Here is an 84,593-nt window from a genome sequence, read left to right as displayed (position 1 = left end):
ACTGCAACCGGGAGGTTGTGGGAGAGTAAGTCACCGCCGACACCAAACAACAAACACAACAAAATACAACAAAGAAGCCGTAAACACACAACACAGTGATGTTTACGGCTTTTTTGCGTTTTCCACATACTTTACAGCCGCCTTCGGTCCGGAAGATCAGCCGTCTTGACTGCCCGTACTTGACTTCCCGTAGGGGTTATGTGAAGAAGCGGCCATTAATCCGCCTAAAGACACCAGCGATGCCAACCCTCAACCTTTCCTTTTACCCCCGTTGCCTATTAAGGGTCGACTCTGGGGATCCCTGCGGGTTTAGGTAATCCTATTCGAACACAAACACCCCCACCAAGGTCATATGTCCGGTACTTGGGATAGTATTTGAGTACTCGTTAGAAAACAGATACGAATCTGTCTCTTCTCGTTGGAGTGCCCCGCTGTGACTGCCACATTATCCCCACCCGAACCTGATGTTGCCCTCGACTACCCCGACACCCTACTCATTGACGACCCAACCTCCACCGGCCCCAACATCGAGCCGGAAGTCCCCGAAGCGTTCTATACCACCAACGCACCCGGCAACCACATCGGCCAAGCCGGCACCTACACGCGTAAAACTTCCTGGTTCCTCTACCGCGCAATCCTGCCCCAACTAGACGACGACGTCGACTTAACCCTCACCAGCCTGGCCAAAGACCTCGGCATCTGCTATTCCAAACTTCTCGGGTATATCCGCGCCCACTACCGCATGCGCCAACTACCCCTCGTCACCGAAGTGCAAGGCCAGCACTGGATACTCGATCTGACCAAACTGCGCATCATCGACCGCGAACTCAACAGACTTGAAGACAACCCTGACCACCTCGAAGCTATCGACGCAGCACTCGCAGACTTCCTCACACCCACCACACCGAACGAAACAGTACCCGCCGACGCCGACCTACGCCGGTTTATCCGCACCTTCATCGACACCCATCTGCGCCCAGAAGATAAAGAACAAAAACCCGAACCACGGCTGCGCATCAACTACAACCCGGACAACACCACCACACTCACCCTCACCTGCGATACTGCTACCGCCACCGTTATCGCCCACCACATCGACGCCTACACCAATAAAGCCAAAACCACCGCAGCACAAGGCCTTATCGACCTCATCTTGGAAGACACCCAAACTAGCGTCGCGATCAACACCTTTACCACCAACGAAGACACCAACAGCGTCTACATCCCAGGCGCCGGATGGATAAACATCAACCAAGCACCCATAGACCACGCTTTCGTGCGCTGCCTAGTCGCCGATGACGTTGATGGTTACACCCCAAATGTTGACATCCGCGCCTACACCCAAGGCAGAGACGCCACCTGCCGCTGGCTCGGCTGCACCATCCCCGCCACACGATGCCAACTAGACCACCGCATTGAATACCACCAAGGCGGACCGACCAGCCCAGACAACCTAGTAAACCTCTGCCAACACCACCACAACATCAAAACCGACCGCCGCGTCCACTACATCCTCGACCACATCACCGGCACCATCGCCTGGCTCCACCGAGACGGCACCTACCAACTAGACCACCCCACCGGGCCCCTAGCCACACACCAAACACACTGGAACCACACCTGGGCACAATACCTCGCACTACAACAACAAAGAACAAAAAGAGGAACGGCAACAGATTAGGTTGATGGCAACCGGAGTACGGCTCCATGATTGATCTCGCCATGCCTTAGTGTGCCGTTTTCCTCCTCTGGGATGATGCTGGCCGTCGTTCATGGTAGCTAAACTATAAGAGGTAATTTCCCATTTACAAGGAGAATTTGTTTCATGACTGATGCTGCGGCTCGCGCCGTTGACTTGTTCAAGCAATACGGAAGCGATGACACAGCCGTTGTGGCCCTGGATCATGTTTCCATTGAGTTCGGCAAGAGCGAATTCACTGCGATCATGGGCCCATCGGGCTCCGGTAAGTCGACGCTAATGCACACTATGGCTGGTTTGGATTCCGCGACTTCCGGTTCGGCGTTTATCGGCGATACCGATATGTCGGCGCTCAACGACAAGGACATTACGGCGCTGCGCCGTGATCGGCTGGGCTTTATTTTCCAGTCCTTTAACCTTGTTCCTACGCTGACTGCCGCGGAAAACATCACGTTGCCGACCGACATTGCGGGTAAGGACGTCGATAAGCAGTGGTTCGAAGAGGTAACTCGCCGTCTAGGCTTGGCAGAGCGCTTGGAGCACCGACCGGCTGAGCTATCAGGCGGTCAGCAGCAGCGCGTGGCCTGTGCCCGCGCGCTGGTTTCCCGTCCGGAAATTATCTTCGGCGATGAGCCAACCGGCAACCTGGACTCCAATTCTTCGGCCGAGGTGCTCGATATTTTGCGCACGGCAGTGGACAAGGATGACCAAACCGTGGTCATCGTGACGCACGATGCGAAGGCAGCGTCGTACGCGGACCGAGTGGTTTTCCTTGCTGACGGCAAGCTTGTCAACGAGTTGCACAATCCGACGATGGAGGCCATTCACCAGGTAATGGCGGAGATTGAGGGCTAAATGGCACGCGGAAATGCAATGCGCAGGGTGTCCCTGCGCAATATCGTGGCGCATAAGTTGCGCCTTGGGCTGACAATTCTCGCGGTGGTCTTGGGCACAGCGTTTATTGCCGGCTCGTTTATGTTCACCAATTCGCTGAAGTCTACTTTTGACTCCGCCGTGGATAATGAATTTCGTGGCGTGGATGCGGTGGTGAGCCAGAAGGACGACAATGGCGCGAAGCTGGATGAAAAGCTTCGCCAGAAGTTGGCCGATGATGAAGATGTCAAGAACATCAATATTGCGGATTCGGAGACTGTCGTCGCAGCCAATGAGAACTCGGAGGCCTATCAGACTCAGGGCGGTACGGCCAGCGTTGTCCCGTTTTATCCAGAGGATAAGGTCGTTGGTGGTGCCGATAAGCTGAAGGAGGGCGAGGAGCCGAGCGGTAAGGACGAAGTCCTTGTCAATTCCTCCGCGGCGGATAAATACGGAATCTCCGTGGGACAAAAGCTCATTGTGGTTCACCCCGATGAGCAGGATACGGTTACCGTTTCTGGTATCTCGGAGCCCGCCGTCGACCAGGGCGATAGCATCGTGCTGAGCATGGCCGAGAAGGACTACCTGGAGCGCTACGGCGATCCGAGCCAGCTCAAGGTTTCTGCGGCCGAAGGCGTGGATGCGAACGCCTTGGTGGATCACCTAAATGACAAATATGACGTCAAGGCGGAGTCGGGCGAGCGCCTGGCGGAGGAAACCTCTGAGATGATGTCCTCCGCCTTGAAGTTCATTAACTACTTCCTCATTGCGTTCGGCCTGATTGCACTGCTGGTGGGCACGTTTATCATCGCTAATACCTTCTCCATGATTGTCGCGCAGCGCACCAAGGAATTCGCTCTCCTGCGTGCGCTGGGTGCTTCCCGCCGCCAGATTACGAACTCGGTGGTGGTGGAATCTGCCATCGTGGGACTTCTGGGTTCCATTGTCGGCGTTGTTGCCGGCATGGGCTTGGTGGCCATCATCAAGGCAGTAATGAGCGCGAAAGGAATGCCGTTCGACGGTGGCTTGGGCCTGAGCGTTTCGGCCATCGTGGTCCCGATTATTTTGGGCACCATCGTGACGGTCGTATCCGCGTGGGCCCCGGCACGGCGCGCAGGTCGCGTGCAGCCGGTTGAAGCGATGCGCACCACCGAGTCTGCTTCCGCAACGTCCCTGAAGGTCCGCACGATTTTCGGTGCCATTATTTTGCTGGTTGGCATTGTTGCGGCGTTGGCAGGCGTGCTTTCCGACGGCGAGACGAACGTCCGCGCCGTCCTCGTCGGTGTGGGCGCGTTCGGGATCATTGTCGGATTCTTCTTGGCTGGCCCAGCCCTGTCGCTCCCTTTGGTGCCGACGGTAGGCAAGGTAATCGGTGCGCCTTTCGGTGCTATCGGTTCTTTGGCGGCGACGAACTCGCGTCGCAATCCACGCCGCACGGCTGCTACTGCATTTGCCCTGACCCTAGGCGTGGCCTTGGTGACGGCTATTGGCATGCTTGGCGCGACGATGAAGTCCTCCGTGGCCGATACCGTGGAGCAGAACATCACCTCCGATTACCTCCTTTCTGGCCCTAGCTCCGGTGAATTCCCAACACCGAAGGACACTGGTAAGCGTGCGGCTGAGGCTGAGGGCGTAGATAAGGCCATCACCATCGGTATGGCTCCGGTGACCGTTGATGGTCAGGCATCGATGGATTATGGTCCGCAATTCCAGCAGACCACGACTGCGGATGGAGATCCGTCGTCGATGATTGCGCTCGACATGGTCGAGGGCGATGCCAACTTGGATAAGGGATTCATTGCTACCGAAGACTTTGCCAAGGAACACGGCTGGAAGGTAGGAGAGACCTATAAGGTAGCTTCTGCGGAAAAGGACAAGAAGGCCGAGGCCAAATTGGTCGGCATCTTTAAGCCCACCGATGTGGTGCAGAATATGGTGCTCTCACAGGAGGTAGCTGAAAAGGTTGCACCGGAGAAGTCCTTTACCGTCCAGATGGTGGGCGTCTTGGGTCAAGAAGGCTATGACAAGGAAGAACTGCGCCATAACCTGGAGGATGCGGTCAAGGATCTGGTTGTGGTTCAGGTCAATTCCGGTGAGGAGTATGCGGGCCAAGCTGCAGGCTTTATTGACCAGATGCTCTCCATCCTTTATGGTCTGCTCGCCCTTGCCGTCATTATTGCGGTGTTGGGCATTGTCAATACCTTGACCTTGGGTGTAATCGAGCGCCGCCAGGAGATCGGTATGTTGCGGGCTGTGGGCACACAACGCCGCCAGATCCGCACGATGATTACCCTGGAGTCGGTGCAGATCGCGCTCTTTGGCGCGGTGATGGGCATCCTCATTGGGCTCGGCTTGGGCTGGTCCTTCATCAAGATCCTCGGTGATGAGGGACTAGACTCTGCGCAGATTCCGTGGGCAATGGTGCTCATTATGCTTGTGGGCTCGGCCCTCGTCGGCATTATCGCGGCAGTATGGCCGTCGCACCGCGCGGCGAAGACACCGCCATTGGAAGCAATCGCCGACTAGCTCCCTAGTCTAAGGCCTCCCCTCATCACACGTTGAGGGGAGGCCTTAATGCTTTTACGCGGCCATCCATGCCTTGACTGCCGATACCGCATCCTTGGTCTTCATATCGGGCAGGTAGGCGTGCATGGTGGCCAGCGCGATGGAAGGAAGCTTCAATTCATCGTGATAGCACAGGTACCACGGGTGCTCCTCGGGCTGGAATTTGCGCTTGCTGGCCGCGAGGGTGCGGAAGCCATAGAGAGGTTCTACTTCCTCCCCAATGCGATTGAGGGCGACGTCGAGCCAGTTAGGCTCGTCAGGCTGTCCAGCCAATGGCGCACCGGACAAGGAGATCCAGGCAAGGCCTTCGGACTGGGCAATGAGCATAGCCTCTGAGATGAGGAGCTCAATTACTCCCTTAAAGCCGTGCTCGTTGCGGCGCATGACGTCGAGAACGTAACCGGCAATAGCACCATTTTCGTATACCGGCATCCAACTGGTCACACCATGCAAAGTGCCGTCGGCGGACTCAGCAAGCAAAAGCCGGGTGCCGGTCACCGTCATTTCTTCTAAGCCGCCGAGGGTAAAGCCCATCTCGGGTAGGGCCTTGTCGGAAACCCAGTCCTCGCTGAGTGCGCTAATGCGGGCGATAGAAGCAATATCTAGCTCCTCCCACGTGGTCCACCGAGTACTAACTCCTTCCTTCTCGGCTTTGTTTCGGGCCGTGCGCACATTTTGGAATTTCTTTCCTTTGAATTCCACGGATTCGCAGTTGAGGACTGCTTCTTCTGCAACTTGAAGGCGCTTGAGCTGCGGGTGAGCATCCGCGAACTGCGCATTGACGGAATACCACGCCACGGCCCAGCCTTGCTCGGAGGCAAAGCGCTCGAATTCGGCGCTGATATCGCGGCCGACGGGGGCGCCCAGCGTGAGCGCAATGCCATTGGAGACACGGTAGGCCACATAGGAATCACCGTGGAAGAAGTACCGGTTGGATTTCCACAGCGTCATAAAGGAAAGATGATCGCCGGTGCCGGATTCGAGCAGGTGGCGGGCCGCGTCGCGGTCGGATTCTTGCGCAGGGTCAACGGGCCGAGAAAAGCCAAGGTAGAGCCGGACTGCCAGCAGGATCCAGAAGGCGTTTCCAACCCATAGGTAGATGAACCAGGAAAACATCGTTGCCGGCGCGACGTGGTGGGGAAGGATAAGCGCAACAACGGCCGGAACGAAGCGCAAGGGAGTCTCTGCGAGGATGTCGGCAAGATTTGCTGGGGGAACGGTGTTGTGCAACGAGGCCGTAAGGATCCACAAGCCCGCGCCGAGGGAAGAGGCAAGGATGGCGAAGACAATAGTGCGGGTGAAAAATGCGCGGTTTTCGCGGATCCGGAAGAGCGAATAATTGATAAGCAGCATGAATAGCGCCAAGAGCCAGGGCAGGATGACGAGCACGAGGTTGGACAGGAGGTAGCTCAGGCGGGAATCATCCCAAAGCTGGTAGGTCAGCAACGCGATGGCCAGTACTTGGGTGATAACCGCCATCCACCAAGCGAGCACGCGGCCCCGCATGAGACCAAAGCACACCACCAGCTGGATGATGAATGGCATGATATTGGCTACCAAGGCGCCGATGCCTTGGGCACGGGCGAGATCGACTGCGGCAGTGCAACTGGTAGAAGTTAGCGAATCTGCGCAGACTTGAGTGGCCTCCAGAGCCGAAAGGTGTGGTGCCCACAGGAGCTGTGTGATTTGGGAGAACGGACCTTCGGCCATGGGGTCGAGTGCCACGAAGGCAGGGCCAATGGCTACGCAGGCGATACCGACGGCGAGGAGCACGCGACGCTCCCTGATGGAAGGCGGCGCGGATTCGGGCTTAAAGAGCAATTGGCCAGCCGTAATGGAAAGCATGGCGGCGACGATGCCGAGAACATCTGACATGGTGCCGGAGTAGAGCACAAAAGTGGCGGTAAGCACGATAAGCGAAACGCGCAGTCGGCGGCGCCATAGGCGGGGGAGTAAAGCCGAAGCAAAACCAGCGGCACCGGCGATAAAGCCGATAGGGGTGAGGAAGGTATCGCTCAATAAGTCATTGCCCCATCGATTTAGGCCTACGGTCTCAATGCCGCGGGCGAGCACGATGGACAGCGGGACGCTGATGAGCTGGGAGACAACTCCTACCGCCAATGTGCGCAAGGAACCTAAGCGCCATTCAGCGGGAACGAGCCAGAGCACGATGAGCACGGACAAAATAATGGCGCCACCGGGGTGCGCGGTAGTCAGCGCCAGCCAGTGGGAGGTGGGGAAATCCACTAGGTGAAGTGCCCACATAATGACTAAGACGGCTAGGGAAACGGGAAACCTGGTCAGGATGGTTTTAAGAACGGACATCGTGGGCTCCAATTCCATCGAAGGGATCCTTGATAGCGGTCATTCCACCGCGGCTAGCGGCCCAAGCGAAGGATTCGCGCAGGGCTGGGCGCCACACCTGGAAGGAGTGGCCGCCGGGCCGGGTGCCAAAGTAGGTTTTCATGCCGGCGGCGCGGGCGGCATCGGAAAGCGAGCGCAAAGCATTGACCGAAGCAGTGTCCTTATCGCCAGCGATGAAGATGGCTTGGGTAGAGAAGTGCTTGTGGGCGAGCAGGTGGGCGGGGTCTTGGTCATTGAAGGCGGAGTCGTCCCCGGCGAAGAATTTCTTCACCGTCGCCGCGTGGTTGCCAATGGTGGGCTCAGCCTCGCCGGAAATGTCGATGATGGAACCATAGGCTTCGGGGCGGTTGGTGGCGATCTGTAGGGAGCAGGTGCCGCCGTAGCTTAATCCGCCCACCGTCCAGGTGCGCTGATCCGGGTTGACTTTGAATTTTTGTTTAATGGCCTGTGGTACGTCCTGGCTGAGGTAGGTCATTACCTTAGCCTGGGAGCTATCGGCGCAAATGGGGTTGGCGGTTTCAGAGCCGGTGGCGTCCACGGCTATGACGATGGGGCTGCGGCCCCCGTTAGCCGCCTGGAATTGGTCTGCAGTTTCGGCCGCCTCGCCCGAACCAAACCACTGATCTGGGCCGCCCGGGTTGCCGTGCAGGAGCACGATGACAGGCAAGGTGTGGTCCGTCCAGTATGCCGGCGGAATATACGCCGTGGCTTGCCGAGCGGCGAAATGGGAGGTGGTGCCGGGAAGATCCACATGGACGATGGCTGCACCAGACTTGGTGTGGGAAAACTCTTCGTAGCTCATTTCCTTTGCCACAGGGCGCGGGTCAAGGGACGCAATATCTGGATAGGTTTGATATTCCATGTTGACGATGCCGACCGTGGCCAAAAGGGAAAAGATTCCGGCGGTGACCGTGACAATCTTGGGCTTGCGTATCAGCGCCGCCACGGGGACGAAGGCGGCGAGGAAGATGTACCACGGTACTTGCCAGTGACGGAGTAGGAACCAAGCAATAATGCACAGCAGGGCGGCGATGACCAGTGGCCACACCTTGCGTTGGAGGAAAATGATGATGGCCGCAATCGCGAGGATGGCGTAAAAGATCACGCCATTGATGGGATCCGCCAAAGGCAGATTCAAAAGGAAACTCACGCGAAAAATATTAGGCCTGAGCGGGCCAAAAGTAACTGCTAGATAGCTGGGAGTTTACCCCTTAAATCCCGTGATAAATGCGGGCCGTCCAGATGGTGCCGCGCCAGGCCAAAACGATGCCCAGTCCGATGGTCCAGAAGAGGTATTTGCTAAGCCGCCACCACTGCCTGCGTTTGATCATTTCTCCTAGTTCCTTGGCCAGCGTGGACCAGGTGGACAGGCCACCTGCAAGGCCGAGGGCGAGGAAGGGGTGGATGAGGGGGACGTCGGCAAGCTGGGCGAAACCATAAGCCAGGCCGAGGGCGAGGGAACCCAAAATATTCGCCACGAAGGTGCAATAGGGGGCAGGTAAAAGCCGGGTAAAACCATAGCGGAGGCTGCCGCCTATGAGGCCGCCGAGAAGGACGCAAAGAAGATTCATCGCAGCTTGTCACCCGCCAGGTAGCCGCCCACGCAGCCAACGATGGTGGCTAGAACATAAGCCAGAGCGATGGTCCAGTGCGCCTCGGAGGTCAGGAAAGCGAAGGTAGCGAAGCTAGTGAAACCGCCCAGCACGCCCGTGCCCCAGAATGGGCTGGGGCGGAAATAACCCATGAGCGCGCTGCCAAGGATATTGATGATGAGCAGCGGGAACATGCCGCCGCCGAGTGCTACGGAAAGCAAGTATCTGGCAGCCGCACCGAGCGCGGCGCCAGCACCCACGACGAGGAATTGAGGCATGCGGCCTATGTTACTTCCAGTCCATTCCCTGGGACTCTACGAACGCGCGGACCTCATCTACCGGTTTAGTGAGTTTGGGATCAAAGGCTAGGTACGCCTTAGTCTCGCGGGCTACTAGGCCGGAAAGGAGGAGTAGCCCAATGAGGTTCGGGATGGCGATGAGACCATTGGCCAGATCGGAGAAGGTCCAGGCAAGCTCGAGCTCCGAGACGGAACCGACAAAAAGCAGGCAGGCAAAGAACATGCGGTAGGGGATGGAAGCTTTGCGGCCGCACAGGGATTCCAAAGAACGCTCGCCATAATAAGCCCAGGCCATGATGGTGGAAAAGGCGAAGAAAATAATGGAGAGCGAAACGATGGTGCCGCCCCAGTCGCCAGGCAAGACACGGGAGAAGGCCTCGGCCGTCATGATTCCGGCTTCGTCGCGGCCCATGTCCCAGGTGCCGCCCACCACAATGACCAAGCCGGTAATGGTGACCACAATGATGGTGTCAATGAAGGTTTGCGTCATGGAGACTAGCCCCTGGCGCGCCGGGTGCGGGGTTTTGGCGGCCGCCGCGGCGATGGCGGCGGAGCCCATGCCGGACTCATTGGAGAAGATGCCGCGGGCGACGCCGTATTGAATAGCCATCATGAAGGTAGAACCCACGAAGCCGCCGCCGGCGGCCGTGCCGGTGAAAGCACCGCTGAAAATCATGGCGAAGGCGGCGGGGATCTCGCTAGCGTGCGAGAAGATCACAAACAGTCCACCAAGAACATAAACGATGATCATTAAAGGCACGAAGGCCGCGGTGATGCGGCCGATGGCCTGGATTCCCCCGAGGAGTACGGAGCCTACCAAGACGAACAGGATTGCACCGGTGGCCGCTGGGGCGATGCCGAAAGTGGATTCCATATTGGTGGCCACGGCATTGGCTTGGGCGAGGTTGCCGATGCCAAAGGAGGCGCAGATTGCGAAGATGGCAAAGAAGACAGCTAGCACGGAGCCGAGCGGTCCGGGGATACCGCGCTTGAGATATTGTTGCGGGCCGCCGGACATCTCGCCATTGGAGTCGGTGGTGCGAAAGCGCACACCGAGGTACGCCTCGGTGTATTTAGAGGCCATGCCCACTAGGCCCGTAATCCAGATCCATACCAGCGCGCCGGGGCCACCAATAGACAGCGCGGTGGCCACGCCCACGATATTTCCCACGCCTACGGTGGCGGCAAGGGCGGTGGTCAGCGCCTGATAATTGGAAATATCTCCTTCGGTGGACTCATCATCAGAGTCTGTGGCAAAGACGTGGCGCGTCGCACGCCCTAGCGTCCGGAACTGGAGGCCACCCAAACGGATTGTCAGCCACAGGCCCGTGCCCAACAGGAGTGGAATGAGGATGAATGGTCCCCAGACCACGGTGCTGATGGCGGAGAGAATGGAATTAAGCGAGTCCATTCTGCAAATCTAGCGAACTATAGAAATGGAGTAAATTTGGCCATACCCCCAGCCGGGGGATCATCCGTCCTGCGCAATCACTGGGGAGAAGGCAAGCTATAGCTATACGGACCCCAACCCCAAGGAGTACGACATGGCCCACGAGCGCGCCGGCACGCTTGCACAACCATCGGACCTCATTGACATCGCAGAATTGGTCACCGCCTACTACACCCGCACCCCGGATGCGGAGAACCCAGACCAGCAGGTCTCCTTTGGCACCTCTGGGCATCGCGGTTCCGCACTCGACTGCGCTTTCAATGAGGCGCATATCCTGGCGATCACCCAAGCCATTGTGGACTATCGCGCAGAGCAAGGCGTTACCGGGGCAATTTTTATCGGCCGCGATACCCATGCGCTATCCGAGCCCGCCATGGTCTCCGCCCTCGAGGTGCTGCTGGCCAATGAGCTGGAGGTTCGCGTCGACGATCGCGGCCGCTATACCCCGACTCCGGCGGTATCCCACGCGATTTTGACCCACCCCGGTACCGACGGCATTGTGATTACTCCTTCGCATAACCCTCCGCGCGATGGTGGTTTCAAGTACAACCCGCCAACCGGCGGCCCGGCCGATGCGCAGGCAACCGATTGGATTGCAGGGCGCGCCAACGACTACTTGCGCGCCGGGCTGGAGGGCGTGAAGCGGACGTCTGTCGCGGGCGTGCTGGACGAGCGCTGCATCAAGCATGACTACGTACACAACTACGTGGCTGACCTTAAGAATGTGGTGGATATGCAGGCTATTAAAGATTCCGGCCTGCGCATCGGCGCTGATCCCATGGGTGGTGCCTCGGTGGACTATTGGCAGGCCATTGCGGATTACTACGGGCTGAATATGACCGTGGTCAACCCTGAGGTGGACTCCACGTTCCGCTTTATGACCTTGGATACAGACGGCAAGATCCGCATGGATTGTTCCTCGCCGGCTGCCATGGCCTCGCTTATCGACGCCCGCTCAAGCTTCGACCTTGCCACCGGCAACGACGCCGATGCGGATCGCCATGGCATTGTCACTCCCGATGCTGGCCTGATGAACCCCAATCATTACCTCGCCGTGGCCATCGAGTACCTCTTTAGTCACCGTCCGCAGTGGGGGAATGCCGGTGTGGGAAAGACTTTGGTGTCCTCCTCTATGATTGATCGCGTGGTGGAAAGCCTTGACCGGGAGCTGGTGGAGGTTCCCGTCGGCTTCAAATGGTTTGTGCCGGGGCTGGTGGAAGGCACCATTGGTTTCGGTGGTGAAGAATCGGCCGGTGCTTCTTTCCTACGCTTCGATGGCTCCGTATGGTCTACCGATAAGGACGGCATCATTATGGATCTACTTGCCGCGGAGATCACCGCAGTAACGGGCAAGAGCCCGTCCCAGCGCTATGCAGAGCTGGCGGAAAAATTCGGTGCCCCAGCCTATGCCCGTACCGACGCCCCAGCTAACCGCGAGCAAAAGGCCATCCTGAAGAAGCTATCTCCCGAAAAGGTCAGCGCTACGGAGCTGGCAGGGGAGGAGATCGTGGCCAAATTAACTGAGGCTCCCGGCAACGGTGCCGCCATCGGCGGTCTGAAGGTGGCGACTAAGAATGCGTGGTTCGCTGCCCGCCCTTCTGGTACGGAAGATAAGTACAAAATCTATGCGGAGTCTTTCCTGGGTGAGGAGCATCTCAGAAAGGTACAAGCAGAAGCACAGGCAGTTGTTACCCATGTATTAGAGGTTTAACGCTAAACTCATCCTCGTGAGTAGCAAGAATAAAGGGAAGCTGGTGCTCGATATCATCAGCTTCATCGCCCGCTTTGGCATGGCCTGGGTGTGGATTGAAGCCGGCGTGCACAAGCTCGGCAAAACTCTGGACATGACCCAAGCCATCAAAGGCTATGACATTTTTACGCCTGATTGGGCTCTTTACCTAGCAACGGTCATTGGCCCATTAGAAGTTATCGGTGGCGTGCTCTTGCTTCTCGGGCTGTTTTTGCGGAGATCCTCCATCGTGGCAACCATCGTGTTGCTGCTGTTTATGGTGGGCATCGCGCAGGCCTGGGCCCGCGGGCTAGATATTGACTGCGGCTGCTTTGGCTATGACGCCCAAAATCCTGACCGCGGAATGGATTATGCGAAGACGCTGTTGCGCGATGCCGCGTATCTATTCTTCACTGTTTGGACTATTAAACGCCCTTTCACCAAGTTTGCCCTTCACCCCTAATAGGTGGGCAAGGTAGGCTGTATTGGTCCGAGAATTTTCAAAGGCAAGGTTCAAATGAGCAAAGTAACTGACCCGAACGCTAAGGGTGGCAACGGTTTTATCTGGGGAGTCGGTGTACTTCTCGTCATCATTGCCGTTGTCATTGGCTATATCGTGTGGAACGGTAAGCAATCTGATGATGGCGTCGAAGACGTCAATATGACTATGGAGTTCAATGATGGTGCTATCACGTTGAAGGGCGAGAGCGCTACGGACGATACCCCTAAGGTAGATCTGTACGAAGATTACTCTTGCCCGCACTGTGCTGAATTGGCTCAGGCTACCGACGGCGACATGAAGAATGCTATCGAAGAGGGCAAGCTGATCGTTCATGTGCGCACCCTCAACTTCCTGGATGGCAAGGATATTGAAGGTCAGGAGGGCTACTCCACGAAGGCGGCAGCCGCTATGTCGGAGTTGGCAAAGTCCGGCGACATCAAAACCTATTGGAATTTGCGTGACTTCCTCATGCAAAACCAGCAAAGTGTTGCTAATAAGTGGGGCGTTGAAGATATTGCTAACCAAGCCAAGGAGCTTGGCGCCGAAGATGATGTTGTTGAGTCCATGAAGGACGTAGACATCAAGCAGGGCAATAAGGTGGCGAAGACCAACTACGACAAGCTGGATAAAGAAACCGGCTCTGTCTCCTCGCCGCGTATTGTTCAAAATGGCAAGGATGTTCCATCCGAAAAGGACCAAAAGGCCGGCAAGAACCTGGGCGATTGGGTAGAAATCGTCACCCAGTAGCAGGCGATTTGGAGAGTTAAATACCCTCCATGTATATTTAAGCGAGTTGCAGCCCACAAGGTTGCACCTCGTTTGAGGGGCTATGGCGCAGCTGGTAGCGCACCACACTGGCAGTGTGGGGGTCACGGGTTCGAATCCCGTTAGCTCCACAATATAAAGGAGAGGAACATTAGTTCCTCTCCTTTTAGTTTGTCTTGGGTGCCTATAGTTTTGCTAAGTCCTCATCAAGCATGCACTGGTCGATAGCAATGCCTACGGCGGCGCCGCTACCCATCGCCTGGGAGACCTGATCCGGCGAGCTGACTACATTGCCGGCTGCCCATAAGCGCGATATTGAGGTTTGGCCACGTTCTGCTTTGATCCAGCCATTGGCCGATTCGCAACCGGCATCCCGCAACAGTGCATCGTTGGGCAGAAAATCGGGCCCAGTAAAGCATGCTTCGTAGATGCTTACTCCATCGGCGCTGTGTACTTCTACGCCGGTGGGCGATGCCTGATCCGGCTGGACTTGTGTCACCTTCGCTTCGTTTATCTCTACGCCCAACCCGGCGAGCTGGGTGCGGTCAAGCTCGGTGAGCTCAAGGCCGTTGGGGTAGAAGGTCAGAGCACTCGTCCACTTAGAAAGCAGTTTGCTAATGCGGATAGTAAAAGGCGGATTCGCGCCGCCAATGAGCGCAACCTTCTTCCCCTTGACCTCGTGGCCGTGGCAATAAGGGCAGTGAAAGAGGCGCGTTCCCCATAAATCACTAAGACCAGGGACCTCAGGGAGCTTGTCTGTGAGACCAGTAGCAACGAGGGCATGGCGGGATTCTAGAAGCGTGTCATCGGTGAGTCTTATTTGCCACGGGGCCTGCTCGGAAGGTCGGGAGAGGCTTTCCACCGTGGCGTGGGTAATGGCGCCGCCGAATTTTTTAACCTCCGCGTGGCCGCGTTCGAGCAGCTCGGTGGGAGCCACGCCATCGAGACCGAGGATGCCGTGGGAATGTTCGCTGAAGCGATTGCGGGGAGTGCCGGAATCGATAACCTGAACATTCCGGTTAGCGCGGGCCAAAGTGATGGCAGCGGCGGTGCCGGCAAAACCTCCGCCGATGATGATGACGTCTGATTGCATTGCTCATCCTTTATGGGAAGTGGGTAGCATGGTTCGCAGCCGAGTATATGCAGTCAACGTCGAAGGGGCCCGCGCGTTATGGCTTACGAATCCACGGGGTTCTTTGCACGCGATGCGCTCTACGGGGCGTCTCCTGCGCAGGCAGTGGGCAGGTTCTTTATTCGATACTTCAACTTCCTGGGCCGAGCGTCTGTGAGTGAGTTCTGGTGGGTATTTGGCTTTCTAGTGTTGATTTCAGTGCCAATTAACGCCATCGATCAGCATTATGGCGTGAATATCAAGCCTGTTGTAAAAGGATTTCTTGCTATGCCGGTCGTTTCCTTAATTTTCCGGCGGTTGCACGATTCTGGGAGAACGGGGTTCTTATGCTTGATCGGGTTTATCCCAATGTTCGGTGGGTTAGCGCTTCTATTCATGATGTGTTTGCCCACGCGGGAGCGCGCGGCGCTTTAAAAATTTCCCTGCCGGATTAGGCTGGGCGCCATGCAGACTTTTTCAAAGCGAGTACGCGACACAGATCAAGCTGGCGCCGAGGCGGCAGGATTGCGGTGGCTTGGGGAAGCTACCGACGCGGTGGTCAACGTAGTAAGCGCCGACGGGCTAGAGATCGTTACCGAGCGCGTGGACGAGGTCATGCCCACGCCGGAGGCGGCGAGGAAGTTTGGTGCGGAGTTGGCTCGCATGCACCGCGCAGGAGTCGAAGCGTTTGGCGCACCTCCTGCCGGATGGGAGGGAAAGAACTTCATCGGCAGCATCGAGCAAGACTGCATCCCGACGGATAACTGGGGTGAGTTCTACGTCGAACAGCGCGTGCTGCCTTTTGCGGAACTGGCTGGGATTAGTTCGGCGCAGTTGGATTTGGTAAGGCGAGCTTGCGATGCCATCGCCGCGCGCAGTTGGGATGTGGCGCCGGCTCGCATCCACGGTGACCTGTGGGCGGGAAACCTGCTCTTTGGTTCCGATGGCGGCATCATGATTGACCCCGCTGCCCACGGCGGGCATCCGCATACGGATTTGGGAATGCTGGCCCTTTTCGGGGCACCATACCTAGAAGAAATTTTCCAGGGCTATGGTGCGCCGAAAGATATCGAGAATTGGATTCCTATGCATCAGCTGCATCCACTAGCGGTGCATGCGCTCACGCACGGTGCAAGCTATAACCGGCCGCTGGAGCGTGCGGCTGCCGCAACCTTGGAGGCACTGGCCTAAAGGTTTGGCCCCTGCGGCATGATGCGTTTATGAGCGCCGCGGCGCCATAGGGTTTCGATGCGTTCGCGGGCGGCATCGGGAACCGCCTTTCCCTCCAAGTAGTCATCGATGTGGGCGTAGGTGACGCCGAGGGCTTCTTCGTCGGGAATCTGGGGCTTATCGTCTTCCAAGTCCGCGGTGGGGACCTTCTCCCAGGTAGAGCGCGGGGCGCCGAGGTGCTCTAGGAGGGCGGCGCCCTGGCGTTTATTGAGCCCGGCCAAGGGGAGGAGGTCTGCCGCACCATCGCCCCACTTAGTGAAGAAAGCAGTGACGTTTTCCGCCGCATGATCGGTGCCGATGACGAGGGCGCCGACCTCGCCGGCGATGGCGTACTGGGCGGTCATGCGCAGGCGGGCCTTAGTATTGCCGCGGTTGAAATCGGTGACGTCGGCAAGCTGCACAGCATCCGCCACCTGCTCGTCGAGGGCGAGGGTGGCCGGCTTGATATTGACGGTGGGGCGGTGATCAGGCTGGATGAAATCCAGGGCAATCTGGGCATCGTCCTCATCGGCCTGCACACCGTGAGGCAGACGTACGGCCCAAAACTCCGCGCCGTCTACGCGGTCCACCGCCAGTTGCGCGAGCTTTCCTGTCAAGGTGGAATCCTGGCCGCCCGAAATCCCCAGCACGTACCCCTTAGCGCCGGTGGTGCGCAGGTAGTCAACCAAGAAATCCACGCGGCGCTGGACTTCCGCTTCTGGATCGATAAAGGGGCGTACACCCAGGGCTTTTATGATGGTTTGCTGCAGGTTTTCGGCATCGTTCGACATGACGTTCATGGTAGCCGCCTGACACAATATTGTGCTGTGAATAAGGATGTTTATGTCAAGGTAGTAGCTGGCGTAGCGGCCCTCGGCGGGCTGCTTTTTGGATACGACACCGGAGTGATGTCCGGTGCCTTGCTTTTTATTAGCCCCGAATTCGACATGAGCGCCCACCAAGAGGGGTGGGTGACCTCGATGCTGCTCGTAGGAGCTGCTGTTGGTGCGCTTACGGCTGGGCGCATTGCCGATAGATTTGGCCGGCGGTTTACGTTGATTGCGGGTGGCATCATTTTCGTGCTGGGCTCCATCTGGTGCGCCCTGTCCGGTTCGGTGGGCATGCTGGCCACGGCGCGTACGTTCTTGGGCTTTGCAGTAGGTGCGGTCTCCATCGTTTCGCCCATGTACATCGCGGAAATCGTGCCCGCCAAGGTGCGCGGGCGCATGGTCTCGCTCAATACCCTGGCGATTGTGGTGGGTCAGTTGATGGCCTACTTGGTCAACTCCGCGTTGGCCTCTACAGGCAGCTGGGAGTGGATGCTGGGCTTGGCCGCCGTGCCAGGACTCGCGTTGGCGCTCGGAATGGTGTTTCTGCCAGAGACGCCGGTATGGCTAGCGACGAACGACAAGATGGCTCGTGCTCAAGAAATTGCCGGGCGCGCCGGAATGGATATTTCGGAGCTGACTTCGCAGGAGACCGCGCGCAAGTCCAGCGGGTCTGAGTGGAAGGCTCTTGCTGCCAACCGGTGGATGCAGATTACGGTGCTGCTGGCCATGCTGATGGGGCTCACACAGCAGATTACCGGTGTCAACGCCATCGTGTACTTCGCACCGACCATGATGAATCAGGTGGGGATTTCTACGGCCAATTCGGTCTATACTTCCATCGTTATCGGCACGGTATCCGTGCTCGCCTGCTGGGTGGGGCTGAAGGTAGTAGACCGCATTGGGCGCAAGCGCTTATTGCTCATCGGCCTGACCGGCAACGTGGTCTCGCTATTCATTCTTTCCTTCGCCTATTCCCACGCCCAGGATTCCACCGCTATGGCTATGGTCTCTTTGGTATTTATGGCGCTGTTTATTGCCTTCCAACAGGCGGCGGTCTCACCCACGACGTGGCTGCTTATCTCCGAGCTAGTACCGCTGCAGGTACGTGGTCTAGGCATGGGCATTGCGGGGTTATCGTTGTGGGCCACCAACTGGGCCGTGGCGCAGTACTTCTTGCCGCTAGTGGAGTGGCTGACTGGCCCGGTGGCGTTTATGGTCTTTGGAGTCTTTGGTCTCATCGCCATTGCCTATACCCGCATTTTGGTTCCAGAGACAATGGGACGTAGCCTGGATGAGGTAGGCGAGGAGATGAAGTCGCGCTACGAGCGCGAGTCCGCAGTCGTCAAGCCTTAGTGTTTTGGTATTGACGGCCGCGTGAGGTAAAATTTTTCCTCGTGTCATGGCTGGGGATTCCCAGTCCGTGCTTTACTTATTCAACCGCATGTAGATTGCGCATAACGAAAGGAGCGCCCGATGAAGGTCCGTAAGTCCCTTCGGTCGCTGAAGAAGAAGCCGGGCGCCCAGGTTATTCGCCGCCACGGTAAGGTCTTCGTGATCAACAAGAAGGATCCCCGTTTCAAGGCTCGTCAGGGCTAATTGATTCGCGATTCCATCCGCTCCCTCCGGCTATCCGGAGTGGGGCGGATTTTTTATGGGTGAATTATGGCACAAGGGATAATTTTCTCCAGGGCCACGGGGAATAAAGAGACATGTATGAATATAATCAAATCGCCGTTATGTGTCGTGAGAAAGAAGAATAATGTCCCGGCGAATTGTTGCTGTGCTTGCTGCTGCAGCCCTTGGGCTATCCGCCCCTATTGCTAATGCCTCTCAGTCGGAGTGGGAATCCTCTGTTCCAGAGTCCTTTGGGATCAATGACCCTTCCTGTGTGCCTTCTGGCCAGATTGTTGAGCCGGTGGTGCTACTGCATGGCACCTATAACAATGCGGGTGTGTGGAAAAGCTTGATTCCGATGTTGAAGGATCAGGGTGCGTGCGTATGGGCCTTTGATTATGGAGCGGATGATGTTTCTTTGCAGAATGCTTCTCCCTCAACGAAGGCCATTTCAGATTTGGATGATGCGGCCGAGGAAATAGCGCGGCACGTGGACTATGTCCGAGCGGTAACCGGCGCAGAGAAAGTGGACTTGGTAGGCCATTCCCAGGGCGGTACCCATATTAAGACCTATACCCAAATGTACGGCGGGGCTGAGCACGTCGCTCGGGCTGTGGCTCTAGGCGGCAACTTCCACGGCACCACGCTGGGTGGGTAGGGCGAAGGTCTGGCCAAATTCATCGCCTTCGCACCCCGCCTCGCCGCCTTCTTGGCCAGCACGGCCGGCATCCAACAGGTGGTGGGTTCGGAATTTATGCAAAGGCTCAATGCGCTGCCGGACACCGCGCCGGGCGTGCTCTACACCTCCATCTACTCGCCGGCGGATACGACGGTAACCCCGAATAGCTCCTCGCAGCTGGTAGCTGTCGACGGCGCCGATGTGGTGAACCTCGACCTTGGTGAGGTCTGCGGCGTGGCTCCTCGGCACGATAAGCTGCCGACTGACCGCACGGCGCTGAGCCAGGTCATTTTTGGCCTGAAGCGCGCCCCAGGGGAGGGGCCGCGGCCGTCGACCTGTGTCTCCGGGGAGTCATCGACGGTCGGTTCCTGAAGCGAAGCGCCACACCGCAAATGTGAACTTTGACACACAAAACGGTGAATTCCAGGTAAACCCGCAGGAATCTCATTGATGTAGTTTCATGGCTGTCCTTGGGTGTGGTCAACATGTGGGGCCTGGGGGTGTGTCATCCTGGGAATACCATGCTTGTAACTACTATATATTGTGTTGGTTGCGGGTCTTTCCCCCAAAGTATAGTGTCGTTGATGTTGTTCAGAGCGGCGCAGGAAGCGCCCGAATAAGCGGGAAACGCTCCCCGTTCTGACGAGTTTTCAATGCAGGAGCTTTAAGGATCTATATGTCTATCACCGTTTACACCAAGCCAGCGTGCGTCCAGTGCAACGCCACCAAGAAGGCCCTCGATCGTGCCGGCCTCGAGTACGACCTCGTCGATATCTCGGCCGATGACGAGGCTCGCGACTACGTAATGGCATTGGGTTACGTTCAGGCCCCAGTAGTTGAGGCCAACGGTGAGCACTGGTCTGGTTTCCGCCCAGACCGTATCAAGGGCCTGGCTTCCCTAGCGGCATCCGCCTAAGGGGTAGGGGAGGCCAGTAGCGATGTTGGTCGTGTATTTTTCCTCCGCAACGGAAAATACGCACCGGTTCGTGCAGAAACTGGGCTTTCCCAGCGCGCGCATTCCGCTGCGCCGCACGGAGGAGCCCCTCAAGGTCAACGAACCTTATGTCTTGGTGTGTCCCACCTATGGCGGGGGCGCGTCCATTAGCCACCAAAATTCCCGTCCCGTGCCCTCACAGGTAATTAAGTTCCTTAATGATGAGCACAACCGCAGTTTCATTCGCGCGGTAATCGCGGGTGGTAATAGCAATTTTGGCGCCGACTTTGGCAAGGCTGGTGACGTCATCAGTGCCAAATGTAAAGTGCCCTATGTATATCGTTTCGAGTTGCTGGGAAACGATGACGATATAAAAATTTGTCGTGAAGGCTTAATGGCTAACGCCGCCGAGCTTGGGCTCGAGGCCGCGGCCTAGCACCCACCACGACTTAAATAAAGATCCTGATTTTTAAGAAAGGCCTTGTCAGCTGTGAGTACGCAATTGGGGAAGACCGTCGCCGAGCCAGTAAAGCCGGAAGAGCAGTTGGACTACCACGCTCTCAACGCGATGCTGAATCTCTACGATGCAAACGGCAAGATTCAGTTTGATAAAGACCGCGAGGCCGCAAACCAATTCTTCCTGCAGCACGTTAATCAAAACACGGTCTACTTCCATGATCTGGAAGAAAAGATCGATTACCTGATTAATAACAAGTACTACGACCCACGAGTCATCGAGCAGTATGACTTCTCCTTTATTAAGGAGCTTTTTAAGCGCGCTTATTCCTATAAATTCCGCTTCAAGTCTTTCCTGGGCGCGTATAAGTACTACACCAGCTACACGCTGAAGACCTTTGATGGTCGCCGCTACCTCGAGCGCTTTGAGGATCGTGTCTCCATGACCGCCCTATTCTTGGCAGATGGTGATACTGGCTTGGCAGAGCGCCTTGTGGACGAGATTATGAACGGCCGTTTCCAGCCGGCCACCCCAACCTTCCTCAACGCCGGCAAGGCCCAGCGTGGCGAGCTCGTGTCCTGCTTCCTGCTGCGCATCGAGGACAATATGGAGTCCATTGGACGCTCCATCAACTCCGCGCTGCAGCTTTCCAAGCGCGGCGGCGGCGTGGCCCTGCTGCTGTCTAATATTCGTGAATCCGGCGCGCCCATTAAGCACATTGAGAACCAGTCTTCCGGTGTTATCCCAGTAATGAAACTGCTGGAGGATTCCTTCTCTTATGCCAACCAGCTTGGTGCCCGCCAGGGCGCTGGTGCGGTCTATCTCAATGCGCACCACCCAGACATCATGGACTTCCTGGATACCAAGCGTGAGAACGCGGACGAGAAAATCCGCATTAAAACCCTCTCGCTGGGCATCGTCGTGCCGGATATCACCTTCGAGCTGGCCAAGCGCAATGACGATATGTACCTCTTCTCGCCGTATGACGTAGAGCGCGTCTATGGCAAGGCCTTCGGTGACATCTCCGTTACTGAGCACTATGAGGAGATGGTAGAAGACCCACGCATCCGTAAGAAGAAGATCAACGCCCGTCACTTCTTCCAGACCGTGGCAGAGCTGCAATTCGAGTCCGGCTACCCGTACATCATGTTCGAGGACACCGTGAACCGCGCCAATCCGGTAAAGACGTCGTGGATCAACATGTCCAACCTGTGCTCGGAGATCCTGCAGGTTAACTCCGCTTCCGAATTCAATGCGGATCTGACCTACCAGGAGCTGGGCAGCGATATCTCTTGTAACCTGGGCTCGCTGAATATCGCGATGACCATGGATTCGCCGGACTTCGCCACTACGGTGGAGACTGCCATCCGTGGCCTGACCGCTGTGGCGGATAAGACGTCCATCGATTCCGTGCCGTCTGTGCGCCGCGGAAACGACGAGTCCCATGCTATCGGCTTGGGCCAGATGAACCTCCACGGTTACTTGGGTCGCGAGCACATCGAGTATGGCTCGGAAGAAGGCTTGGATTTCACTAATGCCTACTTCGCGGCCGTGCTGTATGCGGCATTGCGTGCTTCTAATAAGATTGCCCGCGAGCGCGGTGAGTACTTTAAGGAGTTCCCGCAGTCCGAGTACGCCTCCGGCGAATTCTTCGACCGCTACGATCCGGAAGAGTTTAAGCCGCAGACCAAGAAAGTCCAGGAGCTTTTCGAGTCCTCATCGATCCACACTCCGTCCGCCCAGGACTGGGAGGAGTTGAAGCAGGACGTGGCCAAGTACGGACTGTATAACCGCAACCTGCAGGCAGTGCCACCGACGGGCTCGATTTCCTATATCAATAACTCCACCTCATCCATCCACCCGATTGCCTCCAAGATTGAGATCCGCAAGGAAGGCAAGATCGGTCGCGTCTACTACCCGGCGCCGCACATGGATAATGACAACTTGGAGTACTTCAAGGACTCTTATGAGATCGGCTTCGAGAAGATCGTCGATACCTATGCCGTAGCCACCAAGTACGTGGACCAAGGTCTATCGCTCACCCTCTTCTTCAAGGACACCGCAACCACCCGCGATGTCAACCGTGCGCAGATTTATGCGTGGCGCAAGGGGATTAAGACCTTGTATTACATCCGCTTGCGCCAGATGGCGCTGGAGGGCACCGAGGTCGAGGGCTGCGTATCCTGCATGCTCTAAACCGTAGGTTGAACGCCTCGATGCACGTCGTGGGGAAGGACGTGCATCGAGGCGTTTAACCGTTTTCTGCCCTGGTGCGGTCGAGGATGGTGCGGGAAGTGCTTTCGGCGGCGTCGGCAAGCCCAGCATCAATGGCGCGGGCCAGCTCCATGTGCAGTTGTGTGGTCCCGCCTATGGGATCGCGCTTGCGGGAACCAAAGACGGACTTGCCCTTGAGCATGGCTACTAGCGAAGGGGCGAGCGCGGCCAGCATCTCATTGCCGGAAGCCCGCAAAATTAAAGTGTGGAAACGCAGATCGGTTTCCAGTTCCTCGCCCACGCGCGGGGAAGGAGTGGATTCTAGCTCGGCTAAACGCGCGGCGAGGCGAAGGAGTTCCGCCCGCTGCTGGGCGCTGGCATTGCCGGCTGCGAGTCGGGCCGCCACCGGTTCAATTCCCAGCCGCAACTCGTTGAGGCGTGCCACTTGCTGCCCGCGGGTTTTGTCATTATTTAACCGCCAACCAATGATCGCCGGGTCATATACTGCCCAACTATCCATCGGCAGCACCGTGATTCCCACGCGACGCCCAGAGCGGACCATGCCGAGGTGTTCGAGCGTGCGCATGGCTTCACGAGCCACGGTGCGGGAGATGCCAAAGCGCTTTTCGACGTCCCCCAGACGAAACCGCTCGCCCTCGGCGATGTCTCCGCCCACGATCTCGGCGCCGAGCCTATCCACCACGGAACCCAGCAGGGGAGGGGTGGCACTCATGCGGAAATCCTTTCTTTGCATGCTCCGAAGTAATTGAGATCAGTATAGGTAAGTGGTATCCAGCACAATGGTTTGGAGGGCGGGCGAATTGGGTATGCTGGGAACCTGAATTTGTCGTTTTTAGTATTGGAGTGACGCCGCGTGTCGCACGAGTACGATGACTACGTTTCTAGTCATGAAAAGCCAGTTAAGGCTATTAACTGGAATAGCATCCCGGATGAAAAGGACCTCGAGGTATGGGAACGCCTCACCGGTAATTTCTGGCTGCCAGAAAAGGTCCCAGTCTCCAATGACCTTCCCAGCTGGAAGACGCTGACGGAGAAGGAAAAGGAAACCACCATGCGGGTTTTCACCGGCCTGACGCTGCTGGATACCATCCAGGGCACCGTCGGTGCGATTTCCCTCCTCCCGGATTCCCAGACCCTGCACGAAGAGGCGGTCTACACCAACATTGCGTTTATGGAGTCCGTGCACGCCAAGTCCTATTCCAATATCTTTATGACCTTGGCGTCCACACCCATGATCAACGATGCCTTCCGCTGGTCCGAAGAAAACGAGAACCTGCAGAAGAAGGCCAAGATCATCTTGTCCTATTACAAGGGCGAGGATCCGCTGAAGAAGAAGGTGGCCTCCACTTTGCTGGAGTCCTTCTTGTTCTACTCCGGCTTCTATCTACCGATGTACTTCTCTTCCCGCGCGAAGCTCACCAATACCGCCGATATCATTCGCCTGATTATCCGCGATGAAGCCGTGCACGGCTACTACATTGGCTACAAGTTCCAGCAGGCCTATAAGCAGCTGGATGAGGAGCGCCAGGCGGAGCTGAAGGAATACACCTTCGACTTGGTCTACGACCTGTATGACAATGAGATCGACTACACCGAGGATCTCTACGATGACTTGGGCTGGACCGAGGACGTTAAGCGCTTCCTGCGCTATAACGCCAATAAGGCGCTGAATAATTTGGGCTTCGAGGGGCTCTTCCCAGCAGACGAGACTCGCGTTTCCCCGGCCATTTTGTCTTCGCTTTCGCCGAATGCTGACGAGAACCACGACTTCTTCTCTGGCTCTGGTTCCTCCTATGTCATTGGCAAGGCTGAGGACACCACGGATGATGACTGGGACTTCTAAGCATTCCCGCTGATCAGCGTGGTCTAGCGGCACACCTTCTGCTCTAAATCAATCGAAAGGTTGATAACGAGCGGGGGTGTGTTTTCGCGTTTTGGGGGTGCACAATTAAGCGCGTCTGTGACATATAGCACGGTAATTGGGGGCCGAAAATCCGTGCCAGAATTGGCGGCCGCGCCACGTGCAGGGCCTATGTGAAAGATGTGGTTAGTGTCGAGGCGTGGTCGTGCGGCTCATTATTGGGGGAAGCTGGAAAGAACAGGGGAAAATGGCCTAATATAATGCGAGTAAACCTAGGTGTAGGTGGGCCCTGCCCACAGACACTTTGTTAATCAGGAGGATTTTATGACCGCTGTGGCGCCACGGGTCGACGATTACGTCGCCCCTACACGTCCAGAGCCAACCGGTAATGCGAAGACCGGTTCAAAGGCTTGGGTATTTCTAACCACCACCGACCACAAGCAGCTGGGCATCATGTACTTGATCATGTCCTTCAGCTTCTTCTTCCTTGGTGGCTTTATGGCACTGTTGATCCGCGCGGAGCTGTTCACCCCGGGTCTTCAGTTCTTGTCCAATGAGCAGTTCAACCAGCTGTTTACCATGCACGGCACCGTGATGCTGCTGCTGTTTGCAACACCAGTTGTGTGGGGCTTTGGTAACTACATCCTGCCGCTGCAGATCGGCGCGCCGGACGTGGCCTTCCCCCGACTGAACGCTTTCGGCTTCTGGGTTACCCTGCTGGGCGGCACCGTGATGCTGCTGGGCTTCGTCACCCCAGGTGGCGCAGCTGACTTCGGCTGGACCATGTACATGCCACTGGCTGATGGCGTCCACACCCCGGGCATCGGCGCGGATATGTGGATCGTCGGCGTGGGCGCTACCGGTGTTGGTACCATTGCCTCCGCTATCAACATGATTACGACCATTCTGACCCTGCGCGCACCGGGCATGACCATGTTCCGCCTGCCGGTATTCAGCTGGGCCGTATTCACCGCATCCGCCATCGTGCTGATGATCTTCCCGCTGCTGACCGCTGCAGCACTGGGCGTCCTGTATGACCGCAAGCTGGGCGGCCACATCTACGATTCCGCTAACGGTGGCGGCATCCTGTGGCAGCACCTGTTCTGGTTCTTCGGCCACCCTGAGGTTTATGTCCTTGCACTGCCATTCTTCGGCGTTGTTTCTGAGGTTGTTCCGGTCTTCTCCCGCAAGCCGGTCTTCGGCTACATCGGCCTGGTCTTCGCACTGCTGGCCATCGGCGCCCTGTCCATGGCTGTGTGGGCTCACCACATGTTCGTTACCGGCGCTATCCTGCTGCCGTTCTTCTCCTTCATGACGTTCCTTATTGCGGTGCCTACCGGCGTTAAGTTCTTCAACTGGGTCGGCACCATGTGGAAGGGTCACATCACCTGGGATACCCCGATGATCTTCGCTATGGGCTTCATGGCAACCTTCCTCTTCGGCGGCATGACCGGCGTTATGCTGGCATCCCCGGCATTGGACTTCCACTTGGCTGAGTCCTACTTCTTGATTGCTCACTTCCACTACACCCTGTTCGGTACCGTTGTGTTCTCCGCCTTCGCGGGTCTGTACTTCTGGTTCCCGAAGATGACCGGCCGTATGCTGGATGAGCGTTTGGGTAAGATTCACTTCTGGCTGACCTTCATCGGCTTCCACGGCACCTTCTTGGTTCAGCACTGGGTAGGCAACATGGGTATGCCGCGTCGTTACGCTGACTACTTGGAGTCTGATGGCTTCACGGTCTTCAACCAGATTTCCACCATCTTCTCCTTCGTCCTCGGCGCCTCCGTCATCCCGCTGATTTGGAACGTATTCAAGTCCTGGCGCTACGGCGAGATTGTCACCGTGGATGACCCATGGGGCTACGGCAACTCCCTCGAGTGGGCAACCTCCTGCCCACCGCCGCGCCACAACTTCGTGTCCCTGCCGCGTATCCGCTCCGAGCGTCCGGCCTTCGAGCTGCACTACCCGCATATGGTTCAGCGCATGCGCGAGGAAGCACACGTGGGTAGCCACTAAAGCGAAGTAACTCGCACAAACTCCTGACTTAAGCCGCCTCCCAGCCCTTAATGGGCAATGGGAGGCGGCTTTGGCGTATCTTCTGTACCCCCACGTGCGATAATGGGCGGCGTGAGTACTCAAGCTGATACCAATGCAGTCATCACCACCAGCGGGCCGGATAAGCCCGGGGTCTCGGCGGCCTTTTTTCGCGTTCTGGCGTCCCATAACGCCACGCTTGTCGACGTCGAACAGGCCATCTTTTCCGGCCGCATTACCCTCGCTGCCCATACCCGCATTCCTGGTGCGCGCGCCGAGCAAATTGCACAGGGGCTGCGCAATACTTTGAGCATTTACGGTCAGCAGGTATCCGTAGACCTGCGGGAGGAAGAATCCACCGCTCGAGCCCGCTCGAGCTATGTGGTGGTCCTCATGGGCACGCAGGTTACCGCCCATCACATGGAGGAAGTTGCCCGCGTACTGGCCAACTTCGATGCCAATATCGATCGCATCCGCGGGCTTTCGACCTCTCCGTTGACCGGGCTGGAGCTTTTCCTATCTCTCGATGGTTCCGCCGCACCTGTGCGCCAAGCATTAGCGGAGCTGGCGCAGCAGATCGGCATCGATATCGCCATTGAGCCCGCGGGCCTGGGTCGGCGTTCCAAGCGTTTGGTGTGCTTCGACTGCGATAGCACCCTCATTCAAGGCGAGGTCATCGAGATGCTGGCCGCCCATGCCGGAAAGGAGAACGAGGTTGCCGCAGTAACGGCCCGGGCCATGCGCGGGGAGCTGGACTTTGAGGCTTCCCTGCGTGAGCGCGTCGCCGTGCTGGAAGGGCTGGATGCCGCCATTATCGATGAGGTGGCCCGCGATATTCATTTGACTCCAGGCGCCCGGGAAACCATCGCCACGTTGAATCGCATTGGCTACCGCACTGCGGTGGTCTCCGGCGGATTCATTCAAGTATTAGAGGGCCTAGCTGCGGAGATGGAATTGGACTATGTGCGCGCCAATACCTTGGAGATCGCAGATGGGAAGCTCACCGGCCGGGTGACCGGCAAGGTGGTTGACCGCAAAGCGAAGGAGGAATTCCTGCGGGAGTTCGCCGCGGATTCGGGGGTAAATATGCGGCAGACGGTGGCCGTGGGCGATGGCGCCAATGATATCGATATGATTTCTGCTGCTGGGCTGGGGATTGCCTTTAATGCTAAACCGGCCCTGCAGGAAGTGGCGGATACCTCTGTAAACCACCGGCGGCTGGATGAGGTCCTGCAAATTTTGGGTATTCCGGCCGAGGAGGTTGTTGATGAATAAATTCGACAGAGCGCATCAGCGTTTGGTGGAAGCCTGTGATTCACGCTCCTGGCGCGATGATCCCGAGAACCCAGATGATCCGGCCACGATTCAAGCTATGCAGATTGCGCTTAATCTGCCGAAGCAGGAGCCGCCGACACGTACGGCGGTGCTAGAAGCGGCCGCGCGCGCTGTGGTGGCGGTGTGCCTCGACGAGCGCGCGGGCGAGGACGGCGCCTTCGCGCAGGCGCTGGGGCAGTGGTATGGCCACCGCATCCGCAAGATCGTCCGCCGCGCGCGCAATAAAGCGTGGCGCGATGTACAAAGCCTGCCCGGCGTGACCGTAGCGGACCGCGCCCGTGCTTTTGCGCCCTCGGCCGTAGCAGAGGTGGATCCTCTCATTGCCAAGCTGCAGATCGGCCACACCGACCTTGCCTATGACGAACCCGGAGCTCCGCTTAGCGATGCCCCCGTTATCTACGTCGACCGCAGCCTCGACATGTCTGCGGGCAAAGTCGCGGCACAGGTAGGCCACGGCTCGATGATGCTGGCCGCTGCGATGTCGGTGGATGAAGCACGCGACTGGGCAGAAACTGACTTTCGGCTTTCGGTGCGCGAGGTTTCCGCGACGGATTTTCGCACCGCCTGCGCACAGGACGGCGCCGTGGTCATCGTTGACGCCGGCTTTACGGAAATCGCGCCAGACTCGGCTACCGTGTGCGCCCTGCGGCGACCAATCGCTTAAGCGCACCCCGGACCGTGCTCGCGTCAGTGGTCTGCCAAAAGCGCGGCATGGAGGCCTTGAGGAAGCTGCCGTAGCGCTTATACTCTAGGCGGTTATCAAGCACGGCGACCACGCCGCGATCGGTCACGTGGCGCAGCAGACGGCCGGCTCCCTGCGCCATCAGCAAGGCGGCGTGATTGGCGGAGACCTCCATGAACCCGGAGCGGCCGGCGGCATCGGCTGCTTGGGCGCGCGCCTGCATGAGGGGATCGTCTGGGCGAGGGAATGGAATGCGGTCGATGATGACCAGCGAGCACGCCGGCCCTGGCACGTCCACGCCCTGCCATAGGGTAAGCGTTCCGAAGAGGCAGGAGTTTTCCTTCTGCGAGAATTTCTCTACTAGCGCACCGATGGAATCTTCGCCCTGCACGAAGAGGTCAAACGGGATACGGGGTTTGAGCGCGGCGGCTGCTTCTTCCGCGGCCCGGCGAGAGGAAAACAATCCGAGAGTGCGCCCGCCGGCGGCCATGATGAGCTCATAGATCTCCTCGATCGATTCTTTAGACAGCCCATCGCGGCCCGGAGCGGGCAGATGCTTGGCGGTGTATAAAATGCCGGATTTGGCTGGGTCGAAGGGCGTGCCCGCGTCCAAGGTGTCATAGGTGCCGCTCGGCATGCCCCACTGTGCGGCCATAGCATCAAAGCGGCCGCCGAGGGCGAGAGTGGCCGAGGTAAGCACAACAGTTTGTTCCCCAAAGAGGTTCTCGCGCAGCATGTGGGCGATGGACAGGGGTGCCACGGCGAGGGTTTCGGCGTCGCTGCGCGGATCGCGTTCGAGCCAGACTACGTCGTCCTGCTTGGCTGGGTCATCGGTGGCGAAGACCTCCAGCATGCGTGATACGGCTTGCGCGAGGTCGGAGAGGTGGTTGCTTAAGTTTTGGCGCTCGGCGTTCTTTTCTGGGTCATCGGTGGCCTCGCCTTCGGGGGCGCGTGAAACGAGAGACTTAACGCGCAGGAACTCTTCGGCAAGCGCGCGCAGGTGGCTCTGCGAAGTTTCATCCAAGTCGGTCCACCGCCCGGGCTCCTGGATTTTCATCAGGTCATCGAATTCCTCGGCCAGATCCGAAAGATTGCCGGCATTGCCTAAGGACTTCGCGCGGTTGGCGGCCATCTTGATGGCGCGGGTAGTAATCTCCGCGGTGGACACGGAGGTGATCCGGCCGTCGAGCTCGTGGGCCTCATCGATAATGGCCACGTCGTGTTCGGGCAAAATATTTGCCTCAGAGATAGCGTCGATGGCCAGCATGGCGTGGTTGGTGACCACGATATCGACGTCGGCAGCCGCCCGGCGAGCCTCTTCCGCAAAACAGTCTGGCCCGTGCGGGCAACGCGAAGCCCCCAAACACTCGTTTGACGTTACCGACACCGCCCGCCACACCAGGTCCGGTACACCTGGCTCGAGGTCATCGCGGTCACCAGTTTCGGTTTCCTGTGCCCACTCGTGGATGCGGCGCACGGCCTTGCCGCGGCGGGAGATTTCGGATTCGTCGATAAGAGCTTCCGGATCATCCGGGGTCGCCGCAATCTTATTCATGCACAAGTAGTTATTGCGGCCCTTCATGATGGCGAAGGTAGGAGTGCGCTCCATAACGGGGGCAAGGGCCTTCGTGAGCCGGGGCAGATCGCGCTCCACCAGCTGGCGCTGCAATTCCAGGGTCGCGGTGGAGACGATGACAGTGGACCCTGAGTTCATTGCATGCCGGATAGCCGGGACTAGGTAGGCCAGCGACTTACCGGTGCCGGTACCGGCCTGCACTGCTAAGTGGCGCTCCTTATCGAGCGCGGCCGCGACGGCCGTGGCCATGCGCACCTGGCCTTCGCGCTGGCTGCCACCCAACGCAGCAACGGCCTTGTCTAGCAGCGTTTCCGTGTCAAGGTTTAGGGGCTCATCTGCGTGCTCACTCACCCCACACAGTCTAGCGGCCTACTTTTTAAAGCCCACCATCCGTGTAGGCACGGCCGCTTCATCGCGGGAGAGCGCTAGGCCTTCCCACGGCAGGGTCTTGCGGGCCTGATCCAAATATTCGCGGGAGGTATGCAGATCCGGCAGGTCGTCAACGATGTGTCCATCGCGCATGAGCGGAATGGTCATCTCGCGGGTATCGAGCTGGCCGGTATCTGGCGCGGGCGCGTCAAAGGGATAGACGATCTCTTCCACCGCCACGCCCGAGGAACGGTAGGTGCGCAGAGCACGCTTGGCGCCACCTACGGATTGCTTGGAAGTAGAGCGCTTCGCCACTGGGATGCCGTCTACTTCTACGACCTTGTAGACCATGCCGGCGGTGGGCGCGCCGGACCCGGTTGCCACGGACGTACCGACGCCGTAGACGTCTACCGGATCGCCGCGCAGGCCGGCGATAGCGAACTCATCAAGGTCAGAAGACACCACGATATTGGTGTTGTGGTTGCCTAAATCATCGAGCTGCTTGCGCACGCGGCGGGTAACGGCGCCCAAGTCACCGGAATCTATGCGGACCCCACCTAGCTGCGGGCCACCTACTTTCACTGCGGTTACTACGCCCTTGGTGATGTCATAGGTATCTACGAGCAGCGTGGTGTCCACGCCCAAGGTCTCGATCTGGGAACGGAAGGCGGCCTCTTCGTTCGGAGTGCCATCCGGGTTTGTGTGCGCCAAAGTCCAGGAGTGGGCCGCGGTGCCGGAGACAGGGATGCCGTAGCGGTAGCCCGCCTCCAAATTGGAGGTGGCTTCGAAGCCAGCCAGGTAGGCCGCGCGGGCGGAGGTTACCGCCGCATACTCGTGGGTGCGGCGCGAACCCATCTCGATAATCGGGCGGCCATCGGCCGCCGTGACCATGCGGGAGGCGGCCGAGGCCACCGCGGAATCGGCATTCATGATGGACAAAATAACGGTCTCCAAAATGAGGCACTCTCCAAAGGTGCCGCGCACCGTCAAGATGGGGGAGTTGGGGAAATAGAGTTCACCCTCGCGGTAGCCGTCAATCTGCCCAGAAAAGCGGTAGTGACGCAGGTATTCCTTGGTTTTCTCATCCAGGAAGTCCATCTCTGCCAATTGATTGGCTGAAAAGCGGAAATCCTCCACCGCCCGCAGGACCCGCTCGGTGCCGGCAACCACGCCGTAGCGGCGCTCATTGGGCAGACGGCGGCCGAATACCTCGCAGGTGACCTGGCGGTTTGCCGAGCCGTCTCGCAGCGCGGCCTGGAGCATAGTGAGCTCGTATTTATCCGTCAGTAAAGCGGTGGAGCGATCATTAGGAATAGCTTTGTCATTCACGTGAGTGATAATACCCACTGACTAGGTGTTTTTCAGAGGTTTAGATTCTTTGAACCTAGATTGTCCGCAGCCAGATCGGGCTGGCCCACAATAAATCCCCAAAAGTGGTTAGGCTAGAAAGCATGAAGGCGCAATTTCCCGTAGTCCGCATGAGCTCTCCTATGGCTACGCCCGAATTGGACGAAGAAATCGACGTAGATGTGGCCACGAGCGAGAACCTCCCGTGGATGTGCATCGTGTGGGATGACCCAGTCAACCTCATGAGCTACGTGTCCTATGTATTCCAAACGGTTTTGGGATACGACAAGAAGCGGGCCAATGAACTTATGATGCAGGTCCATACTGAGGGCAAGGCCGCCGTGTCCAGCGGCGAGCGCGACAAGATTGAAGCGGACGTGAAAAAGCTCCAGATCGCTGGTCTGTGGGCGACGATGCAGCAGGCAGGTTAAATAGATGCAACCGTGGAAGAAAAAGAAGTCCCTTATGCGCGCGCCAAAAATTACGGCTGTCTTTGAGCCGATGGAGCGCGAGGTGTTGGGAGAACTCACCGCTACCGTCTCTGAGGCCATCATCGGGCGCGCCCAGTCCGCACCTAAGGATGAGCTAGCAGAGATGCTGGATATGCCTACTGGGCATACGGAAGCCCCAGAAGATCCTTCACTGGCCCGCCTCTTTCCAGACTTTGAAATGCCCGGCGATGAGGAATACGAAGGCGATGCTTCTTTGCTGCGGTCGCTGCACGAAAATGACATTGCGCGCGCCAAATTGGAAAACCTCCAGGTGATCGGCACGGCCCTCGGCCCCACCGGTGGGGTAGAGGTCAGCATTAATGAGCAGGAGGCCCACGCCTTCGTTGCCGGCCTAAACGATCTGCGCCTCTACGTTGCGGCGGGCGATGTTTCTGATGACAACCTGATGTTGGACCGCGATAGCCTGGTGGAATGGCTGGCCTTTTGCCAGGATTCGCTACTTCAGGTGCTGATGGATTAATGCTGGGCGGCATTAGCATCGGGCATTTTAGCGGCACCGATACCGGCGTCACGGTGCTCTATTGCGGGCCGGGCGGCGCGCTCGGCAGCGTCGACGTGCGCGGTGGGGGTCCAGGCACCCGCGAGACGGATCTTTTGCAACCACATAATACGGTCGAGCGAGTCCACGCCGTGGTGTTGTCGGGTGGCTCCGCCTTTGGCTTGGCGGCTGCGGACGGCGTCATGAATGAGCTGGCAGAGCAGGGGATTGGCTTCCCGGTCTTCGGCGAGGAAAAACCCGGTCCGCGTGTGCCCATCGTTCCCGGCGCCGTCATTTTTGACCTATTGGTCGGGCCTTCCCGACCCGGGCCGGAAGAGGGCGCGGCCGCGCTCCGAGCCGCGCTGGCGGGCAATGATGAAACCATGGGCACGGTGGGAGCCGGCGTGGGTGCTACCGCCGGCAAGCTGCGGGGTGGCTTCGGCCTAGCTACGCGCCGGGTAGGACATTACGAGGTTTGCGCCGCGATGGTCGCCAACCCTGTGGGTGAGGTCATCGATCCGCAGTCCGGCCGGCTCTACGGTGCGCCAGGGAGCACCGCGGTCAATGCTGCTGCCTACCGCGCCTTGCCACATCCAGCGGAGTCCAAACTCAATACCACCATCGGTGCCGTGCTTACCGACGCCCCCATTAACACTGCCCAAGCCCAGCGCTTGGCCATGACTGCCCACGATGGCATCGCCCGCGCGGTGCGTCCTGCGCATTCACCGCTAGATGGTGACACCATCTTCGCCTTATCCACCGCGCAGCGCCCGGCCGAACTCAGCACGCAGATAATGACCCAGATTTGCGCCGCTGCCGCCGATGCCGTGGAGGAAGCGATTGTCAACGCGGTTACCGCCGCCGAGCCTGGCTTGGGCTTGAGCGTGTACCGCGATCTGCTGGACTAAGATAAGGCGCATTATGACTTCAGGTGGAACATTTAACTACCGGCCGGCGCCCGCGGGCCAGGTCAATCGTGGCGATTCCAAAAAATACACTCGCAGCGGGCGCATCACCACCGGATTTTCTATAGCTTTTGGCTTCCTCGTGGTGGAGTGGGCGGTCCACATTATTAACGCGTTCCTTTTTGGCGGCCAGCTATCCAATTACGGCATTCGCCCGCTGGACTTCAACGGCATCTGGGGCATTTTTACCGCCCCACTGCTGCATGCAAACTTTGAGCACCTCATGTCCAATTCGGTGCCCGGCGCCATTTTCTGCTTCCTTATCGGCCTGTCCGGCCGCAAGGCTTGGTGGGAAGTTACCCTGATTACCACTCTGGTCGCAGGCCTTGGCACGTGGTTCATTGGTGGCCCCGGTACCTCCCACATCGGGGCGTCCAGTTTGGTCTATGGCTGGCTGACATATCTGATTGTGCGCGGTATCTTCAATCGATCGCTCATCCAGACCATTTTGGGCATTGTTCTCGGCTTTGCCTATTCCGGCTTGGTGTGGGGCGTGCTGCCCGTCTACGAGGGAGTGAGCTGGCAAGGCCACCTTTTCGGCGCCATCGGCGGCATTCTAGCCGGCATGACCATTACCTCGGACGATCCGGTTAAGGCAGTGAAGCGCTAATGCCTACCGCAACCTCTCCAATTGGCATCTTTGATTCCGGCGTGGGCGGGCTCACCGTGGCACGCGCAGTGATGGAACAGCTGCCGCAGGAATCTGTCATCTATACCGGCGATACTGCCCATAGCCCCTACGGACCGCGGCCTATCTCAGAAGTCCGCGCTTTTTCTCAGGACGTGGCGGATCGGCTGGTGGAACGTGGCTGCAAGATGCTGGTCATAGCCTGCAATACGGCCACCGCTGCCTTCTTGCATGATGCACGCGAGCGCTACGATATCCCCATTGTGGAGGTCATCCGCCCCGCGGTGCGCCGTGCCATGTCCACCACGCGCAACGGAAAAATCGGCGTCATCGGCACCGAGGGCACCATCAAATCCGGCGCCTATCAGGACCTTTTTGCGCTCAACCCGAAGGTGCAGGCATTTGCTACCGCCTGCCCGGATTTTGTTCCCTTTGTCGAGCGCGGTATTACCGCCGGCCGCCAGATCCTCGGCGTCGCTGAGGGCTACTTGGCCCCGCTCCAAGCACAAGGAGTAGACACGCTGGTCTTGGGCTGTACGCATTATCCGCTGTTGACCGGCATCATCCAGCTAGCTATGGGCGATAATGTCTCGCTGGTGACATCTTCGGAGGAAACCACCAAGGACGTTATGCGGATTCTCACGGAAACCGATATGTTGGCCCCTGCGGATACTCAGCCGGTCCACACCTTTGAATCGACCGGTGACCCGGAAGCCTTTGCCCGCCTTGCCACGCGCTTTCTCGGCCCGCGGATTGCATAAGTAGGTGCAAATTTCTCCCCCGTTTGCACGTTGAGTACGCATGCGGGGCGATTTCATGGAACTATTGAGCCCATGAAGCTGACCATCTTAGGCTGCTCCGGTAGCGTCCCCACCGCCCAGAACCCCGCCTCCGGCTATTTGCTGTCCTTCGATAATGCGCCGTCCATCGTCCTCGATATGGGCCCTGGCACCTTAGCGCAGCTGGAACAGCAGCAGGATCCTTGCGATGCGCACGTGGCTTTTAGTCACCTGCATGCCGATCACTGCCTGGATTTCCCCTCTCTGATGGTGTGGCGCCGCTTCCATCCCACGGCGCCCGCGGCCTCAAGAAATATGTGCTTCGGGCCGGAGGCTACGCCGACGCACCTGGGCCGCCTGTCTTCCGATGAGGTCGATGGCATCGATGACATGTCCGATACCTTCGCCTTTAGCGCATGGGAGCCGGGCGAGCGCCAGCTTGTCGACGATGTATATATCACTCCCTTCCCGGTCACCCACCCGGTAGAGGCCTATGCTTTGCGCGTGGAACATACTAAGACGGGCCAGACCATCACCTACTCCGGTGATTCTTCATATACGCCCGCGCTTGTCGACGCCGCACGGGGCGCCGACATTTTCCTCTGTGAGGCAGCCTGGGGCGCGAGCTCGGAGGGGATGGCACCGGATATGCATATGTCGGGCGCGGAAGCTGGCAGGGCGGCGCGCGAGGCGGGCGTGGGCAAGCTCGTGCTCATCCACATCCAACCGTGGGGCGATGCCCAAGCTACCTTGGAGGCCGCTCGCTCCGAATTCGACGGTGAGATTATCCTCGGCGCCGCGGGTATGGAGTTCTAAGATACGCTGGACGGCATGACTGAATTTACTCGTGCCGATGGGCGCGCGCTGGACCAGATGCGCAGCGTCCGCATTACCCGCAATTTCACTACCAACCCTGCCGGCTCCGTGCTGGTGGAGTTTGGCAATACCCGCGTCATGTGCACCGCATCCGTGGAATATGGCGTGCCGCGCTTCAAGCGCGATTCCGGTGAAGGCTGGCTTACCGCCGAGTACGCCATGCTGCCTTCCGCCACCCACGATCGCATGCCGCGCGAATCCATGAAGGGCAAGGTCAAGGGCCGCACGCATGAAATTTCTCGCCTCGTCGGCCGCTCCCTGCGCGCCGCAGTGGACTTGGAGGAGCTAGGGGAGAACACCATTCAGCTCGATTGCGACGTCCTCCAGGCTGATGGCGGCACCCGCACTGCCTCTATCACCGGCGCCTATGTTGCGCTGGCTGACGCCATCGCGCACCTCAAAGCCGAGGGCGTCGTCCCCGGCGAGCCGCTACTTGATCCCATCGCTGCGGTCTCGGTAGGCATTATTGATGGTGAAATCTGCCTCGATTTGCCCTATGAGGAAGACTCCCGCGCCGAGGTCGACCTCAACGTAGTAATGCAGGAATCCGGCGACTTCGTTGAAATCCAGGGCACCGGTGAGCACGGTCTCTTTGGCCGAGAGGAGCTCAACGAGATGCTCGACGTAGCGCAGAAGGGCTGCCGCGAACTCATCGCCGCACAGAAGGCGGCGCTGGGGTGGTAATTCTCGTCGCATCTAATAACCCTAAGAAGCTCGGCGAGCTGGAACGGATTCTGGCTGATGCCGGCATCGAGGGCGTCGAGCTGCGCCCGCTTTCCGCCGTGGAACCTTATCCAGAACCGGTAGAAGATGGCCGCACTTTTGCCGATAATGCGCTCATCAAGGCCCGTGCTGGCGTGGCCGCTACCGGTTATGCCACCGTGGCGGATGATTCGGGCCTCGCTATCGAAGAGCTCAACGGCATGCCCGGCGTGCTTTCCGCCCGTTGGTCCGGCCAGCACGGCAATGACCAGGCCAATAATGACTTAGTCTTGGCGCAGATGGCCGATGTCCCTGATGAGCGCCGTGCCGCAGCCTTTGTCTCGGTCTGCGCGCTCGTCACGCCCGAAGGCGCAGAGCACGTGGCCGAGGGCCGCTGGGAAGGCCGCTTCTTGCGCGAGCCGCGCGGGGAAAACGGCTTTGGTTTTGACCCGCTCTTCCAGCCGGAAGGCGAGTCCCGATCGGCTGCAGAGATGTCCCCAGAAGAAAAGAACGCGGTCTCGCATCGCGGCCGCGCTCTTAGTCAACTTGTCCCCGCCATCGCGGAGCTTGTTCACAACTCTTAGAGTTGGAACTCCTCCGTGATTTCCTTGCGGCGCTTGTGCTCCATCCAGAAGGACAGGAAGGGCACCACGCCCGCAAGGGCGGTGGTAAAGAGCTTGCCCACCGGCCACAGCGCGCGCGGGCCGAGGATGAGGATGGACAGCAGGTAGGTCATGTACGCGATGCCGTGCACGATCGCGATATAGGTGGCCCACTCGGGGATATCCATGCCAATGATGTACTGGCAGACCATGCGGATGACCAGGATGATCAAGAAGATACCGGTCACAGTGGCCGCGATGGAGAAAAACTTCAAGGGTCCGCGGATGCGGGCTTGGCGGGCGGGGTGAACTTTATTGGTCATAATCAGCTTTCTTCATTCTCGCCGCGCCGGCGGCGCGGGGTATTCATGGCGTTGAACGTTTCCACATCCATCTGGGGCCGCTGGGGCAAAAAATCCTCATCAATTTTGGTTTCTGCCTGCGGCTGTGTGGGAGCGTCGGCCGGGGCGGTTTTGTCTGTGTCATGCATGTCGCGGGCTTCTTCCTCGGCCGCGAGGCGCTCGTTTTCATAGCGCAGCGTGGTGCGATAGGCATAAACCACGAACACGGCAAACAGTGGCCACTGGAAGGCATAGCCCAGGTTTTGGAAGGTGCCCGAGCCGGAGCGGAAGCGGGTCCATTGCCAATAGGCCAGGAATAGGAAGAGCACGACGAAAAACGCGATGAGGAGGATGTGCCACCATCGCACCTGCACGCGCTTGTTTTTCTGTTCCTCTTGAGTGCTCACGCGTTCCACCCTACCCACCAGCGGCCGGAAAACAGAACACCCCTGGTTTCTGGATTACCCGCCCACCGTGTACACTATGTCAAGTCCCCCGCGCCCGTGGCGGAATTGGCAGACGCGCTAGATTTAGGTTCTAGTGTCTTATGACGTGTGAGTTCAAGTCTCACCGGGCGCACCATAGGCGCCGTCGACCCTCGTGGCCGGCGGCGTTTTCGCATATCACCGTCCGTATTTCACCCTAAGATGGGCATTATGAAAAAGCTGTTTTCCACCCTTATCGCTGTCATTCTCATCGCCGCCCTGGCGGTAGCTGCGGTGGTGGTGTGGCAAGTCCGGGAACCGGTGGACGTGGAGACCGAATCGAGCAATACCAAGGTCATCAAGGCCGTGGAGCGCGAGGAACAAGTGGTGCTCGTCTCCTTGGGGATTGAGGGATTATCGGAGGAGTCCGCCACCAGCACGCTGTGGAATTGGCAGGTCCCAGGCAGTGAGCGTACCCAATACATCAAGTACTCCTACCGCGCGAAGCTCGGCATTGAAGGATCCCGGGTGCACGTAGAAGAGGAATCCCCGCACCATTTCCGCGTGCAGGTCCCCGAGTTCATTTTCATTGGCCACTCGGATGAGAACTTCGAAACCGCGGTGGACGATAGTGGCGCGCTGAGCTGGATTACCCCGGATATCGATAAAGCGGAAACCATCACCAAGATTCTGGATGAGGACAAAAAGAAAAAGGACATCGCGGATAATCGCGATGTCCTCCAAAGCCAGGCCAAGCAGTTCTACACCGGCATTATTTCCGGCGTGGACCCGGAGGCTGAGGTAGATTTTTCCTTCCGTTAGCTAGTCCACCTCGGTGAACTTGCGGTCCCAGGAAGAACGGACCGGGTTGGCATCGGCTAGCAAGATATCGAAGCGGTCGTTGGCAATCTCTACGATCTCACCCAGCGCGGTGCGGTACTCCTGCTCTGGGGAGTTAGCCAGCCTGCGTACGCCGGCGTCAATGACGCGGTCAACGGTGTCATTGGTATCCAGATAAGCCACAAAGGGCATATCGAAGCGCTCGCGGTAGGCGGCGGAAAGCTCGGTAATGCGCTCGGTCTGCACATCATCCAAGTCGGTTAGCCCCAAGGAGCCGCGGTCGGCGGAGATGGTGGCGGCTTCGTCGGCGTCGGCAAGCAGCAGCTCATCCATGGCCGGGTAATCGTGGATGAGGGCAGCACGGCGGGAATCATCCGCGGTTAGCACGGCTACCTGAATGGCGGCGCGCAGCTCATTGACATCGCTGAAAGGCCGAGACTCCCACGCCAGTTCGAGCGGCCACGTCTCGTTATTGAACAGCGGGCGCAGCGCGGAGACGAATTCCTCGCGGGAGGCATTGTTGAGCTGCTGTAGGCTTACGCTCTTGCCGACGGCCCGAGACACCTGCGTGCCCTGCTTACCCCCGGTGTGGAAGAACAGCAGGTTAAGCACGATGGCCGTAATGGCGCCGATGGACATGCCGGAGGAGACGAAGGTTTGCGCCCACTCCGGGAAGGCGGTGGCGATATCCGGCTTGAAGGTCACCAGCATGGCTAAGCCGAGCGCGGAAGTGACGATGACGGAATTGCGGCCATCGGAAAGATCGGCCTTGGCGATGGTCTGTAGGCCCACCCACGCTACGTTGGCGAAAAGCGCCAGGGAGGCGCCGCCAAGCACAGGGGACGGGATGGCGGCCACGACCGCACCGGCCTTGGGCAAAATACCCAATACCATCATGAATCCGGCGGCAGCCACGGCCACCCAGCGCGATTTCACGCTGGTCAGGCGGACCAGACCGACGTTTTGTGCAAAGCAGGTATACGGGAAGGAATTCATTACGCCGCCCACCAGGGTGGACAGGCCATCGGCGCGGATGGCGCGCACGACATCATCGCGGCGGATGCGCTTTTTTACAATCTCGCCGGTGGCAAAGACATCGCCAGTGGTCTCCACCATGGTGATGATCATGACAATGATGAGCGAGAAAATAGCCACCACGTCGAACTTTGGCATGCCGAAGTAGAACGGGGTGGTGATACCGAGAGCGGGGGCGGAGGAGACTTCGCTAAAGGAGGCGTCGCCTAGCACGAGCGCCACGCCCGTACCCAAGACTAGGCCGATGAGCACGGCCAGGGTGCCTAGGAAGCCAGAGGAAAAACGCTGCACCAAAACGATGACCGCGAGCGTGCCAAAACCGTAGAGCAGGTCACGGGTGGCTGGAACTCCCTCGGCGTAATTGACAAAGTCATTGGCCGAAACCCCCAATAGTGAAGTGCCCATCACCAGCAGGACCGAACCGGTGACCACCGGCGGGAAGAAACGCAGCACTTTGCCAAAGACCGGCGCCGCGAAGAAAGTAAACAGGCCGGCGACGATGATGGCGCCATAAATGGTCGGCAGCGAGGCCACCCCGCCTTCGCCGTCGGTTGCGCCCAGGCCAATGGCAATAATCGGGGAGACGGCCGTAGTGGTTACGCCCTGCACGATGGGCAGGCGCACGCCAATGCGCTTGCCGACGCCCATAGACTGAATGATCGTTGCTATGCCACAGGTCAAAAGGTCCGCATTGATGAGGTGGATGGTGGTTTCCGCATCCAGGTTAAGCGAGCCGGCGATGAGCAGCGGAACGATAACCGCCCCGGCATAAAAGGCCAATACGTGCTGCACGCCTAAGGCAGCTAATTTGGGGGCGGGTGGGACGGTATCTACTGGATGCTTGGGCTGGGAAGCCACGAAGTCCTCCTTTGTGCGGAAGCGAAGCTGAACGGGTTTAACAGTAGAGGTTCGTGCAGGTAGCGGCCAAAAAATCGGGGTGATGAGGAACACGTTCGGGGCTAGTTCACCCCCGATCTAAGACGTACGTGCGTTCTGCATGAAATCACTAACCAGCGAAACAACACGACCGGTTTATATTTAGCCTTTCCAACGTCTGCTGAACTTGTTATTACCGCTGATGTAGTCAACAATTGAGGCCAGAGGGGCTTGGTGCTGTGGCTCGAAAAAGCGGCATTTACCCCTGATAGAAATTCGCCCGAAAGAAGGGAATTATGACTACCGCAACGCAGCCTCAACAGTTTGAAGCGTGGAAGGGATTTGAGTCCGGTCCATGGACCGAGGGCATCAACGTCCGCGACTTCATTCAGCGTAACTACACGCCGTACGACGGCGATTCCAGCTTCCTGGCGGGCCCGACCGAAAAGACCAAGCGCGTCTGGGAGACCCTGGAGAAGAACTACCTGTCCGTCGAGCGCGAAAAGCGCGTCTACGATGTTGACACCCACACCCCGACCGACATTGACGCTTTCCCGGCCGGCTACATCTCAGAGGACGACGACGTCATCGTCGGTCTGCAGACCGATACCCCGCTGAAGCGCGCCATGATGCCGTTCGGTGGCTGGCGCATGGTCAAGCAGGCCATCGGCGAAGCAGGCAAGGAAGTCGACCCTGAGGTGGAGAAGATCTTCACCCGTTACCGCAAGACCCACAACGATGCGGTCTTCGATATCTACACCCCGCGCATCCGTGCTGCTCGTTCATCACACATCATCACCGGCCTGCCGGATGCATACGGCCGTGGCCGCATCATCGGTGACTACCGCCGCGTGGCTCTCTACGGTGTGGACTACCTGATCGAGGAAAAGCAGGCTTCCCGCGATTCTGTCGCAGACGCTGGCTTCTCTGAGCACTGGGCACGCTTCCGCGAGGAGCACTCCGAGCAGATCAAGGCCCTGAAGAAGCTCAAGAAGATGGCTGAGTCCTACGGCTTCGACATCTCCAAGCCGGCTAAGACCGCTCATGAGGCAGTACAGTGGACCTACTTCGGCTACCTGGCATCCATTAAGTCCCAGGATGGCGCCGCAATGTCCATCGGCCGCCTGTCCGCCTTCTTCGATTGCTACTTCGAGCGCGACCTCGCCGCTGGCATCATCACCGAGGAAGACGCCCAGGAAATCATCGACTCCCTGGTTCTCAAGCTGCGCATCGTCCGCTTCCTGCGCACCATCGATTATGACCAGATCTTCTCCGGCGACCCGTACTGGGCAACCTGGTCTGATGCTGGCTTCGGCAACGACGGCCGCCACATGGTCACCAAGACCTCCTTCCGTCTGCTGCAGACCCTGGTAAACCTTGGCCCCTCACCAGAGCCAAATATCACCATTTTCTGGGATCCAAAGCTGCCAGAGGGCTACAAGGAATTCTGTGCCCACATCTCGATTGAGACCTCCTCCATCCAGTACGAGTCTGACCGCCAGATTCGTGAGCAGTGGGGCGACGACGCCGCAATTGCCTGCTGTGTTTCCCCGATGGAAGTGGGCAAGCAGATGCAGTTCTTCGGCGCTCGTGTGAACGCCGCTAAGGCTCTGCTTTACGCCATCAACGGTGGCCGCGATGAGGTAACCGGCAAGCAGGTCGTAGAAGGCTACGAGCCCATCAAGGGCGATGGCCCGCTGGACTTCGATGAAGTTTGGCAGAAGTACGAAGAGATGCTGGACTGGGTTGTTGGCACCTATGTTGAGGCCCTCAACATCATCCACTACTCTCACGACAAGTACGCCTACGAGGCAGTCGAGATGGCGCTGCACGATTCCAATATCGTACGCTCCATGGGCTGCGGCATCGCCGGCCTGTCCATCGTCGCCGACTCCCTGGCTGCTATCAAGTACGCCAAGGTCACCCCGGTCCGTGACGAGACCGGCCTGATTACGGACTACGTCACCGAGGGCGAGTTCCCGTTCTATGGCAACGACGATGACCGCGCCGATGACATCGCCGCAACCATTGTCCACACCGTGATGGAAAAGATTAAGGCCATCCCGATGTACCGCAACGCCATCCCAACCCAGTCCGTGCTGACCATTACCTCGAACGTGGTCTACGGCAAGGCAACAGGCGCCTTCCCGTCGGGCCACAAGGCCGGCACGCCGTTCTCCCCAGGCGCTAACCCTGAAAACGGTGCCGACAGCCACGGCATGGTTGCTTCCATGCTGTCCGTCGGCAAGCTGGATTACAAGGACGCCTTGGACGGCATCTCGCTGACCAACACCATTACTCCTTCCGGATTGGGCCGCACCCCAGAAGAGCGCATCAATAACTTGGTGGGCGTTCTGGATGCCGGCTTCATCATGGAGAAGTAAAAACCACTCAACCCTCAACCATCTCGAAAAGGAGAAAATCATGGCAACCCCAACTTTCGAAGACCGCATGTCAGCAATGAAGGCAAACCGCGATGCACACCAGATGAACTCTGGTCTGTACCACGCCAACATCAACGTGCTGGACAAGTCCACCCTCGAGGACGCCGTTGAGCACCCAGAGAAGTACCCGAACCTCACCGTTCGCGTCTCTGGCTACGCTGTGAACTTTGTCAAGCTGACCAAGGAGCAGCAGCTCGACGTTATCTCCCGCACCTTCCACCAGGGTTCTTAATCATGGCTGATGGCGTTACTGGTGTTGTCACCCTCTCTCCGGAAGAAGGAGAGCGTGTCCGCGGCGTAGCTGCGGGCCTGGGAGATAATGCACAACTCGATGACATTACCCGCCCGGAGCTCATGGAGGCGCGCCGTACCGGCGATATCGCCCTCGTGCACTCTTGGGAGCTCGTGACCGCCGTCGATGGCCCGGGAACCCGCATGACAATGTTCATGTCCGGATGCCCACTGCGCTGCCAGTACTGCCATAATCCAGACACCTGGGAGATGAAGACCGGCACACTGGAGCGGGTCGAGGATGTGGTCAAGCGCATCAAGCGTTATAAGCCCATCTTCCAAGCTTCCGGTGGCGGTCTGACCATCTCCGGTGGCGAACCCCTCTTCCAGATTTCCTTCACGCGCCGCGTGCTTAAGGAAGTCCACGATGCGGGTATTCACACCACCATCGATACGGCTGGGTACTTGGGCGCGCGCTTGCGCGACGAGGACCTAGACAATATCGACCTCGTGCTTCTCGACGTCAAGTCGGGCGACGAGGAGACTTACCGCAAGGTCACCCAACGCCAGCTCCAGCCAACACTGGACTTCGGCGACAGGTTGAACAAGATAGGTAAGCCGGTATGGATCCGCTTCGTAGTGGTGCCTGACCTCACGGACTCGCCAGAGAACGTGGAAAATGTGGCCAATATCGTGGCGCGTTGGAAATCTAACGTCGAACGCGTCGAGGTTTTGCCCTTCCACAATATGGGCAAAGACAAGTGGGAAGGTCTAGATATGACCTACCAGTTGGCAGACACGAAGCCGCCAAAGCCGGAGGACGTGGAGAAAATCCGCGACGTCTTCCGCTCGAAGGGCTTGGAAGTCTACTAGCCTGGGAGGGCATGACCGACTACCGCCGCTTTGGCCACACAATTAAAGAGCACCACCTAGAAGTCCCGTGGGATTATTCCAATCCCCACGGGACTTTTGGGCTTTATGCCCGCGAAATCATCCCGCCCGGCGGAGAGGGCCTGCCCGCGTTGCTTTACCTCCAGGGCGGGCCTGGTTTCCCAGCACCCCGGCCGCTGACACCCACGGGGCTTATTGGCAAGGCACTGGAGCGGTACCGCGTGATCCTCATGGACCAGCGCGGCACCGGCCGATCGCACCGCATCGATGCACTGAGCCCGGCCGCGGAGCGCACCGCAGCGCAGTTGGCGTTGCTGCGCCAAGATAATATCGTCCGCGACGCCGAACGTTTGCGCGAACACCTCGGCCTGGAGAAGTGGTCGCTATTCGGCCAATCCTTCGGCGGCTTTTGCATTACCGCCTACCTGTCCCAGGCCCCCGAACACGTCGAGCATGCATTTTTCACCGGTGGCATCCCCACGCTGAAGGGTGCAGACGATCTATACCGCGCCACTTTTAGCAAGCTCAAGGCCCGCCAGCAGCGTTTCTACCGCGAATTCCCGTGGGCCCAGGACCGTATCGAGGAGATCATCTCCCACTTGGACAATTCGGATGAGTGCCTTCCCACCGGAGAGCGTCTGTCCTCGCTGCGGTTTCGCACCATCGGTATTGAGCTCGGCCGCGGCACCGGTTTTGATTCGCTGGCTTATCTGCTGGAAGAGCCTTTCCGCACCGTGGCAGGGGAGAAGCGGCTGCGCGGCGATTTCTTGGTGGACGTCGGCCAGCGCGTGAGCTTTGCAGACGGCCCGCTGTATGCCGCTATCCATGAGTCAATCTATGGCGGCGCCGGTGGGCAGGCCGTTACTCATTGGGCGGCGCATCGTTTGCGCGAGGAATTCCCGGAGTTTGCGGAGTCCGGCACGTGGTTGACTGGCGAGCATATCTTTCCCTGGCAGTTCGACGAGGACCCTGCTCTGCACGCGTTTGCCGACGCCGCCCACGGCCTCGCCCGCCACGAATTCTCCCCGCCCTATGCGCTCGGTGAGGTGCCGACCACGGCCGCGGCCATATATGTCGATGATATTTTCGTTCCGCTCGAAGAATCCTTGGCTACCGCCGCCCACCTGGGGGACCTGCGGCCGTGGATTAGCAACGAGTTCCAGCACAACGGCATTCGCGAAGACGGTGCGACCATCCTGGGCAGGCTTTTTGCGCTTATCGACGATCACTAGCGTTTCGCTATTTCCTATGCGAAAATATTGGTGATTGTCACGACATTTAGGGAGATATTTTGATCGCCACCATAGTTATAGTCCTCATCCTGTTGCTTATCTTGGGAACCCTCTTTGATGGCTATTTCATCGTTCGCACTCGCGAAGCTGCCATCTTGGAGCGCTTGGGTAAATTCCAAAAGGTGGCGCATGCTGGCCTGCACTTCAAGATGCCGTGGGTAGACCGCGTACGCGATAAAATTTCGCTGCAGGTGCGCCAGCTGGATGTGATGGTGGAGACCAAGACCAAGGACAATGTCTTCGTCCAGATCCCTGTGGCCGTGCAATACGAGGTAGTTGAAGGCCGAGAGCGCGAGGCATATTACATGCTCTCCAACCACGAACAGCAGATTGTGGCCTACGTGCAGGATAATGTTCGCTCCTCCGTGGCGAATATGGACCTGGATGATTCCTTCTCCTCCAAGGACACCATTGCTCGCAATGTTGCGGCTTCCCTGCGCGATAATATGGCCGAGTACGGCTGGAACTTTGTCAACACCCTGGTTACCGATATCCGCCCCGATTCCCGCGTACGCGAGTCCATGAACTCCATTAACGCGGCGCAGCGTGAGCGTGAAGCGGCCGTCGCCCAAGCAGAGGCCGAGAAGATCCGCGTGGTCAAAGAGGCCGAGGGTGCTGCCGAAGCAAAGAAGCTGCAGGGACGCGGCGTTGCGGACCAGCGCAAGGAAATCGTCGAGGGCATTGCCCAGCAATACGAAATGCTTCGCGACGCCGGCGTGGAAGAATCCCCCGAGGCGCTCATGCTGGTCTCTCAATACCTCGACGCGATGGTCGATGTCTCCCACAACGGCCAGGCCTCTGTGCTGTACATGCCCTCCAACCCGCAGGGCATGGGTGACCTCTTTAGCGGCATGCGCGACGTGCTCATGGCCAACCGCGCCCTCGACTCCGCCGAGGGGGCGCCTCAGCACCGCCGCCCGCAGCCGCACAAACCATCCCGCGCCGAGGAAATCGAGCGCGAGTCCAAGCATCAGGCAGAGCGTGCCAAGCGCGAAGCCATCGCTGCCTCCCAGCGTGCTGAGCAGGAGCGCTCCGAGCAAAATCGCGGTGAGCAAGAGTCGCAGCAGGGTCAGCACCCCACCGCGCAGCCCCAGGCTGCTCGCGAGTACTTCCAGCAGCTGCGCGACCAACTCAAAAACGAGGACTAGCCCTGAGCATCGATAACCTCTTTGACGCCTATACCGCCCAGCGCGGTATTACCCGCCGCGCAGAAGTTGTACCCGACCACGAGTGCCAGATTTTCCCCGCCGAGACCAGGGCTGCCTCACAAGTCGATGCCTTAAACGCTGCCCGAAGCCTCGTTCACGACGTCCTTTCTGCCGACCAAGAGCATGAGCCCCAGCGCGACGGGGACAATTCCGACAACAAGTAGGTAGGTCCGCTCCGCACCCGCCGAGGAAGGGTCATACAGCGTCGACAGCGTTCCCGCTAGCGAGGTTCCAATGGCCATGGTGAGAAAATACAGCGCGGAAAAGCGCGTCGCGTACGCTCGCGGCGCGTGCGCGGCCGATGCCGCCATGCCCACCGGCCCGATGAATAGCTCGCCGAGCGACATCAACAAGATGGTCATGGCCAACACCACAAATGGCGTTGAATTTTCTCCGCCCCCGACGAACGGCAACAGCACAAACATTCCGGAACCTGCCACCATGATGCCTACGGCCATCAGCACACGCCGCGAGCATGCCCACCGAGACATGCTCGCCGCCAGCGGTAGGGACAAAACCAGGATGAACAGTGGATTGAGTGATTGCGTCCATGCCGCCGGAATCTCAAACCCGCCGACCATGCGGTCTACACGTTGATCCGAGTACACGGCTAGCACCCCGTAAATCTGCGGCTGGAGAGTCCAGTAGGCCGTCGAGCAGAAAAAGAGCGGGATATACGCCAGAACCTGCTTCCGCTCCGGCACGCTGACCCGCGGGGATCGCAGCATGCTGGCGAAGAGGGTGAGGGCGGCCGCGAACGTCGCAAAGAGCAAAAGCATAGCCAGCTTGTCTGGTGGAACCGTCACCGCGACCGCGACGCTGCCCACTACAGCCACCACAGTTACCGCCGCGGCCTTGCCTGGCGTGGCAGTAGGGCTGGGAGGCCGGGTATCGAACTCCGTGACTACCCGCTGGCGCAATAACCCGTAGAAGACACACCCGCAGCACATGAGGCCTGCGGCTGCGAGGAAGCCGGCATGGTAGCCGTGCTTTTGTGCCAGCCAGCCCGTGAGCATCGGTCCGAGTAAGGCACCGATATTTATTCCCAGGTAAAAGATTTGAAAAGCCCCATCCCGTGCGCCGGCTGTGGGAGGAAAAGCCGCGCCCAGAATGGTAATTGCCGCCGTTTTAAGCAGCCCTGAACCCAGCGCAAGCGGCAACAGTCCGGCCACGAGGCCCGCCATACCAGGCACGAAGGACAGCGAAAGGTGCCCGCACATGAGCAGACTCGCGCCGGCAAGCAACGTGCGTTCGGCACCTAGGAGCCGGTCGCTGACCCACCCGCCCACGAACGTGCACAGGTAGAGCAGACTGCCGTACGCGCCGACGAGCGCTGTGGCTTGCGCTTGGTCCATGCCGAGTCCGCCGGAGGTGGAATAGAGGTAGTAGGCGAGGATGGCCTGCATGCCGTAGAAGCTAAAGCGCTCCCACATTTCAATTCCGGCGATAGCCGGCAAAGCCACCGGTAAACGCCGAATTGAACGATGTTTAATAATTGTCATAAAAGCACTATAACGACCGAAAGTCTGTGATAAACCTAAAATCATGGATATTTCAGCGGAGGACATTGCCACTCTCGACGCACGCCACATTTGGCACCCCTACGCCGAGCCAGGCGAGCCCACGCTTGTGGTGGACTCGGCCGCCGGCGTTTATTTAACACTCGCGGATGGCACCACGCTTATCGACGCCATGTCTTCCTGGTGGGCCGCCGCCCACGGCCACGGCCACCCGCGGCTCAAGGCGGCAGCGAACGAACAAATCGAGAGGATGAGCCACGTCATGTTCGGCGGACTCACCCACGAACCGGCTGCGCGGCTTACTCGTAACCTCATGGAATTAACGCGTGGTGATTTTGAGCAGGTCTTTTATTCCGATTCCGGATCTGTATCGGTAGAAGTAGCCATCAAAATGGCACTGCAGTATGCCCGTGGCGCAGGGCACCCAGAGCGCACCAAGATGCTGACGTGGAGATCGGGGTATCACGGCGATACCTTCGCGGCGATGAGCGTGTGCGATCCCGAAGGCGGCATGCACTCGATGTGGATCGGTACCTTAGCGCAGCAGATTTTTGCCCCGGCGCCGCCTACTCGCGGGGCTAGCCCGGCCGAGCGCGCGAATTATCTGCGCGAGCTGGAAGCGTGCATCACGGAAGAAGTTGCGGGGCTAATTATTGAACCTGTAGTCCAAGGCGCGGGCGGCATGCGCTTTCACGACCACGAGCTGGTCCGCGGGGCCCGAGAAATCTGCGACCGCCACGGTATCGTGCTGATCGCGGACGAAATCGCCACCGGGTTCGGGCGAACCGGCGAACTTTTTGCTACCCAAGCCGCCGGCGTTGTGCCAGATATCATGTGCGTGGGCAAGGCGATGACCGGTGGTTTTATGACCATGGCTGCCACGCTCGCCACCGCGAAGGTGGCCGAGGGGATGAGTCCGCGCGCGCTAATGCACGGACCAACATTTATGGCTAATCCACTCGCTTGTGCCGTTTCGGCCGAGGCAACTGCGCTCATTTTGGAGGGCAATTGGAGCGAGCAGGTAGCCGGCATCGAAAAGCAGCTGCAACGAGGGTTTGAGGGCCTGTCCGAGGAACCTGGGGTAGCCGACGTGCGCGTACTTGGCGCCATAGGTGTGGTGGAAATGGAATGCGATGTAAATATGTCCGCAGCGACGGCCGCAGCCGTAGCCCAAGGTGTGTGGTTACGTCCGTTCGGTCGGTTGATTTATATCATGCCGCCGTTTATCAGCACCGCAGATGAAATAGCGCAAATGTGCCGCGGCGTGCGCGCTGCGGTGGCAGGAGGACGACAGTGATAATTTACGTGACGGGGACGAATACTGACGTCGGTAAGACTGTGGCCACGGCCGCGCTCGCCAGCGCGTTCAAGCAACGCGGCCGCGAGGTCATCTACGCCAAACCGCTGCAGACGGGGGAGCCGGAAGGCAAGGGGGATGCGGCGACCGTCGGCAAGCTGGCGGGGGTGGAGGTAGCAGAGATGGTGCGCTTTCCGGAGCCGCTGGCGCCGAATCTTTCTGCGCGCCGGGCCGGCATGGGCCAACCCAGCCTGCAGGAACTTAAAGAATGGATTGCCGCCCTTGACGCACCCGGCCGTGTGGTGCTCGTGGAAGGCGCCGGCGGGCTCCTCGTGCGTTTAACGGACGCCTATACGCTTGCCGACGTCGCCGATAAGCTCCTCATCGTCACCTCCCTTAACCTAGGAAGCCTCAACGCGGCCGAGCTGACCGTGCGCGAGGCACAACGCCGTGGAATTGAGGTGCTCGGGCTAGTTGGCGGCTCGCTGCCGGCCGATCCGGACTTGGCTACGCGCCTGAACCTGGAGGAGATGCCGGAGGTGACAGGCTGTACGTTTTGGGGCAGCCTGCCGGAGGGCATGGCGCGCATGGCACCGGCCGAATTCGCTCGGGTAGCCGCGGAAGTCTACGCGGACTTTGTCGAGCACGCCGAGTAGCGCTACCTCGCAGAGGCAGCGCTAGCGGACCCAACGAACCTTGCCATTGACTCGGGCAAGGCGCCCACGCAGCGGCGGGGCATTCGGATCATCTTGGTTGACCCCGTTGTGATACGGGCAGCACACCGTGAGGTTGTCCATATTGGTCAGTCCTCCGTGCTTCCAAGCCTTCAGGTGATGGATCTGGGCCTTGTCCGCCGGGTGGTTGCACGGCGGCCACGGGCAGGTAGGGTTTTCGGCCGCGGCCATCTGCCGCTGTTTCTCGGTGGCGTAGCGCGAGGTGCGATACAGGTTGACGGGGCCTTTAACGGGATGGATAAGGGTGGCTAGTCCGTGCTCGGTGAAGGTGCGCTCGACCAACTCGGCGCCGGTAATCGTGGCGCCATTAGTCAGCCGCAGAGTGACTTCTTCACCGTCGCCGTCCAAGATGCGGTCCAGCGCGTTGAGCGGGATGATGACGTTGGTTGTGGTGCGCGCGGAAGGGGCGCCCGAGCCGCGAAGGAGATCGCGCAGGGAATCGAGTGGGCGCGCGGGGTCGAGCGCGGCGTCAAACTCCGCGAGGAAGGCAGAGGGGGCGGTAATCCGCATGGTCCAGGGGCCATTCGGGCGGCGAAGGAGCTGCACCCCTTCGCGGGGCGGCGAGCGGCGCGGGCGGAGGTCGCGGAGGCGTTGCTTGGCGCGGCGGGCGATTTCAGAGGCGGGGCCTCGCAGGCGGCACAGCTCTACCCGCAAGTTCCACGCATCGCGCTGTGTGCGCACGCGGGAGACATATTTTTCAATCAGCTTGAGCGTTATGAGGTCATGGTGGCGAGCGGCCGTGGTGGCGTGGCGTTGCTTCCGGCTGAAGCGCGTTGGGCCGAAATAAACCGCGGCAAGCGCGCGGACGTCGCGGGCTTCTACATCGGGTAGACCCAGCTCGATGAGGGCGCGCTCAGACATGCCGCGGGCCTCGGCGAGGATATCCATCGCCGAGGCTATGTGGGAGGCATAAGCCTTCAGTGCGCTCATGGCCGCAACTCTAAACAGGACTGGCAGTAGAGCTGAGTCGTAGACGGCCGCAGCTGTGGATAGCTTGTTTAAGTGTCAACTGCCTGCGGTGGGCGGAAGTGGCACAAAGGCGCGAAACGAGCGCGCTTTAGATCGCTACCACCGTGCTAGAAAGGCCCCCGGATCGCGCGCAGTTGCGCAATTGCACCGTACGGCCAGGCTGTGGATAAGGAGACCGGCCCGGTCAATGCGTTCGTCACTGCGCTGGACGACGCCGCGCTAGCTTAGGCCCTTCATCACGCGGGCGACGTGGCCGGTGGCCTTGACATTGTAGTGCGTCTGGCCGATGGTGCCGTCCGGCTCGACCAAGAAGGTGGAGCGGATGACGCCCTGGACGACCTTGCCGTAATTCTTCTTCTCGCCAAAGGCACCGTAGGCGGTCATAACGGACTTATCCGGATCCGACAGGAGCGGGAAGTTCAGCTCATGGTCCGCGCGGAATTTTGCCAGCGCCTCTGGCTTATCGGGCGAGATGCCTACGACGGCAATATTGAGATCATTGAGCTGCTCCAAGGAATCACGGAAATCGCAGGCCTCCTTGGTGCAGCCCGGGGTATTGGCGCGGGGGTAGAAATAGACGAGTACGCGTTGGCCTGCGTAATCGGCGAGGGAAACGGTGTTTCCGGCGTCGTCGGCGAGCGCAAAGGCAGGGGCGGTATCTCCAACGTTCAATCGGTTTTCAGTCATGGTTCCCACCATACTTACCGGCCGGGCTGCACGCTTTTGCACCGGCGGGGTAGAATGATCCCGTTAAGAGCGAACCTAAGTTAAGAGGAGAACTTCGTGGCACGCAATATTGAAGACATTCAACGCGATATCGAGCGCACTCGCCGCCAGCTGGCCGGCACCCTGGACGAGCTTGCGCAGCGCAGCAAGCCGCAGAACTTTGCCAACGAGGCCAAGACCGCGGCTACCGATAAGCTGCAGGACCGCAACGTGCAGATGGCCCTTGGCGGCGTCGGCGCCGCTGTGGTTGGACTAATTGCTTTCTCGATCTTCCGTTCTCGCCGCCGCAAGAGCGACTTGAAGGAGCTGCAGCGCCTGCTGTCCGAGCGCCACTAATTACTAATTAAGGAAGTCCCCGCACAACGCGGGGACTTTTTTCGTAGGCTGGGTTGGGATGAAGACACCAATCCCTTTTTATTTGCAGGAAATCCTCAATAAGGTGCGCGATAATCGCGACGGCACCGTGGCGGATTATATTCCGGAGTTGGCTAAGGCGGAGCCCGAGTACCTCGGCGCCGCGATGTGCACCACCACCGGCCACGTATATTCCGCGGGCGATGATGAGGTGGAATTTACCCTGCAATCCCTGTCTAAACCGTTTGTTTACGCACTGGCGCTGCAGGAGCTCGGCCTTTCCGCGGTGCGCGAGATAGTGGGCATGGAGCCTTCGGGGGAGGCTTTCAATGAGCTTTCGCTCAACCGTGATGACCACCGGCCGGTCAACCCCATGATCAATGCGGGCGCGATTGCGGTCACGCAGTTGATTAATGGCGTGGATTCGGAGCCGGCCGCGCGCGTGGAGCGACTGCGCACCTATTTCTCCCGGTTGGCAGGCCGCGACTTGCTTATCGACGACGCCATGCGCTCCTCCGAGCTCGATGTCAGCGAACGCAACCTTTCGCTAGCGCACATGCTGCGCAATTACGACATCATCCAGGACGAAGCGCACGATGCGGTCTCGACGTATATCGAGCAGTGCTCGATTGTGGTGACGGTGCGGGACTTGGCAGTGATGTCGGCAACCTTGGCCAATGGTGGGGTGCAGCCGGTAACGGGAGACAAGATTTTGGATGCGGACGTGTGCCGATTGACGCTGTCGGTGATGAGCTCGGCCGGCATGTACGACGGCGCCGGCCGGTGGATGGCCGAGGTGGGAATCCCGGCGAAGTCGGGTGTTTCAGGTGGCCTCTTGGGTACTCTGCCTGGCCAGCTGGGTGTGGCGACGTTCTCGCCGCGGCTGAACAAGGAGGGCAACTCGGTGCGCGGGGTGGATGCGTTTAAGTTGTTGTCGAAGGATATGGGCCTGCACCTAATGTCTACGGATGAGCGCTATGGCGTGAACCCAGTGCGCAAGGTGGAGCAGGATGCCGAGCTGACCGTCATCTATCTGCAGGGCCTGATTAACTTCAACGCGGCCGAGACCATCTTGTACGAGCTGATGGAGTCGGATTTTGGCGAAGGCACGGTGGTGCTCGAGCTATCGCATATCACCGGTACGAACCGCATGGGCCGGCGCATGCTGAAAGAGGGGCTGCGCCGAATTCGCGAGTCCGGCTTCGATATTGCGATTGTGGATCCGGATGGAGAGTTGGAAAACCGCACCATGGCGGACGGAACTGAGGTGCCCAAGGGAGAGCCGGAAGACTACACGATCAACGGCGAACCCGTTTAGGTTTGGGTTACCTTACTTAGTCAGGTTAGGATGTCCTATGTAAGGCCCATCGCGGCTGCTGCGAGGGCATCCAACAACCAAGGACTAAAAATGGCTCATACCCCCTTCAAGGTGATGGCGGTTGTGGCGGCATCGGCAACCGCACTCGTCGGCTGTGGCGCAGCTGAGGAAGTAACTGGCGGCTCCAGTGGCGATGCCGAGTTCTCCTTCACCGATATCACCGGCCGTGACGTGGAACTGGATAACGCTCCCGATCGCGTGATTTTGGGGGAGGGCCGATCGATTTTTGCCACCGGTGTACTCGACCCCGATAATCCACTGGACAAGATCGTTGGCATCGGTACGGATCTCAAGCAGAACGTGCCGGATTACTACAAGGCGCTGGAAAAGGAACTGCCGTCCGTAAACGAGGTTCCAGAGATTGGCGGCTTTGCCAAGGGCGATGTGACCGTGGAAAAACTCGTGAGCCTAGACCCGGACCTCATTGTGCTCTCGCTGGATCAATACGATGCTTCCCGTGAAGCGGGACTGACCGACAAGATGGAGCAGGCCGGCCTGAAGTACGCGGTGACCGACTTCCGCCGCGACCCGCTGGAGAATACGCCTAAGACCATGGACATCTTCGGCGAGATCTTCGGCCAAGAGGAGCGCGCTGAGGAATTCAACGCGGACTGGCAAGAGACGGTGGATCTGGTTGAAGACCGCGCAGAGAAGGTAAAAGATAAACCAAAGACCTTCGTTTGGAGAGCAGCAGGTGTCTCCGATTGCTGCGGTTCGTGGAACGATTCCAATATCTCCCAGCTGGTCAACGCGGCCGGCGGCGAGAATATCGGCGATAAAGTCATTCCGGGCGAGTCCGGCACAATCACCCCGGAAAAGGTCCTGGAATCTGACCCGGATATGATCATCGCCACCGGTGGCGATTGGTCCGAGATGAAGGACGATGAAGGCCACCCTGTCGGATACGCTGCAGTGGGCTACGGCATTGATGAAAAGGAAGCCAAGGGCAGCGTCGCCAAGCTGCCGGAGAAGCAGGCTGGCTTCGATAAGCTGCGTGCGGTTAAGGAGCACCACCTGCACAGCATGTGGCACCAGTTCTATGATTCGCCGTTTAACTACCTGGCACTGCTGCAGGTGGCGGAGTGGATCGACCCGGAGGCGTATGCCGATATGGACGTCGCCAAGCAGTGGATGGATGCGCAAGAAAAGTACTCGCCGGTTTCCGGCGAGGGAACCTTCTTTAGCACCAACTAATGCAGGGCGCAGAGGTAGCCGCCCTCGCGCGGCAACATAAGAAGTTAACCTGGCAACGCATCGGCATCGTTGCGGGCCTGACGCTGATTGCGGCCGTGGCCTTTATTATCAGCAACTTTGTGGGCGCGATTGATATCAGCCCGGCCGAGGTCATGAAGGGCATCGTGAATCCCGCGGGGCTGGATGACCAGACGCGCACGGTGCTGTGGCAGCTGCGCCTGCCCATGGCCGTGATGGCCGTGCTCATCGGCATGGCCCTGTCTTTGGCCGGCGCGGAAATGCAGACCATCCTCAACAATCCGCTGGCCGAGCCTTTTACCCTCGGCATTTCGGCGGCCGCCGCGTTTGGCGGCGCCAGCTCCATCGTGCTCAAATGGCAGCTGATTGCGCAGCCGCAGTTCAACCTGGCGCTGATGGCGTGGCTTGCTGCCGCGGTGGCTACGGCCATTATTGTTATCGCGGCCGTTATCCGCGGCGCGAAGGCGGAGACCATGGTGCTGTTGGGCATCGGCTTGGTGTTCTTCTTCCAAGCCATGCTGGCGCTCATCCAGTACCAGTCCTCGGCCGAAGCGCTGCAACAGATCGTCTTTTGGTCCATGGGCTCACTTACCCGCGCCAATTGGGCGGCCAACGGCGTACTGGCCGCCGTGCTGATTATCGCCCTGCCCATCCTATGGGCGCTGGGCTGGCGCCTTACTGCCTTGCGGCTTGGCGACGCCCGCGCTACCGCCATGGGAATCAATACCTCCCGTCTGCGCGTTGTAGTGCTCATCGTGGTTTCGCTCGTTGCGGCGACCACCGTGGCCTTCGCAGGCATCATCGGCTTCATTGGCTTGGTGGGCCCGCACATCGCCCGCATGCTGGTGGGCGAGGACCAGCGCTACTTCTTGCCGGCCTCCATGGCGGCGGGCGCGGCCGTGATGTGTGCCGCGCATGCGGTGAGCCTGATGATTAAGCCGGGCCTGGCTATTCCTATTGGCATTGTTACTTCGCTTCTGGGCGTGCCATTCTTCATTGCCATCGTTATGACCCGAAGGAGGGCCCTGTGGACGTAGAACTGACTATTTCCGGGCTGAGTGCGGCCTATGGCAAGCACCGCGTGCTGGAGTCTGTGGATGTGGAAAAACTCCACGGCGGGCAGCTGGTGGGATTGTTGGGGCCGAATGCCTCCGGCAAGACCACGCTCATTAAGTCCCTGGCCGGCGTGCACCGCGGTTGCGACGGAGACGTGGATTTCCGCGTCGATGGCACGGCCCCGCGCGGCAAGCGACGCCGCCAGCTTATCGGCTACGTGCCACAGGACCTTACGAGCACGGCCGCGCTGCGGGCCTTTGAAGCCGTGCTGATTTCCGCGCGCCGGGAGGCCTGCGAAGACCCGATTACACGCACGGGTGAGGTGCTGCACTCCTTGGGGCTGGACGCGATTGCTTCGCGCTACCTCAATGAGCTCTCTGGTGGCCAGCGTCAGCTTGTGGCGGTGGCACAGATGCTGGTGGGCAATCCAGGCCTCATGCTTCTCGACGAACCCACGTCCGCCCTCGACCTCCATCACCAGATCTTTGTCTTGGATGAGGTCCGTGCCAAAGCGCAGCGCGATGGCAGCCTGGGACTTGTGGCCATCCATGACATCAACCTGGCCGCGCGCATGTGTGACCAGCTGGTGGTGCTTAAAAAGGGTCATATTCGTGCTCAAGGTAGCCCTGCGGACGTTCTCACGGGGGAGCTCGTGGAAGGCGTGTATGGGGTAGAGGCGGACGTCGTCCAGCATGGCGGCGCTCCACTCATTGCCCCGTTGCGGGTGAGATAGCACAAGGCCGGGTAATCGCCCGGCCTATTTTTATTAGTTTTAGTGGTGAGCCATCAGGCATCTGGTTTCTTGGCGCCGTGAGCACATAAGTCATGTGCGGCGCGGTGACAAGGACTGGCTCATAAAAAGAAAAATCTCGAGGTGCCGTTCTAAGAACAACGCCTCGAGATTCGTATTGTGCGCCATCAGGGAATCGAACCCCGAACCCACTGATTAAGAGTCAGTTGCTCTGCCAATTGAGCTAATGGCGCATTGTTGACTTCCTGCCGTGTGGCTCTCTGTGCAACGAGTAGATACTCTAGCAGCCATTCTTTAAAAGTGTAAAATCGCCTGTTCAAAGCGGTTTTTGAAGGGTGTATAACAAATTGGTTAATGCCTGAAGTGGCTTCTGGTAATTGGCGGAGGGAGACGCTAATCTATGTTGGTCTTTGAAAGCAGCAATTACGTGTCTAAGGGCAACTCAGTGAAAAATTCCCTCCCTATCGCGCGCCGTCTCGTAGCGGCCGTGGGCGTTGCGTGCATTTCCCTAGCCGCCGCCTCCTGCTCCTCTGATTCCTCAGCCGTGAATCAGGCTGCCGACCAAGAATCCACCGCCGCCGCACATGCGGATGGAGACAAGGATGGCGGCAAAGAGTCCGACAAAAAGAAAGACGGCCTTGTAGCCTCCGTAAAGGACGGGGCGACGGATGTAGATCCGTCTAAGCCTGTCACCGTGGAGACCACGGGCAAGCTCAAGAGCGTCACCATGACCAATGAAATGGGCGTGGAAGTTAAAGAAAAGCTCTCTAAAGACGCCAAGACGTGGTCTACTGCGGAGGACTTGGGCTATAACCACACTTATTCCATCGTGGCCTCCGATGTAGATGGCAACAAGAAGAGCCTCAGTTTTTCCACCCCGCAAGCAGCGGGTGTTGCCGAAGTCTCGCTTTCCCCTATCCCGGATTCTGAAGTCGGCGTCGGTCAGGTTATTGGGGTGAATTTCGGTGTGCCAATTACGGACCGGAAGGCGGCTGAAAAGACCATTACTGTGAGCACTAACCCCAAGGTGGAAGGCGCTTTCCACTGGGTCAATAACCAGGAGGTGCGCTGGCGTCCGAAGGATTACTGGGAGCCGGGCACTAAGGTTGAAGTAAAGGTGGACCAGTATGGCAAGGACCTAGGTGGGGGAATCTATGGCGGTGAAAACGCCAAGACGAATTTCACCATCGGTGACCGCACGGTGGCCATTATTGATAACGCCACCAAGACGATGAAGGTCTTTAAGAATAAGAAGTTCTTGCGTGCCATCCCGGTCTCGCTTGGCCGCGATTATCAGTACGATACGCCCAATGGCCGCTACGTTATCGGCGATGAGCACCCGCAGCTAGTCATGGACTCGGAGACCTTTGGCCTAGCCCATGACGCGGGCGGCTACCGCACGACCGTGGACTGGGCTACGCAAATGTCTTATTCCGGCATCTATGTCCACTCCGCTCCGTGGTCCGTGTGGGCGCAGGGCAATACCAATACGTCCCACGGTTGCGTCAACGTGACGCCGGAGGCTGCGCAGTGGTTCCAGGAGACGATGAAGCGTGGCGACGTGGTGCGGGTATTCAACACCTACGGCGAGACGCTTAATGCGTTGGACGGTCTCGGTGACTGGAATATGTCCTGGGACGAGTGGTCTAAAGGTAACACGGACGCTAATCAGTAGCGGCTAAGGGCCGCGCAAGGCACAAGCGCATGGCTACAGTGGTGGCCATGCGCTTTTCTGTTTTGGACCGCGGGGCAGCCGGCCCACTGGATCAGATGGCCGAACACGCCCGGCACGTAGAGAAGTTAGGGTTTCAGCGCTTTCTAGTGGCCGAACATCACGGTGTGCCGGGAATACCAGCGGGGCAGCCGGGGATGCTCGCGGCGCACGTTGCGGCACAGACGCAGCGCATTCGGGTGGGCACGGCCGGCATTATGTTGCTCAATCACCCGCCGTTTCTGGTGGCCGAGCAGATTAATCTCCTCGAGGCGCTGTATCCCGGGCGCATTGATATAGGGATTGGCTCCTCCGTCGGGTTTACCGCGCCGGTGCGAAAGGCGCTGCGCCAGGGGGAGCCGGCCGAGGTGAAGCAGCGCTTCGAGACGGAGCTAGCCACGCTCTTGCGCTACCTGCGCGGCGAAGAGGCGGTGACGGTCAGGCCTGAGTATAGGGGCACCCCGCTCTATGTTTTGGCGGGCTTTCGCTCGGCAATGGTGGCGGCAAAGTTGGGACTTGGTGTCATTCTGGGCGGTCCTGTAGCCACGCAGGAGGCCGCTGCGCGAGTGTATCGCGAACATGCGCTTGCCGACGCCCCGCCTATTATCTCTTCGCTCAATATCGCCGTTGCCGAGACGTCCGCGGCCGCCCGTGATCTCTTGTTGCCGGAAGCCTATGCGAAGGTGCGAGCGCAATCGACCGGCGAGTTCGCGACCTTGCGGCCGGCGGGCGAGCTGGACATGGATGCCCTCACGGGGCAGCAGCGACGGCGCATTGAGGAGGCGTTGGCCCATGACGTTTGGGGAACGGTGGAGGAAGTGAGGGAGGAACTAAGGGGCGTCGGCAAGCGGCTAGGCGTTAGTGAGTTTGTGGTCACCGGAGATATGCCAGATGTTGCTGGCCGGGCTCGTTCGGAGGAGCTGCTGGCGAGCATGCAGGTAGAAAACTGAAAAAGCCCGAGCGCAAGGCTCGGGCACTTGGGGTGGCTGACGGGACTCGAACCCGCGACACCCAGGATCACAACCTGGTGCTCTACCAGCTGAACTACAGCCACCATCGCTGCGTGAAAGCAACGAGATATAGGTTAACTCACGCCGCCTAAATTACAAAAACGCCTGGTAATCTGCGGTAGTTTCGGCCTTAATCTGCTCCGCCTCGGGGGAGGTGGGGCCCTCATCGGTGCGGAAGACGCTGCGGCGGTAGAAGTCTAGCTCGCGGATGGATTCGATGATGTCCTGCAGTGCGCGGTGGGCCATGCCTTTATCGGGCTGGTTGAAATAGGCGCGCGGGTGCCAGCGGCGGGCAAGCTCCTTGATGGTGGACACGTCGATCATGCGGTAGTGCAGGGCACTATCAAGCCGTGGCATATAGGTGCGGATGAACGTGCGATCGGTCGCAATGGAATTGCCGGCCAGGGGGGCGGGGTGCTCTGGATTGCAGTACTCGTTGATGAGCGCAAGCACGGCATCTTCGGCCTCGCCGATGGAGGTGGTGGACTCGCGGATTTCTTTATCCAACCCGGAATTGGCATGCATCTCGGTGACGAAGGAATCCATCTGTGCCAGCTCCTCCTCGGTGGCGTGGACGACCAGATCGATGCCCTCTCCCAGGATGTTGAGATTGCCATCGGTGATGACGGCGGCGACCTCGACGATGACATGGCGCTCGGGGTCCAGGCCGGTCATTTCCAAATCGATCCAAACGAGGCGGTCGTGCTTTGCGGCAATGTCGGAATGTGGCATGCGGCCCATTCTACTCCCGCCTCCTTTTACCCCTAGATGGGGTACGGGCGGGGTTGTTCTGGAGGGGTGATTGCCACTGGGTAGGGCGGCCTTCCCGCGAGTGTGTTTCCATCCTGCATAAAAATAATTGGTGATTTGCCTCATATAATAGTGTGAGTTAGGGCATACTCTGGGTTATCGCTCTTCATTCGGGAGGTGCGACAGACTTAGGAGAGACCAGATGGCAAACTTCCTCGATGCCCTCAATACCGTAATTTGGTCCCCCGTCTTGGTGTTTTTATGCCTCGGCGCGGGTATTTATTTCACCGTGGTGACACGCGTTTTGCAGGTGCGCTGCATTCCGGACATGCTCAAACAGATCGTGAACGGAGAAAAATCCGCAGACGGCGTTTCTTCCTTCCAATCCTTGATGGTCTCGCTATCTGGCCGCGTGGGTGTGGGTAATATCGCCGGCGTGTCCACGGCCATTGCCTTCGGTGGACCTGGTGCCGTGTTCTGGATGTGGGCAGTGGCGCTTTTGGGCTCGTCCACCTCGTTCATCGAATGTACGTTGGCCCAGATCTACAAGGAAAAGGACCAGGACACCGGCGAATACCGCGGAGGGCCTGCGTACTACATCGAGAAGGCCTACAAGCACACTAAAGCTGCGCCCTTCATGGTGGTCTACGGAATCGTCTTTGCCGTCGCCATGATCCTGGCAACCAGCTACTTCCTTCCCGCAATTCAGGCCAACGCGGTAGCTGCCGCGGCCGATACCGCGTGGGGCGTGAACTCTACCTGGGCGGCCGTTGTCCTGGCGGGCATTTTGGCCATCATCATTATCGGTGGCGTGAAGCGTATTGCGAACTTCGCCACCATCGTCGTGCCCTTTATGGCGGTTATCTACACTGTGATTTCTGTGGTGGTCATCTGCATGAACTTCTCGCAGATTCCAGAGGTCTTCGGGCTTATCTTCAAATCTGCTTTCAATATGGAAGCCGGCTTCTCCGGCATGCTCGGCGCGGCCATCATGTGGGGTGTAAAGCGCGGCATCTACTCCAATGAAGCCGGTCAAGGCACCGGTCCGCAGTCCGCTGCAGCCGCTGAGGTTTCCCACCCAGCTAAGCAGGGCTTCGTGCAGTCCTTTGCGGTCTACGTCGATACGCTCTTTGTCTGTTCGGCTACCGCGTTCATGATCATTTCTACGGATATGTACACCGTCTTCCGCGGTAGCTCCGAGGATGGTGAAGTGGTCTACCACGGTTCGCTGCCAGAAGGCGTTGAGGTGGGGCCTGGCTATGTGCAGTCCGGTCTCGATAGCGTCTTTGCAGGATGGGGACCCACCTTCATCGCGGTCTCCATTGCCTTTTTCGCCTTTACGACGGTCCTAGCGTACTACTACATGTCCGAGGTTAACCTGACCTATTTCAACCGGTGGGTACGCTCCCGCGCTGCTCGCCGTGGCCTGATTTGGGTGCTGCGCGCGCTGATTATTGTCTCCGTCATCGTCGGTGCTACCACCAGCCCGGGGGCGGCGTGGGCGCTCGGTGATATCGGCGTTGGCACGACGGCATGGCTTAATATTATTGCCATCCTCTTCCTCCAGGTTCCTGCCATCAAGGCACTCAAAGACTATGAGAAGCAGAAGAAGGCTGGTAAGGATCCGCAGTTCGACCCCGAGGCCTTGGGAATCAGGAATGCAGACTTCTGGGTAGAGCGCAAGCGAGCACGCGGCGAGGACAGCGTGCTCAAAAACAAGGATCTAGAAGACGCCGGGGCTTAGCCCATCTTGGCGTAGAAGCTGCCCACCAGCGGTGCAATTACCGGGGTGGGCAGCACTTGGCTGAGGCTATTCATAGCCTTCGACAAGGGCCCTGGCACCACGCGGCGCTGGTTGCGGCGCATCGCTGCAATTGTTTCTTGGGAGCAAGACTCATAGGTGGTCCACAAGAAATCCGGAACTACCTTGTCCACGATTGATTGGTCTTCTTCGGCGATGGTGGCCTCGCGCACTGGGCCGGGGGCGAGCAGGGTGCAAGATACGCCGGAGCCCTTTAGCTCGTAGTGTAGGGCCTCTGTAAACGCATTAACGCCGGCCTTGGTGAAGACATAAGTGGCGTTATTGGGAATGGGGATATTGCCCGCGGCAGAGCCGACATTGCAAATGGCGCCGCTGCGGCGCGGCAGCATGTGTTCCAAGGCGGCCCGCGTGAGGTGATGGACAGCAGTGCCATTGAGCTCAAACTGGGTGGTCTCGTAGGACCAGTCCTGGTCCATGAAGGGGCCGAAGCTGGCGATGCCGGCGGAATTAACCAGGATCGACACCTCGTGGGTGGCGATGGTGTCGGTTACGCGGGCGACGTCGTCAGCCACGGCGAGATCCGCCGGTAGGGCGATGGCGTCAATATTGTGGCGCTGCTCGAGCTCCGCAGCAATGGACTCCAGTAACTCGCGGCGGCGGGCCACGAGGATGACGTTATAACCCAGGGCAGCGAAATCCTGTGCCATGGCTTTGCCAATGCCTTGGCTGGCTCCCGTGACGAGGGCATAGGAGGTGCGGGAGGGGGCGGGAAGCGACATGGTTAATCCTTTCCGGGATGGGGCATGGTGAGACCTAGCGTAAACAAAAAGCCTTGAAGCGGCGAGAAACTCGGCGCCTCAAGGCTTCGCGCGGTGCCCCCAGCAGGATTCGAACCCGCGACACAAACCCCATTTACCCAGCATAAACACCATACTTAAGCCCCTTTCCACGACAATCCCACTGCATCCGAAAGGGGGTATACTTGAATAAGTAAAAGCACCCGCGATGGCGGCAACCATCCGGGTGTACGGCCGAACCTGAATAGGAGATTCGACATGCCCAAGGGTACATGTTCATTTGATAATTGCGGACGCAAAATCCAAGCACGCGGACTTTGCAGCACCCACTACAGCCAAATGCGGATTGCCGGCAGGCTTGAAGAGTTCAGCAAAGCAGCCCCACGACCCAAGACCCCGCTCTTTGAGCGCTTCAAAAACACCGGCTGGACCGTCACCGACAACGACTGCTGGGAATGGAACGGCAGCTTCAACAGTCACGGGTACGGACATATAAACTCGGGTCGCAAATCGAAATCAGGCAACTATCTTCCCGAGACAGCGTCACGGGTCGCTTGGTCTATGGCTTACGGCGAACCATCCAGCGAACAAGCTGTTTGCCACAAGTGTGACAACCCTAAATGCGTGAACCCCAAACACCTTTTCCTCGGTACAAAGGCTGATAACAATGCAGATATGGCAAAGAAGGGGAGAACGCTAAACGGAGAATACCGCCCACAGACAAAGCTATCCGACCTCGATATCGCCCTCATTCGTAAGACATACGCTTCTGGCAAGTACAGTCAGACCCAGATTGCGGAAATGTTCTCTATCACGCCTTCTCACGTGAGCCTGGTCGTAAATCGGAAGCGACGCGGTGAGCTTTCCCGTCCTGCTGCTCGTGGAACAACCCTTCTAGTGAGTTAGCTACTGTGTCCAAATCGTTTTCCCATAGTCCCGCGTAGACGGACAGTGTCATTGAGGGGTCTGCATGGCCAAGTTGACGAGACACAACTAGGACATTCGCCCCCGCGTGAATCATCAACCCTGCCGCCACGTGACGAAGCCCATGCGGCGTAACACGCGGAAAATCTGGGTCCTTCTCCATGCACCGCTTCAGCGCACAATAGAACCATGTATTCGACGACGGCACCCGTAACGGGGACCCATCCGCCCTACACCACACCCAGGCATCCTGAGCCTTCCCATCCATTAGCGGCACCAACATATCCATCACAAACCGAGGGACAGCCACCACCCGAGACTCATGCGTCTTCGGAGTTCCTATCTTCACCTCGGCCCCCACAGTCACAGCATTCCTGCGCACAGCAATACGCCTCCGCAAAACATCCACATCCTGGACCTGCAGGCCGGCCAGTTCACCCCACCTAAGCCCCACAGTGCCTAGCAGCCACACGATAGGCGCATTATCTCCACATTCGTTGGCGAACGCGGAAAGCTGCTCCCAACTCAAATACACCTTCTTGGCCTTCGCCTTCCTCGGAAGGGTCACCCCTTTCGCCGGGTTGGATTTCACAATCCCGTCTCGAACCGCCATGTCTAGGATTTGGGATAGCATCGCGTGATTCTTCCTCACGATTGATGCGGAACGATCCGTGTTTGATACCCAGTGCTGTACCTCGGAGGCCCTCACCGCCTTGATGGGCGTGTTCCCCCAGCGTGGCTGGACGTGAATGCGCCAGGTTTGTTCAGTTGTCCGCAGGGTGGATGGTTTGAGGTGGGTTTGCATTTCTAGCCACCGTGCCCCTAATTCCCCGACGGTGACTTTCCCGGCGTTGGGGTCAATCCAGTCACCTTCGCGTATGGTGGTGGCATTTTTATCCGCCCATGCTTGCGCCTCGTTCTTCGTACGGAAACCCTGCTTCGTACGGTTCCTGCCGTCGGGGGAGCGGTACTGAACACGCCACGCCCTCCCTTTAGCGGTTTTATAGGGTTTAATTGAAGGCATACATTATTCTTCGGAGCTTTGGCCGTTCTTTTTGGTGTTTTCTGAATCTGTAGTTTCTTGGTCGTCAGCTGTCTCGGGGGAATCAGCATATTGAGGAGTAAAATCCTTTTCGTATACCCACTTTAAAAATGCATTTACTGCTCCAGACCCTACAAACCAGATAGCCAAAAATTCTGCTAACCCTAGCCAGTGGTACCAACCAAACTCCTTTGAGCTAATAGAGGCAGTTGGTAGGAATATGCAGAAGAATACGATGGTGTAAAAAGCGGAAAATACTAGCCAAGAGAGGTTGTAACGGTACCAGCTACTCTTACCGTAGAACTGTGCACCGTCCTGGGGTTGCCGAGGAGCAAGGGGAAAAGAGCCATTCCTTAGTTGCTTTGCGTAATCTTCGAGGCACATTTGCCTTTCCCCGATGGCTGCCAAGCAAAAACACATTACCCCCCAAGCAAAACCGCATTCAATAGCCCACACGAGGTAGTCGAGTTTAAAGGTAAAATTTTCTACCTCTATAAGAAACGAGCCAGTGAAGCAAACGGTAACTGTAAAAGAAAGTATTGCTACAGCGATGGGGATAACAAGCTGACTTTTCGGGTACTCCTTGAGTGCAATATAGCGAATTGTATTTTCGCGTATTTGTTTCTGACTGGCCCAGTAAATAGATTCGTTCGTAAACGAAGAATGGGGTTGTCGGAGAGATTCTTCTGCCTTGCGAAGCGAGTCTAATTCTTCGGAGAGCCTGCGTTGCTTAGCATTGTAACTTACCGATTTGAAGGCTTTGGATAGTAAGGCCAGAAAAAGTGTGGCGATTGTACAAACCGAGGCCATGGTAGCCAGAAAATCCACGGGGTGCTCCTAAATCCTATTTGAGTTATAGGGTGTGGTGGCGAGTCTAGCCGAGAATTCCTCTTGGGCGCTGGTTTTTAAAAAATATGGGTTCGTCGAAAGGTCGTCTGGCCGTTGATGTCCAGGACGCTGCCGAGGCCCGTGAGGAACGCCCGGCGCTTCTTGCGGGGGTTCAAAGTCGTCATGGTTCATATCCTATCTGTGCTTTCTTGGTTTCACTAGTTTGTGGGTGTGGGTGTTTTGGGTTGGTGTGGTCTATAGGTGCGCGCGCATATGCTCACCTGCTAATATAGTGCGTTTCCGCTGGTCGGCTTCTTAGACTGCGCGGTATGCGGATTGTAAAACGCATGGCCTCTCGTGCTGATTGCTGCCACCCTTCACCCCATTGATTTCCAACGTCGCCGGGGTGAATGGGTGGCCATTTTTTGTGTTCTACGTTTGCTTGCCGAACGGCCCCTTCAAGCCACGACGTGTCACAAAATGGTGGATGATGACTGCTAACCAAATAAACACAATCACCGGCCCAATAACTGGGATATTTGAAAATAATGCCACCAGGAAGAAAACAACCGCCATGAGCGTCCACCACAGAGCCTTAGAGCCGCGGCCATGCTGCGTCAATGGGGCCGGGGATTTGTCGAAGTACCGCAAGATATTTGCGCACTGGTTGACAGTGGCGTAGTCGATCCTTGGCGCCTTGTTACCTGGGAAGTGTTGGCAGATTTGCCCACGTACGTATCCACGTTGGAAGGGCGTGGCACGTTCAGAATCATCAGGGTTTAGGAGCATCTCCCATGGCGCACCTGTGGCAGGAGTGGTTAATGCCGCAGTATCTACATAAGCAGACGATTGGTGTTCGAAACTCTTCTCTTCGGGGGATGGCTTGATTGCTGCATCGCCCCGCTGCGGGATGTATGCATCCGGAACGTTGTAGTCGTCTGGATCAGGTTCGAAAGGTACGAGTTGGGGGAGTGGAGCTACTTCTGGGTTCAGGCTTTCGTCGTCCATCTCATTTGCCCGCAGAAGGTGCAAGGTAACCTCTGCTGCAATGGCAGATCCTTGAATGGTTGCGTAGCAAACGGCATCGAGTCCTTGTGCATTGAGGTGCTCGATGGCGGGGAGCAGTTTCTCGCTGGAGGCTTTCGTGAGCTCACCGATTCGTTCCCCGTCGAGTCGAACCTCCACGCCTACACGGACTTTCTTTACGCCCAGATTAGCCTTGTGCAATGTGACGAACAGTGGGCCCTTGCCTGATTCCGGGACGTAGTCTTGCAAGATGTCGAAGTGGTCCGATTCTTTTGTGACTTGAATCGGCTTTCCGTAGGGGATTAGGCCCCATCCGTCTAGCGGCGGGTTGTTTAGCGGAACGTTAAGACCTGGGGCGAGGAGGGCGATTGATAGCTCCATTCGCGGGTCAGGGCTAAAGAGGTTACCTGAAATCCAGAGCCGGGCATTTGTTTCTGCAATGGTTCCGCTTGCGCAGATGCGGGCAATTTCTGGGTAGTAAGTTTTGGCTACGTCGGAGGGAATATAGCCCAGAATGTCGTTGCCGTTGCGCACTGAGATGGCCTTCCCCGACTTCGAGTACGGGTTGTCAGGTTCGCAGACGAGGGTGACGTTGAAGAAATATTCGCTCACGCTTTCACTGTTCGAGGTGTACGCGGCTTTGCGTATTTCATCGCGGTGGTAGTACTCACCGTTAATTTGTACGTTGCTCCAGTCTGAATTGATGGTGGGTAGCTGGTATGTGGTGTTCATGCTGCTAGTTTCCTTTCGTAGATGGTTTGCCAAGTTTTGAGGACTTTGACTGTGACTCCTAGCTCTGCGGCGAGGAGGGTGGGGTGTGGTCCGTAGATTGCTTCAGTAGCGGCGTAGTCTGCCGGGTTGATGAGGAGGCGGGCGGCGAACCTGTCGGCGCGTAGCTCATGTGCCCCGTGGTGGCCGGGCGGGTCACCATAATGCGCATGGCCCAACTCGTGGGCGAGAGAGCACAGGGTAGTTGTGTCATCCATGCCTACGCGCAGGCTGATGGTGGACCGGTGGGGGAGCCATGCTGCTTTCGGACCGCCAAGATGCCACCTAATGCGGTAGCCGCGGGCCTCAGCCGCCTGAATAAGAGCTTCAATCATTAATGTCCGTACGTTGTTAAAAGTCAACTTTCAGGATATGATGAGTGTGAAACCGGCGATAAGTCCTCCAGGGGGCGGACTTCTCACCCTGATAGGTGAGATAGCCGGTTTCAGTGCGTCTATGGCTGGCCCCAAGGGGTGAATAGGCTGGCCAAGCTAGGCTTTATGCAGGGGTCGAACCAAGTACATTTCTTGCCCTCCAAGTGCCTTTGACCAGGCTGTTGTAAAAGTTGTTTACGTCCAGTTAGGTCAGTCAATTAGGTCTTCTCCTCGTTTTTCGCGTTCTTCTTGCTCGTTGGGTGATGAGTCGGCGGCGTATTCGTCGGGGGAGTAGTCAAACTCGCGGACAACACCATCATCGTCATCATGCAGTGAACCAGACGGGTCGGACACGGGGGTGAGATGTGGGGTTTGGCGGCGACGTTCTTCATACATGCTTTTAACCACGCCCTCTGATTCCTCGATGATGTTTTTGAGTTTTTGTAGGGATTCATAGAGGTGAGCTTCAGTTTGACCTGGTTGCTCTTTAATGAACCCCGCCTCTTCCTCTGTGATGAAGTTCGCTTCTACAAGCGCTCTTCGCACGTTCACCTTGTAGGCACGAGCGACCTTCACAACAAACTCGGGGTCTGCGTTAGCACCCTGCTTCCAGCGGGTGAAATTTGATGCGCTGATTCCCGTTTTCTTGGCGGCTTTTGTGGCAGTGTCATCGCCCATCACTTCGCTGAGGTACGTCCACCATCGTGTTGATTCCATGCCCTGATTGTATTTTGCAGACTAGCAAAAAAGCAAGTCATTGCAGCAAAACAAGAAAAACTTGCAAGACTAGAAAATCTGTGTATTCTTGATTCCAGTGCCGCAAGAACAAATTGCAGTGCTGAAATTACACCCACGAAAGGACAGGTCATGCAGGTAATCGACACCACTCGACTGCGCCAGGAATGGGTCGATGAACAACTTGAAAAGTACGTCACGTTATCGCGCTTCGCCGAAAAACTAGGCGTACCACCCTCCACCGCATCCCGCTGGATTCAGCCGGGGAAAGAGGCAACCGGCCGCGTCATCGGCTCAGTCCTAAACAACTTCGCCGTTGACTTTGAAACAGCATTCGTCACTACACGCGAAGAAGCGGCCACGGAGCGAGTAAGGTTCCGCCGCCGCCCAACTGGACGAACCGCCGCATAAGAAAAGGCCCGGTGCTGGAACACCGAGCCAAAAACAATCAACTCACAAAGGAGTGTATCACAATGAATAATCAACTTGTCACTATACCAGTTCCCGGAACTTCTAACCCCATCATGGCGGTGCAGAAGGATGGCACCGAATGGGCAGTGCTGCGACCAATCTGCGACGCACTCGGCATCGACAGCAAGGCTCAGCGCCGCAAGCTCCATGAGAAGTCATGGGCAACCGGGGTCATGATGACCTCAGTTGGAGCAGACGGAAAGAACCGTGAAATGTTCATGGTTGATCGTCGTACTCTCACGATGTGGCTGGCCACCATCGACACCAACCGCGTCTCCGAAGCGGCACGCCCAACACTTGAGGCCTACCAGCTCGAAGCCGCTAACGCCCTCGATGCCTACTTCCATAAGGGTGGTGCGATTAATCCTCGTGCTGAGGAGCATCAGTTGAATGCTTTGATGCGTGAGTCGCAGATGCGGATGGAGTTGTGTCAGGCGGCTAAGGGTTTGATTCATCCTGACCATTTGGAGGCGAAGGCGCGGATTGTTCTGGCGCGTGGTTTGGGTGAGGTGCCGGAGTTGGACCCGGAAACCCGGCCTTTGTACACGGCGGATTTTTTGAAGTCGAAGAATCTTTCCAACAAGAAGATGAAGTCCGTGGCGCCGATGTTCGGTAAGCGGATGAAGGCACTGTACACGCTGGAGAAGGGACGTGAACCGGAAAAGTATGACCTCACCCTTCCTAATGGTCAGGTGCGCCAGGTTAACGGCTATACCGAAGCCGACCGGGAGCTGATGCAGCAGGTGTGGGATGAGTACTACGCCTAGCGCATGTGTAAAAGCCACGTGTGTGGGCGGGGCTTGTCGGACCTATTCGACGGTGTTAAGCGTATCAGATTATTTAGGTTTATTCCGGGTTTATTCGGTTTAGGGAAGGAATGTTGTCGTGGGAGATGTGAAGTTAACGCCAGTTAGTTTTTATGCTTTTGTTTCTGGCGTGAAAGTGACTGTTTTTGATGGTGTGGTGTCGGTTTCGGTGGATGGTGTGGCCCGGCTGGATGGCGATGATGTTCAAGCGTTGGTCGATTCGCTTAGCACTGCCAATCGCTTCGCCGAGCTCGGGTTTTAGAACACGTTTATCGATGGGGGTTTCGGAGTGTCCTGTTTGAAGTGGTCGCCTTCAAGTATGAAGGGCGTGTTTTCGGACAGGTTCATCGAGACGGGTCCGCGAATAGTGTCCACAGTAGTGAGGCCTGGGAAAGAGCCGCTGTGGATGGCCTTGATGATGTCGTTATTTCGGGCCGTTTCGTGCAGAACATATTCGTGCCCTGCGGTAATCAGTTTGAATATCAAGAGTTTACCTCATTTCCGGGGAAGACCTGGTTGTGTTTAGCAAACATGAAAGGAGGCTCCGACGTGAGCAAGTATGGCGGAGCCGATGCCAATTCTATTCCATTGGTTGGCGATTTCGGGGGCTTTGGTAGTCAAGGTCGATTTACCTGTGGATTTGCAGTTGATGTTGATCGGTTTTAGTGGAGGAGTGTTGTTGATGTTTACCAGTCTATGGTCTTGGTTGGCAGGCCGTTTGGCCAGCCTGGAAAGGTTTTCTCGTCGGATGGCTGATGGTGGATGGTCTTCCATTTTCCGGCGGGGTGGTGACGACGACGTCGTAGGTTTTCGAATGGATACCATCGCCATTGTTGAGCCTCTTGAGCCAGGTTCAACCGGAGTGCTTGATACCGGAGCCTGTTACCTCGAATGGTGGGATGTGGGGTCTGCCATGCGACATGTAAATGCACATTATCCAGGTCGCTACACGGTATTTCAAGATCCTTCGGGCCGAGTGTTTCTCCAGGATGAAGATGAGTCTCGGGGTAGAGGTCCCAGTGGGCGCCGTTTTCCCAGACCAGGGAAGTTCTGACTCCGTGGAGGGTGTCGAATCCTCGGTAGCAGATGGTTACTCGTATGACGTCATATGGTTCGGGGTCTGTTGAGCGTTGTATGTGCTCTCCTGTGCGTTGGAATTGTATTGAGGTTTGGTGTGCGCCGTCGTATTGGCGAGCGTAGCGGTCTTGCTTAAGTCCTAGGTAGAAGCCTCCGGCTCCGAAAAGAGCGGTTAAGAAAATGTCCGGCTCGGTGATTATCGACCATAAGTTGCCTAAATCCATGTGTTTATTTTAGCCCGACTGGCAGGCGGGGGAGTTCGAGTCTCTCCGCGGGCACTGGGGCAAATATGCCCTGAAATTTCGTCAAAGTGACTTAAACCCGAAGGGGTTTAGGTAGGGCGAAAAACGCTGTATTGAGAACTGAAAAGTGGATTGTCCTGACAGAAGATACTGGGCTTAAGAACCACGTGACGTGTCCGTGAAGTATTAGGCCAAGCCGACAGGCAGGCACCCCGCCGTAAGCGGGAGGGAACCACTAAGGACGTAAATAACAGGCCGGTAAGGGCACTCGTGTGGTTCAAGTCCACACACCGGCACGCTCTCCCAAATAGGGAGGGAAGAAAGAGAACAAAATGAAAGAAGAATGGAGACCAATCCCCGGCTGGGAGGGGAGCTACGAAGCTTCAAGTGAAGGTTGCGGTAATTACCACTAGCCTCGCCTGCACCCAGCCCTCAATACATGAAAAAGCGGGACCCCCTTTTTTGGCTTTCACGTCGGGGTCCCGCCTTTTTGCAATCCCTATCGGCTCCTGAAAGGAACACTTTGAATTATACCAGATGGCTGACCAGCAAAGAGGCAGCTGAATACATGAGCATGGACCCGGAAACAGTGAGGGTTCTCATGCGTCGTAAAGAACTCCGCTCGGTGAAGACTGGGCGCACGTATCGCGTCAAATCTGAATGGTGCGACGCATACCTGATGGGGGAGAACCAATGGGTTTTATAAAACGTATGTTCCAACGAACTAATCGGACTTTTGTAATGATTTGGAGGTAGATGATGCGTCAGATTACGGCTTCTGAGGCGAAGGCTTATATGAGGGATATTGAGGCTCGGTTGAAGACGATTTACAACCTTGCTCATCTTCCTGAGAAGACTCGTCGTCAAATTCTCACGCTTGCTAGTGGTGCCAATAGTGTGACCGGCCAGATTTCTGCTTATGAGAGGAGGTTTTGTCATGTGCGTAAGTAATCGCTCGGAGCGCCGTGAGCCGACGTATAAGGAGTTGGCGTATTGGCAGGATGTTGCCGCTAAGCGGGTGCGCCTGTGTTGGGCTACTGGCGTGTTTGGCGGCATGGTTGGATTTGTTTTCCATTGGATTATTTCGGTGCCGCCAGTATGGATGTGAAGAACCGGATTGTAAAAGACCGGGCTGTTGGACTTTGGACTGTACGTGATGGGGAGAGTGCTTTTCCTGCTGCGAGTTGGGGTGAAGCGCTCCGGTTCGCCCGTGATTTAGGGCGGCATCGTGCCCACGAACAACCACGGACTAATCAGCAGCTCGTCGCGGAAGAATACCCACATTTTGCCTGCCTGCTTGGCCCTGCACTCGCTAAACAGCGCCTAGCCACTGTCTACGGCGTGAAACGCAAGACGATTGAAGATTACGTCAGGAAGGGGTCGCAATGCTGCTAACGCCAGCCAGATACCGGGACGGGTCGTGGTGGGTGAATCTGCCAACACCTACCTCGTTCACGTCACGCAAAGCCGCGAATAAGGCCTTAGACCAGTTCAAGGAAGAGTACGGATGCCTCCACCTAGCCTGTGATGAATTGGGCACTGATGATATTGGGCTGGGGTTCGGGTTCCGGTTTTGTGAGCGTCATGCGCGGATGGCAAAGAAGATTTTAAACAGGACGAACCGGGGGAGCGCGATTTTTAGGGGAGCAAGTTTTGAAAACATTTAAGCCAAACAATGAGGAAGAATGGCACGAATACCGCCGCCAGCACCTCACCTCAACAGAACTACGAGACCTGCATCTCGGCAAGACCGCTAGGAAATGGCAGGAACTGCGCGAGCAGAAAGAAACAGGGAAGCGGTGGGGCGGTAATGACTACACGGTTTGGGGCACTGCCCGCGAACCCGTGCTGGCGCCGCTTGTGGTCGAGGTTGATTCGCGTCTTGTGTACAACGCGGACCCGCAAACCATCATCATCAACCCTGATGATGAGCGCCTGTGTGGCACCCCAGACCTATACAGCGAGGACGGGGAGGTGATTGGTGAGATTAAGACCGCTAAGCACCCGTTCACTGGTGGGTATTGGCATGATTGGTGCCCCGACGGGTACTACCTGCAAGTCCAGGCAAACATGTGGCACGCGGGCGCGGAAGCATGCGTGCTGCTGGTGGAGTACTACCAGGAGCAGGACGGGGAGTTCACCCCGGACGGGTACGAGTATCAGGTAATCCACTATGACCCCAAGGTGGTGGAGGGCATGCAACGCACCGCCGCGGACTGGTTCGCTTGGCTGGAAGGCACTACCCCGGATTGGATGGGTGAGGTCACCAGCCTAGAGGACGCCGACGAGATAGAAGACCTAGTAGCCGAGATAGGTGCCGGCGAGGATGAGATGCGCGAATTAAAAGGCCGCATCGACCAGCAGCGCAAACAGCTCCTAGAGAAGCTCGGTGATTCCTACGCGGGTACGCACGCCGGCTACAAGGTGAGCGTGTCCACCACCAAGGACACCACAACGTTTGATTCTAAGGCCATGAAGTCCGAACACCCCGACATGTACCGCGATTACTGCACAAAAGTACGCCGTGGTTCCACACGCCTCCGCCTAACAAAGGTCGTGAACTAATGAGCATCTACACCACAGAACCAAGCAAGGGAGCAAAGAACCGCGCCTTAAACAGGGCACAATGCGAAGCCTTCGACTGGCTGCGCGACCACGGAGACACGTTCCCAGAAATGCGAGACCTCTACCAACAAATCCACGACCAAGCAGATAAGGAGCGCCAGAAACTATGAGCAAGCCCAGTGACATGCCCTACCGGCGTTTGGAGGTGGCCCGCACCGCCACCGACGCCAACTACGCAGCGTTGACCGCATTCGCCGGCCAAGCAATCTACCTCATGGAGTGCTTCACCGCCCGCGACCTTGATGAGGAAACCGCCGTCGCCCTCACAGAAATCACCCTCGACCGATTCGACGACGAAAGGAACATCTAAATGAGTAATGAAATCGCTAAATTCAACGAGCAGGAAATGACGCTCATTGAGCAGCTAGGGTACAAGCAAATTCCAGCCAATCACCTAAAAATGTTCTTCGCCCGCGCCGAAGCATTAGGCCTGAACCCTCAAGACCCGTCGCAAATCGCGCTCATTGAGCGCAAGACGAAGAACGGTAAGACCTACACCCTCCAAGTCGGTATCGGCGGAGCACGTCGAACCGCCCGACGTATCGCTAAACAAGAGGGCGGCACCTACCGCGAAGGCGACTGGCTGTATAAGGGAATCGACCAGTCCACAGGGCAGGAGACAGAATGGCGCGACACGTGGAACGTTGCCCGCATGGGGTACCCGGAGTTCGCCAAGGTCATTGTGTACCGAGACGGTGAACCCTTCCCGCATGTCGTTACTTGGGATGAGTCCAAGCAAACCTGGGGCCGAGAAGGAAACCTAACGCCAATGTGGGATGCGAAGCCAACCTTCATGCTAGGAAAGAACGCAGCCGCTGGCGCCTTCCGAAAGGCGTTCCCCGATGAACTAGGGGATGTGTACTTCGATTCCGAGAGCTTTGTGGATACGTCGGAACCCATTCGACAAAAGGCTACTCGTCAGGATGTAGCTGCTCAGGCAGTCTCCGCGCCGGCACCAAAGATGCGGCAGCAACCCGAGCAGGAACCGGAAGATGACCAGTTCGTGCGGGATGTAAAAGCCGCACTCGCAGAGCTGACTAGTGCTGAGGCAGTCACCGACTTCATGAACGAAATCCGCGAAGAAAGTGATGTGCCCCAAGCAGTCCTCGACCTCGGACGCACCCGCTGGAACGAACTGCAGGAGCAGTAAATGACTGGAAAGCGTAAAGCAGTTGTGTGCTCCATCCCTGGGTGTGGGAACCGTGGGTATATAACGCGTGGTATGTGCAAAATGCATTATAAACGCTGGCTTAAAAACGGGGAACCAGGACCGGCGGCGAAGATGCATGCGGTTACCAATGCAGGAAAAACATGCACCGTAGACGGATGTTCCAAGCCAGTTAGGGCAATCGGATATTGCGCTGCACATTACAAACGGAATCGTCGTTGGGGAGACCCGCTCGGCGGGAGGCGGGCAAGAACATTCGCAGAATCGTTTGAGCTTTATGTAGTCCGCACAAACGACTGTTGGGAGTGGAGCGGAACCAAATATCGAACTGGGTACACGAAACTTGCCAGTGGCCGAAAGCAAATTCTCGGGCACCGATGGGCATACGAGCACTACCGTGGCGAAATCCCCAGCGGAATGGTGATAGACCATCTTTGCCGTAATAGAGGTTGCGTTAACCCCGCCCACATGGAAGTCGTGACAAACGAAGAAAACCTGAGACGCGGTGCTGGTTATGCAATCCAAAATGGAATGCGAAGTACCTGTATTAACGGACACGAATACACACCAGAAAACACCTACGTCGAACCAAACGGAAAGAACATCCGCTGCCGAGCCTGCGCAGCGGAACGAGCCAAGAAACGGAAGAGAGCTGCATAATTATGGCCCAAAACGAAACCCCAATCACAGTCGTAGGAAATGTGGTTGCGGAACCTGAGCTTCGCTGGACCCCAGCAGGAGCGGCAGTGTGCAACTTCCGTATCGCATCCACGCCGAAGCGATTTAATTCGCAAACCCAGCAGTGGGAAGACGGCGAAGCTATGTTTCTCACGTGCAATGCTTGGAAGCATCTGGCGGAGAACACAGCAGAATCCCTAGCCAAAGGCATGCGCGTCATCGTCAACGGCCGCTTGAAGCAGCGTTCCTTCCAGACCCGTGAGGGCGATAACCGCACCGTATTCGAGATTGATGTCGACGAAGTCGGCCCGTCTCTGCGCTACGCCACCGCTCAGGTAAACCGCAATCCACGGGAGGGTGGCGGTGGACAGCAGCAGCCAAACCAAGCTCAACAGCAGTCGTGGGATAACGCCGCACAGCAGGGCCAAACCGCCGCCAGCGGGGCGTGGTCACAACCACCCGCACAGGCAGGCCAAGACCAACAACCACCATTCTGAGGAGTCCACCGTGCAGACCATCATTGATATCCTCTCCACCGCCTACACCCCAGACGGCGGAGTAGCAGACCCGAACCATCCCGTGTACGCGCTGCTATGGGCGTTGAAACTCATCGCAGGGAGCTAGGCATGGAATACATCATTATGGCAGTCGCAGCGATAGCGCTCGTGGCATGGTTTTTGTAAGTACGCTCATTTGTATTTATGGTTTCGAGGTATTTCACGATAGCTGGACAGGCGGCGGAATTATCCTCCTGGTAGGTGCCGCATCTTTTATTGGCTGTTTCGCCACGATGTTCTATTTCATAGATTCTCACGATGATAATAGTGAGCATTGCGGCCCTGGTACTGAATACCGCGAATCGCTCCACTACAACCCCTCCACGCGGAGCACGGACACTGATTGGTGGTGCGAGGTCAGGTGAGAATAGGCGGCATGTTCGCCGGCTATATTGGCCTAGAAATGGGTGTCATGCAGGTGCTCGACGCCAGCCCCGTATGGTTCGCAGAAATCGACCAAGCGCGCGCCCGAATCCTCAACCATTAACCCCGCTAGCTAGGACCTCCACAGTCCACAGGCGGGGTCTTTTCGTTTTGAAAGGAACCCCTTTGCTTTATTACTCGCTTGATGATGGTGCAGCACAGCCGCGCCAAGCCTACAAAGACGATGCTGGCATTGACCTCGCCCTGAAACATGACCTGACAGTGCCTGTTGGTGCTCACAGGGTAGGCGATACCGGCGTGCACGTTGCTGTGCCCCGTGGACATGTGGGCATGTTGTTTGTACGCAGCTCCACCGGTATTAAGAAGCACCTAGTGCTGAGTAACGGCACCGGCATCGTTGATAGCGGATATCGCGGCCCCATCAAAATCAGCCTGCATAACACTGGCGATACGACACAGCACATTCAGGCCGGCGACTACATCGCCCAACTCGTAGTAGTCCCCATCGTCCTCAACGTCTGGGCAGAAGTACCACACCTCGACACCACCCAACGCGGCACCAACGGCATCGGAAGCAGCAACTAAATGCCTACCCACCAGCAGCGTGAGGACATGCGCGACTACTTAGAATCACGCGACTTGTACTGCGCCAGACCAGACTTCCTCGACGCCCTAATCCACTTATTCCAATCCATAGAGAAAGGAGGAAAAGACGATGCCACGAATCAGGACGATTAAACCCGAATTTTGGTCCTCACCGGATGTGGCAAAGGCGTCTGCTGTGGCGCGCCTGGCCTACATCGGGATGTGGAATTGGGCGGACGATTACGGGCGTGGAACCCTCAACTTAAAGGAGTTGGAGGGGTTCATTTTTCCGAACGATGACATCAAAGAACTTAGCGTAGGAACTTCCGAGAATTTCCGCCGCGTCGTGAAGGAAGTTGTAGACACCTTCGGAATCATCATTTATGAGGTCCACGGACGCACCTACTACGCCATCCCAACATGGGCGGACCATCAGCGCACAGAACGCAAAGCTAAGTCTAAATATCCGGCCCCAGAAGACGGCGAAAACGTCTCTGACCAGTGGAGCGACGGAAGTTCCTACACTTTCCTACGCACAGCGTCGGAAGTTCCTACACAAGGCGGCGGAAGTTCGCGGAAACCGGAGCATAGGAACAGGGGAACAGGGGAACAGGGGGACAGGGGAAGGGAGGGGGTTAAGGAAACCAGTAACACTACTGGTGGACAAGAACCCAACACCGAAAACCCCCAACCCAAAAACCTGGACGAGTTGGCGGCGGCTCACGCCGCACGCACTCGATGCCCGAAGCATCGTCACATCCCGGCCGGCAAATGGGTCGATGAGAATTGCCGCGAATGCCAGAAACTCCGCCAAGGCGCCGAAGCAGAAGCCGAAGCGGAACGCGAAGCCGCCCTCAAAGCCCGCCAAGAATGCGACCTGTGCGACCCCAACGGCATGCGCTACAAAGACGGCAAAGCATGGCGCTGCAACCACAAACCAGAAACAGCCCCAAAGGCCAGCCCGTCCGCCCCGCAGAACGGCAAACACGACACTCGTGGGCAATCGCCCCAGAAGAACAAACCAAAGCGTCAGAAGCCAAAGGAACCACCATTTTGAGCAGAACGCGAAAATCAGCCAAACAAGCCGGCGAACGCCGCGTGATTCTTGTCCCAGCTTCGGAGGTCAAGACCTGCAAACCGGAGGGAATCAACACCAACCCACTCACTTTCCAAGTTGAAGGAATCCCAGCGCCCCAAGGTTCAAAGCGTTACGTCGGTCATGGGCGCATGATTGAATCCTCAAAGAAACTCAAACCCTGGCGCGACAAACTCATACAAGAACTAAGCGCCAGCTACACAGACCAGCCGCTAGATGAACCCATACAGGTCACAGCGGCTTTTTTCATGCCCAAACCCAAACGACCACGATTCCCCGAACCAGCCGTAACCCCCGACGCCGACAAGCTGGCCCGCGCCGTGGGGGATGCATTGCAGTACGCCGGCGTCATCAAAGACGACTCACGCATCACCCAATGGCACATCACCAAGCAATACCACCCACAAGGCTGGACCGGCGCCCACATCACCATTACATGGAAGGACACCCAATGATTTACCCCTGGCCCTTTGATGACACCAACGAACCCAACCCAGACGAACTAGAAGAACAAGAAGACGACTCCTGGCAAGACCGCGCCTACGACCAATGGGCAGACAAATAAACATCAATCACCGAAAGGACACCATCAATGATTATTGAATTTGCTACCAGCGACCCAAAGGAAGCGGAGCGTCGCCTACGTACCGCTCACCCTTACTACCAAGATGATGTCGTGGACTACGTAGTCCAAGGAGTCAAAGACGGCATCGTGCGTGTACGAGACCCGCACATGTACGGCGGCAACGCAGACATTGTTCCCCAGCTCGGCAAAGACGAAGCCGACAGGTGGGAGGAATGGTGCAAGCCACTGATAGCGATGCGTGACCGTGACCTCGACCGAATCCCCAAGCCTATCCACACCGGATACAAGGAAATCGAATATGGTGCACGAATCGGAATCAAGCGTGACGAGGACGGGAACATCACCGACGAGGGGCACATCTTTTGGCGTGAAGGAGCATTTGCTCGAAAGTTCAGCATCGAAAACGCCCTAGAGGGTGACCGGAAGCTCTGGACACGCGAAATCATCAACATCCAATCCGTAGACGTAAACGAAACCTGGATAGAGGAAGACTAATGACCAACCCGTTCGACCGCATCGCCAACAACACCGCCCGCTACTTCACTCACCAGGGCATCAACTGCATGACACAGATGGGGCCGTTCACCATTAACGGATACATCGAGTTGCCGGAAAACCACCCGTGGCTTAATTCCCCCGACACGATCGAGGTGCACCCCGACATCGAAGTGCACGGCGGAATCACCTACCACGAGGGCCGCATAATCGGCTTCGACACCAACCACTACCTAGACGGACACCACCCCGAAGCCCAGCACGCTAACCCAAAAATAGCTTTCTTTCATGGGGAGCACGTCCACACCTGGACATGGGAAGAAGTCGAAGAAGAAACCCGCCGCCTAGCAGCCCAAGCAAAGGACACCGCCAATGCCTAACCCAACCCGCCAGGAAATCGTCGACGCATACACGGCGGTGACCGCGCTCGCCCGCCTGGCCGAGGAGTTCACCCCTGTTAGGGTCGAGGAACATAAAGAAATTAACGATCTGCACCTAGCTGTTCGCTCAGCCCTCCCAACCAAGCCGAAGCCCACAATGGCCGAGGTCGAATGGGACGATAAAAAGCACTACCTCGCAGAAGCAGAATCAGAAAGCGGCGTCAAGGTCGTAATGCTATCCCAAAACAGGGACTTCATTAGATGCATCCAACCACCAAACGCAGGGGACGTAGTAATAGGAGTCCCCAGCGAAGACCTCACCCCAACCGGTCGCCGCTACACCCCCACGGAGGTACAGGAATGAGGCAGGAAAATGTACAAGCAGTAATCCAGACGCTCTACGCCTACGCTGAAGCGGCGCGAAGGGGCCACGGCTCCTTGGACGGAAAGGAAATTCAGCGAGACACGTTGATTATTGCCGACGCTTTAGAAAGCGACGCAGCCTACACGGCAGAAGAACTAATGGGTGCCCTAGAAATCACTAAAACCAACCTCGGATACGAATGGAAGCAGTACAATGCCTGACCTCACCACCACACACCTCCAACACCTACTCGACCAAGCCACACCAGGGACATGGTCAGTGATAGAAACGTACCCCGATGGAGCGCCCCGCCTGGACATGTCACGCCAAATAAGAAGCGCCAATGGGGAGTATCTAGGAATCATGCACGGCCAAAACGCACACCTCACCGCCCTGACCCCAGAACTCGCACAAGAAGTAATCTGCCTACGCGAGCAGGTTAAAGGCCTAATTCTGGCTATGGAAACCAAAGCGGCAAATAACGAGCAGCAAGGCCCCGCAATCATCGCCAGCTACCTCAAAGAAATCGTCCTAGGTGACACCAATGAATAACCTCACCACCACCCACCTGAAATGCCTGCTAGAGAAAGCCACGCCAGGGCCGTGGGAAACAAAAGACCCCGACTGCATTACCAGTCAGAGCGGAGAAGTGCTATGGAACGCAGACCAGGCAGTCGATTGGAGCAGAAACGACCACGACGTAAACCTCGCAGCAGCCGCCCCAGAACTCGCCCGCGAGCTACTAATCCTGAGAGACGCTTTGGCAGACGTTATCCAAATCTGGCAGTACGCCAGCACTGACCCAGAGCGCACTCCAATAGAGCAGAACCTCGCAGCCCGCGTAGTAGACCACATCAACAAAGCGTTAGGAGAACACGATGAATAATGTCCACCAGTCCGCAAACACTATCGCCCTCGGCCTCAGAGCCGGACAAAACCCCACAGAAATTGCCGAATTTCTACAAGAATTACACCTACTCGCGCCAGAGCAAAAAGCCCCACACCCTAATCCACCCATAGACGTGCATAAGCCCGCATGGGAAGTTCCAGAGCTCCCTAATAAATGGGTATCTGTATTCATCAACAAGGTCTGGATAACGGACAGCCACGGGTGGGGAAAATCAATAACCACCGACCAAGCCCGCAACCTCGCCCACGCCCTACTCGCAGCAGCAAACTATGTGGAGGAAAAATGAGTAAGCAAGACCGGGCCGCAAAGGCAATCGATTTCGCGGCAAAACGCGGCTACGGCCCCGAGCAAATAGCCACACTGCTAAACGAACTAGAGCTACTCGCCCCAGACTTGCCGGAACCGAACGACCCCAGCACTTTCGTGCCAGACGGCAAAGGGTGGCTACCGGGCGGGCCATACGACCCCGTCGTGTGGACAGCACCAGACAGCAGAATCATAGTGCAGCGAATCGAACCCGGCGACCTCACCCCCGACGAAGCCCGTGGTGTCGCCTACGCACTACTCGCAGCAGCCCAATACGCCGAAGAGGAAGCATGAGAACCCTCGCAGATATCACGCCCCTAGAACTCGCTAATTGTGTGGGCACATGGGTAGACGTGCCACATAAACCGCACCCCGTCATCTACATGGGAGAATTCGAAAGCACCGGAGAAATCAAACACGGCGCAGTAATCCTCGACCCGCGATACGGCACCAACCACACACGATTCGACAACTGCACCCCACGCCCAGACCTACCCCGCGCATGGAACCCAGACGGCAGACCGGTATTTATGGAAACCGAGCTGGGGCATATCGACAATTGCGGCGACTTTATCCCGTGCGACAACGAGGAATACGCAACCGCCCGCCGCTGGGTAGGAGACTGGGAACCCGTCGAGGAGGACGCATGAGCCTAATCATCCTCGTCCCGTTCGCCCCCATCGTCGCCTACATCGCAGCGTGCCTCTGGCTCACAAGGGGAGAAACCTACGAGGAGAGCCGCACCCGCGAAATGCAGGACATATTCGAGATGAACGGGGACGGCCCCCTCGCCCTGGCACTACTCGCACACGCAGAAAGGATGAGGGCATGAGTGGCATAAGCGCTAAAAAATGGATGCACAAAGGGAAAATAAAATACCAGCCAACCTCAGTCGCTCTAGGCCTCTACCAACCTAAGAAACTACTAGACCGACTGACACTAGGCCGATTCTGGGGAGAGGAAGGAATATGGCGCTTCAACTCCAAGCGGGATACTCCCGTTCTCTACCACACCCCGGGGGCTGCTATCCGCGCTGGACGCCGGTTCAAGAAACGCCACACCTACCAACACCCCGAGCCTTACCCACTGCAAGGAGAACACCAATGACTGACTATCAAGGTGACTTAATCAAATATCAGGACTGCCAAATCACCATCACGCACGGACTAGCCCACGACGGCGAACCAATCTTCCACGTCAACGTCGACGGCGACCTGCCCTACGTCTACGCCCTAGGACTACTCGAAGCCGCCAAAGAAAACATACGCACAATGTACCAAGGAGACGACGAACAATGAACAACATAGACAAAGCCGCGCAGGTTCTTATGCGCCACTGGGGAGTAGCTCAGCTCGACGGGATACCAGACGACGAAACCGAATGCTGCGCCCAAGCCCTCGCAGACGCAGGGCTACTCGCCCCGGACACGGACGACATCACCCGTCTAACCATCGTCAACGACGAAGGCCGCGCCATCGAAGAATGGGGAATCAACAACCTACGCCTAGACATCCAAGACGAGGGACGCACCCTCAAAATCTTCTACACAAAGGAACAAGCATGACAGCCCAACTCCGTGACCGCATCGCCCATAAGATGTGCAACCTCATCATTGAGTTGTTTGCTACTCGTGAATACCGGGACGCTTGCTGCGCTATCACCTATCTAGGTACTGAAGAGTTCAGGAAGAAATTAGAGCAGGAACAAGCATGAGCATCAACCCGTACAGCCACTAACCAAAACAAAACCCCTAAACTAAAAAGAGGGGTTATTAAGCCTTGTTGCCTGACTCAACAACCCACTGAAAACGGACAAATTCAGTAACTGACCAATGAGATGCAGGCCGCTGGTTCACGACCAGAACAAGGCACAACACTCACGCACCACGCCCTGGTGCGTTCCGCACAGGAGAACCCGGGCGCGAAGCATGCCACTCACGCACCCCACCGGCCAGACCCGTACATACCCTGAACGCCTTGGTCGCCCGTGGGTTGGGGAGTTGTGGGGGCGGGGGTTCCCCCTGGGTGGGGGGGTATGAGTAAGCCCCCGAGGTGTGGTGGTCTCGGGGTTTGTTTGGCTTTTGTTTTAGAAGCCGGTGATGTTGCGGTTGAACTCGTTGAGTGCGTCTGGGATGAGGTATGGCAGCTTGCGTACGAAGAGGCTTGCCTGTTCGAGGGTGTCCCAGCCGTTGGAGATGGCGGTGTGTGCTGCTTCTTGTGCGTTGGTTACGAGGTCTGCAATCATTTGTTTTCCTTTCGTGTGTGGAAGTGGTTGCGTACTGGTTTTGTACGCGGTTTCTACCGTAGTTGGTGTGTGGGGTGGTGCAAGGTTAGTGGGGGTGGTTGTGGAGTGTGGCTAGTTGATTAATCCTGGGTGGGGTTGTTGTGGGAGGTGGAGGAGTTTTTTCTTTTTGTGTTTGCCGGTGCGGGTTTCTTGGGTGGTTTTGTTGGTGTGGCATTGGTGGCAGAGGACGCGGAGGTTGTTGGGGTTGTGTGTTCCGCCTTGGCTTATTGGGGTGATGTGGTCTACTTCGTGTCCTGGTTTGCCGCATTGTTGGCAGGTGTGGTTGTCGCGGTTTCGGATTTGTTGGCGTAGGTGGTGTGGTGTTCCTGGGTGGTGTGGGTTTTTGTTGTTCATGGTGGTTTAGAGGTCGGGTTTGATTGCGGTTGGTGCTGGGTGTTGTGGGATGTCGTTGGGGTGTGCTTGGCGCCATTCGGTGATGTGGTTGATTGCGGTGTTGTATTTGTGGTTGAGGGTGTGTATTTGTTCGCGGAGTGTGTCGACTTGGTTTTGTAGGTTGTTGACTCGGTCGGTGAGTTGGTTGGTTTCTTGTTGGATGGTGTCGACGAATGCTTTCCATTCGGGGTAGCGGGTTTGTTCTTGGGTTTGTTTTTCTTTTG

99 protein-coding genes and 4 tRNA genes are annotated in these 84,593 nt (G+C 57.7%); 75 read left to right on the top strand and 28 right to left on the bottom strand.

The window, feature by feature from the left end; translation table 11 throughout:
- Positions 1–433: 433 nt before the first annotated feature.
- From QP990_RS10435 to QP990_RS10425, 3 genes are all read left to right on the top strand, one after another.
- On the top strand, positions 434–1,681 hold the full coding sequence (locus tag QP990_RS10435; RefSeq protein ID WP_248099382.1) for an HNH endonuclease signature motif containing protein: 1,248 nt from the start codon (positions 434–436) through the stop codon (positions 1,679–1,681).
- A gap of 144 nt (positions 1,682–1,825) precedes the next feature.
- Positions 1,826–2,554 (top strand): ABC transporter ATP-binding protein, encoded by a 729-nt coding sequence (locus tag QP990_RS10430; protein WP_023020834.1) that lies wholly within the window; start codon positions 1,826–1,828, stop codon positions 2,552–2,554.
- On the top strand, positions 2,555–5,098 hold the full coding sequence (locus QP990_RS10425) for an ABC transporter permease (protein ID WP_200288679.1): 2,544 nt from the start codon (positions 2,555–2,557) through the stop codon (positions 5,096–5,098). It begins immediately after the preceding gene.
- A gap of 54 nt (positions 5,099–5,152) precedes the next feature.
- Here QP990_RS10425 and QP990_RS10420 read toward each other — a convergent pair whose 3' ends face one another.
- From QP990_RS10420 to QP990_RS10400, 5 genes are all read right to left on the bottom strand, one after another.
- The gene (locus QP990_RS10420) at positions 5,153–7,462 is read right to left on the bottom strand and encodes a bifunctional lysylphosphatidylglycerol flippase/synthetase MprF (protein ID WP_248099383.1); all 2,310 of its coding nucleotides are present in this window, start codon (positions 7,460–7,462) and stop codon (positions 5,153–5,155) included.
- The gene (locus tag QP990_RS10415) at positions 7,449–8,651 is read right to left on the bottom strand and encodes an esterase family protein (protein WP_284799144.1); all 1,203 of its coding nucleotides are present in this window, start codon (positions 8,649–8,651) and stop codon (positions 7,449–7,451) included. The genes QP990_RS10420 and QP990_RS10415 overlap by 14 nt, the downstream gene beginning before the upstream one ends.
- A gap of 61 nt (positions 8,652–8,712) precedes the next feature.
- The gene (locus tag QP990_RS10410) at positions 8,713–9,072 is read right to left on the bottom strand and encodes a CrcB family protein (RefSeq protein WP_200288682.1); all 360 of its coding nucleotides are present in this window, start codon (positions 9,070–9,072) and stop codon (positions 8,713–8,715) included.
- A complete protein-coding gene (locus QP990_RS10405; RefSeq protein WP_284799143.1) occupies positions 9,069–9,371 on the bottom strand; it encodes a fluoride efflux transporter family protein in 303 nt (100 codons plus the stop codon). The genes QP990_RS10410 and QP990_RS10405 overlap by 4 nt, the downstream gene beginning before the upstream one ends.
- A 10-nt stretch (positions 9,372–9,381) precedes the next feature.
- Positions 9,382–10,803: a sodium:alanine symporter family protein gene (locus QP990_RS10400; protein ID WP_284799142.1), complete on the bottom strand. Its 1,422-nt coding sequence runs from the start codon at positions 10,801–10,803 to the stop codon at positions 9,382–9,384.
- Between the two features lie 133 nt (positions 10,804–10,936).
- Here QP990_RS10400 and pgm point away from each other — a divergent pair, with 133 nt between their 5' ends.
- The 4 genes from pgm to QP990_RS10380 all read left to right on the top strand — a co-directional run bounded on the left by pgm (position 10,937) and on the right by QP990_RS10380 (position 13,969).
- Positions 10,937–12,553, top strand: coding sequence for a phosphoglucomutase (alpha-D-glucose-1,6-bisphosphate-dependent) (gene pgm / locus QP990_RS10395; RefSeq protein ID WP_284799141.1), 1,617 nt, complete (start codon positions 10,937–10,939; stop codon positions 12,551–12,553).
- 16 nt (positions 12,554–12,569) lie between these two features.
- On the top strand, positions 12,570–13,034 hold the full coding sequence (locus tag QP990_RS10390; protein WP_023020842.1) for a MauE/DoxX family redox-associated membrane protein: 465 nt from the start codon (positions 12,570–12,572) through the stop codon (positions 13,032–13,034).
- Between the two features lie 54 nt (positions 13,035–13,088).
- Positions 13,089–13,820, top strand: coding sequence for a thioredoxin domain-containing protein (locus QP990_RS10385; RefSeq protein WP_284799140.1), 732 nt, complete (start codon positions 13,089–13,091; stop codon positions 13,818–13,820).
- Positions 13,821–13,896: 76 nt separating this feature from the next.
- Positions 13,897–13,969: transfer RNA gene (locus QP990_RS10380), tRNA-Ala, on the top strand.
- A gap of 53 nt (positions 13,970–14,022) precedes the next feature.
- Here the strand turns inward: QP990_RS10380 and QP990_RS10375 are convergent.
- Positions 14,023–14,931, bottom strand: a complete 909-nt coding sequence (locus QP990_RS10375; RefSeq protein WP_284799139.1) for an NAD(P)/FAD-dependent oxidoreductase — start codon at positions 14,929–14,931, stop codon at positions 14,023–14,025.
- A 78-nt stretch (positions 14,932–15,009) separates the two neighbouring features.
- On the opposite strand from QP990_RS10375, the gene QP990_RS10370 reads away from it, so the two are divergent.
- Together QP990_RS10370 and QP990_RS10365 are read left to right on the top strand one after the other, a co-directional pair.
- The gene (locus tag QP990_RS10370) at positions 15,010–15,384 is read left to right on the top strand and encodes a DUF805 domain-containing protein (RefSeq protein ID WP_023020845.1); all 375 of its coding nucleotides are present in this window, start codon (positions 15,010–15,012) and stop codon (positions 15,382–15,384) included.
- 30 nt (positions 15,385–15,414) lie between these two features.
- The gene (locus QP990_RS10365) at positions 15,415–16,140 is read left to right on the top strand and encodes a fructosamine kinase family protein (protein ID WP_284799138.1); all 726 of its coding nucleotides are present in this window, start codon (positions 15,415–15,417) and stop codon (positions 16,138–16,140) included.
- Here the strand turns inward: QP990_RS10365 and nadE are convergent.
- Positions 16,137–16,958 carry an ammonia-dependent NAD(+) synthetase gene (gene nadE, locus QP990_RS10360; protein WP_284799137.1) on the bottom strand — a complete coding sequence of 274 codons (822 nt, stop codon included), beginning with the start codon at positions 16,956–16,958 and terminating at the stop codon, positions 16,137–16,139. The two genes, QP990_RS10365 and nadE, sit on opposite strands and share 4 nt — an antisense overlap.
- A gap of 27 nt (positions 16,959–16,985) precedes the next feature.
- Here nadE and QP990_RS10355 point away from each other — a divergent pair, with 27 nt between their 5' ends.
- From QP990_RS10355 to nrdE, 7 genes are all read left to right on the top strand, one after another.
- The gene (locus QP990_RS10355) at positions 16,986–18,341 is read left to right on the top strand and encodes a sugar porter family MFS transporter (RefSeq protein ID WP_284799136.1); all 1,356 of its coding nucleotides are present in this window, start codon (positions 16,986–16,988) and stop codon (positions 18,339–18,341) included.
- Positions 18,342–18,461: 120 nt separating this feature from the next.
- Positions 18,462–18,584 carry a type B 50S ribosomal protein L36 gene (ykgO, locus tag QP990_RS10350; protein WP_003847162.1) on the top strand — a complete coding sequence of 41 codons (123 nt, stop codon included), beginning with the start codon at positions 18,462–18,464 and terminating at the stop codon, positions 18,582–18,584.
- Positions 18,585–18,747: 163 nt separating this feature from the next.
- Complete coding sequence (locus QP990_RS10345; protein WP_284799135.1) at positions 18,748–19,260, top strand: triacylglycerol lipase; 513 nt, start codon at positions 18,748–18,750, stop codon at positions 19,258–19,260.
- A 96-nt stretch (positions 19,261–19,356) separates the two neighbouring features.
- Complete coding sequence (locus QP990_RS10340) at positions 19,357–19,653, top strand: hypothetical protein (RefSeq protein WP_284799134.1); 297 nt, start codon at positions 19,357–19,359, stop codon at positions 19,651–19,653.
- 304 nt (positions 19,654–19,957) lie between these two features.
- Entirely contained in the window at positions 19,958–20,197 is a 240-nt protein-coding gene (gene nrdH, locus QP990_RS10335; RefSeq protein WP_023020850.1) for a glutaredoxin-like protein NrdH, read from the top strand.
- A 22-nt stretch (positions 20,198–20,219) separates the two neighbouring features.
- Positions 20,220–20,651 carry a class Ib ribonucleoside-diphosphate reductase assembly flavoprotein NrdI gene (gene nrdI / locus QP990_RS10330; RefSeq protein WP_023020851.1) on the top strand — a complete coding sequence of 144 codons (432 nt, stop codon included), beginning with the start codon at positions 20,220–20,222 and terminating at the stop codon, positions 20,649–20,651.
- A gap of 54 nt (positions 20,652–20,705) precedes the next feature.
- Complete coding sequence (gene nrdE, locus QP990_RS10325; RefSeq protein ID WP_259825326.1) at positions 20,706–22,868, top strand: class 1b ribonucleoside-diphosphate reductase subunit alpha; 2,163 nt, start codon at positions 20,706–20,708, stop codon at positions 22,866–22,868.
- A gap of 55 nt (positions 22,869–22,923) precedes the next feature.
- Here nrdE and QP990_RS10320 read toward each other — a convergent pair whose 3' ends face one another.
- The gene (locus tag QP990_RS10320) at positions 22,924–23,619 is read right to left on the bottom strand and encodes a FadR/GntR family transcriptional regulator (RefSeq protein WP_086588427.1); all 696 of its coding nucleotides are present in this window, start codon (positions 23,617–23,619) and stop codon (positions 22,924–22,926) included.
- A 141-nt stretch (positions 23,620–23,760) separates the two neighbouring features.
- On the opposite strand from QP990_RS10320, the gene nrdF reads away from it, so the two are divergent.
- The 4 genes from nrdF (at position 23,761) to QP990_RS10300 (ending at position 28,804) form a co-directional block, all read left to right on the top strand.
- Complete coding sequence (gene nrdF / locus QP990_RS10315) at positions 23,761–24,750, top strand: class 1b ribonucleoside-diphosphate reductase subunit beta (RefSeq protein ID WP_023020854.1); 990 nt, start codon at positions 23,761–23,763, stop codon at positions 24,748–24,750.
- Between the two features lie 342 nt (positions 24,751–25,092).
- Positions 25,093–26,787, top strand: a complete 1,695-nt coding sequence (ctaD, locus tag QP990_RS10310) for a cytochrome c oxidase subunit I (protein WP_023020855.1) — start codon at positions 25,093–25,095, stop codon at positions 26,785–26,787.
- Positions 26,788–26,889: 102 nt separating this feature from the next.
- Positions 26,890–28,080 carry a phosphoserine phosphatase SerB gene (serB, locus tag QP990_RS10305; RefSeq protein WP_034655508.1) on the top strand — a complete coding sequence of 397 codons (1,191 nt, stop codon included), beginning with the start codon at positions 26,890–26,892 and terminating at the stop codon, positions 28,078–28,080.
- Complete coding sequence (locus QP990_RS10300) at positions 28,073–28,804, top strand: aminoacyl-tRNA hydrolase (protein ID WP_023020857.1); 732 nt, start codon at positions 28,073–28,075, stop codon at positions 28,802–28,804. The genes serB and QP990_RS10300 overlap by 8 nt, the downstream gene beginning before the upstream one ends.
- Here the strand turns inward: QP990_RS10300 and QP990_RS10295 are convergent.
- A complete protein-coding gene (locus tag QP990_RS10295; RefSeq protein WP_284799133.1) occupies positions 28,770–30,749 on the bottom strand; it encodes an ATP-dependent DNA helicase in 1,980 nt (659 codons plus the stop codon). The genes QP990_RS10300 and QP990_RS10295 overlap by 35 nt on opposite strands.
- A gap of 18 nt (positions 30,750–30,767) precedes the next feature.
- Positions 30,768–32,096, bottom strand: coding sequence for a nicotinate phosphoribosyltransferase (locus tag QP990_RS10290; protein WP_284799132.1), 1,329 nt, complete (start codon positions 32,094–32,096; stop codon positions 30,768–30,770).
- Between the two features lie 122 nt (positions 32,097–32,218).
- Here QP990_RS10290 and clpS point away from each other — a divergent pair, with 122 nt between their 5' ends.
- The 8 genes from clpS to rdgB all read left to right on the top strand — a co-directional run bounded on the left by clpS (position 32,219) and on the right by rdgB (position 37,638).
- Positions 32,219–32,545, top strand: a complete 327-nt coding sequence (clpS, locus tag QP990_RS10285) for an ATP-dependent Clp protease adapter ClpS (protein ID WP_023020860.1) — start codon at positions 32,219–32,221, stop codon at positions 32,543–32,545.
- Positions 32,546–32,549: 4 nt separating this feature from the next.
- Positions 32,550–33,086, top strand: a complete 537-nt coding sequence (locus QP990_RS10280) for a DUF2017 domain-containing protein (protein ID WP_284799131.1) — start codon at positions 32,550–32,552, stop codon at positions 33,084–33,086.
- Positions 33,086–34,012 carry a P1 family peptidase gene (locus QP990_RS10275; protein ID WP_284799145.1) on the top strand — a complete coding sequence of 309 codons (927 nt, stop codon included), beginning with the start codon at positions 33,086–33,088 and terminating at the stop codon, positions 34,010–34,012. Before QP990_RS10280 ends, QP990_RS10275 begins: the two co-directional genes overlap by 1 nt.
- A gap of 13 nt (positions 34,013–34,025) precedes the next feature.
- Positions 34,026–34,679, top strand: coding sequence for a rhomboid family intramembrane serine protease (locus QP990_RS10270; protein WP_284799130.1), 654 nt, complete (start codon positions 34,026–34,028; stop codon positions 34,677–34,679).
- Entirely contained in the window at positions 34,679–35,458 is a 780-nt protein-coding gene (gene murI / locus QP990_RS10265; protein WP_023020864.1) for a glutamate racemase, read from the top strand. Before QP990_RS10270 ends, murI begins: the two co-directional genes overlap by 1 nt.
- 72 nt (positions 35,459–35,530) lie before the next feature.
- Positions 35,531–36,292, top strand: coding sequence for an MBL fold metallo-hydrolase (locus tag QP990_RS10260; protein WP_023020865.1), 762 nt, complete (start codon positions 35,531–35,533; stop codon positions 36,290–36,292).
- Between the two features lie 15 nt (positions 36,293–36,307).
- The gene (gene rph / locus QP990_RS10255) at positions 36,308–37,036 is read left to right on the top strand and encodes a ribonuclease PH (RefSeq protein ID WP_005323955.1); all 729 of its coding nucleotides are present in this window, start codon (positions 36,308–36,310) and stop codon (positions 37,034–37,036) included.
- The gene (gene rdgB / locus QP990_RS10250) at positions 37,030–37,638 is read left to right on the top strand and encodes an RdgB/HAM1 family non-canonical purine NTP pyrophosphatase (protein WP_284799129.1); all 609 of its coding nucleotides are present in this window, start codon (positions 37,030–37,032) and stop codon (positions 37,636–37,638) included. The genes rph and rdgB overlap by 7 nt, the downstream gene beginning before the upstream one ends.
- Here the strand turns inward: rdgB and QP990_RS10245 are convergent.
- Entirely contained in the window at positions 37,635–37,979 is a 345-nt protein-coding gene (locus QP990_RS10245; protein ID WP_023020867.1) for a DUF3817 domain-containing protein, read from the bottom strand. The genes rdgB and QP990_RS10245 overlap by 4 nt on opposite strands.
- Before the next feature lie 2 nt (positions 37,980–37,981).
- A complete protein-coding gene (locus QP990_RS10240; protein ID WP_284799128.1) occupies positions 37,982–38,404 on the bottom strand; it encodes a hypothetical protein in 423 nt (140 codons plus the stop codon).
- A gap of 90 nt (positions 38,405–38,494) precedes the next feature.
- Between QP990_RS10240 and QP990_RS10235 the strand changes: the two genes are divergently transcribed.
- Both QP990_RS10235 and QP990_RS10230 read left to right on the top strand, forming a co-directional pair.
- Positions 38,495–38,579, top strand: a tRNA-Leu gene (locus tag QP990_RS10235).
- A gap of 74 nt (positions 38,580–38,653) precedes the next feature.
- The gene (locus QP990_RS10230) at positions 38,654–39,244 is read left to right on the top strand and encodes a hypothetical protein (RefSeq protein ID WP_284799127.1); all 591 of its coding nucleotides are present in this window, start codon (positions 38,654–38,656) and stop codon (positions 39,242–39,244) included.
- Here the strand turns inward: QP990_RS10230 and QP990_RS10225 are convergent, their stop codons facing one another.
- The gene (locus tag QP990_RS10225) at positions 39,245–41,155 is read right to left on the bottom strand and encodes a solute carrier family 23 protein (RefSeq protein WP_239204927.1); all 1,911 of its coding nucleotides are present in this window, start codon (positions 41,153–41,155) and stop codon (positions 39,245–39,247) included.
- Between the two features lie 314 nt (positions 41,156–41,469).
- Here QP990_RS10225 and pflB point away from each other — a divergent pair, with 314 nt between their 5' ends.
- Genes pflB through QP990_RS10200 form a run of 5 tightly spaced genes read left to right on the top strand, consistent with a single transcriptional unit; the run spans position 41,470 to position 47,179 of the window.
- A complete protein-coding gene (pflB, locus tag QP990_RS10220) occupies positions 41,470–43,557 on the top strand; it encodes a formate C-acetyltransferase (protein ID WP_239270266.1) in 2,088 nt (695 codons plus the stop codon).
- A 40-nt stretch (positions 43,558–43,597) separates the two neighbouring features.
- The gene (gene grcA2 / locus QP990_RS10215; protein ID WP_005323969.1) at positions 43,598–43,849 is read left to right on the top strand and encodes an autonomous glycyl radical cofactor GrcA2; all 252 of its coding nucleotides are present in this window, start codon (positions 43,598–43,600) and stop codon (positions 43,847–43,849) included.
- A gap of 2 nt (positions 43,850–43,851) precedes the next feature.
- On the top strand, positions 43,852–44,721 hold the full coding sequence (pflA, locus tag QP990_RS10210; RefSeq protein WP_049360991.1) for a pyruvate formate-lyase-activating protein: 870 nt from the start codon (positions 43,852–43,854) through the stop codon (positions 44,719–44,721).
- An 11-nt stretch (positions 44,722–44,732) separates the two neighbouring features.
- Entirely contained in the window at positions 44,733–45,971 is a 1,239-nt protein-coding gene (locus tag QP990_RS10205; protein WP_284799126.1) for an alpha/beta fold hydrolase, read from the top strand.
- A 59-nt stretch (positions 45,972–46,030) separates the two neighbouring features.
- Positions 46,031–47,179 (top strand): SPFH domain-containing protein, encoded by a 1,149-nt coding sequence (locus tag QP990_RS10200; protein WP_023020874.1) that lies wholly within the window; start codon positions 46,031–46,033, stop codon positions 47,177–47,179.
- Positions 47,180–47,310: 131 nt separating this feature from the next.
- On the opposite strand, the gene QP990_RS10195 is transcribed toward QP990_RS10200, so the two are convergent.
- Entirely contained in the window at positions 47,311–48,741 is a 1,431-nt protein-coding gene (locus tag QP990_RS10195) for a peptide MFS transporter (RefSeq protein ID WP_284799125.1), read from the bottom strand.
- A gap of 43 nt (positions 48,742–48,784) precedes the next feature.
- Here QP990_RS10195 and QP990_RS10190 point away from each other — a divergent pair, with 43 nt between their 5' ends.
- A complete protein-coding gene (locus QP990_RS10190; RefSeq protein ID WP_284799124.1) occupies positions 48,785–50,056 on the top strand; it encodes an adenosylmethionine--8-amino-7-oxononanoate transaminase in 1,272 nt (423 codons plus the stop codon).
- Positions 50,053–50,712, top strand: coding sequence for a dethiobiotin synthase (gene bioD, locus QP990_RS10185; protein WP_284799123.1), 660 nt, complete (start codon positions 50,053–50,055; stop codon positions 50,710–50,712). Before QP990_RS10190 ends, bioD begins: the two co-directional genes overlap by 4 nt.
- A gap of 21 nt (positions 50,713–50,733) precedes the next feature.
- On the opposite strand, the gene QP990_RS10180 is transcribed toward bioD, so the two are convergent.
- On the bottom strand, positions 50,734–51,720 hold the full coding sequence (locus QP990_RS10180; RefSeq protein WP_200288702.1) for an HNH endonuclease signature motif containing protein: 987 nt from the start codon (positions 51,718–51,720) through the stop codon (positions 50,734–50,736).
- Positions 51,721–51,978: 258 nt separating this feature from the next.
- Complete coding sequence (gene bcp / locus QP990_RS10175) at positions 51,979–52,446, bottom strand: thioredoxin-dependent thiol peroxidase (protein ID WP_005327287.1); 468 nt, start codon at positions 52,444–52,446, stop codon at positions 51,979–51,981.
- 96 nt (positions 52,447–52,542) lie between these two features.
- Between bcp and QP990_RS10170 the strand changes: the two genes are divergently transcribed.
- The 5 genes from QP990_RS10170 to QP990_RS10150 all read left to right on the top strand — a co-directional run bounded on the left by QP990_RS10170 (position 52,543) and on the right by QP990_RS10150 (position 57,218).
- On the top strand, positions 52,543–52,821 hold the full coding sequence (locus QP990_RS10170; protein WP_023020880.1) for a DUF3618 domain-containing protein: 279 nt from the start codon (positions 52,543–52,545) through the stop codon (positions 52,819–52,821).
- A gap of 58 nt (positions 52,822–52,879) precedes the next feature.
- Positions 52,880–54,157 (top strand): glutaminase, encoded by a 1,278-nt coding sequence (locus QP990_RS10165; RefSeq protein WP_239204937.1) that lies wholly within the window; start codon positions 52,880–52,882, stop codon positions 54,155–54,157.
- Between the two features lie 90 nt (positions 54,158–54,247).
- Entirely contained in the window at positions 54,248–55,411 is a 1,164-nt protein-coding gene (locus tag QP990_RS10160) for an ABC transporter substrate-binding protein (protein WP_284799122.1), read from the top strand.
- Positions 55,411–56,466: an iron ABC transporter permease gene (locus QP990_RS10155; protein WP_284799121.1), complete on the top strand. Its 1,056-nt coding sequence runs from the start codon at positions 55,411–55,413 to the stop codon at positions 56,464–56,466. Before QP990_RS10160 ends, QP990_RS10155 begins: the two co-directional genes overlap by 1 nt.
- A complete protein-coding gene (locus QP990_RS10150; RefSeq protein WP_239204941.1) occupies positions 56,457–57,218 on the top strand; it encodes an ABC transporter ATP-binding protein in 762 nt (253 codons plus the stop codon). Before QP990_RS10155 ends, QP990_RS10150 begins: the two co-directional genes overlap by 10 nt.
- Positions 57,219–57,396: 178 nt before the next feature.
- On the opposite strand, the gene QP990_RS10145 is transcribed toward QP990_RS10150, so the two are convergent.
- Positions 57,397–57,469 (bottom strand) — tRNA-Lys (locus QP990_RS10145).
- Between the two features lie 170 nt (positions 57,470–57,639).
- On the opposite strand from QP990_RS10145, the gene QP990_RS10140 reads away from it, so the two are divergent.
- Both QP990_RS10140 and QP990_RS10135 read left to right on the top strand, forming a co-directional pair.
- Entirely contained in the window at positions 57,640–58,911 is a 1,272-nt protein-coding gene (locus QP990_RS10140; RefSeq protein WP_396127284.1) for an Ig-like domain-containing protein, read from the top strand.
- 29 nt (positions 58,912–58,940) lie between these two features.
- On the top strand, positions 58,941–59,897 hold the full coding sequence (locus QP990_RS10135; protein WP_284799119.1) for an MsnO8 family LLM class oxidoreductase: 957 nt from the start codon (positions 58,941–58,943) through the stop codon (positions 59,895–59,897).
- Positions 59,898–59,925: 28 nt separating this feature from the next.
- Here the strand turns inward: QP990_RS10135 and QP990_RS10130 are convergent.
- Together QP990_RS10130 and orn are read right to left on the bottom strand one after the other, a co-directional pair.
- Positions 59,926–60,001: transfer RNA gene (locus QP990_RS10130), tRNA-His, on the bottom strand.
- 49 nt (positions 60,002–60,050) lie between these two features.
- Positions 60,051–60,698 (bottom strand): oligoribonuclease, encoded by a 648-nt coding sequence (gene orn, locus QP990_RS10125; protein ID WP_284799118.1) that lies wholly within the window; start codon positions 60,696–60,698, stop codon positions 60,051–60,053.
- A gap of 211 nt (positions 60,699–60,909) precedes the next feature.
- On the opposite strand from orn, the gene QP990_RS10120 reads away from it, so the two are divergent.
- Positions 60,910–62,451: a sodium:alanine symporter family protein gene (locus QP990_RS10120; RefSeq protein WP_284799117.1), complete on the top strand. Its 1,542-nt coding sequence runs from the start codon at positions 60,910–60,912 to the stop codon at positions 62,449–62,451.
- On the opposite strand, the gene cmrA is transcribed toward QP990_RS10120, so the two are convergent.
- Positions 62,448–63,248, bottom strand: coding sequence for a mycolate reductase (gene cmrA, locus QP990_RS10115; protein WP_023020889.1), 801 nt, complete (start codon positions 63,246–63,248; stop codon positions 62,448–62,450). The genes QP990_RS10120 and cmrA overlap by 4 nt on opposite strands.
- 276 nt (positions 63,249–63,524) lie before the next feature.
- On the opposite strand from cmrA, the gene QP990_RS10110 reads away from it, so the two are divergent.
- Entirely contained in the window at positions 63,525–64,172 is a 648-nt protein-coding gene (locus tag QP990_RS10110; protein WP_284799116.1) for an HNH endonuclease signature motif containing protein, read from the top strand.
- Here QP990_RS10110 and QP990_RS10105 read toward each other — a convergent pair.
- The 5 genes from QP990_RS10105 to QP990_RS10085 form a co-directional block, all read right to left on the bottom strand.
- Positions 64,078–65,214 (bottom strand): tyrosine-type recombinase/integrase, encoded by a 1,137-nt coding sequence (locus QP990_RS10105; RefSeq protein WP_284799115.1) that lies wholly within the window; start codon positions 65,212–65,214, stop codon positions 64,078–64,080. The genes QP990_RS10110 and QP990_RS10105 overlap by 95 nt on opposite strands.
- Positions 65,215–65,217: 3 nt before the next feature.
- Positions 65,218–66,060: a hypothetical protein gene (locus tag QP990_RS10100; RefSeq protein ID WP_284799114.1), complete on the bottom strand. Its 843-nt coding sequence runs from the start codon at positions 66,058–66,060 to the stop codon at positions 65,218–65,220.
- Positions 66,061–66,492: 432 nt separating this feature from the next.
- Complete coding sequence (locus QP990_RS10095) at positions 66,493–67,818, bottom strand: hypothetical protein (RefSeq protein WP_284799113.1); 1,326 nt, start codon at positions 67,816–67,818, stop codon at positions 66,493–66,495.
- Complete coding sequence (locus QP990_RS10090; RefSeq protein ID WP_284799112.1) at positions 67,815–68,189, bottom strand: ImmA/IrrE family metallo-endopeptidase; 375 nt, start codon at positions 68,187–68,189, stop codon at positions 67,815–67,817. Before QP990_RS10090 ends, QP990_RS10095 begins: the two co-directional genes overlap by 4 nt.
- A gap of 249 nt (positions 68,190–68,438) precedes the next feature.
- A complete protein-coding gene (locus QP990_RS10085; RefSeq protein WP_284799111.1) occupies positions 68,439–68,945 on the bottom strand; it encodes a helix-turn-helix transcriptional regulator in 507 nt (168 codons plus the stop codon).
- A 150-nt stretch (positions 68,946–69,095) separates the two neighbouring features.
- On the opposite strand from QP990_RS10085, the gene QP990_RS10080 reads away from it, so the two are divergent.
- The 29 genes from QP990_RS10080 (at position 69,096) to QP990_RS09955 (ending at position 83,406) form a co-directional block, all read left to right on the top strand.
- A complete protein-coding gene (locus QP990_RS10080; RefSeq protein WP_284799110.1) occupies positions 69,096–69,374 on the top strand; it encodes a hypothetical protein in 279 nt (92 codons plus the stop codon).
- Between the two features lie 62 nt (positions 69,375–69,436).
- A complete protein-coding gene (locus QP990_RS10075) occupies positions 69,437–70,201 on the top strand; it encodes a phage antirepressor N-terminal domain-containing protein (protein WP_284799109.1) in 765 nt (254 codons plus the stop codon).
- A gap of 118 nt (positions 70,202–70,319) precedes the next feature.
- Positions 70,320–70,502 carry a hypothetical protein gene (locus QP990_RS10070; RefSeq protein WP_284799108.1) on the top strand — a complete coding sequence of 61 codons (183 nt, stop codon included), beginning with the start codon at positions 70,320–70,322 and terminating at the stop codon, positions 70,500–70,502.
- A gap of 140 nt (positions 70,503–70,642) precedes the next feature.
- A complete protein-coding gene (locus QP990_RS10065; protein WP_284799107.1) occupies positions 70,643–70,906 on the top strand; it encodes a hypothetical protein in 264 nt (87 codons plus the stop codon).
- Between the two features lie 985 nt (positions 70,907–71,891).
- Complete coding sequence (locus tag QP990_RS12395) at positions 71,892–71,972, top strand: NUMOD4 domain-containing protein (RefSeq protein WP_396127283.1); 81 nt, start codon at positions 71,892–71,894, stop codon at positions 71,970–71,972.
- Between the two features lie 26 nt (positions 71,973–71,998).
- Entirely contained in the window at positions 71,999–72,265 is a 267-nt protein-coding gene (locus QP990_RS12390) for an excisionase family DNA-binding protein (RefSeq protein WP_396127282.1), read from the top strand.
- A 231-nt stretch (positions 72,266–72,496) separates the two neighbouring features.
- Entirely contained in the window at positions 72,497–72,667 is a 171-nt protein-coding gene (locus QP990_RS10060) for a hypothetical protein (protein ID WP_284799106.1), read from the top strand.
- Positions 72,668–73,212: 545 nt separating this feature from the next.
- Complete coding sequence (locus QP990_RS10055) at positions 73,213–74,124, top strand: YqaJ viral recombinase family protein (RefSeq protein ID WP_284799105.1); 912 nt, start codon at positions 73,213–73,215, stop codon at positions 74,122–74,124.
- On the top strand, positions 74,124–74,294 hold the full coding sequence (locus QP990_RS10050) for a hypothetical protein (protein WP_284799104.1): 171 nt from the start codon (positions 74,124–74,126) through the stop codon (positions 74,292–74,294). Before QP990_RS10055 ends, QP990_RS10050 begins: the two co-directional genes overlap by 1 nt.
- A complete protein-coding gene (locus QP990_RS10045) occupies positions 74,291–74,494 on the top strand; it encodes a hypothetical protein (protein WP_284799103.1) in 204 nt (67 codons plus the stop codon). The genes QP990_RS10050 and QP990_RS10045 overlap by 4 nt, the downstream gene beginning before the upstream one ends.
- A complete protein-coding gene (locus QP990_RS10040; protein ID WP_284799102.1) occupies positions 74,495–75,334 on the top strand; it encodes a recombinase RecT in 840 nt (279 codons plus the stop codon).
- Entirely contained in the window at positions 75,335–76,012 is a 678-nt protein-coding gene (locus QP990_RS12385; RefSeq protein ID WP_396127281.1) for an HNH endonuclease signature motif containing protein, read from the top strand. It begins immediately after the preceding gene.
- Between the two features lie 2 nt (positions 76,013–76,014).
- The gene (locus QP990_RS10035) at positions 76,015–76,527 is read left to right on the top strand and encodes a single-stranded DNA-binding protein (RefSeq protein WP_284799101.1); all 513 of its coding nucleotides are present in this window, start codon (positions 76,015–76,017) and stop codon (positions 76,525–76,527) included.
- Between the two features lie 609 nt (positions 76,528–77,136).
- Positions 77,137–77,556 carry a dUTP diphosphatase gene (gene dut / locus QP990_RS10030; protein ID WP_284799100.1) on the top strand — a complete coding sequence of 140 codons (420 nt, stop codon included), beginning with the start codon at positions 77,137–77,139 and terminating at the stop codon, positions 77,554–77,556.
- A 196-nt stretch (positions 77,557–77,752) separates the two neighbouring features.
- Positions 77,753–78,613, top strand: a complete 861-nt coding sequence (locus QP990_RS10025) for a hypothetical protein (protein WP_284799099.1) — start codon at positions 77,753–77,755, stop codon at positions 78,611–78,613.
- Complete coding sequence (locus QP990_RS10020; RefSeq protein WP_284799098.1) at positions 78,610–79,107, top strand: RusA family crossover junction endodeoxyribonuclease; 498 nt, start codon at positions 78,610–78,612, stop codon at positions 79,105–79,107. The genes QP990_RS10025 and QP990_RS10020 overlap by 4 nt, the downstream gene beginning before the upstream one ends.
- 137 nt (positions 79,108–79,244) lie before the next feature.
- Positions 79,245–79,733: a hypothetical protein gene (locus QP990_RS10015; protein WP_284799097.1), complete on the top strand. Its 489-nt coding sequence runs from the start codon at positions 79,245–79,247 to the stop codon at positions 79,731–79,733.
- Positions 79,733–80,113: a hypothetical protein gene (locus QP990_RS10010; RefSeq protein ID WP_284799096.1), complete on the top strand. Its 381-nt coding sequence runs from the start codon at positions 79,733–79,735 to the stop codon at positions 80,111–80,113. Before QP990_RS10015 ends, QP990_RS10010 begins: the two co-directional genes overlap by 1 nt.
- On the top strand, positions 80,106–80,477 hold the full coding sequence (locus tag QP990_RS10005) for a hypothetical protein (RefSeq protein ID WP_284799095.1): 372 nt from the start codon (positions 80,106–80,108) through the stop codon (positions 80,475–80,477). The genes QP990_RS10010 and QP990_RS10005 overlap by 8 nt, the downstream gene beginning before the upstream one ends.
- Entirely contained in the window at positions 80,474–80,698 is a 225-nt protein-coding gene (locus QP990_RS10000) for a hypothetical protein (RefSeq protein WP_284799094.1), read from the top strand. Before QP990_RS10005 ends, QP990_RS10000 begins: the two co-directional genes overlap by 4 nt.
- Before the next feature lie 142 nt (positions 80,699–80,840).
- Positions 80,841–81,029 carry a hypothetical protein gene (locus tag QP990_RS09995; protein WP_284799093.1) on the top strand — a complete coding sequence of 63 codons (189 nt, stop codon included), beginning with the start codon at positions 80,841–80,843 and terminating at the stop codon, positions 81,027–81,029.
- Positions 81,022–81,363, top strand: coding sequence for a hypothetical protein (locus tag QP990_RS09990; RefSeq protein ID WP_284799092.1), 342 nt, complete (start codon positions 81,022–81,024; stop codon positions 81,361–81,363). The genes QP990_RS09995 and QP990_RS09990 overlap by 8 nt, the downstream gene beginning before the upstream one ends.
- Positions 81,356–81,673 carry a hypothetical protein gene (locus QP990_RS09985; RefSeq protein ID WP_284799091.1) on the top strand — a complete coding sequence of 106 codons (318 nt, stop codon included), beginning with the start codon at positions 81,356–81,358 and terminating at the stop codon, positions 81,671–81,673. The genes QP990_RS09990 and QP990_RS09985 overlap by 8 nt, the downstream gene beginning before the upstream one ends.
- Positions 81,670–81,987 (top strand): hypothetical protein, encoded by a 318-nt coding sequence (locus QP990_RS09980; protein WP_284799090.1) that lies wholly within the window; start codon positions 81,670–81,672, stop codon positions 81,985–81,987. Before QP990_RS09985 ends, QP990_RS09980 begins: the two co-directional genes overlap by 4 nt.
- The gene (locus tag QP990_RS09975) at positions 81,984–82,343 is read left to right on the top strand and encodes a hypothetical protein (RefSeq protein WP_284799089.1); all 360 of its coding nucleotides are present in this window, start codon (positions 81,984–81,986) and stop codon (positions 82,341–82,343) included. Before QP990_RS09980 ends, QP990_RS09975 begins: the two co-directional genes overlap by 4 nt.
- Entirely contained in the window at positions 82,340–82,525 is a 186-nt protein-coding gene (locus QP990_RS09970; RefSeq protein WP_284799088.1) for a hypothetical protein, read from the top strand. The genes QP990_RS09975 and QP990_RS09970 overlap by 4 nt, the downstream gene beginning before the upstream one ends.
- Before the next feature lie 271 nt (positions 82,526–82,796).
- Positions 82,797–82,991 carry a hypothetical protein gene (locus tag QP990_RS09965; RefSeq protein ID WP_284799087.1) on the top strand — a complete coding sequence of 65 codons (195 nt, stop codon included), beginning with the start codon at positions 82,797–82,799 and terminating at the stop codon, positions 82,989–82,991.
- Positions 82,988–83,257: a hypothetical protein gene (locus tag QP990_RS09960; protein ID WP_284799086.1), complete on the top strand. Its 270-nt coding sequence runs from the start codon at positions 82,988–82,990 to the stop codon at positions 83,255–83,257. The genes QP990_RS09965 and QP990_RS09960 overlap by 4 nt, the downstream gene beginning before the upstream one ends.
- Positions 83,254–83,406, top strand: coding sequence for a hypothetical protein (locus tag QP990_RS09955; protein ID WP_284799085.1), 153 nt, complete (start codon positions 83,254–83,256; stop codon positions 83,404–83,406). Before QP990_RS09960 ends, QP990_RS09955 begins: the two co-directional genes overlap by 4 nt.
- 372 nt (positions 83,407–83,778) lie before the next feature.
- On the opposite strand, the gene QP990_RS09950 is transcribed toward QP990_RS09955, so the two are convergent.
- From QP990_RS09950 to QP990_RS09940, 3 genes are all read right to left on the bottom strand, one after another.
- Positions 83,779–83,937 (bottom strand): hypothetical protein, encoded by a 159-nt coding sequence (locus tag QP990_RS09950; RefSeq protein WP_284799084.1) that lies wholly within the window; start codon positions 83,935–83,937, stop codon positions 83,779–83,781.
- A 111-nt stretch (positions 83,938–84,048) separates the two neighbouring features.
- Complete coding sequence (locus tag QP990_RS12380; protein ID WP_396127280.1) at positions 84,049–84,330, bottom strand: HNH endonuclease; 282 nt, start codon at positions 84,328–84,330, stop codon at positions 84,049–84,051.
- Positions 84,331–84,336: 6 nt separating this feature from the next.
- Positions 84,337–84,593: MbeD/MobD family mobilization/exclusion protein (locus QP990_RS09940; RefSeq protein ID WP_284799083.1), on the bottom strand; the 257-nt coding region annotated here is incomplete at its 5' end.

The sequence above is a fragment of the Corynebacterium sp. MSK071 genome (genome assembly GCF_030232125.1).
GTDB classification, from domain to species: domain Bacteria; phylum Actinomycetota; class Actinomycetes; order Mycobacteriales; family Mycobacteriaceae; genus Corynebacterium; species Corynebacterium kefirresidentii.
Note: the sequence above shows the minus strand (reverse complement) of the source record. Positions and strands in the feature narration are given on the sequence as shown.

What these genes read in the sequence shown, in the direction of transcription:
- QP990_RS10430 (WP_023020834.1), top strand. Translation starts at nt 1,826, where the DNA reads ATGACTGATGCTGCGGCTCGCGCCGTTGACTTGTTCAAGCAATACGGA.
- QP990_RS10425 (WP_200288679.1), top strand. Translation starts at nt 2,555, where the DNA reads ATGGCACGCGGAAATGCAATGCGCAGGGTGTCCCTGCGCAATATCGTG.
- QP990_RS10420 (WP_248099383.1), bottom strand. Translation starts at nt 7,462, where the DNA reads ATGTCCGTTCTTAAAACCATCCTGACCAGGTTTCCCGTTTCCCTAGCC.
- QP990_RS10410 (WP_200288682.1), bottom strand. Translation starts at nt 9,072, where the DNA reads ATGAATCTTCTTTGCGTCCTTCTCGGCGGCCTCATAGGCGGCAGCCTC.
- QP990_RS10405 (WP_284799143.1), bottom strand. Translation starts at nt 9,371, where the DNA reads ATGCCTCAATTCCTCGTCGTGGGTGCTGGCGCCGCGCTCGGTGCGGCT.
- QP990_RS10400 (WP_284799142.1), bottom strand. Translation starts at nt 10,803, where the DNA reads ATGGACTCGCTTAATTCCATTCTCTCCGCCATCAGCACCGTGGTCTGG.
- pgm (WP_284799141.1), top strand. Translation starts at nt 10,937, where the DNA reads ATGGCCCACGAGCGCGCCGGCACGCTTGCACAACCATCGGACCTCATT.
- QP990_RS10385 (WP_284799140.1), top strand. Translation starts at nt 13,089, where the DNA reads ATGAGCAAAGTAACTGACCCGAACGCTAAGGGTGGCAACGGTTTTATC.
- QP990_RS10375 (WP_284799139.1), bottom strand. Translation starts at nt 14,931, where the DNA reads ATGCAATCAGACGTCATCATCATCGGCGGAGGTTTTGCCGGCACCGCC.
- QP990_RS10370 (WP_023020845.1), top strand. Translation starts at nt 15,010, where the DNA reads ATGGCTTACGAATCCACGGGGTTCTTTGCACGCGATGCGCTCTACGGG.
- QP990_RS10365 (WP_284799138.1), top strand. Translation starts at nt 15,415, where the DNA reads ATGCAGACTTTTTCAAAGCGAGTACGCGACACAGATCAAGCTGGCGCC.
- nadE (WP_284799137.1), bottom strand. Translation starts at nt 16,958, where the DNA reads ATGAACGTCATGTCGAACGATGCCGAAAACCTGCAGCAAACCATCATA.
- ykgO (WP_003847162.1), top strand. Translation starts at nt 18,462, where the DNA reads ATGAAGGTCCGTAAGTCCCTTCGGTCGCTGAAGAAGAAGCCGGGCGCC.
- QP990_RS10345 (WP_284799135.1), top strand. Translation starts at nt 18,748, where the DNA reads ATGTCCCGGCGAATTGTTGCTGTGCTTGCTGCTGCAGCCCTTGGGCTA.
- QP990_RS10340 (WP_284799134.1), top strand. Translation starts at nt 19,357, where the DNA reads ATGCAAAGGCTCAATGCGCTGCCGGACACCGCGCCGGGCGTGCTCTAC.
- nrdH (WP_023020850.1), top strand. Translation starts at nt 19,958, where the DNA reads ATGTCTATCACCGTTTACACCAAGCCAGCGTGCGTCCAGTGCAACGCC.
- nrdI (WP_023020851.1), top strand. Translation starts at nt 20,220, where the DNA reads ATGTTGGTCGTGTATTTTTCCTCCGCAACGGAAAATACGCACCGGTTC.
- QP990_RS10320 (WP_086588427.1), bottom strand. Translation starts at nt 23,619, where the DNA reads ATGAGTGCCACCCCTCCCCTGCTGGGTTCCGTGGTGGATAGGCTCGGC.
- ctaD (WP_023020855.1), top strand. Translation starts at nt 25,093, where the DNA reads ATGACCGCTGTGGCGCCACGGGTCGACGATTACGTCGCCCCTACACGT.
- serB (WP_034655508.1), top strand. Translation starts at nt 26,890, where the DNA reads ATGGGCGGCGTGAGTACTCAAGCTGATACCAATGCAGTCATCACCACC.
- QP990_RS10300 (WP_023020857.1), top strand. Translation starts at nt 28,073, where the DNA reads ATGAATAAATTCGACAGAGCGCATCAGCGTTTGGTGGAAGCCTGTGAT.
- clpS (WP_023020860.1), top strand. Translation starts at nt 32,219, where the DNA reads ATGAAGGCGCAATTTCCCGTAGTCCGCATGAGCTCTCCTATGGCTACG.
- QP990_RS10280 (WP_284799131.1), top strand. Translation starts at nt 32,550, where the DNA reads ATGCAACCGTGGAAGAAAAAGAAGTCCCTTATGCGCGCGCCAAAAATT.
- QP990_RS10275 (WP_284799145.1), top strand. Translation starts at nt 33,086, where the DNA reads ATGCTGGGCGGCATTAGCATCGGGCATTTTAGCGGCACCGATACCGGC.
- QP990_RS10270 (WP_284799130.1), top strand. Translation starts at nt 34,026, where the DNA reads ATGACTTCAGGTGGAACATTTAACTACCGGCCGGCGCCCGCGGGCCAG.
- murI (WP_023020864.1), top strand. Translation starts at nt 34,679, where the DNA reads ATGCCTACCGCAACCTCTCCAATTGGCATCTTTGATTCCGGCGTGGGC.
- QP990_RS10260 (WP_023020865.1), top strand. Translation starts at nt 35,531, where the DNA reads ATGAAGCTGACCATCTTAGGCTGCTCCGGTAGCGTCCCCACCGCCCAG.
- rph (WP_005323955.1), top strand. Translation starts at nt 36,308, where the DNA reads ATGACTGAATTTACTCGTGCCGATGGGCGCGCGCTGGACCAGATGCGC.
- QP990_RS10245 (WP_023020867.1), bottom strand. Translation starts at nt 37,979, where the DNA reads ATGACCAATAAAGTTCACCCCGCCCGCCAAGCCCGCATCCGCGGACCC.
- QP990_RS10230 (WP_284799127.1), top strand. Translation starts at nt 38,654, where the DNA reads ATGAAAAAGCTGTTTTCCACCCTTATCGCTGTCATTCTCATCGCCGCC.
- pflB (WP_239270266.1), top strand. Translation starts at nt 41,470, where the DNA reads ATGACTACCGCAACGCAGCCTCAACAGTTTGAAGCGTGGAAGGGATTT.
- grcA2 (WP_005323969.1), top strand. Translation starts at nt 43,598, where the DNA reads ATGGCAACCCCAACTTTCGAAGACCGCATGTCAGCAATGAAGGCAAAC.
- pflA (WP_049360991.1), top strand. Translation starts at nt 43,852, where the DNA reads ATGGCTGATGGCGTTACTGGTGTTGTCACCCTCTCTCCGGAAGAAGGA.
- QP990_RS10205 (WP_284799126.1), top strand. Translation starts at nt 44,733, where the DNA reads ATGACCGACTACCGCCGCTTTGGCCACACAATTAAAGAGCACCACCTA.
- QP990_RS10195 (WP_284799125.1), bottom strand. Translation starts at nt 48,741, where the DNA reads ATGACAATTATTAAACATCGTTCAATTCGGCGTTTACCGGTGGCTTTG.
- QP990_RS10190 (WP_284799124.1), top strand. Translation starts at nt 48,785, where the DNA reads ATGGATATTTCAGCGGAGGACATTGCCACTCTCGACGCACGCCACATT.
- QP990_RS10180 (WP_200288702.1), bottom strand. Translation starts at nt 51,720, where the DNA reads ATGAGCGCACTGAAGGCTTATGCCTCCCACATAGCCTCGGCGATGGAT.
- bcp (WP_005327287.1), bottom strand. Translation starts at nt 52,446, where the DNA reads ATGACTGAAAACCGATTGAACGTTGGAGATACCGCCCCTGCCTTTGCG.
- QP990_RS10165 (WP_239204937.1), top strand. Translation starts at nt 52,880, where the DNA reads ATGAAGACACCAATCCCTTTTTATTTGCAGGAAATCCTCAATAAGGTG.
- QP990_RS10160 (WP_284799122.1), top strand. Translation starts at nt 54,248, where the DNA reads ATGGCTCATACCCCCTTCAAGGTGATGGCGGTTGTGGCGGCATCGGCA.
- QP990_RS10155 (WP_284799121.1), top strand. Translation starts at nt 55,411, where the DNA reads ATGCAGGGCGCAGAGGTAGCCGCCCTCGCGCGGCAACATAAGAAGTTA.
- QP990_RS10135 (WP_284799119.1), top strand. Translation starts at nt 58,941, where the DNA reads ATGGCTACAGTGGTGGCCATGCGCTTTTCTGTTTTGGACCGCGGGGCA.
- orn (WP_284799118.1), bottom strand. Translation starts at nt 60,698, where the DNA reads ATGGGCCGCATGCCACATTCCGACATTGCCGCAAAGCACGACCGCCTC.
- QP990_RS10120 (WP_284799117.1), top strand. Translation starts at nt 60,910, where the DNA reads ATGGCAAACTTCCTCGATGCCCTCAATACCGTAATTTGGTCCCCCGTC.
- cmrA (WP_023020889.1), bottom strand. Translation starts at nt 63,248, where the DNA reads ATGTCGCTTCCCGCCCCCTCCCGCACCTCCTATGCCCTCGTCACGGGA.
- QP990_RS10110 (WP_284799116.1), top strand. Translation starts at nt 63,525, where the DNA reads ATGCCCAAGGGTACATGTTCATTTGATAATTGCGGACGCAAAATCCAA.
- QP990_RS10105 (WP_284799115.1), bottom strand. Translation starts at nt 65,214, where the DNA reads ATGCCTTCAATTAAACCCTATAAAACCGCTAAAGGGAGGGCGTGGCGT.
- QP990_RS10095 (WP_284799113.1), bottom strand. Translation starts at nt 67,818, where the DNA reads ATGAACACCACATACCAGCTACCCACCATCAATTCAGACTGGAGCAAC.
- QP990_RS10090 (WP_284799112.1), bottom strand. Translation starts at nt 68,189, where the DNA reads ATGATTGAAGCTCTTATTCAGGCGGCTGAGGCCCGCGGCTACCGCATT.
- QP990_RS10085 (WP_284799111.1), bottom strand. Translation starts at nt 68,945, where the DNA reads ATGGAATCAACACGATGGTGGACGTACCTCAGCGAAGTGATGGGCGAT.
- QP990_RS10080 (WP_284799110.1), top strand. Translation starts at nt 69,096, where the DNA reads ATGCAGGTAATCGACACCACTCGACTGCGCCAGGAATGGGTCGATGAA.
- QP990_RS10075 (WP_284799109.1), top strand. Translation starts at nt 69,437, where the DNA reads ATGAATAATCAACTTGTCACTATACCAGTTCCCGGAACTTCTAACCCC.
- QP990_RS12395 (WP_396127283.1), top strand. Translation starts at nt 71,892, where the DNA reads ATGAAAGAAGAATGGAGACCAATCCCCGGCTGGGAGGGGAGCTACGAA.
- QP990_RS12390 (WP_396127282.1), top strand. Translation starts at nt 71,999, where the DNA reads ATGAAAAAGCGGGACCCCCTTTTTTGGCTTTCACGTCGGGGTCCCGCC.
- QP990_RS10060 (WP_284799106.1), top strand. Translation starts at nt 72,497, where the DNA reads ATGTGCGTAAGTAATCGCTCGGAGCGCCGTGAGCCGACGTATAAGGAG.
- QP990_RS10050 (WP_284799104.1), top strand. Translation starts at nt 74,124, where the DNA reads ATGAGCATCTACACCACAGAACCAAGCAAGGGAGCAAAGAACCGCGCC.
- QP990_RS10045 (WP_284799103.1), top strand. Translation starts at nt 74,291, where the DNA reads ATGAGCAAGCCCAGTGACATGCCCTACCGGCGTTTGGAGGTGGCCCGC.
- QP990_RS10040 (WP_284799102.1), top strand. Translation starts at nt 74,495, where the DNA reads ATGAGTAATGAAATCGCTAAATTCAACGAGCAGGAAATGACGCTCATT.
- QP990_RS12385 (WP_396127281.1), top strand. Translation starts at nt 75,335, where the DNA reads ATGACTGGAAAGCGTAAAGCAGTTGTGTGCTCCATCCCTGGGTGTGGG.
- QP990_RS10035 (WP_284799101.1), top strand. Translation starts at nt 76,015, where the DNA reads ATGGCCCAAAACGAAACCCCAATCACAGTCGTAGGAAATGTGGTTGCG.
- QP990_RS10015 (WP_284799097.1), top strand. Translation starts at nt 79,245, where the DNA reads ATGATTATTGAATTTGCTACCAGCGACCCAAAGGAAGCGGAGCGTCGC.
- QP990_RS10010 (WP_284799096.1), top strand. Translation starts at nt 79,733, where the DNA reads ATGACCAACCCGTTCGACCGCATCGCCAACAACACCGCCCGCTACTTC.
- QP990_RS10005 (WP_284799095.1), top strand. Translation starts at nt 80,106, where the DNA reads ATGCCTAACCCAACCCGCCAGGAAATCGTCGACGCATACACGGCGGTG.
- QP990_RS10000 (WP_284799094.1), top strand. Translation starts at nt 80,474, where the DNA reads ATGAGGCAGGAAAATGTACAAGCAGTAATCCAGACGCTCTACGCCTAC.
- QP990_RS09995 (WP_284799093.1), top strand. Translation starts at nt 80,841, where the DNA reads ATGCACGGCCAAAACGCACACCTCACCGCCCTGACCCCAGAACTCGCA.
- QP990_RS09990 (WP_284799092.1), top strand. Translation starts at nt 81,022, where the DNA reads ATGAATAACCTCACCACCACCCACCTGAAATGCCTGCTAGAGAAAGCC.
- QP990_RS09985 (WP_284799091.1), top strand. Translation starts at nt 81,356, where the DNA reads ATGAATAATGTCCACCAGTCCGCAAACACTATCGCCCTCGGCCTCAGA.
- QP990_RS09980 (WP_284799090.1), top strand. Translation starts at nt 81,670, where the DNA reads ATGAGTAAGCAAGACCGGGCCGCAAAGGCAATCGATTTCGCGGCAAAA.
- QP990_RS09975 (WP_284799089.1), top strand. Translation starts at nt 81,984, where the DNA reads ATGAGAACCCTCGCAGATATCACGCCCCTAGAACTCGCTAATTGTGTG.
- QP990_RS09970 (WP_284799088.1), top strand. Translation starts at nt 82,340, where the DNA reads ATGAGCCTAATCATCCTCGTCCCGTTCGCCCCCATCGTCGCCTACATC.
- QP990_RS09965 (WP_284799087.1), top strand. Translation starts at nt 82,797, where the DNA reads ATGACTGACTATCAAGGTGACTTAATCAAATATCAGGACTGCCAAATC.
- QP990_RS09960 (WP_284799086.1), top strand. Translation starts at nt 82,988, where the DNA reads ATGAACAACATAGACAAAGCCGCGCAGGTTCTTATGCGCCACTGGGGA.
- QP990_RS09955 (WP_284799085.1), top strand. Translation starts at nt 83,254, where the DNA reads ATGACAGCCCAACTCCGTGACCGCATCGCCCATAAGATGTGCAACCTC.
- QP990_RS09950 (WP_284799084.1), bottom strand. Translation starts at nt 83,937, where the DNA reads ATGATTGCAGACCTCGTAACCAACGCACAAGAAGCAGCACACACCGCC.
- QP990_RS12380 (WP_396127280.1), bottom strand. Translation starts at nt 84,330, where the DNA reads ATGAACAACAAAAACCCACACCACCCAGGAACACCACACCACCTACGC.